Below are 114271 nucleotides of genomic sequence, written 5' to 3' on the forward strand. Positions count from 1 at the left end.
GTCGTGAACCTTTCGGGGCGGGGCGACAAGGATATCTTTACCGTGGCGCGTCACCTCGGCGCGGATCTTGCAGGCGATGAGGGTCGCGACGCGGAGTAAGCGACACGACCGTTTTTCAGGAAAAGCCGTCCTTCGGGGCGGCTTTTTTCGTGCAAAACCTCTTTAAACCAGAGTTTATGTTTGGATGCCAAAGGTTTAGGGACATCTGCGTAAACCCGGGTAAACCTCACGCCAATGGCCGCAGGACCGTGATGCTGGCAAATCGGGGATCGAGGCCACAATGGCCCGATCCATTTGATTTGTTCAGAAGTTCAGGAAAGGACAGGAATATGCGTAAGGTTCTCATGATGTCGGCGTTGGTCACCGGGCTCGGTACGACGGTTGCCGTGGCGCAACCCACCACGGAAGAGATCGTCGCGATGTATCCGGGCGCGACCCGGATCGAGATCGACCGCGGGTTTCGCTATACCGAGGTCGAGGTCTATATGGACGGCAAGGAAATCGACCTGCGGATCGACAATGCCAGCGGGGAGGTCGTGGCGCAGAGCGAGAAGGCTCTGAGCGACGAGGAATGGCGCGACGAGGTCAGGGACGATGATCGCAGCGAAACGGTGGACGGTGTCGAGGTCGAGAACGATGACGAGCGCGATGACGATGATCGTTATGACGATGACCGTGACGATGACCGTGACGACGACCGTGACGACGATCGCGACGACGACCGGGATGATGATCGCGACGACGATGATGATGACGATGACCGCGATGACGATCATGACGACGATGAGGACGATGACCGCGACGATGATTGATCGGTTGCAGGTATGACATCAGAGGTCTGTCCCATGGTGGGGCAGGCCGTCTCTATGGTAAGCAAGGGGCGAGGAAAGACAGTGCTCTCCTTGCCATTATCCTCATGGTGCAGAGCCTCTGTGCCGTGTTTTTCGTGTTCGATATTGTCGCATCAGTCCTCGGCCTGCGCGCGCGTCCCATCTCCTGGCAAATACGCGAGGTCATCGAACTGGGCGCCGCGCTTGGCCTGATCCTGGGCGTGATCATGGGCGGGCTGGCGCTTCGTCGTTCGATGGTGCGGCGGAACCTGGCCGAAGGTAAGCTGCGCCGGGCGGCTTCGGCCTTTGCCGATGTGCTGGAAGAACGCTTTTCCGAATGGGGGCTGACGCCTGCCGAACGCGAGGTGGCGCTTTTCCTGATCAAGGGCTTTCCCATCGCGGAGATCGCCCGGCTGCGCGAAACCTCCGAAGGGACCGTCAAGGCGCAAACCAATGCGGTCTATCGCAAGGCGGGGGTCAATGGCGCTTCGCAGCTTTTGAGCCTGTTTCTCGACGATCTGATGGAGGATCGTTTTCTGCCAGAAGCGGCGGAGCAAGTGGCCTGAGTTAGCCGTCAAGCGCGTGCTGTTCGAGTATCGCAAGTGGCACGATGTCGAGCGCGCGCAGATGTGTTGCACTCAGCGAGACTTTGGGCGCACAGCCTTCATCATGGGCCTGAAGAAACCGGCTGGCGCAGAGGCACCACTGGTCGCCCGGTTTCAGCCCGACAAAGCCGTATTCGGGTCGGGGCGTCGAAAGATCGTTACCGACATATTTCGAATAGGCCAGAAATTCCGCCGTCATCATCGCGCAGACCGTGTGGCTGCCGTGATCCTCGGCACAGGTGTTGCAGGCGCCGTCGCGGAAATAGCCGGTGAGCGGTGTGGTGGAGCAGGGGCTGAGAACCTCGCCCAAGACATTGAGAGCAGGCGCTTTTTCCATGTCGTTCTCCGTCAGAACCGGGGCGGGGACCAGTCGATCCAACGTCCGTGAAAATCAAACCGCCCAAGATCATGCGTCGTCCCGTCGGGCCAGAGCGTGAGCGTCAGTTTGGCACCGGGGCCTTGCCCGTCGGCTTCCATGGCAACGCGGGCCAGCGGGGCTTCTGTCGTTGCTCGCGCCCCGGCCTCGGCCAAAATCGCTTCGCCACGGGTCTGAACCTCTGCCGGAAAATATTGCCACGCAACCGTGTGATAAACGAGATGCAAATGCCCGGGATGGGCCTCTGACAGCCGTTCGGCAAGCCAGTCCACCGCATCGGATTTGGCGACTTTGGGCGGGTGACTTGCGGCGATGTCGAGCGCCGCTTCGATGCGATGAAACCGCGCGGTCTGATCGGGCCAGATGAACGACAAAAGCCGGATGCGTTCCGCGACCGGATCGCGGGGGCTGAGATCGACGCCCTGACGTTCGGTAATGGTGAAACCATGCGGCGCGGGCGCGGGGCTGCGCCAGTCGGGCGTCAGGACCACGGGGCTGTCGGACGGGCCGAAATCCCCCGCAGGCGTGACAAGCCGGAAGCGGTCGAAATTGAGGTTCAGCCCGGCGCTTACGCCCAGTTCAGAGAGCACAATCGGCAGGTCGGTTTGCGCGGCCAGCGCATCGGCGGCAAGTATCAGGGCGCTGGCGCGGGCCACTTCGTTGGTTTGCGGCGCGTCGTTGAGGCGATGGTCGATATAGGCCTCGTGACGGGAAATGGCGGCGCAGGCGGCGTTATGGAGTTCCGCAGGTTCGGCCAAGGGATGGGGAGGATAAAACGCCGCTAACTCCGTGTCGCGACCTTCTAGAACCAGCCCATGGAGCGCCCCCGCAAGGCGGAGCGGCACGGAGGCGCCGTTGCTGGAAATATCGCCGGGCCAATGGGCGATACGCGCGCCGATCGGGCCATCCGGCAGTCCAAATGTGACAAAACTATCGAGCAATTCGGCGGTAAAAGACGATCCAAGGTCGCGGCAGGATTTGGCTTGTGCTGAAAATGCGTTTTTCCAAGTCATTGAAATTTATCTCTTAACCTCTCGAATGGCGTGCGGGTGTCTTCTTTGGGGGCTTCGCCTTGTGGGGCGGGGGGCGCCTTGGGCGGCTTCGTCCCGGTCGAGCTGCGGGGCGGCGCGGTGCGCAGCGCTACGGCGTTGGAAAACTTCGCGGCCTCGCCATCTGCGAGGGCTGCTGCGCCATCGGAACAGCCCCGGATCACATCGTCGAGCCAGACCTGATCCGCCTTGGCGAAATCGGAGAGCACATAGGGCGCGACCCGGTCCTTGTGACCGGGATGACCGATGCCGAGACGCACGCGGTCATAATCCGGGCCGATGTGCTGATGGATCGAACGCAGCCCGTTGTGCCCTGCATGGCCGCCGCCGGTCTTGGTTCGGACCTTGCCGGGGGCGAGGTCCAGTTCGTCATGAAAAACAACGACATCGGCAGGGGTGAGCTTGTAAAACCGCATCGCTTCGCCGACCGCCTGACCGGAGAGGTTCATGAAGGTTTCGGGCTTGAGCAACACGACCTTGTCGCGGCCCAGACGGCCCTCGGAGGTCAGGCCCTGAAACTTGGCGCGCCAAGGGGAAAACCCGTGATCGGAGGCGATCCGGTCCAGAACCATGAAGCCGATGTTGTGGCGGTTGCCCGCATATTTCGCGCCCGGATTGCCGAGGCCGACGAAGAGACGCATGGCCCCTCTCCCCTCTTGTAACATGTTACCGGCACCATATGGGCGGGGGCGGGGGCTTGCAATCTCTTGCCGTCAGAGAGGGATTTTCCGCAGTCGGATTTGCGTCGGCTTTGTGTCGGACTTTTGTCGGACCCCTGCGGTAACTGTCCGGGCGGTTTGCGCAAAGAAAAACGCGGGCCCCGAGAGACCCGCGTTTCAAATCTGTCCGAAGACGACTGTGGAATTATTCTTCCGCAGTGGCTTCTTCTTCCTCGTCGGAACCGCCGCCAAGGCCGGCCGGAGCCGCGATGTTGGCGATCACGAAGTCACGCTCGATGACCGGCTTGACGCCTTCCGGCAGGGTGACGTCGGAGATGTGGTACACATCGCCGATTTTGCCGCCGGTGATGTCCAGCGTGATGTGGTCCGGAATGTCGGACGCGGTCACGATCAGCTCGACGTCGGAACGGACGTGGGTCACGACACCGCCGCGTTTGATGCCCGGAGCCGCTTCTTCGCCGGTGATGACAACGGGGATGAAGAGGTTGATGCGGGAGTTGCGGTGCAGGCGCATGAAATCGACGTGGGTCGGAAGGTCTTTCACGACGTCGCGTTGCACGCCACGGCAGATCACACGAACGTCGTCCTGGCCTTCAACCTTGAGGTTGAAGAGCGTGGACAGGAAACGGCCCTGTTTCAGGCGTTTCAGCAGTTCGTTGAACTTGATGTTGATCGGAAGCGGCTCTTTGTCGTCGCCATACACGATCCCCGGAACGTAGCCCTCACGACGAGCTTTGCGAGCGGCGCCCTTGCCTGTCCCCACACGTTCCACGGCAATAAGATCAGGAATCTCACCAGCCATTTTAATTCTCCTAGGTTAAGGCGGGACTCCTCCAAGGCTGTAGTCCCGCGTGAAGCCGTGGCCTTACACGGGAATCGGTGAAATGGAAAGGGCTATTTCGTCCGGTTTGTCCGCCTTTCGGGGGCCTTTCAGGGGCTTTTTCCGGGGTTTTCCCCGTGTTTTCGCAGTGAGATCGGCGTAAACATATGCGCGCAATTGAATGTCGTGAGGCCGGCCCCCGGACTGTTGTCTCAGCCTCTCATGGATCGACGATGGCGGCACGACAAGGTTGGGGACAAGACGGCGCCAAGATGGGGGGACGTATGAAATTCTCAAATTTGTTTTCTGTGATCTGTGGCTTTCTGCTCGGGGTCGGGGCAAGCGGTGCCGTGGCGGCGGACCGGACGATGATCGTGCTCGATGCCTCGGGTTCCATGTGGGGCCAGATCGACGGCACCAACAAGATCGTCATCGCCCGCGACGTGCTGGGCGAGGTGTTGACGGAGCTGCCGGAAGAGGCTGAGCTTGGCCTCATCGCCTACGGGCACCGGCGCAAGGGCGATTGTGGCGATATCGAGCGGATCGCGGCGCCGAAACCGGGCACGGCGGAGGCGATTTTCGACAAGGTGTCGCGGATCAACCCCAAAGGCAAGACGCCTCTGACCGAAGCGGTACGGCAGGCGGCGGCGGAGTTGGGCGCCGGATCTGATGCAGCTTCGGGCGCGGTGGTGCTTGTAACCGACGGGATCGAGACCTGTGACGCCGACCCTTGTGCGCTGGCACAGGCGCTGGCGCAGAGCGGGGTCGATCTCAAGGTGCATGTGGTGGGCTTCGGGCTGACCGAGGAAGAGGGCGCACAGGTGGCCTGTCTGGCGACGGGGACCGGCGGGCAATATTTCGATGCCAAGAACGCCGAAGGACTCAAAGAGGCGCTTGGGACGACGGTGCTGCCGCCGGTGCAGGAGGCTGTGGTGATCGAGACGCCCAAGCCCGAAGCCGTTCCGGCAACGACGTTGAGCGCGACGGCATCTCTGTCTCCGAACGGACCGCTGTTGCGCGATCCCGGTGTGAGTTGGACGGTGCGCAATGTCGACACAGGCAAGGTCGCCGATCGGGAACGCGGAGCGGAACCGGTGTTCGACGTGCCTGCCGGGGTCTATGATGTGACGCTGCGGGTCGGGAGCTGGGAGTTTACGCAACAGCTCGACGTGCTGGCGGATCAGGACAACGCTGTCCATTTCGATCTCGATATGGCCCGGGTGACGGTTGTGATTTTCGAGGGCGAAGATCAGGTGCCAAGCGATGAGCGCTTTCGCATTAAGGGTGTCAAGGGTACGGCGCTGGCCGGGAATTCCGGCGAGACCTTCTATTTCCCGGCGGGGCGCACGACGGTGTCCGCGAAGAAAGCGGCGGGTGTCGAGGTCGAGACCGAGGTGATGCTCAAGGCCGGGGAGAGCCGGACGGTCGAGTTGAGTTTTGCCTTTGGCACTGTGGCGCCCAAGGTGGTCTGGGCCGAAAACGGCACGGAGGTTGATGCGCGCGTCATGGTCAAATTCGCCGAGGCAGGGAGCGGGGCGCATGTCTCGCAGGCGGTTGCGGGAGACAGCACCCAATTGCCTGCCGGGGCGTATATCGCACGGGCGAAACTCGACGGGATTGCGGTCGAGATGCCGTTTGTCGTGGCGGCGGACGAGGTCGTGGCCCCAGTGATCGCGTTGAACGCCGCGCCGGTGCGGTTCGATGTCGAGGGGGACGGCTTGGCGCGCTGGGCGGTGCTGGACGCGACGGGGGAGGTGGTGTTCTCCCGCCGTCCCGGGACGGCAGAGGTGGCGATGGCCGCCGGGGGTTATGCGCTTGAGCTGCGGATGGAGGACGGCAGTCAGCCGCATGTTCCGTTTGAGGTGATCGCCGGGGAAGCGCTCGACGTCACGCCCTGAGGGTGACGGAATTGCAAATGCCGGCTGCGCCAGGGCACAGGTCCTGGCGCAGTTTTTTCTTGTGCGAGGGAAGACCGGGAGCGTAAGTTGCCAAAGCGCTTTGGTTTTATTCTGGACCGGGCGGAGTTTCGTGACAATTCGGGAGCGCTCCATGGCTCATTCTCTTTTTCGCGCCCTCGCGGTGTCGCGTGCGCCGCTGATGGCTTTGAGTGCCACTGGGGTAAGCTGGGGTTGTTTTTCGGCCATGGTGCCAGCGATCAAGGCGCAGACGGGGGCATCGGATGCGCTGTTCGGGCTGGCGCTTCTGGGCTCCGCCGCCGGTGGCATGTTGGCGATTTTCGCGGCCCCCCGGCTGTTTGCCCTTCTCGGGCACCGGGTCTTGCCGGTGCTGGGGGTGTTTTCGGTCCTGGCGCTGCAATTGCCGGTGGTGGCGCAGTCTTCTGTCATGTTGTTTGTCGTGATGGCGGCCATGGGCATGTCCATCGGCAGTTTCGACATCAACGCCAATTTGCGGATTTCCGCGCTCGAAGGGGCGTCGGGGCTGCATCTGATGAACCTCAACCACGGGGCGTTTTCGCTGGCCTTCGGGCTGTCGGCCTTTGTGACCGGCACGCTGCGGGCGCATGGCGTGGCGATGGAGGTGATCTTTCCGCTCATGGGGCTGGTTGTGGCGGGGCTGTCGGTGCTGACATGGGAGCGTGGCTGGGAGGAGGTGCCGGACGATCCGGACGAGGCGCCGGTCACGGGGGGCTTGCCGTGGCGGGCGATCGTTTTGATCGCGGTGATGCTCTTTGCCTCTTTCGTGGGGGAGAATGCGGTCGACACCTGGTCGTCGATCTTCCTCGAACGCGATCTCGGCGTGGCGGCGGGGCACGGGGCATTCGGGCCGGCCATGCTGGGGCTCGTGATGGGTTGTTTCCGGCTTCTGGGCTATGTCACCACGCAGCGCTTTGGCGAGGCGCGGGTGCTTTTGTGGTCCGGGCTTCTGGCGATGACCGGGGTGTTCCTTTTGTCCTCGGCGCAGGGCCAGGGCGTGGCGCTTTCGGGCATCGGCATCGCGGCGGCGGGGCTTGCGGTGATCGTGCCGACGGCGACCTCGCTTCTGGGCAAGCGGGTGCACCGGCGTCAGCGCAATCTGGCGCTGTCGCGGGCCTGGATGGTCGGGTTCACGGGGTTTTTCGTCGGCCCCTCCGCCATGGGATTTCTGGCGGAACATGTCGGGCTGCGCGGGGCGTTTCTGGCGCTTGCGCTGTTGCTGGCTCTGGTCGCCCCTGCGGTGATGCAATTCGAGCGGATGTCCCGCACAGGGCGGTTGGTGTCAAAGGCGCCCTGAGGGCGCCTTTGGATTCAGGCCCAGCGACCGGCGAAATCTTCCGGCACGCGCAGGATGTCGCGATCCACATCCTCGATATGTTTGCGACCGCAGAGCGCCATGGAGATGTCCATTTCCTTGTGGATCACTTCGAGCGCCTTGGTCACGCCTTCCTCTCCCATGGCGCCGAGGCCATGCACGAAGGCGCGACCGATATAGGTGCCTTTCGCGCCCATCGCTATCGCCTTGAGTACGTCCTGACCGGAGCGGATGCCGCTGTCGAGATGCACTTCGACACTGTCGCCCACCGCGTCTAGGATCGGCGGCAGGGCGCGGATCGAGGAAAGCGCGCCGTCCAACTGCCGCCCGCCGTGGTTCGACACGACAATGGCGTCGCAGCCGGTTTTCGCGGCCATCACGGCATCTTCCGGCTCCATCACGCCCTTGAGGATCAAAGGCCCGCCCCACATCTCCTTGATGGCTTCGATCTTGCCCCAGTCGAGGCGCGGGTCGAATTGCTCGGCGGTCCATTTGAACAGGGAGGACGGATCGTCGACGTTCTTGGCGTGGCCGATGATGTTGCCGAAACCGCGACGTTTGGTCTGAAGCATTTCGAGCCCCCAGCTCCATTTCGTCGCCAGATCGGCGAGCACGGCGGGGGTGAGTTTCGGCGGGGCGGAGAGGCCGTTTTTCAGGTCCTTGTGGCGCTGGCCGAGGATTTGCAGATCGAGGGTGAGCACGAGGGCGGAGACACCGGCGTCCTTGGCGCGCTGGATGATGTTTTTCAGGAAGTCCTGATCGCGCATCACATAGAGCTGAAACCAGAAGGGTTTCGTGGTGTGGGCGGCGACGTCTTCGATCGAACAGATCGACATGGTCGAGAGCGTGAAGGGGACGCCGAATTTCTCGGCCGCTTTCGCCGCCTTGATCTCGCCATCGGCGCGCTGCATGCCGGTGAGGCCGACCGGGGCGAGCGCAACCGGCATGGCGACGTCCTGGCCGATCATTTTCGTGGCGGTGGAGCGGCCCTCCATATCGACGGCGACGCGTTGGCGCAGGCGGATCTGATCGAAATCCGACACGTTTTCGCGAAAGGTCTGCTCGGTCCAGGAGCCGCTTTCGCAATAGTCATAGAACATCTTCGGCGTGCGCCTTTTGTGCAGCCGTTTCAGGTCGTCGATATTGGTGATGACGGGCATGGTGCTCTCCCGGGGTTATTGCGGAGAATTGGTTTGCTTGGCGAACCAATTCGCACATATTCCGGGCGGAGCCAAGGTGCAATCCGGTTGTCTCTGGTGTCTTGGGGCGAAAGCGGACAGTGTGAGCGCGAAATGAGAGGGTGTCATGAGTGTGATCTGGATCGGAATACTGGCGTCGCTCGGGGCCGGGCTCATGACCGGGGCAGGGGCGATCCCGGTGCTGTTCGACAAGTCGATGTCGAAGCGCACCTATGACATGCTTCTGGGCTTTGCCGCCGGGGTGATGATTTCCGCCTCGTTCTTTTCGCTGCTGATGCCGGGGCTCGGCGCTGCGGAGGTGTTGTACGAGTCCAAATGGCTGTCGGCGCTGATCGCGGCGGCGGGGGTGGCGCTGGGCGCGGGGCTTGTGGCGGTTCTGAACGAGACCCTGCCGCATGAGCATTTCGTCACCGGACCGGAGGGGGCAGATCCGGGCGCATTGTCGAAGATCTGGCTGTTCGTCATCGCCATCACCATTCACAATTTTCCCGAGGGCATGGCGGTGGGCATCGGCTTTGGCGGCGGGAATGTCACCAATGGCATGTCGCTCGCGACCGGCATCGGGTTGCAGAACGCGCCCGAGGGACTGGCGGTGGCCGTGGCGCTGCGGGGACAGGGCTATGGCCGTCTCCGGAGCTTCGGTCTGGCGCTCCTGACCGGGCTGATCGAGCCGGTGGGCGGAGCGCTTGGCGTCGGCCTTGTGCATGTGTCGGTGCATGTGCTGCCCTGGGGGCTGAGCTTTGCCGCAGGGGCGATGCTGTATATCATCAGCCACGAGATCATCCCCGAGACTCATCGCAACGGCTATCAGAATTACGCCACGGCCGGGTTGTTGACCGGTCTGATCCTGATGATGGTGCTTGACGTGGCGCTCGGCTGAGGGGACGTCACAGGCTCAGGAACACCTCGAGTGTGTCCTGCAATGCCTGATCGAGATATTCGACGGTGAAGGAAATCTCCGGCAGCAGCATGTCGAGCCGTTCGTCCTTGCCGGGGTGGGTCACGCCCTGAAACAGGGATTCGAGCCCGACCCAGGTCTGCCAGGTGTCGAAGGCGGCCTGTTCCATCGCCTCGGGTTGCGGCGGCGCATTGATGGCGGCGGGGCGCACGAAGGTCAGATCGAAAATGTTGCGATCGAAGGTGGCGAGCGCCGCGTTGAGTTCTTCGACCTGATGGCCCGCTTCGGCAGCGCCGCCTGCGAGATGGATCAGGCAGGCGTCCTTGCCCGCCTGTTGCAAGAGGCGGTTCTGATCGGTCGCGGTGACGATGATGCGGGCGCGGGCGAGGTTTTCGGGCGTGCTGTCGACGGAGGTCATGGTTTCGAGCGACTGGCTGACATTGCGCCAGAGTTTTTCGAGAGAGTCCGCCTTGAAGGTCATCTTTATGACCTCTTCGTCGCTCATTGCCGTGCCGTCGAGAAAGGCCGTGGTCTTTTTGTCGAGCGCGTTCCAGACCCTTTCGAGAGAGCCGATCAGGGTGCGGATGTTGCTGTTGTCGATGGCGGCGATGCCGTGGACAGGATCGCCCTCGAGCAGGATGCGCAGGATGTTTCGGACCTCCGTGCGGCTGTCTTCGATGACACGGAGATTGCGGGCGGTGTCGATCCCGGCCTGCGCGAAACACAGGCTCCGCACGAGGCGATGGCCAAGGCTGCTCTGGCGTCCGATCATTTGGATTTGACGGTCATAGCCGGTTGCGGTGTCGGCGAGCGCCGTGTCGGGCAAAAACGCGAGGCTCAGCAGGAGAGACAGGAGGAAGGGAAACAGTACGCGCATGAGAGCCTCAGATATGATTCAGGGGCAGGCTGGCCGATTCGCCTTTCCATTCGCTTAAATGACACGAAAAGACCCGCGAAATGCGGGTCTTTGGTCCGGGTTTTGAACGGTTTGATCCGTGCTCAGGCGTCCCAGGCTTTGTCTTCGCCACCAAGCCCGCCGATCTGCACGCGGGTCGGAAGGCCCATCTTGTCGAGCAGCGTAAAGAACGGTTTCGGGTCCAGTTCCTCGACGTTTTTCATCGTGCCCGCATCCCATTCGCCCGAGGCGATCAGCATGGCGGCGGCGACGGGTGGTACGCCTGCGGTGTAGGAAATGCCCTGCGAGCCGACCTCTTCATAGGCCTCTTTGTGGTCCGCGACGTTATAGACAAAGACCTCGAAATCCTTGCCATCCCTGGTGCCTTTGACCAGATCGCCGATGCAGGTCTTGCCCTCGTAATTCGGCGCCAGAGACGACGGGTCGGGCAGCACGGCCTTGACCACCTTGAGCGGGACGACTTCGAGACCTTCGGCGGTTTTCACGGGCTGTTCGGAGAGAAGCCCGAGGTTCTGGAGCACGGTGAAGACATTGATGTAATGCTCGCCAAAGCCCATCCAGAAGCGCACATCGGCCTCAGGGTAGTTGGTCGCGAGCGAATGCACTTCGTCATGGCCGGACTGATAGGCGCGGCAGGTGCCGACGACCGGAAGGTCCCAGTCGCGGCCAGACTCGAACATCTTTTTCTCTTTCCACTGCTGGTCTTCCCAGTAGTAGACCACGCCGGTGAATTCGCGGAAGTTGATCTCCGGGTCGAAATTCGTGGCGAAATATTTGCCGTGGGAGCCGGCGTTGATGTCGACGATGTCGATGCTCTTCACCTCGTCCATCATGTCGATGGCGAAGCGCGCATAGGCGTTCACCACGCCGGGATCGAAGCCCGCGCCGAGGATGGCGGTGACGCCTTTCTCCGCGCAGAGATCGCGTTTCTTCCACTCGTAGTTGCCGTACCACGGCGGCGTTTCGCAGATCTTCGTCGGATCCTCGTGGATCGCCGTGTCGATATAGGCGGCGCCCGTCTCGATACAGGCGTCGAGCACGGTCATGTTGACGAAAGCCGAACCGACGTTGATCACGATCTGCGCGCCGGTTTTCTCGATCAGGGCGGCGACGGCTTTGCTGTCCATCGCATCGACCTGATGGGCCTCAAGAACGCCCTCCTGTTTCATCGCGGCCTTTTCACGGACCGACTCAAGGATCGCTTCGCATTTCGAAAGCGTCCGGCTGGCGATATGAATCTCGCCGAGCACATCGTTGTTTTGGGCGCATTTATGCGCGACGACCTGAGCGACGCCGCCGGCGCCGATGATGAGTACGTTCTGTTTCAACTGTAGAGACCCCCTTATCGTTTCGGGTGGTGAATGGAGCGGGCTTAGCCAAGCGCCGCGACGAAATCCTCGTAACCGAAGTCACGCACCAGTTTGACGGAGCCGTCGAGTTCGCGAATGGCGATCCCCGGCATCTTCACCCCGTTAAACCAGTTCTTTTTAACCATTGTGTAACCAGCGGCATCGTCGATGGAGATACGATCGCCAATTTCGAGCGGTTTGTCGAATTTGGCATCGCCAAAGATGTCGCCCGCGAGGCAGGTTTTGCCCGCGATTTGGTAGTCATGCGTGCCGGTCTGCGGCAGCTTGGCGGTTTCGCGATAGATCAGCAGGTCGAGCATATGGGCTTCGATAGAGCTGTCGACGATGGCGACTTTTTTGCCGTTGTCGATGATGTCGAGAACGGAGACCTCCAGCGTGGTCGATTTGGTGATCGAGGCCTCGCCGGGTTCAAGATAGACCTGCACGCCCATCGCGTCGGAGAAGGCTTTCAACCGATCCGCCAGCTTGTCGAGCGGATAGCCCTCGCCGGTGAAATGGATGCCGCCGCCCAAAGAGACCCAATCCAAATTTTTCAAAAACGAACCAAAATCACGTTCGATCCGGCTCAATTGCTCTGAAAAGAGGACAAAGTCATCATTCTCGCAATTATAGTGGATCATCACGCCGTTGATGCGATTTTCGGCCATCTCAAGCCGGGCCATGTCCCATTCGCCCAAGCGCGAAAAGGGCCGCGCGGGGTCCGCAAGGTCAAACCCGGAGGTGGAGAACCGCGGATTGAGGCGCAGGCCGGTGGCGATGCCTTTGGCCTTGTCGCCGAAGCGATCAAGCTGGCCCAGCGAGTTGAAGATGATCTTGTCGGCGTAGCTGACCGCCTCGTCGATCTCATTGTCGGCCCAGCCGACGGAATAGGCGTGCGTCTCTTTGCCGAATTTCTCGGCCCCAAGGCGCAGCTCATAGAGCGAGGACGAGGTCGTGCCGTCCATATAGTCGCGCATGACATCGAACACGGGCCATGTGGAGAAGCATTTGAGCGCAAGCAGAGCCTTCGCGCCGGAGGCTTCGCGCAGCCGGGCGATTTTCTCCATGTTCGGAAGCAGGCGGGCCTTGTCGATCAGGTAGTAAGGCGTCTGGATCATCGTGGTTCCCCCAAGGGTCCAAAGGAACGGCAATAGAGCGCTGCACTTAGGGCGATTCAGGGCGAGGGGCAAGAAAAAAGCACGGTTGCCCGTGCTTTTTGTATATACAGAATGGAGCAGGATCAGGCGCGGTGTGCGCCGTCCGCCAGAGATTTCACGTAAGCTGTGACCTCTGCGACGGATTTGCCCTGTGCGATCTCGTTCACGATGGCGGAGCCGACGACGGTGCCGTCCGCGACAGCGGCGATCTCTTGGGCTTTTTCCGGGGTGCGGACACCGAAGCCCACGATCACCGGCAGGTCGGTCTTGGATTTGATCCGGGCCACTTCGGGCGCGACATCGGCGCCGGATGCGGCGGCGGCCCCGGTGGTGCCGGTCACGGAGACGTAATAGACGAAGCCGGAGGTGTTTTGCAGCACGGTGGGCAGGCGTTTGTCATCGGTCGTGGGGGTCGCCAGGCGGATGAAGTTCAGACCGGCCTTTTGCGCCGGGATGCAGAGCTCATCGTCTTCCTCGGGCGGCAGGTCCACGACGATCAACCCGTCGATCCCGGCCTCCACCGCATCCACCAGAAACTGATCGACGCCGTGCGAATAGATCGGGTTGTAATAGCCCATCAGCACGATCGGCGTGGTGTCGTCGGTTTTGCGGAAGTCTGCGGCCATGGCGAGGGTCTTGTTGAGCGTCATGCCCTGATCGAGCGCCCGTTGACCGGCGAGCTGGATGGTCGGGCCGTCGGCCATCGGGTCGGTGAAGGGCAGGCCCAGTTCGATGATGTCGACCCCGGCGCCGGGCAGGGCCTTGATGATTTCGAGCGACTTGGCCTCGTCGGGATCGCCCGCCATGACATAGGCGACGAAGGCTTTCTTGCCTGCGGCGTTCAACTCGGCGAATTTGGCGTCGATACGGGTCATCGGGCGGCTCCCTGGCTGTTTGCGCAACGGGTTTGGCCGATCTTTGCCGTAAGTGCAATGGGGAAGGCTTGCGCGAGACCCCGTTGCACCTTAGACAGCCTTGGAATTTCGGACAAAGGAGGCCGCAATGGGCTTCAAGATGGGCATCGTCGGACTGCCGAACGTCGGCAAATCGACGCTTTTCAATGCGCTGACCAAAACCGCCGCGGCGCAGGCGGCGAACTTTCCGTTCTGCACCATCGAGCCCAACGTGGGCGATGTGGCCGTGCCGGACCCGCGTTTGGACAAGCTTGCGGAGATCGCAGGCTCGAAACAGATCATCCCGACGCGCATGTCTTTCGTGGACATCGCGGGCCTTGTGAAGGGCGCGTCCAAGGGCGAGGGGCTGGGCAACCAGTTCCTGGCGAACATCCGCGAATGCGATGCGATCGCCCACGTCGTGCGCTGTTTCGAGGACGGTGACGTGACACACGTCGAGGGCCGCGTCGATCCGGTTGACGATGCGCAGGTGATTGAGATGGAGCTGATGCTGGCCGATCTGGAAAGCATTGCGAAACGCCGCGCGAACCTCGTGCGCAAGCTCAAGGGCAACGACAAGGAAGCCAAGCTTCAGGACGATCTTCTGGCCCGGGCGCAGGCCGCTCTTGAGGCCGACAAACCGGCGCGCAGCGTCGAGATCACCGAAGAAGAGCGCAAGCAGTGGAACATGCTGCAACTTCTGACCCAAAAGCCGATCCTTTATGTGTGCAACGTCGAAGAAGAGAATGCCGCGAAGGGCAACGCCTTCTCGGACGCGGTCGCGAAAATGGCCGAGGAGCAGGGCGCGGGTACGGTTGTGATCTCCGCCAAGATCGAGGAAGAGATTTCCCAGCTCGACGCGGAAGAGGCGGAGATGTTCCTTGAGGAGCTGGGGCTGCACGAGGCCGGTCTCGACCGTCTCATTCGTGCGGGTTACGAGCTTTTGCATCTTGAGACCTACTTCACCGTCGGCCCGAAAGAAGCGCGCGCCTGGACCATTCGCAAAGGCACGGCGGCGCCGCAGGCGGCGGGCGTGATCCATGGCGATTTCGAACGTGGCTTCATCCGGGCCGAAACCATCGCCTTTGACGATTACGTCGCCTGCAAGGGTGAGACGGGCGCCAAGGACGCGGGCAAGATGCGTGCGGAAGGCAAGAGCTACATCGTGCAGGACGGCGACGTGATGCACTTCCTGTTCAACACCTGATCGTTAGGGCGGAGGCTGCGCATCATGTTGCGGGCGATGAAGAAGACGGAATGGTATGAGGCTTACAGGCGGCGTCGTAAGGCGGCTAGAAAACTGCATAAAAAGCAGCGCGAACTGGATAAGGGGCTGCGCGTAGTTGAACGCCATTTGCAAAGCTATTTCGAGCAGGTTGGAGCTGCCATCCCTGACCTCAGCTTTTCTCCGTCGGAAGAAGTGGTGAGCGATTTTGAAATCCATCTTCTGCGTGAGGGAGAGAAGGTCAGATATCTCTACAATCCAGAGTATTTTTCTCGTGATTTATACTTGCACGGACATGTTGCCTCGGCCTATCTCTATTGGTTCTCGCAAAGCGCCCCCGAAGTCGAACGGATCTCCTGCGATATTTCGGACGGGGAATTCGTGGGCCATGCGCGCTTCACCTATTCGAGCTGTTTTCGCGACAAGGTGCTCGTGCCGGACCAGCATTTCTTTCGTGATCGCGGTTATGCCGAGACCGACCGGCTGGCGCTGGAGGCGCCGCAATGGGCGGATCGCGGCGAGACGATCTATTGGCGCGGGCAGAACAACAGCGTCGGGCTGTTCTCTCTGGACCCGGAGCATATGGACAAACCGTGGGTGATGCAGAGATTGCGCTTTGCCATGGCTGCTCGCGAGATCGAGGGGGTCGATGCCCGTTTTGTGCCCGGGGGAAGCCACAGGCAGGAGGCGCAATGCGCCGCCGCCGGGCTGATGGGGCCGCGACGGAACTGGCAGGACTGGGCCGGGGACAAATACGCGCTCGACGTGGACGGGTTCTCCAATGCCTGGTGCAATTTCATGCAGCGGCTCAAGCTTGGCTGCTGCGTGCTCAAGGTCGACAGCCAGTTCGGTTTCCGGCAGTGGTATTACGACCAGATCGTGCCCTTCGAACATTTCGTGCCGGTGAAGTCGGACCTGTCCGATCTTGCCGAGAAGGTCGACTGGGTGCGCAGCCACGACCGTGAGGCGCGTGAAATCGCCGAACACGGTCAGGCCTTTGCCCGTGCGCTCACCTTCGAAAGCGAGACCCGGCGGGCGACGGAGATCATTGAACGGAACTGGGCCTGATCCGGGCCGCAACCCTTTGGAAAGATTTGATATGGCACGCCTTTACGACAGTCGAAAACGCATTCTTGTGACCGGAGGGGCGGGGTTCATCGGTTCGCATCTGATGGACCGGCTGTTGGAGCAGGGGCATGATGTGATCTGTGCCGACAACCTGTTCACCGGCACCAAACGCAACATCGACCATCTGCATGGCCATCCGCGTTTCGAATTCATGCGTCATGACGTGACCTTCCCGCTCTATGTCGAGGTGGACGAGATCTACAACCTCGCCTGTCCCGCGTCCCCGGTGCATTACCAACATGACCCGGTGCAGACGACCAAGACCTCGGTGCATGGTGCGATCAACATGTTGGGGCTGGCCAAGCGGCTGAAATGCAAGATCTTTCAGGCGTCGACCAGCGAGGTCTACGGCGATCCGGCGGTGCATCCGCAGCCGGAGGGTTATTGGGGCAATGTCAATCCGATCGGGCCGCGGTCCTGTTACGACGAGGGCAAGCGCTGCGCGGAGACGCTGTTTTTCGACTATCACCGCCAGCACGGTCTGGAGATCAAGGTGGCGCGGATTTTCAACACCTACGGGCCGCGGATGCATCATGCCGACGGGCGTGTGGTGTCGAATTTCATTGTGCAGGCGTTGATGGGGGAGCCGATCACGCTTTATGGCGATGGCAATCAGACCCGGTCCTTCTGCTATGTCGACGATCTGGTCGAGGGGTTCATCCGGCTGATGGACACCGGGCCCGAGGTCAGCGGTCCGATCAACCTGGGCAACCCTGCCGAGTTCACCATCCGCGAACTGGCGGAAAAGGTGGTGGCGATGACGGGGGCGGCGTCGGAGCTGGTGTTCCGCGATCTGCCGCAGGACGATCCGAAACAGCGCCAGCCGGAGATTGCCCTGGCGCGCGAAACGCTTGGCTGGGCGCCGGAAATCGCGCTCGAGGCGGGACTGGAGCGCACGGTGGCCTATTTCCGCGCGCTTCTGCCGGAGCTGAAGGCCTGATCAGAGCCGGTCGAACACCGATCCCATGCGCGGCGCGAAGAGACGTTCATAGGTCTTGAGGAGCGCCGCGTCGGTCATGCCGGCGACATAGTCGCAGATCACCCGCAGATCGCCGGCACTTTCGGAATAGCGCTCCTGATGATCGCGCGGCAAAAGCCGCTCGGGATCGGAACAGAGCGCTTCGAAGACAGAGACCACCATCTGCTGGCCCTTGAATTCGAGCTGCTGCACGTTGGGGCTTTTGATCACCACTTTGAACACCAGGTCTTTCAGCGCTTTCAACACCGGACGCCGTGCCGAGGGCAGGCTGGCGCGGTAGCGCAGGAGCGGTTCGGCGAATTCTGGTACTTCGGTGTAACCCACAGCGGTGATGAAGTAATTCACAAACCGCGAGATGAAGCGCTTGCGGGTGTTGCGGTCGCCGAACAAGCCATCGAGCATCTGGCCGTAGACGTCATTGCCGAACTGATCCGGGTATTTGCCTTTGAGCATGTCGAGAAAATCGCCGATCTCATCCGCCGACACATGCGCCACGAAATCCTCACGCGTCAAAAGCATGAGCGCAATCGCGTCCTCCAGATCATGCACCCCGTAGGCGATGTCATCGGCCAGATCCATGATGCTGCAATCAAAGGATTTATGCAGCGCCTTGCGGTGTTTTCCCGCCTCCACCGGCCCCATGGCACAAAACGCGGCGCGGTCTTCGGGGGAGAGCGGTGAAAGCACCCACTCCACCACGTCCTGCTCGCTGTCGAGGTAACATTTCGGCGGGGTCGAGGCCTCAGTGTCGATGAGTTTAAGCGTTGCGGGACTGTCGCTCAGTTTCGGCCTGAGCGCGGAGTTGCGCGCCTGTGCGTAAGAAACCGGATATTTCAACAGCCCCAAGAGGCTGCGCCGGGTCAGGTTGGCGCCCGCGTTCTGGGAAAAGCTCTCAAGCCGGGACAGGATGCGCAGGCTCTGACCATTGCCCTCGAAGCCGCCAACGTCACGCATGCAATAATTCAGTGCCACCTCGCCGCCATGACCGAATGGCGGATGGCCCAGATCGTGCGAACAGCCGATGGCATGGATCATCGACTGATCCGGCAGATGGGCGGTGGCGGGATGTGTGGGAAAGCTTTTCTCCAACTGGCGCGCGAGGCCTCCGGCGATCTGCGCCACTTCCAGCGAATGCGTCAGCCGCGTGCGATAGAAATCGCTGTCGCCTAGGTTGAGGATTTGCGTCTTGCCCTGAAGCCGCCGAAAGGAGGCCGAATGGATCACGCGGGCATAGTCCACATCGCCCGCACCGCGCGCGTCTTCGGAATGTCCGCTCCAACTCTCTCTGCGTTCAAGCCACATCTGCGCCTCCTCATGGTTCGGGCGCAGCATATGAGGCCAAAAGAGGGAAGGCCAGATGGGGGAACCCCGGAGCGACGGGGAGGCCGCTCCGGGGCGGTAATTACTCTGCCTTCAGGAAGTCCGCGACGTCGAGAAGGATCATCTCGTTGTCGTCAACCCGGCCTTGCTGGCGGCCGGTCGAGAAGGGGTAGTTGTTGTCATTGGCGACGACGATGGTGGTCTCGTCCACACGGTCCACATCCTCGATGGTGAAATAGGGGAAGGTGTAGACCCCATCCATCGTGCCACGCGGGGCGATGCCGTCGGGGTCCTGAATGTTCATCAGGTCGATATAGGCGATTTTTTCCAAGACATTGTTTTCGTCCATCCGCTCCAGATCAATGAGGTAGATGCGTTTGAACATCGCCGGTTGCTCGGACCAGCCCTCGCGCGGGTCGCCTTGGAAGTTGTCGCGCTCGATGATCAGACCACGGGTGCCTTCGATCAGGTTGAAATCCCCGATGGCGTGGTTTTCGTCCTCAAGCGGGAAGTAGCGCACCGTGTCGCCCCATGCGCCGGTCTCGGTGGACAGTTCGAACATCGACAGAACCGGTTTGCCGCCGACATGTTTCTTACCGCCGGTTTCCGGGTCATAGACCGGCTTTTCCAACAGCGGGTAGAGGGTTTTCATGTCCTCGGACAAGGCCATGCCCTCATAGCCGCCGGAGCGGTAGGAGACGACGGTCTCGGGCAGGGCGCCGCCGGGGTTCGGCGTGGCGACAAAGAAGTTGTCGGGGGATTGGATCAGCTCGCCACCCGGCTCAGTCGCCAGCACGCGGAGCACTTCGCCTTCGCCGTTCACTTCGATGATCCACGGGCCGAACTCGTCGCCGATCCAGAAGTTTTCACCAACCGGCTGGATGGATTCCAGATCGAAATCCGCGCCGGTGAGGGTGCGGGCCTCTGTGGCTTCGTTCATGATCGGGAAGGGGACGACGTGGTCCGGGTCGGACAGTTGGACCGTTTTTTCGATGCCAACACGACCGGTCTCCCAATCGACTTTGACGATGTTGAACATCAGGACGATGTCCGACGAATTGGCTTTGGAGCCGAAACCGTTGTCCGTCAGCACGAGGAAACGGTCGTCACCCAAGGAGCGGATGCCGGAAAACCCCTGAAGCGGCTGGCCGGGGAACGGCAGCGCGAGGCCGGTGGCCTCTTGGAAATTGCTGTACAGAACCTCATTGCGCGCGCCATTGGTGAAGCGGCCGGAGGTGTTGTAATAGGGCGATGCGCCTTCGGGGGCGGGGACGAAAGTGTGGCCGGAAAGTTCGGCCTGGGCTTTGAGTGTGGCGGGAAAGGCCTCTTGGGCCTGGGCGGCACCGGCAAGCATAAGCGCAGCAAGCGCTGCACCGTAAACGGGTTTGGTCATGTCACTGTCCTGTGTGATGCGTTTCTTCGTCGTCCCGGCACGAGGATGTGCGGGAGCGATGCGCGCAAGGAACCGAAGAAACGCAACGGATTTGCGACCGTTTGGTCAAAATTCCGCAAAACTTGCGTGACAGGATCACATCAGTTTGCGCATCAGCCCCAGCGCGCGTTTGCGCCAGCCTTTGAAGGGCGGTTCGGCCACGGCCATGCCGTTCCATTTCGCCTGACGCACCACGGGTTTGAGATGGCTGAAAGTTTCGAAGCCTGTGCGACCGTGATAGGCACCCTGACCGGAGGGACCGACACCGCCGAAGGGCAGCGAGCCAAAGCCGACATGGATCGTCGTGTCGTTTATTGTGACCCCGCCGGAGATCGTGTGGTCGAGCCAATGCGCCTGTTCCGCCTTGTCCTCGGAGAAGAGATAGAGCGCGAGCGGATGGTCGCGGGCGGTGACGAAGGCGAGAGCTTCCTCGGGGCTGTCATAGGGGATAAGCGGCAGGATCGGGCCGAAGATTTCCTCCTGCATCAATGCGATGTCGGGGGGCGGATCGAGCACCACGGCGGGGGCGAATTTGCGGGCATTGCCGGAGGGGCCTTCGAGGCGGAGGATTTTCGCACCGCGCGCCTCGGCCTCGGCCAGAAGAGTGTCGAGCCGGGCGAGATGACGGTCGGAGACCACGGCGGCGAGATCCGGGCTTTCCGGGCCTTCAGGGAAGAAATGCATGAAGGCCCCCATGATCGCATCGGCCATGGGCAGCATCTTTTTGCGCGGCACCAGAACGTAATCGGGGGCGACACAGACCTGACCGGCGTTCATCGCCTTGCCCCAGGCGATGCGCCGCCCGGCACGGTCGAGATCGGCGCCGGGCAGCACGACGGCGGGGCTCTTGCCGCCCAGTTCCAGGGTGACAGGCGTGAGATTGCGTGCGGCGGCCTCGGCCACCTTGCGGCCCACGGCGGTGGAGCCGGTGAAGAACAGATGGTCGAAGGGCAGGGCGGAAAAGGCGCTGGCCACTTCCGGTCCGCCTGTGACGGTCGCGACCTCTTCGGGGGAGAAGGCGCCCGCGAGCATCTCGGCCAGCGCGTCGGAGGTGCGGGGCGTCAGCTCGGAGGGTTTGAGCATCACCCGGTTGCCCGCCGCCAGAGCCGCGACCATGGGCGCAAGGGCAAGCTGTACCGGGAAATTCCACGGTGAGATGATGCCGACGACGCCCAGAGGTTGCGGCCGGATCTCGGCGCGGGCGGGTTTGTAGATCAGCGGCACAGGCGCGCGCCGCACCCGCATCCAGCGTTTCAGATGCTGTTTGGCATGGCGTATCTCGCCCAGAACGAGGTCGATGTCATAGAGACGGCTCTCAACCGCCGGGCGATGCGAGAAATCGTCGGACATGGCGGCGATCAGCCGGGGTTCTGCGGCCAGCAGCGCAGTGGCGAGCCGGTCGAGCCGATCCAGACGTGTGTCGAGAGAGACCACAGGCGCGGCGCGCTGGGCGGCGCTTGCCCGTGCGAAGGTGGTCTCGAGTTCGGTTGTCATGTCGGCCTCCCGTTTTTGGCATTGAGCCAGAAAACCGGGGCGCGTGGCAAGCCGTGTCGGCCTCAGAGCTTGAGGGCGCGACGCAAGGTTGCGCGCAGACCGTTGCGGGAAGGTTCCCACAGGCAGGCGAGAACGAAGGCGAAGGGTCGGATCTCGGTCATTTTCAGCTCCCCACAGGACTGATTCCGGGTCGTTGCCCCGGTCATAGGCGGGAATTGTCTCAGGGGGATGACAGATGGGCCGGGACGGGGGGAGATTGTTGACGGGGAAGGGGCGCGGCAAAAGCGGACTGGATAGGCGGAGGCGTATCCGGTAACACGGGGAGCATAAGAATTTCTATTGAGGGTCCTGAGATGAAAATTGCGGTTGCCGGGATCGGCTATGTGGGCATGTCCAACGCGGTGTTGCTGTCACAGCATCATGAGGTGACGGCGGTCGATATTTCCGAGGAGCGCGTCGCCCTGGTCAACGACCGGCGTTCGCCCATCGTGGATGTCGAGCTCGAGGATTTTCTGGCGCACAAGGACCTGCACCTCAAGGCGACGACGGACGGGCCGTCGGCCTATCGCGACGCGGATTTCGTCATCGTCGCGACGCCGACCAATTACGACACGCATACCAACTATTTCGACACTTCCTCGGTGGAAGCGGTGATCGCGCAGGTGATCGCGGTGAACAAGAACGCGACCATCGTGGTGAAATCGACCATCCCGGTGGGCTTCGTGAGCCGCGTGCGGGCCGAGATGAACACCGATCAGGTGATTTTCAGCCCCGAATTCCTGCGCGAAGGCCGCGCGCTTTACGACAACCTGCACCCCTCGCGGATCATCGTCGGCGAGCAGTCCGAGCGTGCCCGTACCTTTGCCGATCTGCTGCTCGAAGGGGCGATGGACAAGGACACGCCGGTGCTGTTCACCGATGCGGACGAGGCGGAGGCGATCAAGCTTTTCGCCAACACCTATCTCGCCATGCGGGTGGCGTTTTTCAACGAACTCGACAGCTACGCGATGTCGCGCGGCATGGACACGCGGCAGATCATCGACGGGGTCTCGCTCGACCCGCGGATCGGCAATCACTACAACAACCCGTCCTTCGGCTATGGTGGCTATTGCCTGCCGAAAGACACGAAACAGCTCCTGGCGAACTATTCCGAGGTGCCGCAGAACCTGATCGCGGCCATCGTCGACACCAACCGGACGCGCAAGGATTTCCTTGCCGATCAGATCATTGCCAAACGTCCGAAGGTTGTTGGCGTCTATCGTCTGGTGATGAAGGCCGGGTCGGACAATTTCCGCCAGTCCTCCATTCAGGGCATCATGAAACGGGTGAAGGCCAAGGGGATCGAGGTGATCGTCTATGAGCCGGTGATGCAGGAAGACGATTTCTTCGGCTCCCGCGTGGTGCGCGATCTCGCGGCGTTCAAGGCGGAGGCAGATGTGATCATTGCCAACCGGATGACCGACGAGATTGCGGATGTGGCGGATAAGATCTTCACCCGCGACCTGTTCCACGCCGACTGAGGATACCGACATGCCCACAGCTCTCGTCACCGGCGCCGCCGGGTTCATCGGCTCTTTCGTCTGTCGCACGCTTCTGGAGGAAGGCTGGCGGGTTATCGGGCTCGATTGCCTGTCCGACTATTACGATGTGGCGCTCAAGGAGCGGCGCGAGGAGACGCTTGCGGCCTATGACAGCTATCGTTCTGTGCATGACAAGGTGGAAACGCCGGGTCTTTTGATGTCGCTGTTCGAGGCGGAAAAACCCGATGTGGTGATCCACCTCGCGGCTCAGGCGGGGGTGCGCTATTCGATCGAGAACCCGCGCTCCTATCTCGAGAGCAATATCATCGGCACGTTTGAGCTTTTGGAGGCCGCACGCGCGCACCCGCCGAAGCATATGCTGCTGGCCTCCACTTCCTCGGCTTACGGCGCCAATGAAGAGATGCCGTACCGCGAGACCGACAAGGCCGATCACCAGATGTCCTTCTATGCGGCGACGAAGAAGTCGACCGAGAGCATGGCGCACAGCTATGCCCATCTTTTCGATCTGCCGATCACCATGTTCCGGTTCTTCACCGTCTATGGTCCGTGGGGGCGGCCCGATATGGCGCTGTTCAAATTCACCAAGGCGATCCTCGAGGGCAAGCCGATCGACGTCTACAATTACGGCGATATGAAGCGCGATTTCACCTATGTCGAAGACCTCGTCCACGCCATCCGCCTGTTGATCGACGCGGTGCCGGTGCGACCCGAGGACGGCGTGGTGGAAGAGGGCGACAGCCTCTCGCCCGTGGCGCCCTTCCGCGTGGTGAACATCGGCAATAACGATGCGGTGCAGCTCACCGATTTCATCGCCGCCATCGAGACGGCGACGGGCCGGGAGGCAGAGCGCAACCTGATGCCGATGCAGCCGGGCGACGTGCCCGCCACCTGGGCGGATGCCTCGCTTTTGAAGCGTCTGACGGGCTATGCGCCGAAAACCGCAGTATCGGAGGGCGTGGCCAATTTCGTGCGCTGGTATCGGCAATATTACAACGCCTGAGCGCGATACCTTCGACGTGTGATTTTGCCTTCTGTTTTGGCTTGTGTCTCTGTGACGGCTCCATTACACGGGTCGACGGAGACGTGGCCGAGTGGTCGAAGGCGCTCCCCTGCTAAGGGAGTAGGCGGGAAACCGTCTCGAGGGTTCGAATCCCTTCGTCTCCGCCATTACCCATTGATTTCATTGGGTAAATTTTGATTTCAAAGAGCCTTTGCATGTCGCGTTGTATGTTCGCAATTTGGCTGTAGTCGTGAAAAATATATATTTCGAAAACGTTGCCAAAGCTGCTGATCCTGCCAACACCAAGGGTACAACCTCTTGGGCTTGTCATGTGACATGTGTCAGGGGGCGATCAGATCGGGTAGCTTGGCATCGATGTCGTTCATCAAAACCAAGGCACACTCGACAACTGATCCATCGTCATTCACAAGCTGCATTTGGCCCGCAGGGGGCGTGTGGTCCCATGCGAACCCGCTGGTAAGAACTTCCAGGACGCTTTGCTTGGCCGCCTATGTGCCAGAAACCGCTCCCCTTTGCTTTGGGGCTGACAGGTTCAGGCAAGCTCGGTTGCGCCATCCTGACGACCATTCCTGTTCACAACTTATACACTTCTCCCTCATGAAGCCGGGAAATGGGCTAACAACCTATTAAGCGCCCCGGAGATGACTAAATCTTTCTCTATTTTTCAGAGACCGAATGGGGGCGCGGAACCCCGCGGAGAATGCGTGGAGACTTCTAAAGGGCGAACCGGGCGGGTTTGCCCGGGGGGGGGGGCATTTCACAGAGGGTTGTCCGATGGCATGAACTCCCGGATCGTGACAGCTCCGAAGTCCATCGCGCGCCGCTCGATCTGACCGGGATCGGGAAAACCGTGCTCCATGCGGTGCTCCGCTCGGAATTCAGCCTTTCCCCAAGGCCAAATTTCAAGGGGCACATCACTGTTTTGCGGCGGCTCTTAGAACTCGCCCGGTGCACATTGCAGGCAGACGAGCCCTTCGGCGCGCCAGGCTTCGACGACGGAGCTGCGGTCGTCGATGATCAGCCAGGGGGCGAGCCCGTCGGCCTTCATCTCGGCAAGCGCGCGGCGTTTGACATCGGGGTCGCTGGCCGCGTCCTGATCCGCCGCACGCAGGTAGAGGCCGTCGAAAGGCAGGTCGTGTTTCTGGAGCCAGGCCATGGTGTGTTCGGCCCAGCCGCTTGGCCGGCCGGAACAGATCACGATGGTCTCGCCGCTCTCCTTCAGCCGTCGCAACAGGCGTGCGATCGGAGCGATCGGGGGGGCGTCGGCCATGGCGTGATGAAAGGCGTCCCAGTGTTTCTCGACCCCGTGCACGAGATGACCGAGCCTGTCGGCATCGAATTCCGCAAGCGTTCCATCGACATCGAAGACCACGCAGGGTTTGGAGGGATGTGTCATAGGGTTTTTTCCTTGAAGGTGCTGCCCGAGCGTTCGAACAAAAGAGGTGTGGCATTGGGGGGGCGGGAGCCGACCTCTCCGGTGGTCCAGAGCAGGCGCGCGGCGCGGATGACGCCGGAATGGCAGACCAGGACGGGGAGGGTGTCGGTGCCGGTCTGGCAGATCCCGACAATCGCCCGTTCGACGCGCCGGATCATGTCCGGCCAGCTTTCCCCCTGTTCGGGTGTCGTGTTCCTGTCGGGTTGCGTGCGCAGGGGGCGGCCCTCATAGACGCCCCAGTCGCGTTCGCGCAGCCCCTCGTGCAGGGTGAAGGGGCGGTCGGGAAAGGCCAGTTCGCAGGTTTCCTGCGCGCGTGCCATCGGGCTGGCGTAGAGCGCGATCCGGGCGGGCCAATCGCGCCGGGAGAGGGCGCGGGCCTGCGCCCGCCCCAGTTCCGTGAGCGGCACATCCGTGCGCCCGGCGATCAGGCCTTCGGCATTGGCCGTGGTCTCGCCATGCCGGATCAGACAGAAGCTTTTGGCTGGGATTTCTGTCATAACCGCACCGGATCGTGCAGGAAGATTTCCACGCCGAGATCTTCGATCAGGTAATCTTCCGGTTGGGCGCAAAAGGCGGGGGCAAAGCGTTTGGCGCCCAGACGTTCGAGCATCTTGACCTGATCGCGCAGCGGCGGATGGACGTTCCAGCGCCGGAAATACCCGCCGGGCACGGCGCAGATACCACGGGCGTGGGCCGTCATATGGCCGGTGAATACCACATGGGCGTCCCGGCCCAGACGGCCGCTTTCGTTCCAGGCACGCACGTACCCCCAGGCGGCACCGCCATCGGCATTGGGCGTGTCGCAGATCAGAAAGCGCGCCATCTCCATCGGGCCTCGGTCGAGGAGGGGCGCGATCTCCTGTACATCAGGGGCGAGGGTGCGGCTGGCAAGGGCGGCGCGCAGCGCAGTCTGGCATTCCGGGTCGAGCATCACGCTGGCTTCGCCATGGCGCCGGATCAGGTGCAGGGCCATCTCGCCTGCGCGCCCCGACGGCGGCACAGGCAAAAGCACCTGACCATGCAACCCGTCGAGCAGGGCATCGAGCACCGCGAAGCGTTCGGCCTGCGGCACGTCGTCGAGATGGTAGGAGCAATCGAGAATGGCGGTTGCGGCGGGCGGCGGCAGGTCGAGCGGGAACCAGTCGGATTCCTCGGACCAGTCGCCGGAATAGAACAGCCCCTCGCCCAGATCGAAATGCATCCAGACCCCGCCCATGGCATGGCCGTTGCGCCCGGTGGTGAGTTTCACCCCGTCGATGACGGTTTCGCCCTGTTCCGGCAAAAGATGCACTTTGGCGGCGGGGGGCAGGGACTTGGCGGTCTGCGCGGTGGCGTAGATCGGAAGGCCGGCCTCCACCGCATGGGAGGCGCCGCCGATATGGTCGATGTGGTCATGGGTGATGAACACTGCGGAGGCGCCCTTGAGCCAGTCGGGATTGAAATGCGCATTGGCTTCGGGGCCAAAGCCGCAATCCAGAAGCCAGATGCGATCCTCGACGGTCAATTGTATGCAGGCGGGCCCCTTGTCCCCGATGCCGGAAAGTAGTCTGACGCTTTGCATTCAATCCTCGGAAAAGGCCCATGGGGTGGTGATGGTGAGACCGAGCTGGGTGCCGACCTCGAATTTCGCGCGGGTCTCGGCCAGAAGCCGTGTGCCGCAGGCGGAGACGGTCTCCAGAAGGTATTTGCCACCGAGATAGGTGACACGCGCCACTTTCGCGCGCAGATCGCCGGTCTCGGAAATGCTCAGGTTCTCAGGGCGCAGGCAGACGTGGCTGATGCCGGTCGTCGCATCGCTGCGGATCGCGATCCGGGTGCCCAGCACATCGGCGTGGAGTTGGCTTTCGCGGTGTTCGACCGCGTTCACCGGCACGACGGTGCCGCGCCCGACGAATTCCGCCACGAACCGGTTTTTCGGTCGTTCATAGAGCGTTTGTGGCGTGTCGAATTGCTGGATGCGGCCCTGATCCATCACCGCGATCCGGTCGGCCATGGCCATGGCTTCGGCCTGATCGTGGGTGACATAGACCATGGTCGCGCCGGTGCGTTTGTGAAAATCGGTGAACACGGTCTGCATCGAGGCGCGCAGCGCGACGTCGAGATTGGCGAGCGGCTCATCGAGAAGAACGGCGTCCGGGTCTGACACCAGACAACGGGCGAGCGCGACCCTCTGGCGTTGGCCGCCGGAAAGATCGGAGGGCATCCGATCGGCATAGGCCGTGAGGCCGGTGGCGGCGAGTGCGGCCTCTGTCCGGTCGGCGATCTCGGGCTTCGTCAGCTTGCGGATCTCCAGCGGGTAGGAAACGTTGCGGCGCACCGACATATGCGGCCAGAGCGCGTAACTTTGGAACACGAATCCGATGTTGCGATCTTCGGGCGGAACCATCGTGGTCGCCGTCGCCATGTCGCGCCCGCCGATGCTCAGCCTGCCGCTCGATGGCATCTCGAAGCCCGCGAGCAGGCGCAGGAGTGTGGTCTTGCCACAGCCCGAAGGACCGAGGAGGGCGATGAACTCGCCGTCTTCGAAACGGGTCGTGATGTTCTGAAGCGCGGGGGTGCCGGCGAAGAGTTTGCCGAGAGAGGCGATCTCTATGTCTGCCATGGAACGACTCCTTTCGGGAAGCGGCGGGAGACCAGTTGGATCAGGCCCATGAGTGCCATGACCACGAGGACGATGGTCATGGCGAGGGCGCTGGCCATGGCGGTGTCGCCGCTGTCGTCGAGGTTGAAGATTACCACGCCGAGGGTCTCGGTGCCCGAGGACCACAGCAGCGCGGAGACGGTGAGCTCATTGAACGCGGTGAGGAAGACGAGGATCGCCCCCGCCGCCGCCGCAGGGGCTGAAAGCGGCAGGATCACGTCGCGCAGGCGCTGGAACAGCCCCGCACCGACCGATTGTGCGGCCTCGGCCATGGCAGGGTCGAGTTGCTTGAGGCTTGCCTGCACCGGGCGGAACATGACGGCGAAGAACCGCGCGAGATAGGCGAGGAAGATGATCCAGATCGTGCCGTAGAGCGTGGCGTCGGTGAAGGGCAGCTTGATCAGCAGGAGGATCATCGAGATCGAGAGGACGACGCCCGGCAGCGCATAGGGCAGGTCGAGCAGGCTGTCGAACAGGCGCGAGAGGCGGGTGGGATGGCGCTCCATCAACCAGGCCAGCGGCAGGCAGATCAGCATGAGAACCACCGCCGCCCCGGAGGCAAGGCTGAAGGAATTGACGAAGGCGCGGGCGGTGACGGGCTGGCGGAACAGCACGTCATTCCATGAAGCGAGCGTCACCGTGTCGAGGCGCAGCGGCACGCCGTAAGCAGGCACCAGGGAGGTCGCCAAAAGGCCGAACATCGGCAGGACGAGGATCGCAAAGACCACGGCCCAGAGCAGGGCTTCCACCGGCAGTCGCGCCGCACCCAGGGGGATCGCGAGCGGGCGGGAGGTGGAGCCGACGAGATGGATTTTCTGGCGGCTCTGGAAAAACCGCTGGATCAGAATGCCCGTGACCGCGACGGCGCCGATCAGCATGGCGAGGACGGAAACCTCGGCCAGCACGCCCGTGCCCATCCCGGCGAGTTTTTGATAGACCAGCGTCGGCAGCGTCACATAGCCCGCAGGGATGCCGAGCATCGCGGGGATGCCGAAATTTCCGAGGGCGGTGACAAAGGTGATGGCGGTGCCCGCAGCGAGGCTCGGGAGCGTCAGCGGCATGATTACCTGCCACCAGGTGCGCAGGCCGCGCGCGCCGCTGATCCGGGCGGCTTCGACGACGTCCTGCGGGATGGCGCGCAGCCCTGCGCGCAGGGTCAGGAAAACGATCGACATGTGCTGAATGCCCAGCAAGAAGATGATGCCTTCGGGCGAATAGAGCGGCTGCGGCGCACCGAGAGGTGGCGCGATCCCAAGGGTTTTCAGCAGAACGGAAGACGGGCCCATGATCTGCGTCCACGACAGTGCGGTGATTTGCGGTGGGATCATCATCGGGATCATCAGGCAAAACACCAGCGCCGCCTTGGCGCGCAGATCCGTGAGTGCGACGAGAAAGGCGAAGGCAGAGCCCAGCACGAGCGAGACCAGCGTGCCGAGACCGGCGGTGATCAGCGAATGCCTGAGCGCGCTGAGCGTCGCGGGCTGTGCCAGCACCGTGTCGATCCGCGACAGCGAAGGCGCGCCCTGATCGGTCACGCCCTCGATGAGGAGGCGCAGCACCGGTGCCAGCGTCAGGCAGATCGCGAGGAGGAGAATGGTGGAAAGCAGCCGGGTCTCGGACCGGCTGCCTCCTTTTTGCAGCGTCGGGGACATTATTCTGCGCCGAAGAGCCCGGTGAATTTCGCCTTGTTGGCCTCGGCGTTCGCGAGCGCCTCGATCGGGTCGAAGCTCATCAGCTTGATGTCCGCGCGGGCCGGGAAGCCGGCGGGCACGCCCATGCCGTTCCGGGCCGGGATGTAGCCCATGTCGAGCACGAGATCCTGACCGTCCTGGCTCAGCACGAAGTCGACGAATTTCTGCGCGCCCTCGGGGTTTTTCGCGGAGGCCATGATCGCCACCGGTTCCGTGACATAGGAGACGCCCTCTTCCGGGAAGACGAAGCCGACCGGGGAACCGTCGGCCTTGCTGCGGATGGCGAGGTAATCGACGACCATGCCATAGGGTTTCTCGCCCGAGGCCACGGCCTTGAACGTGCCGCCGTTGCCGCCCTGGGCGCGGGCCTCGTTGGCGGCGAGTTTGCCGTAATAGTCCCAGCCCAGGCTTTCATCGCCGGTCAGCGTCGCGAGATGGATGAGGGCCGCACCGGAGTAGAGCGGCGAGGGCATGGCGATCTGGCCTTTGAGCGCCGCGTCCTCGAGATCTTTCCAGGAGGTCGGAGCCGTTTCCACACCGGTGTTGTAGACGATGCCGGTGGTGATCAGCTTGGTGGAATAATAATAGCCCTCCGGCGAGGAGAGTGCCGCGTCGTAGTTTTCGGCTTCCGGCGAATGATAGGCGGCGAGCAGGCCCTCCTGCGCCATGCCTTCGAGCGTCACGGTGTCGGCGATCAGGAGCACGTCGGGCTGCGGGTTGCCAGCCTCGATCTCGGCGCGCAGGCGGGCCATGAGCTGGGTTGTGCCGTCACGCACCCATTCGACCTCGGTGCCGGGGTTGGCGGCCATGAAGGCGTCGACGGTCTGTTGCGCATCGGCGTTGGGCTGGGAGGTGTAAAGCGTGATTGTGTCGGCCATGGCGGTGCTGGCCATGAGGGCGAAGGCAGTTGTGGTGAGGAAGGTCTTCATGGGGCTCTCCTGAAAGGCGGGGTTACTTTCGTTCGAAAGTCATTCACGAGGGCCTTATTTCCCTCCGGCGTAACAGTTTTGCGACGTATTCTTAACTTTTTTAATTATATTGCGCGAAATGGGCTTCGCTCCTACCCTTGTCGAAATCGACAATTTTTTCGAAGGAAAGCCATGATGCGACTGGATATGTCTGAGCGGCGCGACCGCATCATTGCGCTCTTGTCGGAAAACGGCGAGCTTTCTGCGGCGGAACTGTCGGCGCGCCTCTGCGTGTCGGTCCAGACCATCCGCACCGATTTGCGCGATCTCGACGCGGCGGCGCTTGTGCAGCGCCGCAACGGTGCCGCGCGATTGCGGCAGCAAAGCGAGAACATCGGCTATCTGCCGCGCGAAAGTCTGGCGCGGCAGGAAAAACAACGCATCGCGCTTGCGGTAAAGAACCTGATCCCGGATGGCGCGCGGGTGGCGCTGGGGACGGGCACCACGGTGGAACAATGTGCACGGCTGTTGGCGGCGCGGGATAATCTGTTCGTGGTGACCAACAGCATTCACGCGGTCTGTGCCCTGCAAAACGCGCCGGGGGCGGTGGTCGAGATGGCAGGCGGCAGCGTGCGGATGCGCGATCTGGACCTGATCGGCGCGGCGGCGCTGGAATTCTTCGCGAAATACCGGGTGGATTACGCGGTTTTCAGTTGTGGTGGCCTGTCGCCCGAAGGTGAGGTGATGGATTACAATTCCGACGAGGTTGCTGCGCGCAAGGCCATTGCGGGCTGTGCGCACAGCACCATTCTGGTTGTCGACAGCGAAAAGGCGGGTCTCGATCTGGCCTGCCGCCACGGGCATCTGCGGGAGTACGACATGATCGTCACGGGCGCCGACCTGCCGCAGGAGACCGTGCGGGCTTGCGCGCGCGAGGGCAGCCGGATCGTGCTGGTCTAGGCTTGCAGAGAACCGGTCTGGGTCATGCCCGAGGCCATGTAGCCACCATCGACGGTGAGCACCTCGCCATTGACATAGGAGGCGGCGGGGCTGGCGAGATAGGCGACCGCTTCGGCAATGTCCTCGGGTTGGCCGCGACGACGCGTGGGCACCATTTCCAGCACACGGCGCCATGTTTCCGCGCTATAGGCCTCAAGCGTCATCGGTGTCTCGATCACTCCCGGCGCGATGGCATTCGTGGTGATGCCACGCGCGCCCAGTTCCAGCGCAAACTGTCGGGTAAGACCCAGAATGGCCGCTTTCGAGGTGCCATAAGCGGTGCGCCCGACACCGGCCCGCAGACCGGAGATCGAGGCGATATTGACGATCCGGCCATAGCCGCGTGCCGCCATGCCACGGGCGATGTGTTGGCTGACCCGGAAAGTGCCGGTGACATTGACCTCCATGACCTTGCTCCAGGTCTCGGGGGCGAAGTCCAGCAGCGGCTCCACGAGAATGAGCCCGGCGCTGTTCACCAGAATGTCGATGGGACCAACTTCGTCTTCGGCTTTGGCAACTGTATCGGGAAGTGCGGCGGCATCCGCGACATCGAGGGCGAGAGCAAGGGCTGTGCCGCCCTGTGCGGTGATCTCGCGGGCGACGTTTTCGGCGGCCTCAAAGCGCAGGTCGGTGACGGCCACACGGGCCCCCAACGCTGCCAGCCGCAGAGCGCTCGCCCGCCCGATACCTGAACCGCCGCCGGTGATGAAGGCAGTGCCGTAATCCGTTCGTTGTGTCATGAAAAACTCCTGTTTTATCGGGCCATCATGGTGTCGGGCAGCCAGGTGATGATGGACGGGAAGGCAAAGAGCAGGACGATGGTCACCATCTCGATGGCCACGAACCAAAGCGCGCCCCGGAACACATCCGGCAGGGGCGTGTCGCGGTCGATACCCGCGATCACGAAGCAATTGAGGCCTACGGGCGGGGTGATCAGCCCGATCTCGCACATTTTCACACAGAGGATACCGAACCAGATCGGATCGAAGCCAAGTCCCGAGACCGTTGGAAAGACGATGGGCAGGGTGATCACCATCATCGAGAAGGCATCGAGAAACATGCCGAGCGGGATATAGAGCAAAAGGAGCACTGCAACGATCAGATGAGGCGGAATGCCGCTTTCGGTGATGGCGCCTGCGATCATCTGCGGCACCTGTACGAGGGTCAGGAAAAAGCTGAAAATGCCCGCGCCAATCATCGTGAAAAGGATCATCACCGTGGTGGTGGCGGTCGAACGGAAGCTTTCGGAAAGCGCAGTGCTCAGACGCCCGCGCGCCGATTTCGCGAAGACCAGCATGAGCAAGGCGGCGAGCGCACCGATGGCACCGGCTTCGGTCGGGGTGACGAGACCGAGGTAAATCCCGCCCAGCACGATCACGAACAGGACGAGCACCTGCCAGGCCTGCGTCGTCGAGGACAGCCGCTCGCCCCAGGAGGCCTTGGGGGCGCGGGTGGAGTGATGCTGAACCCGATGGCCGATCAGGGCGACACCGATCATGAAGGCGACCGTGGTGATCAGGCCGGGAACAAAGCCCGCGATCAACATTTTTCCGGCGGAGACCTCGGTGAGGGCTGCATAGAAGATCAACAGGACGGAGGGCGGGATCAACACGCCCAGCACGCCGCCTGCGGCCACGGCCCCGGCCGCGAGGCGCGGATCGTAGCCCTTCTCCTTCATCTCCGGGATGGCGACCGCCCCCACCGTGGCCGCCGTCGCCACCGAGGACCCCGAGGTCGCGGCGAAACCTGCAGAGGTCAGGATGCTCGCCATCGCCAGCCCGCCCGGAAGGTGCCCGACCCATTTATTGGCGACATGGAACAGGCGCTTTCCGACCTGCGCATGATGCGCGAAAGCCCCCATGAGAATGAAAAGCGGGATGACCGTAAGCGCGTAGCTGGCGGTATGGCTGAAGGAAAAGGATTTTAGCCGCGCCAGCAGAAAGCCCAGGTTTTCCACCATGACGATGCCAAAGGCGCCGGAGAGGGCCAGTGCGGCAAAGACCGGGGTGCCCAGAGCCATGAGGAAAAAGATCAGCCCGACGGCGAGCAGGGTGATGAGTGTCACATCCATTGTCGATGTCCTGTGAAATGCAATGTCGCGGTCCCGGCGGCATGCGCCGGGACCTCTTCTGGGCACGCCCGGCTCAGTGCTGGGCCGTGTCCCCCGCAGCGGAGGGCGCGGTGTCGATATGCGGCAGCGCGATCTGTTTGAGTGCGATGCGCAGGCTGTGCAGGGCGGCTTGCAGCGCGGCAAACCAGAGCCCTGCGGCCACCGCGATTTTGGCCCACCAGATCGGCACCTGGAAATAGCCCCAACGGAATTCCCGGATCGAAAAGGAATAAGCCGCCTCCTGTGTTGCCGGCCAGGCCAGCATCAGAAAGGTCAGCGCAGCAAACAGCCAGGCAAGCGCCGTGCAACCACGCGAAAACGGTCCGGGCAGCGCATCGGTCATCATGGTGACACGGATGTGGCCGTCATCGAGCAGGGTCGCGCCCAGCCCCATGAAAACCACCATCACCATGGACATTTCCGTCATCTCGAACAGCCCGGGCACGGCGCGCCCGAAGGCGGCGCGGGCCACCACATCCACTGTGATGGCCACCATCATGAAGGCGAGGAACCCCAGCGCCAGCCATGATGTGATCCGGGCGATCCCGTCGAGCAGGCGGTTCAGCCACGCCAGCATTGGCTTACAGACCCGCCGCGATTTCGACCGGGCGTTTCATCGTCCCGGTGCCTGCGTGGCGCGCGATCGCCTCTTCGACCACCGCCTGCATGGCCGCCCCGTCGATGCCGTTGGGCTTGGCCACGGTTTCGATCCACTTGTTGACCTGTGCGGGTTGAACAAGCGCCTTGGTCCGGGCCTTTTCCGCATCCGAGAGCGAGGAGAGCACCACGCCTTCGGCCTGCGCCTTCTGTACGTAATCGGCCAGCACCTTGTTGTAGATCTCGGCAAATTTCCCACCATAGAGCTCATCGGCCAAATCGGTGCAGATCTGTTGGTGTTCTACAGGGAGGCCCTCCCAGACGCGGCGGTTCATGATCGTGACCGCGGGGGCGTGTGGGCCATCGCCGATGTCGTAGAAATTCGGCGCGATCTCATGCAGCTTGTAGGCGACGGCAGTGACGAAATCGAAGCCGTAGACCCCATCGAGAACCCCGCGTTCGAGCGCCTGATAAACCTCGCCCGCCGCCATCGGTACGGCAATGCCGCCGAGGCTTTCGATCACATCGGTGGCGACGCCGTAGCCGCGGATTTTCTTGCCCTTGATGTCGTCGATCGAGGTGATCGGATCGCGCATCACCAGAGGCGCATAATTCCAGTTGGTCCAGTAGAGCACCTTGCTGCGGTGACGCTCTTCCCATTCCTGCCGCAACGGCGCGAAATTCTCGTAGACGTCGCGGCACACGAGTTGCAGCTCATCGGCGCGCTCCATGCGGAAATACCATTCAAGACCGCGTGTGACCGGCAGTTCGGCCTGATAATAGCCCGGCGCGATCAGGGTCATTTCGCTGGTGCCGTCGCGCACCGCGCCGAGATGTTCGCCGACCTTGTTGAGGCTTCCGGCCCAGTAATATTTGACGCCGATCTCGCCATTGCTGCGAGTTGCCAGTTCTTCGAGGAACCAGCGGTCGACCCAGGACGGTCCAGCCGTTTCGCTCACATAGCTGTCGAATTTCAGCGAGGTTGCAGCATGGGCAAGACCGGGCAGGCCCGAGATCAGCCCCGCGCCTGCGAATGCTCCTGTGGATTTCAGAAAGTCACGTCTTTTCATGGGTATCTCCTCCGTTGGTGCCGGGCTCCTCCTGCCCGGAGATGTTTTGCAATTATGCCGGTGTCGGCTCATGTCCCGTGCGAGCCCTGAGCACGGTTTTCAGAACCTTGCCGTAGCTGTTCTTCGGCAGCTCCCGGACGACCGCGTAGCGTTTCGGGCGTTTGAAGGCGGCGATCTGCTGGCGACACCAGCTGTCGAGTTCGGACACGCTGGCGCTCTTGCCGGGTTCGAACACGACATAGGCCACGACCTGCTCTCCCCAATCCGGTTCCGGTTCGCCAATGACGGCGATCTCGAACACGGCCGGATGCGCCAAAAGCGCCTCTTCGACCTCGCGCGGGTAGATGTTTGTGCCGCCGGAAATGATCACATCCTTCGAGCGGTCGGTGAGGTAGAGAAAGCCGTCTTCATCCAGATGGCCGAGATCGCCGGTGTGCAGCCAGCCGCCCGTGAGCGCGGCGGCACTGGCGGTTGGATTCTGCCAGTAGCCGGTCATCACCGTCGGCCCCTGAACACAGATTTCTCCGGTGTGACCGGCGGGCAGGGGCTCTCCGTCGGTTCCAAGCACAGCCAGCGTCACCGCCCCTTGCGCGATGCCTACGGAGGCACGCCGGGCCTGCCAGCGGGGATGGCTCTGATCGGCGACCAGATCGCGCGGCAGCACCGAGATGGTCATGGGCGTTTCGCCCTGACCGTAGATCTGCACGAAACGCGGACCGAAGCAGGCGAGAGCTTCGTCGATGTCATGGGCATACATCGGGCCGCCGCCATAGATGATCGTGCGAATGCCCGTGCCGTCGTAGCCCTGTTGCTTTGCTGTCGCGATCAGGCGTTTGACCATCGTGGGGGCAGCAAAGAACACGAGATTGCCGCGGGTTTTGGCAAGCGCGATGATCTCGTCGCTGTCGAACCCGTGGGAGGCGGGGACGAGATGCGCGCCCCCTGCCCGAATCTGTGCGAACATGTAGAGCCCTGCGCCGTGGGACATCGGGGCGGCATAGAGCATGTGGTCCTCCGCCCGGGCCGCATCGACATCGAGCGCATAGCACAGGGTCATGTGCCGCAGGTTGTCATGGCTGAGCATGACGCCCTTGGGGGTGCCTGTCGTGCCCGAGGTGTAGAACAGCCAGGCGAGATCGCGATCCTCAACGCGTGCGGGGGGCGTGATCTTGTGCGGCCCGGGAACGGGAGCGCCGAGCGCGGCCTCACGGATGTCCGGCTGTTCCGCAAACACCGTGCCGCTTTCGGTCAGGGTGAGGGCCGCTCCGGCGTCGCGGACGATCCATTCCGCCTCCCGCGGGTGCAGCTTGCAATTGACCGGCACGACCACGGCACCGAGCCACCAGCAGGCATGCAGCGCCTCGATATATTCGGGGGCATTCTTGGCAAAGATCGCAATCCGGTCCCCCTTGCGGATGCCATGCACCGATTGCAGCCATGTGGCCCGGTTGCAGGTCGCCTGCAACAGCGCGTGGTAGGTCTGGCGCAGGCTGTCGCCTTCGTAGAGCGCCGGGCGGGAAGGCCATGACAGGGCCGTCTGATACAGCCAGTTCGCGATATTCATTGTCGTCACACTCCGCAGATCATGCTCAGGCGCGGTCGGCCTGCAAAATCGTGGCGTAATTGGCGACGGCGGCGCCGCCCATGTTGAAGGCCAGCCCCCATTCCGCCCCCTTGCGCTGCATTTCGCCCGCGCGCCCGGTCAATTGCCGGAACCCGAGCGCATGCATCGACACGCCGGTGGCGCCGACAGGATGGCCCTTGGCCTTCAGGCCTCCAGACAGGTTCACAGGGGTGCGTCCCCCGGCGTAAACCGTGCCTGCCTCGAGCGCGCGCGCGCCTTGGCCCTTGGGGGCGAGCCCCATGGCCTCGTAGATCAGCAGTTCCGCCGGGGTGAAACAGTCGTGCACCTCCGCGAAGTCGAGATCGTCGACGGTGATGCCCGCGGTTTCATAGGCGGTGCGGATGGCGCGCTCCGGTCCCTCGAAGGCGACGAAGTCGCGACGGCTCATCGGCAGGTAGTCGGAGACATGTTCGGCGGCGGCGATCCGCACGCGGGCGGTGGCATCCTGAGCATGGGCCTCCGAGGCGCTCAGGACGATGGCGGCGGCGCCGTCCGTCACCAGGGAGCAATCGCTCAGCCGCAAGGGCGGTGCGATCAGCGGGTTCTTGTCGCTGACCTCGCGACAGGCCTCATAGGACAGCGGCTTGTGCATCTGCGCCAGCGGGTTTTTCATCGCGTTCTCGTGGTTCTTCGCGGCAATCCGGGCCATGGCATCCATCGGGTCGCCATAGCGGTCGGCATATTGCCCGGCGGCGATGGCGAAAACCTGCGGAAAGCTCAGGGCCGCCTCGGTGGCATCGTTCTGATAGCCTGCTCCCGCCAGTGCGGTGGTGACATCGGCGGTGGGACGATGGGTCATCTTTTCTGCGCCGACGACAAGCACGTTGCGGGCACGCCCGGCGCGAATGGCGTTCAGCCCGGCATGAATCGCGGCGGCGCCGGACGCGCAGGCGTTTTCACACCGGGTCGCGGGTTTGAAGCGCAGGTCCGGATGGGCCTGAAGGATCAGTGACGAGGCGAAGCCATCGGGCACCAGCCCGGAGTTGAAATGGCCGAGAAAGACGGCGTCGATATCCGCCGGCGAAATTTGTGCCTCTTCCAGAGCTTCGCGGGCCGCTGCGACGATGAGCGCCTCGAGCGTGTCCTCGAGCCGTCCGAAACGGGTGTGGCCGGAGCCGGTGATAAAGATGTCCTGGGTCATGTGTCGTCCTCCGATCTCAAGAGTGATGCAAAAAACACATGGCAGGTATCCGTGTAACTACGTATAAATATACGTATGAGTTACGTAGATGCAGGTGCAGCGAAAGGGCAGGTCGATGACTTATGACAAGATTTCAGAGGCGGATCTCAATTTTACCGGCTTCATGGATGCGCCCATCGGTCTCATGGTGCTGTCCAACCGGGTGATTCAGCGGGTCAACACGGAGATCGAACGGATTTTCGGCTGGACCCGCGATGCGCTCGAGGGCCAGTCGATCCGGGTGCTCTATCCCTCGAGCGTGGATTACGAGAAGACCGGCACCCGCTGGCGCCGCTGGCTCGACGGGCGTCCGCGCTATACGGATGAGCGTTTCATGCAGTGCCGCAGCGGCGAGATCATCTGGACACGGGCTTCGGGTCGCACCCTGACGCCGACGGATCCTTTCCGCCTCATGGTCTGGACCTTCGAGCATCTTGAGCATCGCCCGCCGAACTCGGCCACGCTGACACCGCGGGAACGCGAAGTCGCGCGCTATATCGTCAACGGTTACACAAGCAAGGAAACCGGGCTGGCGATGGGCATCTCGCCGCGGACGGTCGAAGTACATCGCAGTGCAGTGATGAAGAAACTGGGGGTGCAGAACGCCGCCGAGCTTGTCGCCAAGATGATCGTGCAGACCTGAGGCGCGGCGTGGATCTCAGCCTATGCGGCCTGACAGCTTTCCCAGATTTTCAGCAATTGGCCCGGCAATTCCATCGGTTCGAACGGCTTGAGGATGATGTCCTGGGCGCCAACGGCCTTGAGATGACCAAAATCGGCACGCGATGTTTTGGCGGTTACGAAAATGACCGGCACCTCGGCATATGCAGCAACCTCGCGCAGCCTTTTCAGGGTTTCCACCCCGTCCATGACGGGCATCATGACATCCAGCAGAATCAGGTCGGGCGCCTCGGTGGGGAGATTTTCCACCGCGTCCTTGCCGCATTTGAACTGGATCACGTCGAAGCCTCCGACGAGTTCGAGCGACATCCGGGTGATTTCCCGAATGTCCGGATCGTCTTCCACGTGCATGATGCGGTGTAATTCCTTCATGCGCGGAGTATATCGGGTGCCGAAGGCCAGACAAGCGAATTCACGCCGCTGGAATGCTCCCGAAACGGCAATTCGGCAACCGATGTTCTGGAAAGCGACCGGGGCCATAGCGGAAAGTGCAGGTCAGGGTGCGAATTCTCACTTTTGACACAATTTGACCCAAATTGGCGACAAATCTCTTCCTAAGGTTGTTTTCAACGCCGAGGCTGTTGCGTCCCTGGGGGCAATCGCGACAAGGCTGACGGTTTCGCTTCGCTGGAGAGACAAATGACACTTTTGGTCGTGGACGATGATCGCAATATCCTGGAGGTGATGAGCGCCATCCTGCCCTCTCTCGGGTATGAAGATTTCCTCTGTGCCGAAAGTGGCGAAGAAGCGCTGAGCCTGATCCGGGAGGGGCGGCATCAGTTTTCCACCTTCTTCCTCGACATCCAGATGCCGGGTATGGACGGGATCGAACTTTGCGGTCGCATTCGTGCCACGCTGGAACACCGCAATACGCCTGTCATCATGCTCACCGCGATGAAGGACAAGGCGCATGTCGACGCGGCCTTCCTGCGCGGGGCGACGGATTATCTCACCAAGCCGATCGACACGACGGAACTCGGGGCGCGGCTGCGCGTGGCCCAGTTGCTGTTCGCTGAACAGCAACGCTCCATGGACGCAACGCGACGTGAGCAGATTCTGCGGCTCGGCATGAACAGCATCGCCGATGCAGAGATGCGGTTCGATCTCGCCGATCCGATCGCCATCTACGATGTGCCGCGGGTGATCGGTAGCCTCGAACTCGAGAACTATCTGCACCGTCTGTCGCGGATCAAGCGCTTCATGTTCGGGGCCATCGGATTTCGCATCGATAAACCTGAAAGTCTTTTCACGCTCACGACGCCGCTGGAATTCCACGGCATCCTGACCGATGTCGCCGAGGCGATCTTTGAGACGCTGCGCAGTTTCGACGTCATCATTTCCTATCTGGGCAACGGTGAATTCGTGGCGCTTCTGCCGCGCGCCCTGCATTTCGACGTGGAGCAGATCGAACTGGATCTGGCCATGAAGCTGCGGGAGTTCGGCCTGGTCGAAGGCGATACCGTTCCGATGGAACTGCGCGTGAAGGTGGGGACACCGACCAAGATGTCGATGTTCAAAACCGATCCGCAGCACATGATTGCGCGCGCCTTGGCTCAGGTCGATGCCGATAGAACGTCGGGCAGCAAGTTCAAAAGCACTTTCCTTGTCGCGTGATTGAGGCCACTCTCGGAACCGGGCAAGGTGGAAGACTGGAAGGGCTCGGGGGGATTGCATGCCAAACAAATCGCTTTCTGACGCGGCAATCAGACAAAGATTGGCCGAGGCCATCGGGCGTACGCGGCAGAATTTCATTGACGATCTGATCGTGAAGATGCCGGAGATCGAAGGGCTTCAGGCCCGGATCGGCGCATGTCCGGGCGACCGGGACGCGTTGGATCGACTCGCTTTCCTGACCCACCGCATGAGCGGTATCGCGGCAACCGTCGGATTTCCCGAGATCGGGAAACGGGCCGGAGCGATCCATGATCTGGTGTCCAGTTTCGAGCGGTCCGACCGGCATCAGACCATCCTGTCACGCGAGATCGAGACCCTGCTCGATCTTATGGAAGACGCCGTCGTCGACGAAATGTGACACAGACTTTCCTCCGAAGCTGACGTTCCCGGCAAGATGACCCCGAAGATGACCCCTGTGGGGGCCAGAACTGTATCGCTGTTTCGGGGGAGGGCGAGGGGCTGCGCCGCCGCGTGGTCGCGCGGATGTTGTCTTCCATGTCACAGTTGCTGACAGAAAAACATTTGTCATCCTGCTTAACGCTCGGTAATGCACGTTAAGCGCGAGTTGTTCTTTACTAAAATGAAAAAGAGCAGCCTATAATCGGTCGCAAAAGAGCTGAAACGAGCAGAAAATTGCATATGACAAATAAAATGGCGCAAAATGCCGGATAAGAACCGCGTCAAATACATGAACCTGTTGATCGAGGGTGCCTCCTACGCCGCGATTATCGGGATTTGTGTGCTGATCTATCTCGGAGCGATCCGAACGGCTTCGATTGAGGCGACCGAAGAGCAGACCGATCTCATGTATCGCGACCAGTCGGTCATCGCCACACAGATCCAGCAATCGGTCAACAAGAAGCTGTTGTTTGCGCGTGGCCTTGCCGGTGCCCTGTCGCTCTCTCCGGACATCTCGGCGAGGGAATTTTCGGAACTCTGCACGTTCATCAAGACCGAGGATGCATCGGTCGTGAATATGGCTCTGGTGCAGGGCACCACCATCACACATGTCCATCCCTACTCGGACAACAGCACCTTCATCGGGCGCGACCTGGCGGCTCTGCCGGAACAATATGAGGTTCTGCAACTGATCGAACGCACCGGCGAAACCTTCGTGGAGGGGCCGACGCGGCTGTTTCAGGGCTATCAGGGCTTCATCATCCGCGAACCGGTTTTCGTCCGCGGCGGACGGCAGGGGGCGCAGGGCATGATCGGGGTGGCCTCGATCGTGTTCGCGGCAGACCCTTTCATGGAGGAAATCGGCCTTTCCCGATACGCCTCCCTTTACGATATCGCGATCGAAGCCGAGACTGCGCTTGGCAAGCAGGCGCTCATCGTGGGCGATGAGACGACGCAGCAAAATGCCAAGGCCGTCTATGAGTTTCCGTTTCCCGGCAGCACCTGGACGGTTTCAATGGCCCCGAAGGAAAAGGCGCAAATCGCCCCGGCTAAGCTGAGCTTCATCCGACTGAGCGCGCTGATCGGCGGGGTGCTGACGCTGATTTTCGCACGGTATCTTCATAGCCTCAGACGTCGAAACTGGCGCATCGCCACCCAGTTGCGCACGGCGCTGAATGTCGCCCCGTCGGGTTTTGTGATGTTCGACAAGGATGACAATCTTGAGTTGTGCAATCGCCGGTATCGCGATCTGCATGGCGCGGCCTCCGATGCCATCGTGACCGGCGCCTCTCTCGAAAGCATCTTGCGTGCAGGGCTCGAAGTCGGCCTTTACACGGATGCCATCGGCAACGAAGAGGAGTGGCTGGCACGGCAGCTTTTGCGGGGCCCGCAAAAGGGCTCCGGCTTTACCGTGGCGCTGAGCGACGGCACATGGATGCAGCTTCTCGAACATCAGACTCCCGAGGGCGGGCGTGTCGCCATTCTCAACGATATCACCGAAGTCCTGTGCAGTCGCGAGCGTGCCACGCTTGCCGAACAGCGGCTGAACGATGCCATTGATGCGCTGCCTGTCGGGTTCTGGCTGTTCGACAGCGACGACAGGCTGATCATGTTCAACACCGTCGCCGGGGACCGGCTCGACGGGATGAAGCGCAACCTGATGGTCGGGCGGCCTCTGACGGACCTGATCCACCGGCGGCTGGAAATTTCCGACGAGGTGCTCCTCAATGGGGTTCGGAGCGGGGACGAGACAGAGATTCTCTCGGCTTTGACTGGAGAAACCTCCGAGCTTGAAGTGCGCTATAACGGAGACCGCTGGTTCAAATACTTTACCCGACGCACATCCGAGGGCGGGTTGGTCATGTTCCGGGTGGAGATTTCGGATCTGCGCCGCCATCAGCGGGAGCTTGAAACGTCGAACTGTGAATTGCGCGCTGCACTGCGCAAACGTGACGAGGCGGAGGCCCGTCTTCAGGATGTGGCCGATCTGAGTGCGGAGTGGTTCTGGGAACAGGATGCCGACATGCGGATGACCTATGTCTCGGAGGGGTTCGCCCGGATGATCGGCGTCGATCCGGCGGATTACATCGGAAAGCCGCGCAGCTATTTTGTCAAATCCGCCCACGGCAGCGAAGACACGCTCCAGAAACTCGTCGCCAAGATGCAGGCACATGAGCCCTTTCTGGACATCGTCTACAGCTATCATTTCCTCCCGGATCGCCTCAGCTGGATTCGGATCAGCGGCAAGCCGCGCTTCGACGAGCAGGGCGTGTTTACCGGCTATATCGGCATTGCCGAGGATGTGACGAAATTCTATGCCGCCCTGCGGGAAGCGGAACAGGCCGACGAATCCAAGACGCAATTCCTCAATGTGATCAGTCACGAGTTGCGCACGCCGCTGTCGGCGGTTCTGGGCTTCAACAGCTTCGTTGCGAATTTCGAGAAACTGCCGAGCTATGCCGCCCTGCGCACGGCGCTCTCTGAAGGGGGAGATGAAAGCATCTCGACCGCGCTCAAGGGCTTTGAAGCGGATATCGCCCGGTTCACCACGCGGATTCAGGCCTCCGGGACGCAATTGAAAGCGCTGATCGACGATATGCTCGACATCGCGCGTATCGAGGCCAACACCATGCGCGTCAACCACGACAAGGTGAACAGCACCAGGATCGTCGAATCCGTGGTCGACCAGATGCACGCTCTGGCCGAGGAGAAAGGTCTGTCGATCACGCTGGATCTGGTCGGGGCGGATATCCGGGCGGATGAAATCCGCTTCCGGCAGATTTTGACCAATCTTCTGGGGAATGCGTTCAAGTTCACTGACGCGGGGGAGATCACGGTGCGCAGCCGGGTGCAGGGCGACATGGCGATTTTCGAGATCCGGGACACCGGTGTCGGGATCGCCGAGGATCGCATCGGCATCATCTTCGATCGCTTTGCCCAGGCCGCTTCCGGGACCAACCGGAAAAACCCCGGCGTCGGCCTCGGTCTTGCGATTTGCAAGGATCTCGTTGCGTTGCAAGACGGCTGGATCAAGGCGGAAAGCGAACTCGGCGTCGGCTCGACGATGACATTCGCTCTGCCGCTGTGGTGCGACGCGAACTAAGGAATTACACGTCTGGATTGTAATTATTTTTCGCGGGACACATTTTTATCACAAATTAACCATAGCCAGGTTTAAATTCACCTGCAGGATTATCTTTGTGTGAAGGGCATTCTAAAAAGCGTGCGGTAACGGGTCATCCTGAACCAGCGGTTTTGAACAGTTCGGGTGTAATCGTATGACATGTAAGCTCAAATACGGTATGGCTGGCTATGCGTTCGGCGAGGATGCGGCGTGCTTCGCACAGGCCGGCTCCGAGCTGAACAGGGCGCTATGGGACGGGATGTCCGATGCCGTGCTCGTGTTCGAGCGCACGATGGAGGCGCCGCATTACATGAACGCCGCAGCCCGCGACATGCTGGGTGATGGATCGGCGGCACGGGCAGCCGAACATCTCTGCGAAGGCGGTTTTTTTCACGATCTGATGGCCGAGGGCGGTCCTCTGGATCAGGCGCAAACCACCGGAAGTGCGGCCTTCCGCACCCATCCGTCCTTCGGCGACAAACGGTTGAACGGACGCGTGATGGCGACATCGGATGAGCAGGGCAACCGCTATTTCGTTGCGATGTTTCATTTCGAAACCGAACAGGAAAGCGCGGACTGTCTGCGCAGGGAAGTGAATTCCGTCATCACCCATGAATTGCGCACCCCTCTGACCAGCATCAAGGGGGCGTTGGACCTGATGAAATCCGGGCTGGTCGGGCCGCTGTCGGACAAGGCGCAATCGCTTTTGAACATCGCGGGGGCCAACAGCGACCGGATGCTTGCTCTCATTCAGGAAATCCTCGATCTCAATGAAAGCGCTCAGGCGGGGCCGAAACACGAGAGCGAGGACATCGGGGTCGCAAGTCTGCTTGAGGGGCTGGTGGCGACCCATCAGGGTTATGGCGCCTATCACGGAGTCGATGTGAAAATGCGCCCGACCGATGCCGCGCTTCAGGTTCGGGCCGTGCCGGCGCAACTGACCAAGATTCTGTCCAACCTGCTTTCTAATGCGGTCAAGGCCTCCGAATGTGGTCAGTCCGTTGAAATCTGGGCGCAGAAAGCCGATGCGCAGATTGCGGTGTTCGTCCGCGACCATGGGGATGGCATTCCCATGGCATTGCGCGACACGCTTTTCGAACGCTTCACCAAGGCGAGCTGGGACAACAACAAACGCGCCAGCAGTTCCGGTCTGGGGCTGAACATCGTGCGCACGCTGGTCGAACAGATGAACGGCACGATTTCGTTTGAGACGCAAAGCGGTGAGGGCACGACATTCTGTGTCTGCCTGCCGTCCTTTTGATCTCGCTCACGAAGAAGGTCCATGTCCGGGAAGGAAAGCGCCTGTCTTCCAGGAAGGGTTCTTCTGTCAATGAGGATGTGTGGGGCATCTCCGCTCGGTCTGTGATCCCGGTGGAACCAGATGTGTCGTTCTGCGCGAGGAACGACGGCTGGGCGTGAACGATGTGCCCACAGTCACCCTCTGGCCGTCGGCATGGGCGGCGCATCATACGAGCCTTGTCTGGAGCCGGATTGAGTGCCAGCCGGGGAGCGTTGTGCGTCTTGAGAGGCGCGACGAGGAGCTACGCGTGACGACACGGTTCATGGCTTGCGACCGGCCCTTTTCCCGGACGCGGCCATTTCGAGCGCGGGGACGATGTCGATGCGATGCGGCCTGGCATGGTGTTCGAGGGTGGAACAATGCAGCTTCAGCGCCGCAAGATCGGTGTCTGCCCCGCTTTCCAGCACCACTTCCGCCACCGGGACCAGCCCCAGCAGGCGGTGCTCCTGTGCGTGGCAGGCGGCGTCATGTACCGCCGGATGCCGCATCAGCAGGTCCTCGATCTCGAGCGGGTTGACGAGCTTGCCGCCGGTCTTGAACAGCCGGTCGTAGCGGCCGAGGAACACCAACTGGCCATCGCGGTCGCAGACCAGATCGGTGGAGCGGAAGAAACCGTCGGGGCCGACGCCCTCATACTGGTTGCCGGGCTGAATATAGCCCAGACAGACGCTCGGCCCGCGCAGCGCAAGACGGCCGGCCCCATCCGGCAGCCCCTCCTGCGCCACCGGGTCGATGCGCCAGTCGAAATGATCGAACGGACGCCCGACCAGCAGGCCCGCGCCGTGATGCTGGACGGTGCGCATGTGCGAGATGCGCGGTCCGGCCTCGGTCATGCCATAGACCAGCCGGAAGGCGCTTTGGGGAAAGGCTTGCGAGAGCTTGTCGACCAGATCCGCGTTCATGTATTCGCCGCCGGTGGTCACGAGGCGCACGGAGGGGAAGGGCGTGCCGTTCCAATAGGCCAGAAACAGGCGCATCAGCGAGGGCGGACCCTGCAAAACCGTGATGTTTTCGCGCCGGATCGCCGCCTGCACGATGGTCAGCGGCTGACCGGGCAGGAACATGCGCAGCGCAGCCCCGGACAGCAGGGCGCTCACCGAGGCCCCCATCAGCCCGTACATATAGGTCAGCGGCGTGGCGACCGCGATGATGTCCCCCTCGGCAAATCCGAGGTCTTCGACGATGGCCTGGGCCGTGGTCGCCACCCCTTCGGCGCAAAGGGCGACGAGTTTGGGCGTCCCGGTGGTCCCGGAGGTGCAGATCACAAGCGCCTCGTCGCGCGGACCGAAAGGGGGACGGGGCTGCCGACTGTCCGGGAGGTGGGCTTCGGGCGTCTCGTCGGAGAGGATCGCGATGGGGATGGCGATCTCGCGGATGCGCGCAAGGCTCTCGGGCGTTTGCCCGTCGCGCAGCAGGACGGGGACCAGCCCCTTGCTCCAGCAGGCCAGCACCCGCACCAGAAGGGTGACCGGCTCCGCCGACACGAGAAGCACACGGGCAGGCGCTGCGCCGGTGGGACGGTCCGGCAGTTTGTGCGCTTCGGCCTTTGCCCGGGCGACAAGCTCCGTGTAGCTGAGGGTGCCCTGATCGCCGATCAGGGCGGGGGCCGCGGCATGGCGTGCGGCGGTGTCGAGAAAACGCTGCCAGATCATCGGGTGAACTCCTTGCGAAGCGGCGGGGCGAGGAAGCGGAGATTTTCGGGGGAGCTTGCAATCACGGAAGACAGGCTGCGCCAGTACGCCTCGATCCAGGCCCGGTGATGGTCTTCGGGGGCAAGCTCCGCCGGTACTGTGATCGGGGTGCAGCGCAGGGCGATCCGCTCCCCCTCCCAAAGCGCCAGGAACACGAAGCTGTCGGCCTTGAGCTTCCGGGCGAGCGCGGGCAGGCCGACGGAGAACTCCCAGTGTTGACCGAAGCCTTCGACGCCGAGTGTGTCCCGGGTCTGCTTGCCATCGGGGGCGGCAAAGAACACGCCGCCGCGACGCAGTTGCACGGCGCCCCGGAGCAGGATTTGTGCCCGGGCCTGAGGGTCGCGGGGGTTGAGAAATCCCCCCTCTTCGGCGCGCTGCCAGTCCGGCATGTCCTGTGTGTTGGTCACGATCAGGGGCTTGGCAAAGCGGTCGAGCACCAGATTCATCGCGAATTTCGGCGGGCCGAGATGCGCGGCGGCCAGAATGGCACCGCGCCCGGTTCTGGCGGGATCGAGCGCGGAGAGGTCCGGCGGGAGAACGAGATCCATCGCCTGGGCACGGCTGGCGCGGTCATAGAGGTGGACGCGGAGCAATTCGCCCGCCGCGATCCCCCACCAGACCCGGGCGCACCAGTCGCGCCGCTCGGACCGGGTCCCCGGGCAGAAATGTTTCGCGCGTTTCCAAAGCCTGGGATGCGGCGGGCGCTCCTTGGCCATCTCGCGCAACTGGGTGAGCTTGTCGGCGAGCGTGCCGGGGGCGCGAGCGTGCTCCGCCGCGAGGTAGCGCTTGGGCCGGTGGATCAGAGAGAGCACATATATCGGATCAGCCCTCCCAGCGTTGCCAGATCGTCACCCCCCAGCGCTTCGCTGCGCAATTGCAGGCCGGTGACGTCCTCGAGGTCCAGCACGAGGTCCAGCATGGCGATGGAGTCGAGGCCAAGCCCGCCTGCGCCCAGAGGCGTCGTGTCGGTCAGGGTTGCCTGGTCGACTTGCGCGGCCTTGGCCACGGCGTCGAGAATGGCGGTTCTGATCTGGGTGTCATCCATATGGGGTCTCCTGCGTGATCGTAAAACATGGCGAAAAGGTACGTGCAGGGCGGGATGCGGGCGTCCTGGTCGGTGATGTCACGGCAGCTTTGCGAAGCCCGCCACATCCGTCAGGTTCTGTGTGCTGGCCGCTGCGATCTACAACCAGCCGGTGAGCCGTGCCTCCAGCGCTGCCAGAAGAGTTCGGTTGTCGAATTGTGCAACCGCCCGTCTGCGTCCGTCTGCCCCCATGCGGGCGACCGTCTCGGGGGCGTTGGCCAGCGCGACGATGCCGTCGCGAAAGCCTGCTTCGTCATGTTCCGTCACCAGGAGACCGTTTTCCCCCTCGACCACCGCTTCGGGGATGCCCGCGTGGCGGGTCGAGAGCACGGCCATGCCCGAGGCCATGGCTTCCTGGATCGAAGTCGGCAGGCCCTCGGTGTTGCCGTTTCGCGCGGTCACGGAATGTTGCAGCAAAATGGCTGTGCGGGACATCAGGGTACAGACCTCCGAATGGGGCAGGGCCCCGGTGAAGGTGACGCGATCTTGCATGCCGCGCGCTGCGACCAGAGCCTGGCAGGGGGCGGAAAGCGTGCCGTCTCCGACGATCGTCAAATGGGCGTCCGTAACGCGTGTGGCGGCGTCGAGGAAGGCCCGCAGCACCAGGTCGGGAGCTTTTTTTTCGATCAGCCGTCCGACGTAGAGAAAGCTCGCGGATCGTTTCTCGGCGGGATGAAACAGCTCGGTGTTGACGCCGCTTGGGATGACCGCGCTTCTCGGATGGGCGATGTCATGGGCCGCGAGATTGTCGAGCAGGAATTGCGAAACTGCGAAGACGCCGTGCCAGTGGGGCATGCATTTGCGATAGGCGCGCCGTTTGCCCGGATCGCGCAGCAGTTTCGAGGCGTCGTAGCCGCGGAAATACCCGAAAAGGGGCAGGTCGAGCGCACGGGCGAGAGGGGTCAAGGCGACGGCTTCGGGGCCGAATTCGGCGAGAATGAGATCGGGTTTCTGATCGCGAAGAAAGGCTTCGACACGGGACCGCGCCTTGCCGTGCGGCAAAGAGGTGGTGCCATAGCGCGGCAGCTCTCGCAGCGTTTGCCAGAGTTTGCGCGGTGAGGCCTCGAACCGGTTGCGCCGGGACATGTTCGGCTTTTGCAACGGGTTGTCGCCTTTGGCGGTGTTGAACAGCACACAGGTATTGCCGCCGAACAGCTCCGCGATATGCCGATTGACGAAGGTCTCCCCGGCCGCATGATAGGTGCCGGTTGCGATGCAGGCTTTCATGTCCCGGTGTCCCCACGGGTTTGGTCGTGTCGTCGCGAAATAGTATGACGACCGTCCGGCAGGTTTTGACGAGCTGTGCGTCTCAATGGACCTGAAGAGATTGACGTTACGTCAGCAATCTTATGCAATTAGAACGTCACACAGGCGTTTGGCAAGTGTGTTTTGCAGTCTGGTGGAAAGCCGTTGGGCGTCGCGGACTCAACTGTACCAGGTGTCGAAATCTTGGGCATAGACCGCGCGGATGCGGGTCCTGGCCCTTTCGGTCAGCACGAGGGCATGTTTGCGACCGGTGTTCAGGCGCGGCACCTCGCCGACACGGGGCAGGCCAAGCTCCCCGGTGACCCGGTCGTAGACGCTTTGCAGCCCGTCCTCGAAACGGAAGACATGCAGGCCCGGCCAGTTCGTGAAGGCGCTTTGCGGGCGGACATGGTTGTCGTCCCAGAACGGGTATTTGCGAAACTTGGCGAAGGCGCGGTCCTGCCAGACCTCGAAATAGCGGCTCATCTGCCCCGTCGTCATCTCATCGAAAGACCGCCTGCGCAGATAGGGGCCGATCTGTCGGGTGCGCTTGTCCTTGTGACGATGAAAGAACTCGCTGACCATCCGCTTTTCCGGATGCCGCACGATGGCAAAGGCGAAATCGGGGGCGCCATGCGGCACGAGTTTCGCAAGAGCTTCGGCGTGCAGATGTTGCGGCACACAGGGCAGCCAGTCGATTTCTGCGCCAATGGAGCCGAGGATGGGGGTGCCGAGACTGCGCAGCCAGTGATCGACCGATGTTCCGCCGGTTTTCGGAATGTGCATGAACAGGATCAGCTTGCCGTTAATGTGATATAAGGGCATGCCGCCGGGTGCTTTCCTAGGTGCTTCCTGGAGATTTCACTGCGCAGGATACCGTGCGCCCGAAGGCTTGTCACGGCGTTTCCGGAGCCGTTTCGTGCCCGGGTCTTGACCGGCTGGCGCAGGAAGTCCGGAAAATCTGTGCATTTTGCGAAAATCTGTTTCCCCGGCAGGGAGAGCTGTGTTTTCTGATGCAGGCTTCCCCGAAGTCACCCGTTCCGATGCCAAGCCTCGACACCTCGCCAGATGGACCCTCATATGTCACAGCAAAACCACAGCAATCTCGCCGACACGTTTCATGCCCTCGGGGCGCGGTACGGAGCACGTTCCGCCCTCGTTTCCGGTGCGCGCAGCGTGTCCTTCGCCGGGCTCGTGGCCACCTCCGCGCAATGGGCGCGGCAGTTTCAGGCCGAAGGGCTGAAAGCGGGCGATCAGGTCGGGCTGGTGCTGCGGGACAGTGTCGATACGGTGCTCGCGATGGTGGCGATTTGGATGCTCGATGCGGTGGCCGTGCCGATAGATTTCCGCAACCGGGCCGATGAGCGGGGGCGTCTGAGCGAAGAGTTCGACCTGGCAGCTCTTCTTGAAGATCGGGACCTGTCGAATGGTGCCTATCGGTCGATCGCCTGCGATGCGGGGTGGAAAGACACCGCCGCCCGCCATTCGGATGCTCCTGTCGAACGCAAAGGGACCGAAAGCCACCCGGCGCTCATCTCCCTGACTTCCGGGACGACGGGGCGGCCTCTGGGCATCGTCGCAAGTCACCGGACCATCCAGTTGCGTTCCTTCGGATACGGGTTCGAGGCGCATTATCCTTTCGAAGGCAAATTCCTCAACGCCTATCCGCTGTCCTTCTCCGCCTCGCGCAACCATACCATCGGGCAGTTGATGCGCGGGGCGACCGTGTGTTTCCATCCGCCGATATTCGCGGCCGACGAACTGATCGAAAAGGTGAACTCCCAGGGCATCACCTTCCTCTTCGCGGTTCCTGCCACGGTCAAGGCCATGCTCGGCCTGTCGAACGGGACCGGAAAGCCGCTGATGCCCGATCTGAAAATGCTCTATTGCGGCGGCTCCGGCATGGAGGCGCATGACAAGCTGCGGGCCTGGCAGGAGTTGACGCCGGGGTTCCTGCATTGCTTTTCCTCCTCCGTGTCCGGCACCTGTTCGGTGCTCGCCGGGGCGGATGTCGCCAGCCACAGCCACACCGACGGGCGGGTCCTGCCGACCGTGCGGCTCGAGATTGTCGATGAGGACCACACCCCGCTGCCTGCGGGCGAGGTCGGCGCGCTGCGGGTCCGCAGCCATGGCATGGCCGAGGGCATGTACAAGAACCGTGCGCGCGACACCGGCGACAAGATCCGCGACGGCTGGGCCTATACCGGGGATCTTGCGAAAGTCTCGACGGACGGTTTCCTGACCGTGGTCGGGCGCAGCTCCGACATGATCATTCGCGGCGGTGCCAATGTCTATCCGGCGGAGATCGAAACGGTGCTTCAGGCCGTCCCGGGTGTTGCGGATGTCGCCGTCACCGGCTTTGCCAGCGTCGAGTTCGGCGAAGAAATCGCCGCTTTCGTCGTGGCCAAATCCGGCGTGACGGAGGGCGATCTCGCTGCGGAGTGCCGGGTGCAGCTTGCGCCCGACAAGCGGCCGCGAAAATTCATCTTCCTCGACAGCCTGCCGCGCAACACCAACGGGAAGGTGCTGCGCCGGGAACTGCGCGCCTCGCTCGAAAGCTGAGGCGGGAGTTTCAGGCCAGCGGTTCCAGCAGAAGCTGTTCCATCCGCGCGGCCACGGCGCCCGCATTGGCCTGACCGATGTCGCCATGGGTTTCCGACAGCACCTCGACGGTGCGGTTCGGGATGAAGCGCTGCCAGACCGAGGTTTCGCAGGCCAAGGCCTTGGCGCGTTGCTGCGAGGCGATGATCGTCACCTTGCCGGTGTAGGGGGCGGGCCATGCGAAACGATAGGCAACGATCAGGCTGGCACGCGGCAGGATGCGAAACCCGGCGTCCCGGTATTTCCAGAACGCGCCCTGCTTTTTCCGCGAGGCCTTGCGCGCATCGTCCAGAGTGGCGAGCAGGCGCAGGCCACGTTCGATCCGGTCCCGAAGACGGTCGAATGCGTTCGGCGTGCGGGGCGTATAGCGCAGCCGATGCCGCAGCCGGTCGAGCGTATTGGCGTTGCCGGTCTCGATCTTCGACTGAAGCCTGTGCCGGTCGAGCACGCGGCGCGGCGCGCTGGGGTCGAGCAGCACGAGACCGGGCACCTCGCGCCCGGCGGCTTTGAGCTGGGCCATCATCTCGATAGCGATCAGCCCGCCCGCGCAGAAGGCGGAGAGCAGCACCGGCCCGGTTGGGTAGTCACGCATGATCTGCGTGACATAGGCCGCGGCGACGGCGGGAATGTCGCGCGGATAGTCCGTGCGCGTCCGGATGCCGGGGAGCTCGAACATCACGAGCTTCGTGCCCTGCGAAAGACCGGCATAGAATTCGGGACGCGGCGCGGTGTAGCCGCCCTTGCCATGCACGACGAAAATCGGATGCGAGTTCGGAGCGATCTCGGCCTTGCTGTCTTGCAGAAATTCGGAGATGAGGCGGGGCGTGGGATAGTCGAACAGGGCGGAGACGGCAAAATCCTTGCCGGTCTTTTCCTGAATCATCAGGCTGATCTGTTCGCCCATGAGGGAGTCGCCGCCGAGATCGTAGAAATCGTCGTCGAGACCGACGGGAGCGACCTTCATGACATCGGAGAAAATGCCACAGACCAGACGTTCGCGCTCCGTTTCAGGCGGAGCGAAGTCATAAGCGAGCCGGAGCGCATCGCGCGCGGTCGTATCAAGCATGTCCTGCGCCAAACCGTTTCGCCATTGCGACCCCCCGCCTCTGGCCTGTTCTGATGGTTTCGGAGGCTAACGGATGTCAAATTTGCAGGCAAGTTCGGAACGGGGGATATTGTCGTTGATTTGTTTGTACGGCCTGTTGCATCTTCCCTAACGTCAACAACAGACCTCTCAGGGGGGGGATTCAGATGTTCAGGAAAGTCGTCACCGCGCTGATGGCATTGGGGATTTGCGTTCCCATGGCTGCCACCGCAGAACCCAGCACCATTGCGTCCGCTGGCCAGGGATCGAGCACCTACAATTACGCGCTCGCGATCAGCAAGGCGGCCAATGAAGACAGCGACATGGATCTGCGGCCGCAGCCCTATGACAGCACCAGCCAGGCGAGCCCGTTCATCAACGCGGGCGAGGTCGATTTCGGTCTCGAGAACGCCATCGCGGTACGTCAGGCGATGCTCGGCGAAGGCCGGTTCAAGGACCACAAGATGGACAACCTGCGGCTTGTGGCGCGGCTTCTGCCGATGCGTATGACGCTCGGCGTGCGCGAGGACAGCGGCATTGCCTCGGTCGCCGATCTGAAAGGCAAACGAGTGCCCGCAGGCTTCGTTCAGGCCGTGACCGGCGAGGCGCTGATCACGGCGCTGCTGGCCTCGGGCGGGCTCAGCTATGACGATGTCGAACGGGTGCAGGTCGCGAATTTCACCGCCATGGCGGAGGCGTTCGTGGCGGGAGATACCGATGTTCTGATCCATGTGATCGGCACGCCGCGCGACGAACAGGTGTCGCGTGACGTGGGCGGTCTGCGGGCGTTGCAACTCGGGGGTGTCGAGGATGCCGCCGTGAAGATCAGGGAAATCATGCCGGTGGCGAGTCTTCAGATGCTCGATCCGCAGCCCGCGCTGACGACGATCAAGGCACCGACCCAGATCCTTCAGTACGATTATTTCATCTACACCCATGCCGATGAGGACGATGCGACGGTGACGGCGCTGCTCAAGGGGCTCTACGAGGGCAAGGCGACGATGGTCGAGTCCGTGGCCAGCCTCGACTGGTTCGAACCCGAGGCGATGTATGTCGACATCGGTCTCGATTATCATCCGGCCGCCATGGCTTTTTATGAAGAGCACGGCCAGATCAAGTAGCAAGATGACCCGCGATCGCAGGAATTTTGCTGACAGGGCGGGGCAGGTTCTGATCTCCCTGTCCGGTCTTGCAGTTGTGCTGCTGCCATGTCTTTGGGCGATTGACCCGTTCGACTGGCTGCGCTCCAACCTTGTTGTCGATCAGTTTCTTGCGGTCGAACTTGCTTTGGCGCTCGGGTTCACCCTGTGGGTCCGGGCGCGAAACATGTCCGGGGGGATGTCGCGCGCGGCTCTCGTTCTCTCCGGTTGCGCCGCACTCGGCGTGGGACTTTTCCTGTTTCGCCATTTCGCGGGCGAGGCGGCGCTGTTCATCATGCCGACGCCAAGGCTGCTCACCGTCTCGGTGCTGTTGATCGCAGTCACCCTGCTGGCCTCGTTCCTGGCCAGCGGCTCGATGATGGGGCTCTTGTTGTTCGGCGTGTTCGGTGTCGGCTATCTGGCGCAGTTCTTCCCTGCGCCGTTCGACGCCGCGCCCGTCGATCTGAAACGCTATACGGTCTACCTTGTGTTTGGCGGTAACGGTTTTCTCGGTCGCACGCTCGGCGTGATCGCCGGCACGGTGACCATCTATATTCTCTTCGGCGCGGTCTATGAGATCTCCGGCGGGACGGCGGCCATCGACGCGCTCGCCCGCAGGATGTCGCGGCGCGGCAAGGGCATGGCGATCAAGGCGACCATTGTCTCCTCGGGTCTTTTCGGCATGGTCTCCGGCAGCGCCAGCTCCAATGTGCTGACCTCCGGCGCTTTCACCATTCAGGCCATGCGCCGCTTCGGCCTTCCGGGCACCAAGGCGGGCGGGATCGAGGCGGTGTCCTCGACCATGGGGCAGATCACCCCGCCGGTGATGGGGGCCGCCGCCTTTCTCATGGCCGATCTGACCGGGCTGTCCTATGGCAGCATCGCGCTCGCGGCGACGGTTCCGGCGATCCTTTGTTACACGGTGATGTTCGTGCAGGCGAGTTGGATGGCCGCGCGGATCGAGGGCGCGCCTCTGCCCGAGGGGGCCGAACCGTCCGCCACGACAGTACAAGACGAGATGCCTGAACTGGCCTGGCGCGATCTCTGGCATCTCCTGCCGGTGATCGCCATCGTGACGGTGATGTTCAAGGGCGACAGGATGACGGAACTCGCGGGCATCGCAGGCATCGCGGCGGCGCTTCTGTCGGGGTGGATTCTGCATGGGCCTGCCGAGCTTTGGCGCCGGATCAGGTCCTCCGCCCAGGGCGCCTATAAGACCACCGCTTCGCTGGTGATCGCGGGTTCGGCCCTTGGGGTGGTGCTCGGTGTGTTGGGGATGACCGGGCTCGATGTCAGCCTGACGCTCGGCATTCGGGAGATCGGCGAAACCAGCCTCCTGCTGTCCCTGATCCTGACGGCATTGTCCGCCATGGTGCTGGGCGCGGGGATGGCGACGACGGGGGTCTATATCATCGTCGGCACACTTCTGGCGCCGGGGCTGGTGGCGCTCGGTGTGCCCTTGATGGCGGCACATCTGTTCGTGCTCTATTTCGGCGTGGTCTCGATGATCACCCCGCCCGTGGCCTTCGCGGCGCTGGCGGCCAGCGGCATCTCCGGAGAGTCCTTCACGAAAACCGCCTTTGCGGCGATGCGGTTCGGCTGGATCATCTATGTCCTGCCGTTCCTCTTCGTCTATGCGCCGGGTCTCCTGCTCGTAGGCGATCTCTGGACCGTGGCTGCCAGCCTCGTCGGTGCCTTCGTCGCGATTCTGGCGGTGGATGCGCTTCTGGCCGGGGAGAGCCGACTGACCACGGGTCTGGCTGCCGTCTCTCTGGCTCTGGCGGTCTGTGCCGTGTTCGATCCTCTTGGGGCTGTGTCCGTCGCCGTTGCGGCAGCGATCCTCGCGCTTTGCGGTCTGCTGGTCCTGAAAGGCTGGGCGGCGCGGCTTGGCAAGGTCTGAGGCGGGTCAGATGTCCGACGTTCCGTTCAGGGTATGCCCATGACGTCTCCTTCAAAGCCGAAGCCGAAACTGGTGTTGCATGTCGGAATGCCGAAGACGGGTTCGACCGCGCTTCAGAGCTGGCTTGCGGCGTCCCGGTCTTCTCTGCGGGCGCAGGGGGTGCTCTATCCCGGCAAGGGCACGTCGCACGGTTTCCTCGTCCTGCCGCTCGATTTCGCGAACCACGGGCCGCGTCTTTTGATCGACCGGATCGGGCGCGTGCAGGCCGAGGCCGATCGGCTGTTCGAGACGGAATGGCAGGCCCTCGAGGCGGAAATCGCCGCAACCGCACCCGAGACCGTCGTGCTCTCGACCGAATATCTTTTTGTGCGCCTTGGCCTCAAGGGGCACGAGACCCTTTTGGCGCGATTAGGGGAGACCTTTTCCGAGGTGCAGGTCGTGGCCTATTTGCGCCAGCCTTCGAAACATTATGCCTCACTCGCGCTGCAACGTGTCCGGCATTCGGCAATACTTCCACCGCTTGCCCCGATGCGGGTTCGGGAGACGCTCGAGACTTGGGAGGCGGCCTTTCCCGGTCGTGTTTCGGTGCGCGCTTATGATCGGGACGCGCTTGTGCAGGGCGATGTCGTGACCGATTTCCTGACCACGCAACTTGCTCTGAGTGGGCAGGGGGGCGAGACAGGTGCGCGCGTCAACGAGAGTATGAGCGCCGAGGCCGCGCATCTGATGCAGCAAGTGCAGCGCGTGCGGTTCGCCGGTCAGGACAATGTCGTGCTGCGTGCGAGAAACCGCTATCGCAAACGCCTTCTGACCGCTGATAAACGCGTGCCCGGGGCGCAGAGGCCGAAGCTCCTGCCGGAGGTTGCGGCCGATCTGGATGAAAGCTCGACCGATCTGCTCTGGTTGCGCGACCGCTATGGCGTGATCTTCGCGGGGCTGGCTTATGAGCGGATCGCGGAACGCCCGCTTAACGTCGGGTCATCGGAACGGATTGCCGATCTGTTCGAGCTGGACGAGGCGCGTTTGCTCCTTCTCGAAACACGAATGCAGCGGTTGCATGTGCCGCTCCTGTCGTGGTTCAGGGGAGGGCGGGGTTAAGCGGGGCCTTCATGCGCCACTGAACACCTTGCGCATCATCAGAGGATTTTCCCGCACCCATTCGGCGGCGCCTTCCGACACGGCGCTGTAAACGGCCTGGCCGATTGCTTCGCCCAAGGCGGTATGCAACCCGGCATAGGCGCCCTGTCCGGCCGGGGCGGCAAGCGCAAGGCAATCGGTTCCCGTGCCGGTCACCGGCCCGCCCGCCAAACGCAGGCCCGCGTCCATCACCGCCGCGGTGCGGGCCTCCGCCGCGATGGTCAGCGCTTCGATCTGGGCGGTTTCGCGCAGCGGGGTGTCGGCCTGGACGGCGACGTTGATCGTGCCGTAGCGTTCGACCGCCCAGTCGCGGGCCGTGCGCGCGCCGATGCGTTCGGCATTGCCGAGGCCCACGGTCGCAAGAGCGGCGACCCGCACGTCCTCGACCGTCGCTTCGGTGCGTTTGAAACGTGTGATGTTGCGTGAGGTCAGAAGACCGACGGCATCGACATGTCCGTTGCGCGCCATCACGGCAGCGATCCAGTCATCTACCTCGAGCCCGACCGGCAGATCGGCATTCTTCAACTCGCGCCAGACGATGTGTCGCGCGGTGACGAAGCCGGGGCGGTAGGGCGCAAAGCTCAAGACCCGCATCGGCGCGCCGAGATCGGCGATCAGCCAGGGGCGGGTGAGATGCGGGGTGAGGAAGATGTCAGCCATGTCAGGGCTTTGATAGCTGGGCGAGCGGTTGCACCACAAGCCCCTCGGGTGTGTCCGAGAGCAGGCAACGGATCGCAAACACCTCGGCCAGGAGTGTTTCGGTCAGTACATCGCGCGGCGCGCCATCGGCGACGATCCGGCCCTCGGAGATCACGATCAACCGGGTGCAATGGCGCGCGGCAAGCCCCAGATCGTGCAGCGAGGCGATGACGCCCCGGCCCTCAGACGCGAGGGTGGCAAAGGTCTGCATCGTGCCGATCTGATGCGCCGGATCGAGCCCGGCGGTGGGTTCGTCGGCGAGCAAAAGCGGGGTGTCCTGCGCCAACGCGCGGGCGATGAGCACACGGGCCTGTTCGCCGCCCGACAGGCCGGTGGCGGGGCGCTGGGCATAGGCCATGAGGTCCATGCGGTTGAGGGCGGCGATGACCTCGGGGGCGTTCTGGTTTTCGTTCTGCGCCAGAGAGACCAGATGCGCGACGCTGACCGGCCAGGCGATCTCGCGCGCCTGTGGCAGCCAGGCTGCGGCCTTGGGGCGCGCGGCGGGGGAAAGGCGGGCCAGAGAGCTCCGTCCCGCAGCCGGGATCAACCCGAGAGCGGCCCGCAGGAGCGTCGATTTGCCCGCGCCGTTGGGGCCGATGAGGCCGACGAATTCGCCTGGTGCGATCGAGCAAGACGCCTGATCGAGCGTGGCACGGGAACCGCGCCGGACGGTGAGGTCTTGGACGGTCAAAAGGTTCATGGCTGCCCCCGCATGCGCCAGATCAGGTGGAAGAACACCGGTGCGCCGACCAGTGCCATCAGGACGCCGAGTTTCAGATCGCGCCCCGGCAGGATCAGCCGCACCGCAACATCGGCAGCCAGAACGAGAGCGGCGCCGCCCAGAGCGGAGGCGAGCAAAAGCCGCGCCGGTCGGGCTCCGACAAGAGGGCGCAGAATATGCGGGATGACCAGGCCGACAAAGCCCACGGCGCCTGCGACGGCGGTGGCGGCTCCGACGGAGGCGGCGACGCCCGCAACGAGAATGAGGCGCAGACGTCTGAGGTTGACGCCCATGGAGGCGGCGGCTTCCTCGCCGAGGGTCAGCCGGTCGAGCCCGCGACCGGTGAGCGATAGCAGCAGCCAGCCCACGGTCATCACCGGCAGGGCGGTCCAGACATGCAGGAAGGAGCGGTCTGCGAGCGAGCCCATCATCCAGAAGACGATCTCGTTGGCGGCAAACGGGTTGGGCGAGAGGTTGAGCACGAGGGCCGTAAGGGCGGAGGCGAGGGCCGAGACCGCGATGCCCGCGAGAATGAGCGACAGCGTGCCGCCACCGCGTCCGGCGAGGAGCAGGATGAGGAGCACGCAAGCCGCAGCCCCCGCGAGGGCGGAGAGCGGCAGGGCGAGGGCGAAGAGGGCGGAAAAGCCGCTTTGCAGCGCGATGACGGCGCCGAGGGCGGCGGAGGCGGAGATGCCGATCACGCCCGGTTCGGCCAGCGGATTGCGCAGATAGCCCTGCATCGCCGCGCCCGACAGGCCGAGGCTCACGCCGACCATGATGCCCAGAAACGCACGCGGCAAACGGATTTCGCGCATCACCATGCTGAGCGGCCCGTCGCTGTCGCGCACGAGTGCTGCGAGGCTTTCCAGAGGGCCGACTTCGATCACCCCGACAACCAGGGACAGCGCGAAAAGCAGGGCGACAAGCAGGCTCAAAGCCGTGATCAGAACGGGATATTTCATTGGGTTTCCAACCTCTCGCGCTCCTCGCGCAGCCGCTCGACGGCCCCGATCACGGCGGGCAGGCCACAGACCCAGTCGCGATCCTGCATCGCCATGTGACCGCCGGTCAGTTGCGTCAGGGCCGGGTGATGCAGCACCTCCTCGGCGCGGGCATAGCCAGCCTGACCCCGGCCCGAGATCACCAGATCGGGATCGGCCATGATCAACGCCTCAAGGGGCAGAAAGCCGCCATGGGGCAGGCCGAGCTCCGTGGCCAGGGTATGGAACCCGGCGGCGTCGATGATCTCTCCTGCGAGACTTTCGGCGCCGGTGCTGTAGCCATTGGCGGCATAGGTGGCGGCTGTGGGGCGCTCTTCGGTGGGGCGGATTTGCGCCGGACTTATGTCGGACAAGCGTCGGGCAAAATCGTCGGCGATCTCGCGTGCTTCCTCTTCGCGCCCGAGGGCTGCGCCCATCTTCAGGACGTTGGCTTCGATGTCATCGAGGGAGCGCGCGGGGGCGAATTCGACGACCTCGATGCCGAGACGCCGCAGCATGGAGACGGTGGCCCGCGCAGTGTACTGACCGGCGACGACCAGATCGGGGTTCAAGAGGTAAATTTCTTCGGCCTGACCGTGATTGACCGGATAGCTTTCCGCCTCTGCGACCATTACCGACGAGTTCGGGTCGCGGGAATAGGCGGTGATCGAGACGAGCTGGCCGGGAGCCGCGAGCATCATGGCGAGCTGATCGGTGCAGAGATTGACCGAGACGACACGCGCGGGTGCTGTTGCGCTCTCCCCGGCAAAACCCGCCGCCCCCGATAAGAGGGCGACGGTCAAGGTTATGATCCCGGAAAAACGCACTCAGAAGGACGCTTTGAGACCGAGATAGGCGGAACGCCCCGGCGTGTTGTAGCCGCCGGCGGTCTCGTAATCCTCGTCGGTGAGGTTCTCGATCCGCAGCGACAGCGCGGTCGCATCGTTGAGCTTGTAGGTCATGCCGGCGTTGACCAGCGTGTAATCGCCCACCTTGTGATCGGCGGGGGCATAGGCGCTCGGCACGACATCGGCGACATATTGTACGGTGAACTGGCCGCTGATGCGGTCGTTCAGCAGGGCGTCGATGCCGACGACCAGATCGTGACGCGGGACGCGTTCGGCGCGGGCCCCGGCGGTTTTCGCATCGGTATAGGTGTAATTGCCGAAAAGGGAGATGCGATCGGAGAAGGCATACTGGCCGGAAAGCTCGACGCCTTTGGAGGTCGTGGTGCCCTTGACCTGATTGTAGGTCGAGGTCGCGAAATCGTAGTCGATCCTGTCCTCGATCTCGGTGTAGAACAGCGTACCTTTGAGGAAATCCGTGTCACTGAACCGACGTTCGAGGCCGAGTTCGGCGCTTTGGCTGGTTTCCTCTTTCAGGTCTTCCTTGCCGTAGGAGCTGTAGCGTTCATAGAGAGAGGGCGCGCGGAAACCGGTGCCGAGTACGGCGCGCAGGGTCCAGTCGGGCGCGACTTCCCAGGCGGCGGCAAGACGGCCGGAGATGTGATCGCCGAAATCGGAGTGATCGTCATAGCGCAGCGCCACGGAGAGATCGAGCGTGTCCATCGGCGCCAAGAGCCATTCGGCCTTGGCGGAGAAGGTGTCATCGCCCCCCTTGGTTTCCGTGAGCGAGCCGCCGGCTTGCAGGTCGTTCAGGGTGAAATCCTCTTCGGTGTATTCGAGACCGAAGGACAGGGTGGAGGCGGCGGACAGTTCGGCACTGCCAAGATAGTCGACGGAGCGCCGTTTGCCGGAGAAGTCCCGGGTGTAACCGACCGGGGCGAGCGGGTCGGAGCGGTCGATGTCGAACAGGGAGACGCCGATTTCGTGCTGAACCATACCGGTGTCGAACCGGGTGTAGGCGCGCAGCCCCTTGCTGTCGTTGGTGGTGTAGCCGCTGGGGGCCGTTGCGGAGCGGTCAAAATCCGCCTCGGAGGTCATGTAGAGACCGGTCAGACCCACGGTCACGACATCGCTGAGATCCTGTTCCAGACCGAAGGTGAGGTTGGTGCCCTCGAACCCGTCCTTTTCGTCATTGCCCGGACGGTTGGTGAACCCGTCGGTTTTCATATGCGACAGGTTGAAATAGAGCATGCCACTGTCGCTTTCCATTTTGGTGGAAAGACCTGCAGCATATGTGTTGTCGCTGCCTGCGGTGAGTTCGACGGTGGTGTTATAACCCGGTGCGACGGCATTGTCGGTGCGGATGTCGATGAGGCCCGCGACGGCCTCGGAGCCGTAAAGCGCCGATTGCGAGCCTTTGACCACTTCGATGGAGGAGATGCCGAACCCGATTAGGCCGTTGAAGTCGTAGGCGATCTTGTTGCCGGTCATGTCGGTGACATCAATGCCGTTGATGCGTGTGGCAACATAGGCGGAGGGCAGGCCGCGGATGCGCAGGGAGGAGGAGGACCCGATGCCGCCGTTGCTGGAGTAAGAAAGCCCGGGAAGCCTGTCGAGCAGGGTGAGTGCCGGCACTGCGGCGTCCGGGATGGCTGCGGCGTCGAGTTTTTCCACCGTCGCGCCGGTCTTGCTGGCGGGGACGGGGGTGAGGCTGCCGGAGATGATGATCTCGTCGAGTTGGTAGGGGGTCTCTTCGAAGCTTTGGGCGAGCGCCGAAAGCGGCAGGGTGAGTGCTACGGTGGCCAGAAGCGACACGCGCAGGCTGTGTTTGACAGACATATGTCAATCCTCATGGAACGGGGGATGCCCCGTCGGTTGAAACGCGTCCATCGGAGGAGACCTCCGCAGACAGTGAGAGCGTCACCGCTGCGGATATGCCGCTTCCGTGGCGCGCCCCGCGCCCGGGAAAGGGTGATCATCCAAGCAGGTCTCCTGGCTCACGGATCTCGGCGACAGCCAGCCTTCCCGGGGGAGATCCCAGTGGCTCTGGTTGGCTTCGCTCACCGCTCACAGTTGCGGGGGCAGCCACGGCTTCGGACGCGCGCGATTGTGCCGGACCGTTCCGTGTTCCCTTTTCATCCGGCTGGGCCGGAACTTGAACGGGTGCAGAAAAGCGAACTGGCCGGAGAAGTCAAGATTCTCCGGCCAGTTCTTTGGTCTCGTCACGTTGCGGAAGGGCGTTTAACGCTTCTTCTTCATCGCATCGAGAAGCGCCGCACCAAAGGCACCCTGGCTCTCGGAGGCTCGGGGTTTGGACGCGTTGCCGCCACGGGGTTTGCCGCCGTATCCGCCTTTGCCGCCCGCATTGCCGCGCGGTTGCTGTGCGCTGCGGTCCTGTTTGCTCTTGTCTTGTTGGCCTCTGTCTTGCGCGCCGTCCTCCTTGCGCATAGACAGGCCGATGCGTTTGCGCGGGATGTCGACCTCGGTCACCCGCACCGACACGATGTCCCCCGCCTTCACCACCTCATGCGGGTCTTTCACGAACCTGTCGGCCAATTGGCTGACATGCACCAACCCGTCCTGATGCACGCCGATGTCGACGAAGGCGCCGAAGGCGGCAACGTTGGTGACCGTGCCCTCAAGCCGCATGCCGGGTTTCAGATCCTTGATGTCCTCGACCCCGTCGGTAAATGTCGCGGTCTTGAACTCCGGGCGCGGGTCGCGGCCCGGTTTTTCCAACTCGGTGAAAATGTCGCGCACGGTCGGCAGGCCGAAGTCCCCGGTGACGAATTGCTCGGCTCGCAGCCCTTTGAGCGCCGTCGGATTGCCCATGATCTCGCGCATGTCGCGGCCACAGGCTTTGACGATTTCGCGCGCCACGTCATAGGCTTCGGGGTGCACGGAGGAGGCGTCGAGTGGCTCATCTCCCTCGCGGATGCGCAAGAACCCCGCACATTGTTCAAAGGCTTTCGGGCCCAAACCAGACACTTTCAAAAGCGCCTTGCGCGACGGAAATGCGCCATGAATGTCGCGATGGGTGACGATGCTCTGGGCCAGAGACGGGCCGAGACCGGCGACCTGTGCCAAGAGTGGCGCGGAGGCCATGTTGAGGTCCACCCCCACAGCGTTCACGGCATCCTCGACCACCGCTTCGAGCGCCTGCGACAGGCGGCGCTGGTCGACGTCGTGCTGATACTGGCCGACGCCGATGCTTTCGGGCGTGATCTTCACCAGTTCCGCCAGCGGGTCCTGCAAGCGACGTGCAATCGACACGGCACCACGAAGCGACACGTCGAGATCAGGGAATTCCTGCGCTGCGAGTTCCGAGGCGGAATAGACCGAGGCGCCCGCCTCGGACACCACAACCTTGGTCGGGGCTTTCACGCCCGGCGGCAGGAGTTTCAGCGTCTCGCCCACCAGCTTCTCGGTCTCCCGGCTGGCCGTGCCGTTGCCGATGGCAATCAACCCGACGCCGTGACGGGTCACCAAGTCGATGATCTTCGCCTCCGCCCCGCGCACGTCCATTTTCGGCTGGAACGGGTAGAGCGTCGCAGTTTCCAACAGCTTTCCGGTGGCGTCGACCACGGCGGCTTTGACGCCCGTTCGGATGCCCGGATCGAGGCCGAGGGTGGCCTTGGCACCGGCGGGGGCGGCCAGCAAAAGGTCTTTGAGGTTGCGCGAAAACACGGTGATCGCGTCCTCATGCGCGCGCTGGCGCAGTTCGCCCAGAAGGTCGATGTGCAGCGAGATCGCGAATTTCACCCGCCACGCCCAGCGTGCCACGGTGCGCAGCCACAGATCGCCCGGTTGTTCGGTCGAAGTGCCCAGATAAGACGCGACCATGGCAATGGCGCGGTCGGCACCGGCCTCAGGCTCGGGTGCGATCTCCATAGTGACGATCTCTTCCTTGGCGGCGCGCAGGATCGCCAAGGCGCGGTGCGACGCGATGTCGGACCATTTTTCGGAATGGTCGAAATAGTCGGAAAACTTCGCGCCCTCCTGTTCCTTGCCCGCGATGACCTTCGCCGTCACAAGCGCCTCGCGCCGCATGAAATCGCGCAGCTTGCCCAGGAGATCGGCGCTTTCCGACAGCTCTTCGGTCGCAATGTCGCGCGCGCCATTGAGAGCGTCTTTCACGGTCGGCACGGCCTCGGTGATGAAGTCTTCGGCAAGCTTTTCAGGATCGGCGGAACGGTCGGCTTTGATGGCCTCCAGCAAAGGCTCCAGCCCGTTCTCGCGCGCGATCATCGCCTTGGTCCGGCGCTTGGGCTTGTAGGGCAGGTAGATGTCTTCGAGCGTCGATTTGCTCTCCGCGCCTGCGATGGCACGTTTCAGATCGTCGGTCAGCTTGCCCTGATCCTCGATGGATTTGAGGATCGTCACTCGCCGCGCTTCCAATTCGCGCAAGTAAGACAGACGGTCGTTCAAGAGGCGCAACTGTGTGTCGTCCAAACCGCCGGTGACTTCTTTGCGGTAGCGCGCGATGAAGGGCACGGTCGCGCCCTCGTCCAAAAGCCCGATGGCCGCTGTGACCTGCGCCGTCGAGGCGGCAATGTCTGTGGCGATGGTGCGCGAAATGCGGGCGGCGGTCTGCGGATCGGTGGCGGTGCTCAAATTCTGTCCTCCTGTCGGGAGGTCCGTCTTAGCCCGACGGGGCAGGGGCGCCAAGAGGGGAGATGACCTCTCCACAGTCGATATGATATGCCTATCGTAATGCGCTCTCTCGATCAGGTTTTCGCCATGCTCAACAAACTCGAAATGTTCATTGCTGTCGCAAAGGAGGGCCATTTCGGTCGCGCCGCACAGGCCCTCGGCATCACCCAGCCCAGCTTGTCTGCGGGGATCAAGCAGCTTGAGGACCAGTTGGGTGTGCAGCTCATCTTTCGTGGCTCGCGCTTCGGCGGATTGACGCCGGAGGGGCAGCGCGCGCTGGTCTGGGCGCGCAAGATCGTCGCCGACAGCCGCCAGTTGCGCGATGAAATGCGGGCGACGAAACACGGCCTGTCGGGGCAAATCAGGATCGCCGCGATTCCGACGGCGCTCACGTGGGCCGCACGGATTTCAACTGTGTTCAGCGCGGCGCATCCCAATGTGAAACTGACCATCCTCTCGCGGCCTTCGTCGCAGATCCTCACCATGCTGGACGATCTCGATGCCGATGCGGGCCTCACCTATCTCGACAATGAGCCTCTGGGCCGGGTCAGCGCCGTGCCGCTTTATGAAGAGCGCTACATGGTGGTGAGTGCCGAGGGCGGCGTTTTTGCGGGGCGCACGTCGGTGGATTGGAGCGATCTCGACGGGGTGCCGATGTGTCTTTTGTCGCCGGAGATGCAGAACCGGCGGATCATCGACCGCAACCTGGGCGCCTCGGGCGTGGTGCCGCAGGTCGGCGTCGAATCGAATTCCACCGTGGTGCTGATCGCCCATGTGCAGAGCGGCGGCTGGGTCACCGTCCTGCCCGAAGGCGTCGCGCGGTTTTTGACCGAAGGCAAGCCGCTGGACCTCATCCCGCTCTCGGGCGGCGAAGTCGGGCACCGTGTTGGCCTGATTGCGCCACACCGCGATCCCAACACGCCGGTTCTGGCCGCTTTGCTGGCCGAAGCGGGGCGTGTGTCTGATCTTGTTTGATAGGTTTTGACTATCGTTTGACGGTTTAGCGATATTGATTTCGCGATGCATCCCATGCTCTCATGGGGGAAATGTATACGGTCGTATCCGAAGAGGTCAGCCATGACGCCAGCCAGTTCCCCGCAAGATGACGGGGCTATCGCGGAGATCATCTCTGCCCACGCCCATCTCGAAGGCCCGCTTTTGCCCATGCTGCACGCGCTGCAGGAGGAGTTCGGGGTGATTCCCGAGGTGGCCCATGCGCCCCTTTGCAAGGCGCTGACGATCACGCGGGCGGAGTTGAAAGGTGTGATTTCCTTCTATCATGATTTCCGCGAAAAACCCGCCGGCAAACATGTGCTGAAAATCTGCCGGGCGGAGGCCTGTCAGTCCATGGGCGGCACGGCGCTGGCGGAACGGCTTTTGGCGAAACTCGGTCTGGACTGGCATGGCAGCACGCCGGACGGCAAGCTGACGGTGGAGCCGGTCTATTGTTTGGGCCTCTGCGCCTGTGCCCCCGCCGCGATGGTGGACGACAGGTTGATCGCGCGGGCCGATGAAGTCCGCGTTGAAAAAGCTCTGTCGGCCAAGAATATTGGAGTGTCGGCATGAAGATTTACGTCCCCATGGACAGCGCCGCCAAGGCGCTCGGCGCCGATGAGGTGGCCGCAAAACTGACGCAAGAGATCACCGCGCGCGGGCTCGAAGCGGAGATCGTGCGCAACGGCACCCGTGGCATGATCTGGCTTGAGCCTTTGGTGGAGATCGAGAAGGACGGTAAACGTCTGGCTTATGGGCCGATTGCCGAGGAAGATGTCGCGGCACTTCTGGACGGTCAGATCGACACGCTGGGCAAGGTCGAGGACATCCCGTTCTTTGCCCGTCAGACCCGCCTGACCTTTGAGCGCTGCGGTGTGATCGACCCGCTGTCTTTGGCCGATTACGAGGCGCATGGCGGTCTCCAAGGCCTCAAGCGCGCGATTGGCATGTCGCAGGACGCGATCATCGACGAGGTGAAAACCTCCGGCCTGCGTGGCCGTGGCGGAGCGGGTTTCCCGACCGGCATCAAATGGGACACCGTGCGCCTTGCCCATGCGCCGCAGAAATACATCGTCTGCAACGCCGACGAGGGCGACAGCGGCACCTTTGCCGACCGGATGATCATGGAGGGCGATCCCTTCACCTTGATCGAAGGCATGGCTATCGCGGGCCTCGGCTGTGGTGCCACCAAAGGCTACGTTTACACCCGCTCCGAATACCCGGATGCGGTTGCCGTGATGCGCCGGGCGATCGAGATCGCACGGGCTGCGGGTGTGCTGGGCCCCAATGTTCTGGGTTGTGGCCGCGCCTTTGACATGGAGGTCCGCGTCGGTGCGGGCGCCTATGTTTGTGGCGAGGAAACCTCGCTTCTCAACTCGCTCGAAGGCAAACGCGGCGTGGTCCGCGCCAAGCCGCCGCTTCCGGCGCTCGAGGGTTTCTTGGGGCGTCCGACTGTGGTGAACAACGTGATCTCTCTGGCGACCGTTCCGGTGATTTTCGCCAAGGGGGCGGAGCATTATGCCAATTTCGGCCTCGGACGTTCCAAAGGCACCATGCCGATCCAGATCGCGGGCAATGTGAAATTCGGCGGCCTGTTCGAAACCGCGTTCGGCATGCCGCTTGGCACTTTGGTCAACGAGGTTGCGGGGGGCACTGCCTCCGGGCGTCCGGTCAAGGCCGTGCAAGTCGGCGGGCCTTTGGGGGCCTATCTGCATACGGATCAATTCGATACGCCCTTTGGTTACGAAGAGTTTGATGGGCAAAAGGCGCTGATTGGACATGCTGGCATCGTGGTGTTCGACGACACGGCGGACATGCTTGCCATGGCGCGGTTTGCGATGGAATTCTGCGCGGTGGAAAGCTGTGGCAAATGCACGCCCTGTCGCATCGGCGCGGTGCGGGGCGTTGAAACACTCGACCGCATCAAGGAGGGCGACGCCAGCGCGATCCCTCTGCTCGAAGATCTCTGCGAAGTCATGACCGACGGCTCGCTCTGCGCGCTGGGCGGCTTTACGCCCTATCCGGTGCTCTCCGCACTGCGCCATTTCCCCGAAGAATTCGCGCCCAACACCGCTCAGAAGGAGGCCGCAGAATGAAAGATTTCATTATTCCCTGGGAAACCGGCACGGGTGTCTATGACGATGTTGATCGTGGGACGCCCGCCAAGACGGGCAAGCCGGTGACGCTGACCATCGACGGCATGGAAATCACCGTGCCGGAGGGCACGTCCGTGATGCGCGCGGCCTCTGAACTGGGCATTCAGGTGCCGAAACTCTGCGCCACCGACAGCCTTGAGGCTTTCGGCTCCTGCCGTCTCTGCGCGGTCGAAATCGAAGGCCGCCGTGGCACTCCTGCGTCCTGTACGACGCCCGTGCATGCCGGGATGAAAGTCCACACCCAGACCGACAAACTGCGCCGCATTCGCAAGGGCGTGATGGAGCTTTATATTTCCGATCACCCGCTCGATTGCCTGACCTGTTCGGCCAATGGCGATTGCGAATTGCAGGATATGGCGGGCGCCGTCGGCCTGCGCGATGTGCGCTATGAGGCGCCGAAAAACGCGCCGCTTGCGAACCATTTCGAAGCGCGCAATACGTCGGGCGAGGCCAATCCCGAATGGTTGCCCAAAGACGACAGCAACCCCTATTTCTCCTACGATCCGTCGAAATGCATCGTTTGCAACCGCTGTGTGCGGGCCTGCGAAGAGGTGCAGGGCACCTTTGCTCTGACCATCGAAGGGCGTGGCTTTGACAGCCGCGTGGCCGTGGGCGCAGAGAACTTCCTGGCCTCCGACTGTGTGTCCTGTGGCGCCTGTGTTCAGGCCTGCCCGACCGCGACGCTGCAAGAAAAATCCGTGATCGAGATGGGCACGCCGGACCGTTCCGTTGTGACCACCTGCGCCTATTGCGGCGTGGGTTGTTCGTTCAAAGCGGAGATGCAGGGCGATCAATTGGTGCGCATGGTGCCCTATAAACACGGCAAGGCGAACCGGGGTCATTCCTGTGTTAAAGGCAGATTTGCCTACGGATATGCCACCCATAAGGATCGTATTTTGAGCCCGATGGTGCGCGAGAGCGTCGATCAGCCGTGGCGCGAAGTGTCCTGGGACGAGGCGCTGTCTTTCGCGGCGAAGAAACTCGTCGGCCTGCAACAGAAATACGGCCAGAAGAGCATCGGCGTCATCACCTCCTCGCGTTGCACCAACGAGGAAACCTACCTCGTTCAGAAACTCACCCGCGCGGTCTTTGGCAACAACAACACCGACACCTGCGCGCGTGTGTGTCACTCTCCGACGGGCTACGGCCTCGGCCAGACCTTTGGCACCTCGGCGGGCACGCAGGATTTCGACTCGGTCGAGAAATCCGACGTCGTGGTGGTGATCGGCGCGAACCCGACGGACGGGCACCCGGTTTTTGCCTCGCGCCTGCGCAAACGTCTGCGCGAAGGGGCCAAGCTGATCGTGATCGACCCGCGTCGCATCGATCTCTTGGAAACCCCGCACCTGAACGAGTCGCATCACTTGCCGCTCAAGCCCGGCACCAACGTCGCTGTGATCTCTGCGCTGGGTCATGTGATCGTGACCGAAGGGCTCTATGATGAGACCTTCATCGCGGAGCGCTGTGACGTCGACGCCTGGGAAGATTACAAGGCGTTCATCTCCGACGAACGCCATGCGCCCGAAGCAACCGAAGCCCTCACCGGTGTGCCCGCTCTGGCACTTCGCGAAGCCGCGCGCGCCTATGCACAGGGCGGCAACGGGGCGATTTATTATGGCCTCGGCGTGACCGAACATTCGCAAGGCTCGACCACGGTCATGGCCATCGCCAACCTCGCGATGATGACCGGCAACATCGGCCGCGAAGGCGTCGGTGTGAACCCGCTGCGCGGTCAGAACAACGTGCAGGGCTCTTGTGACATGGGCTCTTTCCCGCACGAACTGCCGGGTTATCGCCATGTGAAACAGCCGGAAGTGCGCAAGATTTTCGAAGACACCTGGGGCGTCGAGCTTGACGCAGAACCCGGTCTGCGCATTCCGAATATGTTGGACGCCGCGGTCGACGGTACCTTCAAAGGACTCTATTGTCAGGGCGAAGACATCCTGCAATCCGATCCGGACACCAAACATGTAGCCGCCGGTCTCGCCGCCATGGAATGCGTCATCGTGCATGATCTGTTCCTGAACGAGACAGCAAATTACGCACATGTTTTCCTGCCCGGATCGAGCTTTTTGGAAAAAGAAGGCACATTCACCAACGCTGAGCGCCGCATCAACCGCGTGCGCAAGGTGATGGCGCCGAAGAACGGTTACGAGGATTGGGAAGTCACCCAACTGCTCGCCAATGCGGTTCTCAAAGAGACCGGCGGCAAGCCGTGGAACTACGCGCACCCGGCGGAAATCATGGCGGAGATCGCCGCGACCACGCCGTCCTTTGCTGGCGTCGATTACACGGTGCTCGAAGAAAAAGGCTCCGTGCAATGGCCCTGTAACGAGGAGCACCCGGACGGCACGCCGCTCATGCATGTCGACGGCTTTGTGCGTGGCAAGGGGCGGTTCATCGTCACGGAATATATCGCCACGGACGAGAAATCCGGACCGCGTTTCCCGCTTTTGCTCACCACGGGTCGCATCCTCAGCCAGTATAACGTGGGTGCCCAGACGCGGCGGACGGAGAACTCCGTCTGGCACGATCAGGACGTGTTGGAAATCCATCCGCATGACGCCGAAAATCGCGGTCTGCGGGATGGTGACTGGGTGCGTCTGGCGTCGCGCTCGGGCGAGACGTCTCTGCGGGTCAAGATCACTGATCGGGTCAGCCCCGGCGTGGTCTACACCACCTTCCACCACCCGGATACGCAGGCCAATGTCATCACCACGGATTATTCCGACTGGGCGACGAACTGCCCGGAATACAAGGTGACGGCGGTGCAGGTGTCGCCGTCGAACGGCCCGTCGGAATGGCAGGAGCGCTACAACGCACAGGCCGAGCAATCGCGCCGGATCGAGGCCGCTGAATGAAGCAGGTCGACGCCCTCCCCGAAGAAGCCCCCGTCGCGCTCGTGTATAACGGCTCGACGGCGGCTGTGATGATGGCGTCGCCCTTTGATTTACCTGAGTTTTTGACCGGGTTTGCGGTGTCCGAGGGCATCGTCTCCGAGGCCTCTGACGTGACCGAGATTTCGGCGATCAAACATGCCCACGGCTATGAGGTGCGCGGGCGCATTCCTGACGACCGCTCAGAGGCGATGGATGCGCGGCGACGGGCTTCTGTCGGGCCTATGGGCTGTGGGCTGTGCGGGATTGAGAGCCTGGATGAAGCGACCGCTTTTCCAGGGACGGTGACGCCGATGGTCACGGGGTTGGAAGCCTATGCCCGCGCCGCGTTGGATGCGCTGAATGCTGGACAAAAGCGTCGTGATCAGGTGGGCGCGATGCACGCCGCCGGGTTCTTTACCTCCGACGGGCTCATTGCCTTGCGCGAAGACGTCGGGCGGCACAATGCGCTCGACAAGTTGATTGGCACACTTGCCGGAACGGATGTGAGCCAAGGCGCGGTGATCATCACCTCGCGGCTTTCCGTCGATCTGGTGCAAAAATGCGTGCGTGCCGGGATTTCCGGGCTCTTCGCTCTGTCCTCGCCGACACGCGCGGCGGTGGAGCTGGCAAAAGACACAGGACTGACTTTGATGGTGCTGCGCCGCGAGGCGGTGGTGGCCTATACGGATGAAAAGGAACACTGCGCATGACCGATGCGAAAATGGTGCTGATGGCCAATCAGATCGCGAGCTTTTTTGCCACGCAACCGGGCGGGGATCAGGCCGCCGGTGTGGCCGCGCATCTCAAGGATTTCTGGGAGCCGCGGATGCTCAATCAGCTCAAGACCTACCTGGGGCAGGGTGGCGAAGGCTTGCATGCTCTGGTGATTGAGGCCGGTCAGACGCTCTAAGGGATCGACCGAAAGATCAAAATGCCATTTAAAAACCCCGCCTATATGGCGGGGTTTGTTGTTTTTGAGGCTTAGGAGCGGGGGCGTTCCTTTTTTGGATCATAATGGGGGAAGGGCGAGACGCGCGCCGAGTAGCGTTTCAGGTGGCCGTCGAGTTGGCCAACCTCGACCAGCGTGCCCTCTTCGGCATGGGCCACGTCGATGCGGGCGAGCGCGATCCATTGACCCGTGCGCGGGCTGCGCATGGCGGAGCAAATCTCGCCCACCTGTGCGCGCCCGATGCGGATGCAATCGCCATGGGCGACGGCGTTTTGCCCGTCGATCTCAAGGCCGACGAATTTGCGCGACGGCGTTTCCTTGCGACGCAAAAGCGCGTCACGTCCGACGAAATCGGCGGTTTTGGATTTCAAAGGTACGGTGAAGCCCACACCCGCCTCGAAGGGATCGGTCTGATCGGAGAAATCGTAGCCCGCGAAGACAAGCCCGGCTTCGATGCGGACGAGATCCAGAGCGGCGAGGCCCATGGGTTTCATGCCGACTTTTTGACCGGCCTCCCAGACCGATTTGAAAATCTCCGCGCCATGTTTCGGATGACAGAAAATCTCATAGCCCAGCTCGCCTGTGTAACCGGTGCGCGAGATCACAACCGGGATGCCGTCGTGATCGCCGAGACGGGCAGGCGTGAAACGGAACCACCCCATCTCCATCAAATCAGGATGATGTGGCGCCGTCCAAAACAGCTCATTGATCAAATCACGCGATTTTGGCCCTTGGACGGCGAGGTTGTGCATCTGGTCGGTTGAGGAGCGGATCATGACGTTGAGGCCAAGGCGTTTCGCCTCTTCGCGCATCCAGACGCCGCCTTCGTCGGAACCACCGATCCAGCGGAAATTATGCTCGCCCAGACGGAAGAGCGTGCCGTCGTCGATCATGCCGCCGTGCGGGTAGCACATGGCGGAATAGACGACTTGGCCGATGGCGAGTTTTTCGACGTTGCGGGTCAGAACCCAGTTCATCAGCGCCTCGGCATCGGGGCCGGTGACCTCGAATTTTCTGAGCGCGGAGAGGTCCATGACCACCACGCCTTCGCGGCAGGCCCAGTAGCTTTCCACCGGATCGCACTCCGGGAAAGAATTCGGCAGCCAGAAGCCGTTGTAATCGGAAAAGTCGCGGGTCATCGCGGCGAAGGAGTCGTAGAAGGCGCTTTCACGCGTCATGATCGGATCCTCGTCAGGGGTCGGGCGCCAGGCGGTGGCGCGGGAAAAGCGTTCTTCGGCGGCATAGGTGCGCACATGAATGTCGGTCAGGTGCCAGCCGTTGGCCGCCGTGGTGTCATCGGGACAGGAGGAGGACACGCACACGAGATCGGTCAGGGCGCGGAGCAGCACATAGTCGCCGGGGCGGGACCACGGTTCGTCGGCCAGCATCACGCCATGTTCGTCGATCGCAGTGTTGAAGAAGAAGTTCGCGGCCATCCAGCCTGGGCGGGCGGGAATGCCGTAAGGGGCGAGAACGGCGTTGAAATTGTCGGAACAGTTGGTGTGACCGGGGTAGCCGATATCGTCGTAATATTTGGCGTTACAGGCGAGACCGAAGGCGTCGTGTCGCCCGCAGGTGTCTTGGACGACTTCGACCAAAGGCGTCAGATCGTGGTCGAAATATTTCGCATGCAGACCGGGCATCGGGTAGGCGTGGCCTTGGATCGTACGGGTGGTGGTGACGTCGAGCGGGTGGAAAATGCCCTTGTCGACCTTGCGCGCGTCGAAACATTGGAAATCGGTACATTGGCGGCCGTCTACATCCATGATCTGGATGAATTCACCCTTTTTGACCGTATAGGCCTTGGCCGTGGCGGAGGCGATGCGGATGTCTTGCAAAGTGTCGGCGAGCGGGTCGGGGAGGACGAAACTGCCCTCATGGCGGGCCTCCGCGCGGGTGATCGTGATAGTCAAAGGCGTGGCGGTGGTTTGCGCCTCGAAATCCGGCTCCGGTGCGGGGGCGGTGATCAACAGCCAGCCTGCGTTTTGCGCCGTAAAGCTGACGCCTTCGCCTGCGGGGCTTGTCGCGGAAAAGAGGCCGATGGTCTTGGCGCCAGTCAGTTCGATCTGACGTTTCGCAAGGCCCAAACGGAGACGCGCCATGCCGGGCAGGGCGCTGTTGACAGTGGCGCGCAGATCATCGCCGGAGGCGTCAGCGGACCAGCCCAAGACGCTCGCGTCAACGCTGCCGTCCGTGTGCGCCGCGAGCAATTCACAGCGTTGGCCGCCTTCGGTGTTGGTGACGCTGATCCGATCACCGGGCTTTACCTCAAGCAAAGACGCCCCACCGCCCTGGACGGTGTGGCGTTCCTCGTTGGAGGCCAGTCGATAAGCGCCAGCGCGACGCGGGAGAGAGGCCGTTGGCGGGCCGGATCGAAAGGGAAGGCCGGAAGGATTGAGGATCAACGGGATCTCCATCGGTATAAAAAAATCCGGGGGTGCGTGATGGCAATCCCCCGGACCAGGGGAGGGAAATGCGCGCCCGGTCACCCGGACGCGAAGATCGGTTAGTTCTGCAAATAGGCTTCCATGCTGTCGTCCAGCGCGTCTTTCCAGGGCGTGTGGTGCACAGGCGCCATGGTGCCGGTGATGACCGAACGGTAGGAGTTGTTGCGGAAGTCCATGATGTCTTTCGCCTTGTGTTTCTTCCACTCGAAGAAGGCCTCGCAGGCGCCGTCGATGTCGAAGGACGGGTAGTCGGTGTCGGCCACCAGTTCCTTGACGTAATCGGCCTGATATTTGATCGCGTATTTCACATCGTCATCGGCGTCTTCGCGCTCCACACGTTCCACAACGTCGGCCTCCAAAACGGCTTTGTCGGTCGGAACCTCGATGCGGCCAAGAATGATGTCCCGCACATACCACGCCTGCGCGTCGAACATGTTGAAGGTGAACCACTGGTCCTGCATGCCGAGGTAGAAGAGCTTTGGATTGTGGGTGTAGACCACACCTTTGTAGAGATCGGCGGTCGCCAGACGGTTCTTGGTCTTGAGGCGCAGATCGTCGGGCAGGAAGGGAAAATAGTGTTTGTAGCCGGTGCACAGGATGATCGCGTCGACGTCTTTCGAGGAGCCATCGGCAAAATAAGCGGTCTTGCCCTCGACCTTTTGCAGCGCCGGTTTTTCTTCCCAATTGTCTGGCCATTTAAAGCCCATCGGCGCGGAGCGGTAGCAGGTGGTCACCGAGTTCGCGCCGTATTTCCAGCACTGCGAGCCGATGTCTTCGGCGGAGTAGGACGAGCCCATCAAAAGCACATCCTTGCCTTCGAATTCGCGGGCGTCGCGGAAATCATGGGCGTGGACGATGCGGCCGTTGAACTGGGCGAACCCTTCGTATTCCGGCACGTTCGGGGAGGAGAAGTGGCCGGAGGCGATGATCACATTGTCGAAACGCTCTTTGTAGACGCGGTCCTCGACCATGTCGTGCACGGTGACTTCGAAGTCGCCTTTTTCTGCGTCATATTCGACCCAGCGGATAACGGAAGAGAAGCGAATCCACTTGCGGACGTCGGCTTTGATCACGCGGCCTTCGATGTAGTCGAACAGCACGGCGCGCGGCGGGTAGGAGGCGATTTGCTTGCCGAAATGTTCCTCAAAGGAATAGTCGGCAAATTCCAGACCCTCTTTCGGACCATTGGACCAGAGGTAGCGGTACATAGACCCGTGCACAGGTTCGCCATTCTCATCGACGCCGGTGCGCCAGGTGTAGTTCCACAGCCCGCCCCAGTTCGATTGCTTCTCGAAACAGACGACTTCCGGGATCTCGGCGCCCTTTTGGGCGGCGGATTGGAAGGCACGCAGTTGAGCGAGGCCGGAGGGGCCAGCACCGATGACGGCGACTCGTTTGGTCATATTGATAACTCCCGTTGGTTGAGCGTGTGTTGGTATGGACCAATAATCAAGATTGGTTCTTTTGGATTGACTCCGGTTTGGTCCAAAAATTTTCTACTGGTCAATGAATTTTCCTTAGAGGAATATGTGAATCGGGAATTCTCTCGGTCTTTTGACCTATTTTTGAGCGGGAGGTGAAAAAATGAGCAGCGCTTCGCTGGCACAGAGACTGGCCGTCGCAGGCAGCCTGCCGCGATTGAGCGTACAGGACCGCGCGCCGATCCGGGTTGGAGCGCTGGTGCCGATGTCCGGGGCGGAGGAGCGTTGGGGGCGGCCCGGCATAGATGGTTGTCGCCTCTGGGTCGACTGGATCAACGCCCATGGCGGCATGATGGTTGGCGGCCGGCGGCATCTTGTGGAGCTGATCGTGCAGGACAGCGCGCAGGGCGCGGCGGCGACACTCGAGGCGGCGCGGCAGATGGTGGAGGCGCAACGCGTGCGGCTCGTGCTGACGCTCGGGGGCGGCGATCTGGGGCTGGCGCTGGCCTATCTGATGGAGCGTCGGGTGCTGACCGCGACGCTTCTGCCGTCGGACCTGTCGCCGGATCACCCCTATCTCATCGCGCCCGCGGAGGTGCACCCGTTTTTCAACGTCACCGGGGTCGACTGGCTCGCGCGCACCCGGCCCGAGGCCAAACGCGTGGCGCTCTGCTCCCAAACTGATCTCATGGGGCTGCCGTCGCTTGCGACCTATCGCGCGGCCTTCGATGTCGCCGGGCGGGAGATCGTCAGTGAAGTGCTTTATGATGCGGAGGCCGGGGACGCGCGCGAGATCGTGGCGGAGATGCTGGCCGAGACGCCGGATGTGCTGTGCTGGTGTTCTTCCGCACCGCCGATGATCGAGGCGCTGACCGTCGCGGCCTATGAGGCGGGGTTCCGGGGCGAGATTCTTGCCTGTACCTGCGACAATTACCAAAGCCTGATCACGCGCACCTCGGACGCTTTCATGGAGCGTTTCACCTTCCAGTTCCCGGATTTCGACGATCCGGAACTGGCGGATACGGCGTTTTTCTTTCACCGGCCGAAGGCGTTTTTCGACTCTTATAATGAGCGCTTTCCAGAAGAGTGGGCGGCGGTGAGCTGGGAATATGCGTCGATCCTCGATCTCTGGCATGAGGCGGTCGAGACGGCGGACAGCCTTGTCAGCACCTCCGTGTTGGCGGCCCTGAAGCGCGGGCGGCGCATGCCGCATGTGTTCGGGCTGGCGAATTGGTGGGGCATGGAGGTCTACGGCATCGACAATGCGCTGGTGGGCGACTGGCCTGTGGTGGCGATCCGCGAGGGGCGGGCGCGCATTCAGGAATTCGGGTCGGTGCTGAAATGGCTGGAAACCTATGGCGAAGAGCTGATGACCGAACTCGGGGCCGTCGGCCAGCTTTGGCACCAGCGCGGCAAGCCGGATCTGGCGCGCGCGCTGGCGGATGAATGAGCGAGATAGAGAAGAGAGAGCATATGGGACGACAGGAGTTGGATTTGAAAGCCAAGGACAATGCATTGCAGCAGAACCCGCATGCGGTGAAGGAGCAGCGGGAAAAGAACCTCGAAGTGGCGATCGGACGGCAGGTGCGCGAGCTGCGCAAGCGGGCGCGGATGACCGGGGCGGACTTGGCGGCGCAGACCGGGTTGTCGGTCGGCATGCTGTCGAAGATCGAGAACGGAGTGATTTCGCCGTCTCTGAATACGATTTCTGCGCTGGCCCATGCGTTGCGCGTGCCTTTGGTGCAGCTTTTTTCCGGTTATGAGGAAGAGCGCGGCTGCATGCATGTCAAAGCGGGCGAGGGGGTCGAGATCGAGCGTGCGGGGACGCGGGCGGGGCATCAATACAATCTCTTGGGTCATATCGGGTCGAACAACTCGGGCGTCGTGGTCGAACCCTATCTGATCACGCTGGACAGCGCGTCGGACCGCTTTCCGGCGTTCCAGCATGAGGGCATCGAGCTTCTGTATATGCTGGAGGGGCGGGTCAACTATCGCCATGGCGATCAGATCTATGATCTGGAGCCGGGGGATTCGCTTCTGTTCGATTCGGATGCGCCGCACGGGCCGGAGGAGATCGTCGAGCTTCCGGCGAAATATCTGTCGATCATCACCTATCCGCAGGCACGCTGAGTGTCCTGTATTTTCTATTTCGCACAATTCTCAGGCGGCTGATGCGGATCGGCCGCCTGTTTGCATAAAAACAGAGCAATTTTCCTGTCGGTGAGATTTTCTTCCAATGGGGATAAAAACTTTCTTGAAGAGAAAATAGGTTTCCCATTAGTGAGGTTGTGACGGCGCTGGACGCCTGATGAACTCACCCACAATGGAGGAACCTATGTGTGGCATTGTTGGCCTCTTCCTGAAAAAGGATGAACTGCGCCCGCAACTGGGCGATATGCTGACCGATATGCTCATCACCATGACCGAACGCGGCCCCGATAGCGCCGGGATCGCGATCTATGGCGATGAGACGGACGGCATGGTGAAAATCACCGTTCAATCGGACACGCCCGCCGAGGCGTTTGCCGATCTCGACGCCGCCGTGTGTGCGGTGGTCGATGCGCCGGTGACGATCAAAGTGGTCGACACCCATGCGGTTCTGACACTGCCGGAAGCGAAGGCGAAAGAGGCCATCGCGGTGCTCGAAGACAAGGGTCTTCGCATCATGGGTTCCGGCGCCTCCATGGAAATCTACAAGGAAGTCGGCCTGCCGAAAGACGTCGCGGCGCGGTTCGGTCTGCGCGCGATGGGCGGCTCCCACGGCATCGGCCACACCCGCATGGCGACCGAGTCCGCGGTGACCACGATGGGTGCCCACCCGTTCTCGACCGCCGACGACCAGTGCCTCGTGCACAACGGCTCGCTGTCGAACCACAACCAGATGCGCCGCACGCTTGCCAAAAAAGGCGTGTTTACCCGCTCGGAAAACGACACCGAAGTGGGCGCGGCCTACATCTCGTCGCGCATCGCCGATGGCGCAACGCTGGGTGAAGCGCTCGAAGGCACCATCGAAGATCTCGACGGGTTCTTCACCTTCGTGACCGGCACCAAGAACGGCTTTGGCGTCGTGCGCGATCCGATCGCCTGCAAACCGGCGATCATGGCGGAAACCGAGGATTACGTCGCCTTCGCGTCTGAATACCGCGCCTTCGCCGACCTGCCGGGCATCGACAATGCCCGCGTCTGGGAACCGGAACCTGCAACTGTTTACTTCTGGGAGCGCTGATCCAATGACCACCACGCTCGATCTGGCCACAACGGAACTCCGTGAGGTCAACACCACGCTTCAGGCCGCTGCCAAGGGCAAGGCGAATGAAGATTTCGAACTGACCAACCCGCGCGGCGCGCATGCCGTGGCTGTCGGTCTCGACGGTCCGATTTCCGTGACCATCAACGGGTCCACGGGCTACTACTGCGCCGGGATGAACAAGGAAGCCACCATCACCGTCAAAGGCTCCACAGGCCCCGGTGTTGCGGAAAACATGATGTCCGGCGTTGTGACCATCGAAGGCGACGCCTCGCAATACGCGGGCGCCACCGGGCACGGCGGTCTTTTGAACATCAAAGGCAATGCGTCCTCGCGCTGCGGCATCTCGATGAAGGGCATCGACATCGTCGTGCACGGCAACATCGGCCATATGTGCGCCTTCATGGCGCAAAAGGGCAACCTCGTTGTTCTGGGCGATGCGGGCGATGCGCTGGGCGACTCGCTTTATGAAGCGCGCCTGTTCGTGCGCGGTTCCGTGAAATCGCTGGGCGCCGACTGCGTCGAGAAGGAACTGCGCCCGGAGCATATCGAGATCCTCAAGGACCTTCTTGAGAAAGCCGGGGCGGATGCCAAACCGGAAGAGTTCAAACGCTACGGTTCGTCGCGCAAACTCTACAATTTCAACATCGACCACGCTGGCGAATACTGAGGAGCGCACCGATGGAAAAGACACCCCACACCCCGCCGCGCGACAGCTACACGTTCAGCAACGCCGCCAACGCCGAGATCCGCCGTGCGGCGGCCACCGGCATCTACGATATTCGTGGCGGCGGCACCAAACGCCACCTGCCGCATTTCGATGACCTGCTGTTCCTCGGCGCGTCCATGTCGCGGTACCCGCTCGAAGGTTATCGCGAGAAATGCGACACCTCCGTGACCCTCGGCACGCGGTTTGCGAAAAAGCCGATCGAGCTGAAAATCCCGGTGACCATCGCGGGCATGTCCTTTGGCGCGCTCTCCGGTCCGGCGAAAGAGGCTCTGGGTCGCGGCGCGACCATGGCGGGCACCTCGACGACCACCGGTGACGGCGGCATGACCGAGGAAGAGCGCGGACATTCCGAGAAGCTCGTCTACCAATACCTGCCGTCGCGCTACGGCATGAACCCGGACGATCTGCGTCGTGCTGACGCCATCGAGATCGTGGTGGGCCAAGGCGCGAAACCGGGCGGCGGCGGCATGCTGCTGGGTCAAAAGATCACCGAGCGCGTCGCCGGGATGCGCGACCTTCCGGTCGGCATCGACCAACGCTCCGCCTGCCGTCACCCGGACTGGACCGGCCCGGACGATCTCGAGATCAAGATCCTTGAGCTGCGCGAGATCACCAACTGGGAAAAACCGATCTACATCAAGGTCGGCGGCGCACGCCCCTATTACGACACCGCTCTGGCCGTGAAAGCGGGCGCGGACGTGGTTGTGCTCGATGGGATGCAGGGCGGTACGGCGGCGACGCAGGATGTGTTCATCGAGCATGTCGGCCAGCCGATCCTCGCCTGTATCCGCCCCGCCGTTCAGGCGCTTCAGGATCTGGGCATGCACCGCAAGGTTCAGCTTGTGGTCTCCGGCGGCATTCGCAACGGCGCGGATATGGCCAAGGCGCTGGCGCTTGGGGCCGATGCGGTGTCCATCGGCACGGCGGCTCTCATTGCCATCGGTGAGCAGGACCCGAAATGGGGCGCGGAATACGCGGCTCTGGGCACCACTGCCGATGCCTATGATGACTGGCATGAGGGCAAAGACCCGGCAGGTATCACCACGCAGGACCCCGAGCTGATGAAGCGCGTGAACCCGGTGGAAGCGGCGCGGATGCTGCGCAACTACCTCAACGTGATGACGCTGGAATGCCAGACCATCGCACGGGCCTGTGGTCACAACCACGTGCACAACCTCGAACCCGAGGATCTGTGTGCGCTGACCATGGAGGCTGCTGCCATGGCGCAAATTCCGCTCGCCGGGACCAATTGGTACCCGGGGAAACCGGGCTTCTGAGGCCCACGAAGGGGGGCCAAGCGCCCCTCTTTCTCCGACAGGGAACAGGAAAAATACAGATGAGCAAACTTGCCAAATTCGCCGAAGAGAACGGCGTGAAATATTTCATGATCTCCTACACCGATCTGTTCGGTGGCCAGCGCGCCAAACTGGTGCCGGCCTCCGCGATCGCGGGTATGGAGGAAGACGGGGCTGGCTTTGCGGGCTTTGCGACCTGGCTGGATCTGACGCCGGCGCACCCCGACATGCTGGCGGTGCCGGATCCGGATGCCGTCATCCAATTGCCGTGGAAGCCGGAAGTGGCCTGGGTGCCCGCCGATTGCATCATGGAAGATGAGCCGGTCGAACAGGCGCCGCGTAACGTTCTGAAGAAACTGATCAAGGAAGCCGCCGAAGAAGGTTTGCGCGTCAAGACCGGGATCGAGGCCGAATTCTTCATCCTCACTCCCGAGGGCGATCAGATTTCCGACCCGTTCGATACGGCGGAGAAACCCTGTTATGATCAGCAGGCCGTGATGCGCCGCTATGACGTGATCGCCGAGATCTGCGATTACATGCTGGAGCTGGGCTGGGGTCCGTATCAGAACGACCACGAGGACGCCAACGGCCAGTTCGAGATGAACTGGGATTTCGACGACGCGCTGATCACCGCCGACCGTCACAGCTTTTTCAAGTTCATGGTGAAATCCATCGCCGAAAAACACGGTCTGCGCGCCACTTTCATGCCGAAGCCCATTCAGGGCCTGACCGGCAACGGTTGCCACGCGCATATCTCCGTGTGGGACCTCGACGGCAAGACCAACGCATTCGCGGGCAATGCCGGTGGGCAGGTCGGTGAAGTGGGGCTTTCCGAGCAGGGCGGTTACTTCCTCGGCGGGATCATGAAACATGCCGAAGCCTTGGCGGCGATCACCAACCCGACGGTGAACTCCTACAAACGCATCAACGCGCCGCGCACCATGTCGGGCGCGACCTGGGCGCCCAATACCGTCACCTGGACCGGCAACAACCGCACCCACATGGTCCGCGTGCCGGGCCCCGGAAGGTTCGAGTTGCGCCTGCCGGACGGGGCGGTGAACCCCTATCTCTTGCAGGCCGTGATCATCGCTGCCGGTCTCTCGGGCATCCGCTCCAAAGCCAACCCCGGCCCGCGTTACGACATCGACATGTATGCCGAAGGTCACAAGATCGAAGGCGCGCCGAAACTGCCGCTCAACATGCTGGATGCGATCCGCGCCTATGACGCCGATCCGGAACTCAAGGCGATGCTGGGCAACGATTTCTCGGCCTCCTACATCAAGATGAAGCACCGCGAGTGGAATTCCTTCGTGTCGCATTTCTCGCGCTGGGAAAAAGACAACACGCTGGACATCTGATCCAAGAACTTCCCTGAGTGGCGGCCCCAGAACCGCCACTGTTCCCCAAGGCCCGGCTTATGCCGGGCCTTCTTTTATGGCCTCCCGTTTTCGCAGGGTGGAGGGGGTAGTGCCGTAGAGTTTGCGGAAGGCATCGGAGAAATGCGCCTGCGAGGAGAACCCGGTCATCTGGGCGATCTCGGTCAATGGAATGCGGGTCGAGGTGATCAAATCTTTCCCTGTTTCCAAACGGATACGGCGATATTCTTCCATGATCGACCGGCCCGTCGTCTCGCGAAACTGGCGTTGCAATTGCCGGGTCGAAAGGCCTGCGAGCGTGGCGATCTGATCCTGGCCGAGAGGGTCGGCGATATGGCTTTCCATCAGTTCCAAAGCGGCCTCGACCGGGAGCGGGATGACGCCATAGCGCCCGGTGATCGAGGACCGTTGCGGCGCATCCGCTCCGCGCACTTCGGTCTGGATGAACCAGTCGGAAATGCGTTGGGCGAAGGCGGTTCCGTGGTCACGGGCGATGATCGCATGCATCATGTCGAGCGGCGCGGAGCCACCGGCGCAGGTGTAGCGGTCGCGGTCGATCACGAACAATCGCCGCTCCAAAAGCCAGTCGCCGGGGAGCTTGTCGAAATCGTTGTAATGGTGCCAGTGGACGGTGAAGCGCCGGTTCGCCAGAAGTCCGGCCTTGGCCAGAATGACCGCCCCGCCGGAGATGCCGCCGAGCGCCACGCCGGACCGGTCGGCCTGTCTCAGCCAGGCAAAAAGTGCTGGGTCGTTGACGCGCGCAGGATCGCCCCCCGCAACGACGAAAACCAGATCGAAACGGGGGAAAAGATCCCGAAAAGAGCGGGTCTCAAACGCGCCGCCGACGGAGGATTTGACCATGCCGCCGGAGCTTGAAAGCAGGGTCACCTCATAGCGCAAGGTGGGCGAAAACAGGTTTGCCGCACGCAGCGGTTCGAGCGCGGATGCGGTCGACAAAAGGGCGAATCCATCGACCAACAGAAAGGCGATTCTCTTCATGTTCAGGGCCTGTCGAGAAATATGAAAATACGTCCTGAATTTGAAAATATACGACTTTTATATGGAGGTACAGAGCGAAAATCCCCGCTACAAAAGGATCAGACGAAGGAGCGCACCTGCATGAAATTCTCTGGTTTCAAAGTCGTGAAAGAGGCCCTGACCGGGCACAAGGGGTGGACGCCGCTGTGGCGCAACCCGGAGCCGAAACCCGCCTATGACATCGTGATTGTCGGCGGCGGCGGGCATGGGCTTGCGACGGCCTTTTATCTGGCGAAAACCTTTGGCGAGCTGAAGGTTGCGGTGCTGGAAAAGGGCTGGCTCGGGTCGGGCAATATTGGGCGGAACACGACGATCATCCGGTCGAACTACCTGCTGCCGGGCAACGAGCCGTTCTATGAATTCTCGATGAAGCTCTGGGAAAATCTGGAGCAGGAAACCAATTTCAACTCGATGGTGTCGCAGCGCGGTATCATCAACCTGATCCACACCGACGCTCAGCGCGATGCCTATCGCCGTCGCGGCAATGCGATGATGCTGGCGGGCGCGGGGGCGCGGCTGTTGTCGCGTGATGAGTTGAAACAGATGGTGCCCTTCCTGAATTTCGACAATGCGCGCTTCCCGATCAAGGGCGGGCTGATGCAGGAACGCGCGGGCACGGCGCGCCACGATGGGGTGGTCTGGGGCTATGCCCGCGGCGCCGATATGCGCGGCGTCGACATCATCCAGAATTGCGAAGTCACCGGGTTCAAGATCGAAGGTGGCAAGGTTTTGGGTGTCGAAACCTCTCGCGGCTTTATCGGGGCCAAAAAGGTCGGTGTGGCCGTCGCCGGGTCCTCGGGGCGGGTCATGGCGAAAGCGGGCATGCGCCTGCCGATCGAAAGCCACGTCTTGCAGGCCTTCGTCTCTGAGGGGCTCAAACCGACCATTCCGGGCGTTATCACCTTTGGCGCGGGGCACTTCTATGTGAGCCAGTCCGACAAGGGCGGGCTGGTGTTCGGTGGCGACATCGACGGCTACAATTCCTATGCGCAGCGCGGCAATCTTCCGGTGGTCGAAGATGTGCTCGAAGGCGGCATGGCGCTCATGCCGATGATCGGGCGCGCGCGGCTTTTGCGCAGCTGGGGCGGGATCATGGACATGTCCATGGACGGTTCGCCGATCATCGACCAGACCCATATCGACGGGCTCTATCTCAACGCCGGCTGGTGTTACGGGGGCTTCAAGGCGACGCCCGCCTCCGGCTATGCCTTCGCGCATTTGCTTGCGACCGGGCGCCCGCATGAGACCGCGACCGCCTATCGGCTCGACCGGTTCGAGCGCGGCTATGTCATCGACGAAAAGGGCGTTGGCGCCCAACCCAACCTGCATTGAGGTGAAAAGATGCTGATCCCTCATCCCCTTCTCGGCCTGCGCGACAGTCAGGAATTCACCTATCTGGGCGACGCCAATCTGATGCACCGGCCCGATGCGACGGCGGAAAATGCCGAAGCGCAATTCTGCGACTATGTGTTCCAGCGCGACAACCCGGCGGGCGTGCACCGCGAACTGTGGTTCCACGAACAGGGCGACCGGAGCTGGCTTGTCGTGACGCGCGACACCACCACGCATGAAATTCTCGGGGCGGAACTGGCCTCGAACGTGAAACTGGGAGCGGCAGAATGACCCGTCTTAAAGGTGGTCTGATCGACCGTACTGCGCCGCTGAATTTTACCTTCAACGGCAAGGCTTACAAAGGCTTTCAAGGCGACACATTGGCCTCAGCCCTTCTGGGCAATGGTGTTCAGCTGATGGGCCGGAGTTTCAAATATCACCGACCGCGCGGCGTTGTGGCGGCAGGTTCCGAGGAACCTAATGCCATGGTCGAACTGCGCACCGGCGCGCGGCAGGAGCCGAACACGCGCGCCACAGTGGCGGAACTGTTCGACGGGCTGTCGGCACGCTCGCAAAACCACATGGGGCCGCTTCATCGCGATTTTCTGGCGGTGAACGATTTGCTGTCGCCCTTCTTCGCGGCGGGGTTCTATTACAAGACCTTCATGTGGCCGAAAGCGTTCTGGGAAAAGCTCTACGAGCCGATGATCCGCAAGGCGGCAGGGCTTGGATCGCTTTCGATGCTGCCGGACCCGGACGACTACGATAAAGGCTTCCTGCATTGCGATCTTCTGATCGTAGGAGCCGGTGCGGCCGGGCTTGCGGCGGCTTTGACGGCGGGTCGTGCGGGCGCGGATGTGATCCTTGCCGATGAAGATTTCGCCCTTGGTGGGCGTCTCATGGCGGAGAGCGATGTGCTGGATGGCGCAAATGCGATGGAGTGGGTCGCAAGCGCGAAGGCCGAACTTGAAAGCCTGCCGAATGTCCGCATCATGACCCGCACCACGGTGTTCGGCGTCTACGATCACGGCATCTTCGGTGCAGTTGAGCGGGTGTCGGATCACTTGGCCGTTCCGGGCGACAAGGTGCGCCAGACGCTTTGGCGGATCACCGCGAAGCGCACGGTTCTGGCGGCGGGCGCGACGGAGCGGCATATCCCTTTTGCCGACAACGACCGTCCGGGTGTGATGCTGGCGGGGGCGATGCGCGCCTATGCCAACCGCTGGGCCGCAAGCCCGGTGAAGCGGGACAGCGACGCGATTGCGATTTTCACCAATGGCGACGACGGTCACCGCACCGCGATGGATTTGATTGCCAAGGGCGCGAAGGTGATGGGCGTGATTGATGCCCGCGAAGCCGCGCCGCGCTTTGGCGACTATGACGTCTTTGCGGGATCGACCGTAACCGGGACCAAGGGGCGTCTTGGCCTCAGCGCGATCGAGATCACCCGCAACGGCCAGTCGCAATGGCATAACGTCGGCGCGCTTGGCGTCGCGGGCGGTTGGAACCCGAACGTGCATCTGGCCTCGCACCACCGCGGGCGTCCGGTCTGGGACGACAACCTTCTGGCCTTTGTGCCGGGGCCGAATGGTCCGGCTGGGTTGATCCCGGCAGGGGCGGCGGCTGGCAGAGGCGGCACCGAAGAGGCTTTGACCGACGGTATGAAAGCCGCGATCACGGCGCTCTCCGAGATTGGTGTCTCGGCGTCCGAGATTGTGCTGCCGAAGGCGGAGAATATGCCGTCTGAACAGGTTGCCTTCTGGCATGTGCCGGGCACCAAAAGAGCGTGGGTCGATTTCCAGAACGACGTGACCGTCAAAGACATCGCCTTGGCGCATAAGGAAAACATGACGCCGGTCGAGCATCTGAAACGCTGGACCACGCTGGGCATGGCGACCGATCAGGGCAAGACCTCGAACATCTCCGCGCTGGCGGTGATGGCCGAGTTGACCGGCAAGTCGATCCCCGAAACCGGCACCACGATTTTCCGCCCGCCCTACACCGGTGTGTCTTTGGGCGTGCTGGGCGGCGGCGATACGGGGCCTTTGTTCCGGCCGCGCCGCCTGACGCCGACGCACGCTTGGGCCGAGGCGCAGGGCGCCGAGTTCGTTGAAGTCGGACCGTGGATGCGGGCGCAATATTTCCCGCGTGCGGGGGAGACGACTTGGCGCGAAACTGTGGATCGCGAGGTTCTGGCCGTGCGCTCGGGCGTTGGCCTTTGTGATGTGACCACGCTCGGCAAGGTCGATGTGCAGGGCGCGGATGCAGGTGAGTTCCTCAACCGCATGTATTCCAACATGATGGGCACGCTGAAGGTCGGCATGGTGCGTTATGGCCTGATGCTGCGCGAAGATGGGCACGCCTATGACGACGGCACCTGTGCGCGCATGAGCGAAGATCACTATGTGGTCACGACGACGACCGCCAACGCTGGCCTCGTCTATCGCCAGATGGAATTCGCGCATCAATGCCTCTGGCCGGAGCTGGACGTGCAACTGATTTCGACCACCGACGCCTGGGCGCAGATCGCCGTGGCGGGGCCGAAATCGCGCGAGCTTCTGACCCGGATCGTCGATGGGTTCGACCTTTCGAACGAGGCGTTTCCCTTCATGGCCTGCTCTGAGCTGACGATCTGCAACGGTTTGCGGGCGCGTCTGTTTCGCATCTCCTTCTCTGGCGAGTTGGCCTATGAGATCGCGGTGCCTGCCCGCTACGGCCATGCTCTGATGCAGCGGCTGATGGAGCAGGGCGCGGACCTTGGCGCGACGCCCTACGGCACCGAAGCTTTGGCGGTTCTCAGGATCGAGAAAGGTCACGCCGCAGGCGCGGAACTCAACGGCCAGACCACGGCGCAGATGCTGGGGCTGGGCAAGATGGTGTCGGCGAAGAAAGACAGCATCGGCGCCGTGATGTCGCGGCGCGAAGGCATGGCTGCGGAAAAACGTCGACTTGTCGGTTTCAAACCGCTCGAGGCGCAAACGCAGGTCATGGCCGGGTCGCATCTTTTCACCCAAGGTGAGGCGCAGACGATGACCAGCGATCAGGGTTGGATCACCTCGTCCTGTTACTCGCCGCATCTCGAAAGCTATATCGCGCTCGGGTTCCTTGAGAACGGCGCAGAACGGATGGGCGAGGTGCTGATCGCGGCCAACCCGGTGGAAGGCAAGGAATTGAAGGTCGAAGTGGTCTCTGCCCATTTCGTGGACCCTGAAGGAGGACGTCTCCGTGACTGATCTGACCCCCATCACCGCCCTGGGCGGCACGGTGGCGCGGACCGAGGTATTCGGCGCGCTGACCATCACGGAAAACGCCGATCTCGGTCTGGCCTCCCTGAGCCTGCGGGCCGGGCAGGAGGTGCCTCAGCCCTTTGGCCTGATGCTTCCGGGAGTCGGCAAAGCCGTGTCCATGGGCGATTATGCCGCCTTTTGGACCGGACGCGGACAATGGATGATCGAAGCTGCGGGTAAGGCCGAGGTGGATTTCGCCGCGATGTTGAAATCCGAGGTGCCGGAGTGTTCCGTCACCGAGCAAACGGACGGGTTCACCGCGTTCGAGATCGCCTCGACGCAGGGCGCGGGGTCGATCGAGGCGCTGATGAACAAGCTCGTCAACATCGAGCCGAAAGCCTTCGGGCCGGGGCAGGCGACGCGCACGGGGCTTGAACATATGACGGTTTTCCTGATCCGTCGGGCCGAGGACCGGCTCGCGGTGATCGGGATGCGTACCCTGGCGGGGTCGCTCTGGCACGCACTGGCCGTGGCCGCCCGCCGCCTTGAGGACTGAGTTTTCGGACTGAGGTTCTCGGAACCGATTGGAGGATAACCAATGACTGCACAGATCATCGACGGGAAGGCCTTTGCCGAGACCGTCCGCGAGAAAGTGGCCGCCCATGTGGCGCGCCTCAAAGAGGTTCACAACATCACGCCCGGTCTGGCCGTGGTGCTGGTCGGCGAAGACCCGGCAAGCCAGGTTTACGTGCGCAACAAGGGCAAGCAGACCGTGGAATGCGGGATGAATTCCTATGAGCACAAGCTTTCGGCGGACACGTCGGAGGCCGATCTTCTGGCCCTCATCGAGCAACTGAACGCGGATCCGGCGGTGCATGGCATTCTCGTGCAACTGCCGCTGCCGGATCATCTCGACAGCGATCTTGTGATCAACTCGATTGATCCGGCGAAGGATGTGGACGGGTTCCATATCTCGAACGTCGGTCTTCTGGGCACCGGGCAGAAATCCATGGTGCCGTGCACGCCGCTCGGCTGTCTGATGATGCTGCGCGATCAGCTTGGCAGTCTGTCGGGGCTCAATGCCGTGGTCGTCGGGCGCTCGAATATTGTCGGCAAACCGATGGCACAACTGCTGCTGCGCGACAGTTGCACCGTGACCATCGCGCATTCGCGCACCAAGGACATCGAAGAGGTCTGCCGCCGCGCCGATATTCTCGTGGCTGCCGTGGGTCGTCCAGAGATGATCAAGGGGAGCTGGGTGAAACCCGGCGCCACCGTGATCGACGTGGGCATCAACCGCGTGGAAGCCCCGGAAAAGGGTCTGCGCGAAGACGGTACGGTCAAGACCAAGCTCGTGGGCGACGTGGAATTCGACAGCGCTGCGGCTGTGGCGGGCGCCATCACGCCGGTTCCGGGTGGGGTGGGGCCGATGACCATCGCCTGCCTCCTGGCCAATACCGTGACGGCGGCCTGCCGCGCCCATGATCTTCCCGAGCCCGACGGGCTTACCGCCTAAATCAATAATAAAACATAACAAAAACAACACACCAACATCGAGGGCGCGCATCAGGGGAGCGCCTTGCATCTGGAGAAAAAGATGACGAAATACTGCCTCACCGTGACCTGCGCCACGACGCGCGGGATCGTCGCCGCCATCGCCACCTTCCTCGCGGAGCACGGCTGCAACATCACCGACAGTTCGCAATTCGACGACACCGAAACCGGCCAGTTCTTCATGCGCGTGAGTTTCAATTCGGAAGAGGGCGTGGCGCAGGCGTCGCTTGAAAAGGACTTCGCCAAGATCGCTGAAGACTTCGCCATGACCTATGCCTTCCATGACGAGAGCGTGAAGATGAAAGTCGTGATCATGGTGAGCCGTTTCGGCCATTGTCTGAACGATTTGCTCTACCGTGTGCGCATCGGTGCGCTGCCGGTGGAAATCGTTGCGGTGATCTCGAACCACATGGATTATCAAAAGGTTGTCGTGAACAACGATATTCCGTTCCACTATATTCGTGTGACCAAGGAGAACAAACCGGAGGCCGAGGGTGCGATCATGAAAGTGGTCGAGGATTCCGGCGCCGAGCTGATCGTTCTGGCCCGCTACATGCAGATCCTGTCTGATCAGATGTGCAAGGTGATGTCGGGTCGGATCATCAACATCCACCACTCTTTCCTGCCGTCGTTCAAGGGCGCGAACCCGTACAAACAGGCTTATGCGCGCGGCGTGAAGCTGATCGGGGCGACCTCGCACTATGTGACCGCCGATCTCGACGAGGGGCCGATCATCGAGCAGGACGTCGTGCGGATCACCCACGCGCAGAGTCCGGACGATTTCGTGTCTCTGGGCCGTGACGTGGAAAGCCAGGTTCTGGCCCGTGCGATCCATGCGCATGCCAACCACCGGGTCTTCCTGAACGGCAACAAAACGGTAGTGTTCCAGGCCTCGCCGGGGTCCTATTCCAGTGAGCGGATGGGGTGAGGCGCGGTCGGCCCTAAGGGGCCGATCCATCGCTCCGGTGGAGCGATAGAAGCGCCGAACGCGCCCGCACCCCTGCGGGCGCCGGGCAAACTCTCGTCAAAGACCAAACCCCCTAGAACTTCCCCAAAGAGGCGCGGTTTTCCGCGCCTCTTTCGCATTCTGGGCGATTGAACCAGCACGCTCTCTCTGGACCAGTTGTAAAAAATTGGTCTAATAGTCGGAAACCGCAAAGGACTGACCGCGTGCCCAATTCTGCCCTGCCTCCCACGACCTCGCTTCCCGGGGCGACGGTGAAATATGTGATCGAGACGCTGTCGACGCGGATCGTGACGCAGGAATACGCGACCGAAGAACGCCTGCCGTCGGAGCGGCAACTGGCGCAGGAACTGGGGGTGGCGCGCAACACGGTGCGCGAGGCTCTGGATCAGCTCGAAGCGCGCGGCATGATCCGCCGGCGGGCAGGGTCTGGCTCTTTCGTGACCTATGATCCGGACGGACAGGGGGAGGCGCTGTCGCCAGTTGCCGCTGAGACCGGACCGCTGCAATTGCAGGTGATGCGGGGGATCATCGAGCCGGAAATGGTGCGGCTCGCGATCGTCAATATGTCGCCGCGACAGATCGAGGCGCTCTCCGTCGTCTTGTCGAAAATGGAAGCGGTACAGACCGATGCAGCGGCCTTCGTGCGGCTTGAGGAAGAGTTCCACCGGCTGCTCGCGGAGGGTACGGGCAACCCGCTTGTGATCGCCTGCTACAATCTCGTGCTCGATGCCCGGCGGCAGTCGTTCCGCACCGCGATGTACCGGCGTCACCTGACGCCGACCCGGATTGCGATCTATCAGCAGGGCTACAACGGGTTGTTCAACGCCATTGCGGCGCGGGACATCGAAGAGGCCAGCGAATTCATGAAACTTGCCCTGATCGAGGATCAGCGGCTGTTGCTCCAGGAAGGCTGACGTTTTTCCTTTGGGATTGGCCCTACCAATCCGCGAGGAAGGCAATTCGGGTTTCCTTGCTATTTCTTGACCGTTTGATCCGAGAAAGCGGGCGAATCTTCGAGCCGTTTCCGTCCTGTCGGGGCGGTGGCCCTGGGCTTTCTCTGCGGCCGTATTCCCTCTCGCTTTGTCAGCCGGGTCTGGCGACATTCCATCTGCGCCCAGAAATTCAGCACTCCGTCAAATAAGGGTGGTCGTTTGACCTAAAAAGTGGCGCAGCCCGTGTCAAAATTAATTCCTCAGAGGAAAAAACTTTGACCCATGGTGATCCCTTCCGCTTTCATGAACTCACTGAGTGAGCCAGTTCGCACAATTGGTCCAAACCAAAACCGGGCCAAGCTGGCTTGATATTCCAATCAAGTTCAACAGGACAGGGAGAACGACTTGGAACAGGATCTTGCATCCTTGGCTGCCGCGGTTGCGGAGCTACAGGGAAACCATGCCGCGACAAATGGCACGTTTTCCGAGACTTTCTACTTTCTGACGATCCCGCTGATGGTGCTCATCCACGCCGGGTTCCTCGCATATGAAATGGGCGCATCGCGGTCGAAGAACGCGCTGGCCTCCGGCATCAAGAACATCCTCGCCTTCGCGATGATCGTTCCGTTCTTTTATTTCGTCGGCTGGTGGATCTACTGGGCCTTCCCGACGGGTCTGACGCTGTCCGAAGGTGCGATGGGCACGTCCGGTCTGGCCTATGCCAATGACGTCGCCCTGCCGTGGAGCCAATACATGGGTCCCAATCTCGACGACCGTGCCTCCGGTGTGTTCTGGGGGGCATTCGTGCTGTTTGCCGCAACGACCGCATCCATCCTTTCGGGCGGCGTGATCGAGCGCATCAAGCTGACCGGCTTTGTCGTTCTGGCCATCGTTCTGGGCGCCTTCGTCTGGATTCTCGCGGCCGCCTGGGGTTGGCACGCGGATGGCTGGCTGGTCACCAAGTTCGGCTATCATGACTTTGGCGCCGCAGGTGTCGTGCACATGATCGCGGGCTTCTTCTCGCTCGGTGTGCTGATCAACCTCGGGCCGCGGATCGGCAAGTTCAATGCCGACGGTTCCGCCAACCACATCCCGGGTCACTCCATGCCGATGACGCTGATCGGCCTCATGCTGATCATCGCCGGGTTCTGGGGCTTTTTGATGGGCTGTGTCATCGTTCCGGGCGAAGCCTGGTCCTGGGGCACGGACATCGAAGCGACGATCTACGGCACGCCGATGACCATCTCCGGCATGACCTTCAACACGCTGATGGGCTTTGCCGGTGGCATCATCGGGGCCTGGATGATCACCCGCGATCCGTTCTGGATGATGTCCGGGGCGCTCGGCGGGATCATCTCCTGTGCTGCCGGTCTGGACCTCTGGTATCCGCCGATGGCGTTTGCGATCGGGTTCATCGGTGCCTGCGCCATGCCCTTTGTCGCCTCCTTCATCGAACGTCGCGGCATCGACGACGCCGTGGGGGCCTTCGCTGTGCACGGGTTCCTCGGCATGTGGGGACTTCTGGCGGTCGGTATCGCGGCCCAGGGCTACCCGGCAATGTTCGGCGAAGATGTCATCGAGACCTCCTTCCTCGGGCAGCTTGTCGGTGCCGGTGTGATGGGCGCTCTCGGGTTCGTGCCAGGCTATGCCATCTCCTTCATCCTGAAGGCGACCGGTCAGCTCCGCGTGCCGGAAGAAGCCGAGATCATGGGGCTCGACAAGGTCAAAGTGCCTGCCGAAGCCTACCCCGAAGCGCTTCACCCGTCGGTCAGCCCGGCTGAGTGATCTCAAGAAAGGACTATCGAAATGGAAGCACCTTTTGACGCAACCTCCTGGGACGGCATCACCGGCGCGATTTACGCGGGTTACGGCTCCGTCGAAGGTCTCTGGCTCTTTGCCTGCCTCGCCATGGTCGTGATCGCGATCGTGTTCGGCTGGCGCCACGAGGAACATGCCTACAAGGCGACCGAGAAGAAAGACTGATCCCGGTCTCAAGACAGGGCTTCACACCCTTCCCCTGAACCGGCGGCGCAACCCGTCGCCGGTTCCCATCAAACAGAATTCAAAATACGACCCTAAGGATAAAAACAATGATCGCATCATGGAGATTTTCCGCACTGGCGGACCGGCACCGCGCCCTTGGCTCCGATCTCGAAGACTGGAGCGGCATGGGCACCGCCTGGAGCTATGACAAGGATCAGACGGAGGAGTATCTGGCGATCCGCACCAAGGCGGGCGTCATGGATGTCTCGGGCCTCAAGAAGGTTTACGTTGTGGGGCCGCACGCCCAATACGTGATCGACAAGGCCACGACCCGCAATATCGAAAAACTGAAACCCGGTCGATCGACCTATGCCACCATGCTCAATGATGCCGGCAAATTCGTCGATGACTGTGTGATCTACCGTCTCGGGCCGCAGAACTTCATGGTCGTGCATGGCTCCGGCGCGGGCCATGAACAGCTGACCATGTATGCCGCTGGCCGCAATGTCGCCGTGTTGTTCGACGACGATTTGCACGACATTTCGCTGCAAGGGCCGATGGCCGTCGATTACCTCGAAAAACACGTGCCGGGCATCCGCGATGTGGTCTATTTCAGCCACATCCAGACGACGCTCTTCGGCAAACCGGTGATGATTTCCCGCACGGGCTATACCGGCGAGCGCGGCTATGAGATTTTCTGCCGCCGTCAGGATGCCGTCGAGATCTGGGACACCATCGTGGCCGAAGGCAAGGAGATGGGCATCATCCCGACGCGCTTCACCACGCTCGATTGGCTGCGTGCGGAGAGCTATCTTCTGTTCTTCCCCTATGACAACTCGGAAATGTACCCGTTCGAGAACGACTCCAATGGCGACACGCTTTGGGAACTGGGCCTCGAGTTCACCGTCTCGCCGGGCAAAACCGGCTTCCGCGGTGCCGAGGAACACTACCGTCTGAAGGGCAAAGAACGCTTCAAAATCTACGGTGTGAAACTCGAGGGCACCACGCCCGCCGCCGAAGGCGCGCCTTTGCTGAAAGACGGCAAAGAGGTGGGCGTCGTGACCATCGGCATGTACTCGCCCCTCAATGAGCACAACGTCGGCATCGCACGTATGCCGGTCGATTGCGCCGTCGAAGGCACCGAACTCACGGTCAAGAACCCGGATGGCGAGATCAAAGCCATCGCCCATCCGATGCCCTTCTACGACGTCGACAAGAAACGTCGCACCGCCAAGGGCTAAGCCCCAAACATAAATCAGCACAAAGACTTACGAGGCGGGCGCAATCCCGTGCCCGCCTCCTGAGACCAACAGGACCCGTAATGCCCAAGACTGAATTTTCCCCGTCCATCGACAGCCGGCCGACCTATGCCGGGCTTGTCTCGCAAGGTGCCGCCCCCGCGATCATGGTCGCGGATGAGGCGGGGGCTCAGGCGCTCATCGACCTGGCCGCCTCTGACGCCTCCGTCATGGATCACGCCCATGTGGTGCTGGTCGGCTGTGGCGCGGCCGCTCTCGGTGATGTCAAACCCGTCGCCATCCACGTTGCCCCCGATTTCGACGCCGCCACGCCGCTGGTGACCCAGCTTTTGAACACGGCACGCATGGGCACGCAGATCTATCTCGCGGGCTCCGAAGGTCTGATCGGCCATGTCTCCGCCCTGGCGTTTGCCGCCGGGATGCCGGTCGATGAGATCCAGATGGAGCATCGCGGTTCCATCGCGCGGCGGATGCAATGCGTGCATTGCAAGGGCATCACCGAAGATGTCACCACGGATCCCTTTACCTGCGCCCATTGCGGGCTGACGCTCTTCGTGCGCGATCATTTCTCGCGCCGTTTGGGCGTGTTCCAAGGCGTCTGTGTCGATGCGGAAACCCCGGGTGTCGTGCCCGAGGTCGTGGAGATTCAGGCATGAAAAAACTGTGTTTGAAAGTCACGGCGGTTGAACAACTCTCGCCCTTGGTGAAACGCTTCCGCTTCGAGGATCCGACGGGTGCCTCTCTGCCGGTCTTCTCCGGCGGGGCGCATTTGACCGTCGAAATGCCAGAAGGCGACACTATCCGCCGCAATTCCTATTCGCTGATCTCCGATCCTTATGACGGCAGCGGCTATGAGATCGCCGTGCGGCGCGAGGACAAGGGGCGGGGTGGCTCGCTCTACATGCACACGAAAGTGTCGGAAGGCGATGACATCACTGTCTCATTGCCCTCGAACCTGTTCCAACTCGACCTGCGTGCGCGCAAGCATGTGCTGATCGGCGGCGGCATCGGCATCACGCCTTTCCTGTCGCAACTGCGCCAGCTCGACATGGAGCAGAAGCCCTACGAGCTGCATTACGCGGCCCGCTCACGCGAAGAGGCCGCCGGGATCAAGCTTTTGCCGCAGGCCGCGCATATCCATGTGCATATCTCGGAAGAGGGGGCGCGCATGGATCTTGGCGCCATTCTCGATGGCCAGCCTTTGGGCACCCATGTTTACACCTGCGGTCCCGACGGGTTGATCACGGCGGTGGCCGATCAGACCGCGCGCTTGGGCTGGCCCAAAGCTGCGGTGCATTCCGAAGCCTTCACTGCGCCCCCGCCGGGCGAACCCTTTGACGTGGTGGTGAAATCCTCCGGCAAGACCGTGCATGTGAAAGCCGATCAGAGCCTTTTGGAGGCTCTGGAAGCCGCCAAGGTGGAGATTGATTATTCCTGCCGTGGCGGGGCTTGCGGGCGGTGTCACACCAAGGTGACGGCCTGCGACGGGCGCATTTTGCACAACGATCACTGGCTCTCGGACGACGAGCGCGCCGCACAACAAGACATCATGCCCTGCATGTCGCGTTTCAAAGGCACGCGGCTTGAACTGGACCTGTGAGGAGACAGACCGATGACCATGCAATTCAATGACGAGACCTTCCGGGGCGATTACACCTATCACAATTCCCCCGAGGCGATCCGCCGGTTTCCCTTCCCGTTCGATCAGGACAGCTACATGTATTCGGTCAACATCGAACAGCATCCGGGCGGCCCGAAAGGCACACCGTTCGAGAAGATGTTCGATGTGGACGAGCACTATGTGGCGGAGATGAAGGACCGCGAGATCACACTGGCCGAAGACCCGCTGCGCTGTCAGTCGCTGCCGCATATGGAGCTGGCGGGTTGGGATTTGCTCGAACTTATCATGGTGTCGAAGGCGAAGGATTATCCCGATCTCTTTACGCTGCATCGTGATGGCAACGACTGGCATTGGATCAACAAGCCGTTGGGGATTGAGAAGAAATTCACGTTCCTCGACGCGACCACGCTGCCGTGTGGTCCGATGGAATATATCACGCGGCAGACCCAAGGCGATTTTGCCCTCTTGCATGAGCGCGACAACAACCTCTGGATGGACGCGGGTATGGTGACGTCTCAGGCCGATTGGTCGCTGGATTTTGACGTGGGCATGAACTTTTTCGAATGGCACGCCCCGGTGCCGAAAGCCCGCAAGATGGGCGTGTTCGACAAGGCGTTGAAATTCCTGTTGGCGGTGGGCCAAGGGCAACATTACCGCCGCTTGAACTGGACGATGACGGTCAATCCGCGTCTCGATACCTCGCCCGAGAACTACCACAAATGGGGCCCGGAAAAGCGGACGATTACGCCGGAAAACGTCGGCCAGAAACAATTTCTGCGCGTTGAGCTACAGACGTTTTTCCGCCTGCCGCGCTCCAATGCGCTGGCGTTTCCGATCCGGTGCTATTTGATGAACCTCGAAGATATTGCGTCGAAACCGAAATGGGGCCGTCGCCTGCACCGTGTGCTGCGCGACATCGACCCGGCTCTGGCGGAGTACAAAGGCTTTGCGGTGAACCAGAAAATCATCGTGGACTACCTGGCGCAATTCGATGATGGTGCGCCGACGTCGCCGGGGATTTTCCCGGACGCATAAGGACGCAGAAGAGGACGCAACATGGCGTGGATTCTCTTGACCATCGCAGGGCTTCTGGAAGTCGTCTGGGCGACCGCGATGAAATCCTCGAACGGGTTCACGGTGTTCTGGCCGAGCGTGGTGACGATTGTCGCCATGCTTGCCTCCTTCGGTCTGCTGTCCATCGCGATGAAAAGCCTGCCGCTGGGCACATCCTACATGGTCTGGGTCGGCATCGGCGCGATCGGAGCGTTCATCGCCGGGGTCGTGCTGCATGGCGAGGCGCTCAATCTCACGCGCATCGCCGCCGCCACGCTGATCGTGGCCGGGATGGGGCTGATGAAACTGTCGGCTTAAGCCGGAAGGCCGACGATGCTGCGGGCCTGCGACAGGATTGCCGGGCGCAGCTCCTCCGGCAGGTCGAACATCCGGCCGCAGGTTGGCCCGACCGCCTCGACCAGTGCCGCGATCATCGCCGCTTTGCGGCGAATGTCCTGCTCTGAAATGTCGGGGGCGAGGAGGGCGATCATGTCTTCCAGCACGCCGGTGTGAAACCGGCAGATCTGTGCCACATGCCGGGCGGGGCCATCCTGACGCAGGGCCAGATCCCTGAGGCCCGTGGTGATCGCCTGCGCTTTCGGATCGGCGGCGCGTTCCATGCGGAATTCGAGATAGGCGGTGAATCGCTGCGGCGTCTCGATGAGGCCCAGCGGCCCGCGGGCCTGTAGCTCCGACAGGCGCCGGACCAGAACATAGCGGGTGACGGCGGTCAGCAGGTCTTCCTGTGTGGCGAAATAGTATTGCAGGTTGCTCAGCCGCATGTCGCAGCGCCGTGCAAGCGCCCGGAAGGTGAGCCCCGCGACGCCCTCCTCGGCCAGAACCGCCTCCGCCTCTTCCAGAACCTTTTCGACGGTCGCCCGGCTTTTCGCGGAGGGGGCGGTGACGCCGTACAGCTCATTGGGGCTGTCGCTGCTGCTTAGCTGCGCCAGCGTTGCGTCAAGGGAAAGGGACATGTCAAACGGCTCGGTCCTGTGGCGGTGGAATGACCCTGCCCCTAGCGCCCGCCGGGAGGGAGGTCAATCGCTTTGCAGGCGGTTCCGTTACGCAAGCCGGTTCAGAGTCGGTTGGAAATCCAGCGGCACTGATAGGGCGCGAAGGTGATGTTCGGCTTCGTCAGGTCGATCTTTTCACCGCTCAAAAGATCATACCAGGCCTCTCCGTCGATCAGGTTGATCGAAATATGCGGCACTTCGACCATGCGGTCGGTGACATTGTGCAGCGCAAAGATCGACTGATCGCGGTTCGGCGACTGACGCCAGATGCCGAACAGGTCTTCGCCGAGATGCATGGTGAATTGCGTGGCGTTCGGGTGGAAGGCCTTTTGCGCGATGCGAATGCCGATCCGGCGTTTCATCTCGGCCAGCACCCGGGCGTTCTGGCTCTCGGGATCGTCGAGCAGGGCGCGCAGTTCCGGATAATCCCAGCGATGCCGGTTGATCGCACGTTTGACGCCGGTTTTCTCGACGCCCGCGTGATCGTTATGTGTGCCGATCAGCGAATGGATGTAGAAGGCAGGTACGCCTTCGAGCGCCATGACGATGGTTTGCGAACAGAGGAACCGCGCCACCTGCTTGCCGTCCTCACCTTTCGCGATCGTGCCTTTGAGCGCGTCGAAATAGGTGATGTTGAGCTCATAGGGTTTTTCCGAGCCGTCGGGCAGCGAGCGCATCGACACCAGCCCACCCGAGTCGCGCACGCGCTGGATCACCTGACCAAGCTCCTCAGGCGCCAGAAGCCCCTCGGCCCCGCGCACACCGATGCCGTCATGGGAGGCGGAGAAGTTGAGATAGGCACACCCGAGCTGCGCCGGCGGCATCCGCATCAGCCATTGGTTCAGATAGAGCGAGCTTCCCGATAAAAGTGCATGCAGCAACAAAGGCGGCAGCGAGAAGTTGTAGATCATATGCGCTTCGTTGCGGTTGCCGAAATAGCTCAGGTTCTCGGCATTGGGCACGTTCGTCTCGGTCAAGAGAACCACGCGCTCCTCGGCGTAATCGCAGAGAAGGCGCATGAGCCGCACGATGGCATGGGTCTGGGGCAGGTGGATGCAGGAGGTGCCGAGTTCCTTCCAGATAAAGGCCACGGCATCGAGCCGCACGATGCGCACGCCGTTGTCGACATGCAGCCGCATGATCCGCAGGAATTCGAGCAGGACCTCGGGGTTCTTGAAATCCACGTCGATCTGGTCGTGCGAGAAGGTGCACCAGACATGTTTCGGGCCGTTGACCGTCGAAACCTCGCGCAGCAGGGGCGAGGTGCGGGGGCGTGTGACCATCGACAGATCGTCCTCGGGGGAGGCTTCGACGAAGAACTTGTCATAGGGCTCATGGCCCTGACGATATTCGGTGAACCAGGTCGACATCGAAGAGACGTGGTTCAACACCAGATCGGACATCAGGCGGAACTCACCGCCGATGCGTTGAATGTCGGCCCAGTCGCCAAGCTGGCTGTTGACCTGACGGTAATCGGTGACCGCGAACCCGTCGTCGGAGGTGAAGGGGAAGAAGGGCAGGATATGCACGCCATGCACCGTGCCCTTGAGATAGCGATTGAGGAAGTCATAGAGCAGATCGAGCGGTTTGTGCTGGCCGTCAATCAGCGAATTGCCGTAGGTGATGACCAGCGTGTCGGTCTCGTTCCAGAGGCTGTTGCCCGGCACCCGCGCCCGCGCCCGCGGTTTGGTGCCTTCGGGCCAGAAGGCCACGACGATCTCTTCGGCGAGCCGCTTGCTGTTCTGTTCCGGATAAATCTGGCCGATCAGCGCGCGCAGCCGCGTGCTGAATTGCGAAGACGGTTTTGCCATCGGGCGTCCCCTTCTGTTGCTCTTTCACTTTGGTAAATCAAACCGTTTGCACGGGTTCAATGCAACGACGGGGGAAATCCCGGCTTTGCTGTGCAAAATTCGTCGGAATGCAGAGAGACGTTTCAAAACCGCTCAAAAAGCAGGCAGTCGAAACGGTTTCGGCAAAAATGGGGGCTCCGAGGCTGGGCGACTCGGGGTTAGATGCGGTCGCCGAGGCTCGTGTCGATGAGCCAGCCACCGGGGCCTGCGATACGGTCGGGAAGCGCCACGATCATGACCTCGCGGATCGCGATAGTGGTCATGATGGCCAGTGCGAGCTGGTCGAAGGTGATGGTGGACAGGTCCATGGCAACACTCCTGAAGTAGACGCATGTTGAGTGCTGACAGGGAAATCGGGCGGAAATGCGGCGGGCGCGGGGCGGCTTTCGGGAGATTGTGGGTGACTTTGCGTCACTTTGCGAAGGGATCTTTCGGATAGCCCACGCCCACCAGATACAGCCCTTCCGGCGGACAGACCGGCCCACAGGCGGCGCGGTCCTTGGCTTCCAGGGCCTCTGTCACATCCTCTGGCGACCAGGCGCCGGAACCGACACGCTCCAAGGTGCCGACGAAACTCCGCACCTGATTGTGCAGGAAAGACCGCGCCCGGAAATAGAACCGAAATTCCTGCCCGTAGGGAATGTCGCTGGCCTCGACACGGGCCTCGTCCAGCGTCTTCACCGGGCTGTCCGCCTGACACATGGTCGAGCGGAAGGTGGTGAAATCATGCAGGCCGATCAGCCGATCCGCCCCCGCCTGCATCGCGTCGCGGTCGAGATCGTGATTGACCCGCCACGCCAGTCCCGCGTCGTGCACCAGAGGCGCGCGCCGCGTAATCAGCCGGAACATGTAGCGCCGTTCCATCGCCGAAAACCGTGCGTGCCAGTCGTCCGCCACACGCGCCGCCTTGAGGACCGCCACGGGATGGGGTTTGAGATGATGGTTCAACGCCTCACTGAGGCGAAACGGGTCCCAGTCCTTCGCCATATCGCAATGCGCCACCTGAGCGGTCGCATGCACCCCCGCGTCCGTGCGCCCGGCGGCGCCGATCCCGGGACAGTCCGGTTCGAGTTTGCGCAAAGCCTCCTCCACCGCCTGTTGAACGGAAGGATGCTCTTTCTGGCGTTGCCAACCGGCAAAAGGCGCGCCGTTATATTCGATCAAAAGGGCGTATCTGGGCATATGCGGGCCATAGCGCGGCGTGCAGCGCGCGTCCAGTCTTTCTCCCTTACAACCGGGGCTTTGAATGCCTATGTTGAGCGGGTAAACATTGGGAAAGAGGCCACGGATTTGATCCTGAACGACATTGCAGACCGGATTTTGCGCGGCGTCGAGACGGTGCAGGGCGGCGTCCATGAGGCGCTGTTCGAACCGGTGATCCGGCTGGGCGTCACCGGGCTGTCGCGCTCCGGCAAGACGGTGTTCATCACCTCGCTCGTGGCCAATCTTCTGGACCGGGGGCGGATGCCGCAATTCGGACCTGCGACCGCGATCACCGCCGCCTATCTGCAACCGCAGCCGGATGACACGGTGCCGCGCTTTGACTATGAGGCGCATCTCTCCGCGCTCACCTCGCCCGAGCCGCATTGGCCGGAGAGCACTCGCGCGGTGTCTGAGTTGCGCCTGTCGTTCAAGGTGAGGCCCGCTGGGCTTTTGGGTGGTCTGACGGGTCAAAAGACTGTGCATCTCGACATTGTCGATTATCCCGGCGAATGGCTTTTGGACCTTGGGCTGATGGAGAAATCCTTTGCCGAGTGGTCCGCCGAGGCTTTGCAAGCTGCACGTGATCGGGCGGAAGGGGAGGCGTTCCTTGCTGTGCTGGACGCCGCTGACCCGAGCGCCAAACAGGACGAACCTACCGCCAAATCGCTGGCCCAAAGCTTCACGGCCTACCTGCAATCCGCCCGCGCGGCGGGCTATTCCGATTGCACGCCGGGACGGTTTTTGCTGCCCGGCGAGTTGGACGGCTCACCCGTCCTGACCTTTGCCCCTCTGCCCGCGGGCGAGGCCCCGCGCGGGTCTCTGCACCGCGAATTCGAACGCCGGTTCGATGCCTATAAACGCGAGGTGGTCAAACCTTTCTTCCGCGATCATTTCTCCCGGATCGACCGGCAGGTGGTTCTGGTCGATGCGCTGGGCGCGATTCATTCCGGGCCGAAAGCCGTCGAAGATCTGCGTCGGACCATGGCCGACATACTTTTGGCTTTCAGGCCCGGACGGGTGGGGCGGATCATGTCTTTGCTCGGGCAGCACAAGGTCGAAAAAATCCTCTTTGCCGCCACAAAGGCCGACCACATCCACCACAACCAACACCCGCGCCTGACCGCGATCATGGAGGCCTTGGTGCGCGATGCCCGTGACCGTGCCGATTTCGCAGGCGCTTCGACGCAGGCCATGTCCTTGGCTGCGCTGCGTGCGACGGTCGAAGAGACCATGGAGCATCAGGGCCAGAGCCTCGATGTGGTGCGCGGCATGACCGAAGGCGGCAAACAGGCGGCGTTTTATCCCGGCGAATTGCCAGAAGACCCGGCGCATATCTTGTCGCCCGCGCGCAAAGGGGCGGAGCGTTGGCTGGATGCGCAGTATGAAATCATGAAATTCCGCCCCGCGCGGCTCACCCTGCGTCCCGGCGAAGGGCCGCCGCATATCCGGTTGGATCGCGCCGCCGAGTTTTTGATCGGAGACAAGCTATGACAGACAATCAACCGAGTCGTGGCCCGATCCTGATCGAGCTGGAAGACGCGCCGACCATCACCCCCTCCACCGCCGATCCCGTTCCCGATCTCGCGCGGCCTGCGGCAATGCAGCGCGTGGCGGTTTTGGCGGCGCGCAAGCCCTCGGCTTTGGCACGCTGGTTCTGGCGGCTGTTTGCAGCGCTTTTTGCCTTCACCGTTTCGATCGTGACCTATGATGCGATCATGGGGCTGATCGCCGCGCATCCCGTGTTGGGCTATGTCGCACTGGGGCTGACGGGGGCCTTTGTCCTTGTTCTGGCGGCGATTGCGCTTCGGGAATTGTCGGCCTTTGCCCGGCTCAAACGCATCGACACGCTGCAAAAGGCGGCTGTGGACGCGATGGGGGCCGCCGATCTGAAAGCCGCGAAAGGCGTCACCGATAAGCTTTTGTCGGTCTACGCCCATCGTTCGGAGCTTAACTGGGGCAAGGACAGGTTTCGCGAACGTGAGGCCGAGGTGTTCGATGCTGACGGGCTTTTGGGGCTGGCGGAAACGGAACTCCTTGTCCCGCTCGACGCGAGCGCCCGCCGCGAAGTCGAAGCCGCCGCGCGTCAGGTCGCCGCTGTCACCGCCCTTGTACCGCTGGCTTTGGCGGATGTGTTCACCGCGCTGACCGCGAACCTGCGGATGATCCGCCGGATTGCGGAGATTTACGGCGGACGCTCGGGTACGCTCGGGTCCTGGCGGGTGACGAAATCCGTGCTCACCCATCTGGTCGCGACCGGGGCGGTCGCCGTAGGCGATGACCTGATCGGCACCATGGCCGGCGGTGGCGTGATGGCCAAGGTCTCGCGTCGCTTCGGCGAAGGCGTGGTCAATGGCGCCCTGACCGCCCGCGTGGGTGTGGCCGCCATCGAAGTCTGCCGCCCGCTGCCATTTATGAAGGCCAAGAAGCCGTCGGTGTCGGGGACGGTGAAGCGGGCTTTGACAGGGTTGTTTGATAAAGGCGCGGGCTAACGGAAAGTCATTCCCGCAATTTTACCCATACCAGGATCGTTCACCGCTGGCAGAAAGCCGACCGAATAAGATCCGTAGGCCTCTCTAAAGGATTGGACGACGAGTTCTCCGACGACTTCTGTCCCTTTGATGATTTCGTGGCAACGGTAAATGGCGGTGAGTTCAGTCTGTTCGATCAAGAGCAGAGCCAGCTCCGCGTTGGGCAGGCAGTCCCCATGTGCGTCAAATAGGTCCCGATCTCCGGATAGGCTCCCGTCCCGCCCGACGCCGTTCATGGATTTCAGGCGTTCCCCCCCAAGCGAAGAGAGAGGCCTGTTCACGGATGTTCCATGGCGTGAGCATGTAACGTGCCGACCACCCGAGAAAGATGCCAAGCGAAAAGGCGATCCCAATCGTTTTTATATTCATGAGATTGTCCGCCGAAGATAAATAAGGCTCAAAACAGCTTCGGCGGCGCGTCTTTCGGCTGGTCGCGGCTGACGATCCCCATGCGAAACGCCCGCCCGATGCGATGCGCCATTTCCGACCATTTGGCCGCCGTCTCCGGGTCCAGCTCGGCATTCAGCGTTTCGTCAAAAAGCCCAAGCCACATGGCAAAATGATGCTCTTTCACCTCCGGCGCCATCAGGTGGACGCGCTGCGGAAAGCCGTCGTATTGCCGTTCGTGCAGAATCGCATTGCGCCAGAAGCGGCCGATTTTCTCCTCATGCGCGGGCCAATCCTCGACATGGGCGCCGAACACCGGGGCGAGCTCGGGGTGCTGACGTACACCCGCATAGAAACGTGTGAGCACGCGGTCCATGTCCTCATGGCTGATCTCGAATTTCGGGGGCAGGGCGGAACGAGGCTCTGACATCAGGGGCTCCTTGAGCGTTTCGCTAAAGGTATATTCTCGATGGTCTTTTTTCACCAGTGCCGGAATGTCGCGCATATTCCGACTGTTTTATTTTTCATTTCTGAGTGTTTTTGTTGTTAAGTGAATCTGTCAATCAATTGATTTTGTTTAATATTCTTCTTGATCTCTCCTGTGCGTCACGCCTATATCAATCTCAGCAAGGACGAAACGCCACCCATCGCAGGCAGCCATTCTCCCAGCCACTTCAGCCAAATAGCCAAAACCTATGAGCCCGAATTGGGAAGTCTCACCATGTCTGACACAGCCTGCAAAACCTGCGCCTTCTTTGAAATCAAAGCCGCCGAAACCGACGCCAAAGGCGAATGCCGTTTCAACCCGCCGACCTTCCTGACCGAAGCGGAACACAAAGGCATGTGGCCGGTTGTGAAATCCGACGACTGGTGCGGTCAGTTCGAACAAAACGCCGCCTGAGATTACGCGCTCCAGCCAGACAGCGACCGAAGCACGCCAGGCAACACCCAGGCCAGCCACGCCGCCCTCTCGCCAGACAGCACATGAGAAAGGGATGCCTCAGACAGGGTCTGCGGCGTCCCTTTTTCCTATCCGGTTTTCATATACGGCCCCTGTTAAGACGGGTTTACCGCCCGCAAGCCGCGTCCTATAAGGCGCTTATGACATTCATGGTCGCGATCATTATTCGAATTATCAGCCCGGCGCTCTGATCTCAAAGATCCTACGAGCCGCCGGGACAAGGCGTATGGAGACCCGCGCCGCCCTCGAATTTTCCGACCATTCCTCCCAAGGACAAAAACATGTGTTCCGAGACGACCACACCCGAGTATAAAGACACGCTCAATCTGCCGAAAACCGATTTCCCGATGCGCGCGGGCCTGCCGAACCGCGAGCCGGGCTGGTTGGAGCGTTGGGCCAAGATCGACGTTTATGAAACGCTTCGCGCCAAGGGTAAGGCGGACGGTCGCCCATCCTTCGTGCTGCACGATGGCCCTCCCTACGCCAACGGGCATCTGCACATCGGCCACGCGCTGAACAAGACGATCAAGGACATCATCACGCGCTCGCATCAGATGATGGGGTTTGACGCGCGTTACGTGCCGGGTTGGGATTGTCACGGCCTTCCGATCGAATGGAAGATCGAAGAGAAATATCGCGAAAAGGGCAAGAACAAGGACGAGGTCCCGGTGGTGGATTTCCGCCAGGAATGCCGCGCCTTTGCCGATGAATGGGTGAACGTCCAGCGCGAGGAATTCAAACGGCTGGGTGTCTACGGCAAGTGGGACGATCCCTACCTGACGATGAATTTCCATGCCGAGGCGGTGATCGCCGAGGAGTTCATGAAATTCCTGATGAACGGCACGTTGTACCAAGGCTCGAAACCCGTGATGTGGTCGCCAGTCGAAGAGACTGCATTGGCCGAGGCCGAAGTCGAATATCACGACAAGGAAAGCCCGACGATCTGGGTGAAATTCGCCGTCGCCAATGAGGGTACGGACCTTCAGGGCGCCTATGTCGTAATCTGGACCACCACGCCTTGGACCATCCCGTCCAACAAGGCGGTGGTCTACGGTGCCGATTACAACTACGGCCTCTACGAGGTGACGGGCACGCCGGACGAGTGCTGGCTTAAGGTCGGGGAGAAATATGTCCTCGCCGATAAACTCGCGGCGCAATGCTTTGCCAAGGCGCGCCTCTCCGAGGATCAATGGACCCGCGTGCGCGATGTGCCGACCTCTGAGTTCGAAGGGCTGGGGCTTCTGCACCCGCTCGCAGGGGCCGAAGGCGCCAATGGCGAATGGGACGACCTGCGCGACTTCCGCGCGGCGCCTTTCGTGACCGATGACGAGGGCACGGGCTTTGTCCACTGCGCGCCCTCGCACGGGATGGAAGAATTCGAGCTCTACCGCGATCTCGGCATGCTCGAGCAGGTGATCACCTATAACGTCATGGACGACGGCAGCTTCCGCGAAGATCTGCCCTTCTTCGGCGGCAAACGCATCCTGCGCGACAAGCCGAAGAAAGGCGATTGGGAGGGCGATGCCAACGCCGCCGTGATCGCCAAGCTGACCGAAGTGGGTGGTCTCATGGCGCGCGGTAAGATCAAGCACAGCTACCCGCATTCGTGGCGTTCGAAAGCCCCGGTGATCTTCCGCAACACGCCGCAATGGTTTGTCGCGGTCGACCGTAAACTCGATGACGGTATGGACACCTATGGCGATACGATCCGGACCCGCGCGCTGACCTCCATCGACCAACTGGTGAAATGGACGCCGCAGACCGGGCGCAATCGTCTGTACTCGATGATCGAGAACCGCCCCGACTGGGTGCTCTCGCGTCAACGTGCCTGGGGTGTGCCGCTGACCTGTTTCACGAAAAAGGGCCTGTTGCCGACCGAGGACGGGTTTCTTCTGCGCAATGACGAGGTCAACGCCCGCATCTCCGCCGCTTTCGAGGAAAAAGGCGCGGATGTCTGGTACGAAGAGGGCTTCAAGGAGCGCGTGCTCGGCAATGTCGTGAACCCGGATGAGTATGAACAGGTTTTCGACGTGTTGGACGTGTGGTTCGACTCCGGTTCGACCCATGCCTTCGTGCTGCGTGACCGCGAAGACGGCACGCCTGACGGTATCGCGGACGTGTATCTGGAAGGCACCGATCAGCACCGTGGCTGGTTCCATTCCTCGCTGTTGCAGGCCTGTGGCACCAAAGGTCGTGCGCCCTATAAAAATGTTGTGACGCATGGGTTTACGCTCGATGAGAAGGGCATGAAAATGTCCAAATCTCTGGGCAACACCATCGTGCCGGAGCAGATCGTCAAGCAATACGGTGCTGACATCCTGCGGCTTTGGGTGGCGCAGACGGATTACACCGCCGATCAGCGGATCGGGCCGGAAATCCTAAAAGGCGTGGCGGACAGCTACCGTCGCCTGCGCAACACCATGCGCTTTATCCTCGGCTCGCTCGGAGACTTCGATGAAGCCGACCGGATGCATTGTCGCGACATGCCGGAGCTGGAGCGCTGGGTGCTGCATCGTCTGGCCGAGTTGGACACCACGGTGCGCGAGGGCTACGAAACCTTCGATTTCTCGGGCGTCTGGCAGGCGGTGTTCAACTTTGCGACCGTCGATCTGTCCTCCTTCTATTTCGACATCCGTAAGGACGTGCTCTATTGCGACGGGGACACGGATCGTCGTCGCGCGGCGCTGACCGTGCTGGACATCCTGTTCCACCGTTTGACCACCTGGCTCGCTCCGATCCTCGTGTTCACGATGGAGGAAGTCTGGCTGGAACGCTTCCCGGGGGACGAAAGCTCCGTGCATCTCGTGGACTTCCCCGAGGCCGCGCCGGGCTGGCTTGATGGGGCTCTGGCCTCGAAATGGGCCGGTATCCGCAAGGCACGCCGCGTCGTGACCGCCGCCCTCGAAGTGCAGCGTCGTGACAAGGTGATCGGCGCGTCTCTCGAAGCCGCACCGACGGTGCATGTCGAGGATCAGGCGCTTCTGGCGGCGCTGAAATCCATCGACTTTGACGATCTCTGCATCACCTCCGGGATCACGCTCACGGGCGATCCGGCGCCGAACGAGGCCTTCCGCCTCGAAGGCGAGGTCGAGGGGATCGGCGTCGTTTTCGAGAAGGCCGAAGGGCAGAAATGTCAGCGTTGCTGGAAAATCCTGCCGGATGTGGGCACCCATGGTCACGCGGGTGTCTGCGGGCGCTGCGACGAGGCGCTTGGCTAAACGTCACGCGTTTCAGGCGCGCGGCCAGTATCGAACACACTGAAACGGGGCTTTCGGCCCCGTTTTTTCATTTCTCGCCCTTCGAGGGAGGTGCCTGACTTTTCACCCTGCGTCGCGGAACGCGTCCTCCACCCATTTCCATTCTTCATCGGTCAGAACGCCATCGCCGTCCTGATCGTAAAGCGCGACGATCTGCGCGAGTTGCGCAAGGAAATCTTCCTGAGTGATGCGTGTGACGGTTGCGACCTCTTGCAGTTTCGGTCGCTCACCCTCCGGTCCCGTGTCAGTCTCTGACATGTCATTCCCCGTTTTCCCCTGATCTTAGCTCAGCATAGGCAGAGAGAGGTGAACAAAAGGTGAGGAGGATTAAAGCGTCACGCCTTTTTCGCGCGCGGATGGGCGGCATCGTAAACTTCGAGCAGACGCGCCCCATCGACCGCCGTATAGGCCTGCGTCGTCGACAGAGAGGCATGGCCCAAAAGCTCCTGAATCGCCCGCAGATCGCCGCCCGCATTCAAGAGGTGCGTTGCAAAGGAGTGGCGCATGGCGTGGGGCGTGACGGAGGCGGGAAGGCCGAGTTGCATGCGCGCGGCTTCCGTCACCTTGGCGATCAGCCGGGGATTGAGCGCGCCGCCGCGTTTGCCGCGAAACAGCGGGGCGTCGGGCGTCATCTCATAGGGGCAAAGCCGGACATACTCGGCTACCGCACGGCGCGCGGCGGGCAGGACCGGCACGATCCGCTCCTTGTCGCCCTTGCCGACGATGCGAATGACCTCGCCCAAAGGCAGGGCATTCCCGGTCAGCGACAGAGCTTCTGAAATCCGCAACCCGCAGCCATAGAGCAGCGTCACCACGGCCACGTCGCGCGCCGCGATCCATGGCTCGTCATGCTGCATCTCGACCGTTGACAGCATATCGCGGGCGGCGTCCGGAGACAGCGGGCGTGGCAGTTTCTTTTGGAATTTCGGCGAGCGGGTGGACAGGATCGCGGTCGGATCGAACCCGTCGCGTTCGGCCAGCCAGCGAGTGAAAGTCTTGACCGCAGACAAGGACCGCGCCAGCGAGCGCGGCGCCACGCCCCGGCTGCGCTCATGCGCCATCCAGGCCCGCATGTCGGTGATCCTGAGCCGGGCGATCTGGGCCACGCCGAAGGTGCCGCCCTCATGCCCGGCCAGAAACGACAGCCAGCCGGAGACATCGCGCGCGTAGGCGGTGATCGTGTGCTCCGAGGCGGATTTCAGCGCTCGCTCGTGATCGAGCCAGCTCGAAAGCCGATCCCGCAAGCCGTCTGAAATCGCGAGGCTCATCCGAGGTAACGGCGCATCATCCGCTCGAACACACCGGCGAAGAAGGCCAGAAGATCGGTGCCCTGCGTCGGGCGGAACATATGCGGGTCCTCCGCGCCGAAGATGAGCAGGCCGGGCAGACGCCCGGGGCCGAGATCGAGCGTCATCAGCGCTTCGGAATGGACGAAGCCGTCACCGTGGATCAGATCGGCCTCGGGCGAGACCTGCCGCAGGGTGACGGGGCGCACGGGCACATTGCGGCCATAGGTGATATAGGTCTCGATGAAACCGGGCTCGGCGGTCAGGAGTACCTTGCCGAGTTTATGAATGGCGGGCTCTTCCTCGGTCACCTTGGTTTCGAGCAGAAGTTTCACGCTGTCGATCCTCAGCGTCTGGGCCACCTCGCCTGAGAGCGCGTTGAGGAATTCGGTGAATTGCGTCGGTTGCAAAAGCTGCAACACGGCGCGGTGAATCTGATTGGTCCCGGCGAGGTTCTCATAGGCGGCGGCGATCACGCCGCGATGGGTGTCCTCGAGCCGCCCAAGCCGCTCTTCGAGCCGCTCCATCGCCAGCCCGCGCAGATCGACCACATTCGCCCCGGTGCTACGCTCATTCGCGGCGATCAGGGCGCGCATCACGTCCAGATCTTCGAGCACCATATCCGGGTCGGAGATGATCTTTTCGCGCAATTCATCGGCCAAGGGCGTGATCGCCCGGGGAAGCTGGGTACTCATGGTGCCTCGTCTACTGTCTCGATCCGCCGGTTTTCCGGTCGTTGTTTCGACTATGCCCGAAAACCGGGGGCGGGCGCAATTGTTTGTGGCCGCAGGCGGGGCCGTCCTCGCGTCAGGCATAAAAAATCCCCCGAACCTGTGGCGCGGGGGACTCTTTGATTTTTCTGAGCGGATCGGATCAGACGATCTTGATCCCGGCGTCTTCGGCGTCTTTCACGAACTGCGCCAGACCCTTGTCGGTGAGAATGTGGTTCGCCATGGCCTTGATCACGGCGGGCGGTGCGGTGATCACGTCTGCGCCGATTTTCGCGCAATCGGAAATGTGGTTCACGCTGCGGATCGAGGCGGCGAGGATTTCGGTCTCGAAGCCGTAATTGTCGTAAACCGTGCGGATGTCTTCGATCAGCTCCAGCCCGTCGAGGTTGATGTCGTCGAGACGACCGACGAAGGGAGAGATAAAGGTCGCACCGGCTTTGGCCGCGAGGATCGCCTGATTGACGGAGAAGCAGAGCGTGACGTTGATCTGATGACCTTCGCCGGAGAGCGTCTTGCAGGCTTTCAGGCCGTCGAGCGTCAGCGGAAGTTTGATCACCACGTTGTCGGCGATGGTCGCAAGCTTGCGGCCTTCGATGACCATGCTATCGTAATCGAGGGCGACGACTTCGGCGGACACCGGACCGTCCACCATGTCGCAGATTTCCTTGGTAACTTCGAGGATGTCACGACCGGATTTCTTGATCAGGGACGGGTTGGTGGTGACGCCATCGACAAAGCCCAGATCGTTGAGCTCGCGGATCGCATCGACATCTGCGGTATCGACAAAGAATTTCATGGGCGCTTCTCCTTTCGCCTGACTGTTAGCGCGTACATAGTGCAATGCGCGCTTCAGAGAAAGGGGGCCATGGAGGGGGAGACTGCAAAAGTGAGGCTGGTTTGCCCCGAGCAAACCTCCTATCTCTGATCCATGGATGCCGATTTCTTCCCCGAAGGCGCGCTTGTCGCCGTGCTGACCACCGAACCCTTGGACCGGACGCTGGATTACAAAGCGCCCGAGGGCGGGGTCGAGCTTGGCGCCTATGTCGAAGTGCCTTTGGGGCCGCGCAAGGTTTTGGGCTGTGTCTGGGGCGCGGGGGCGGGGGGCTTCGATCTCTCCAAGGCGCGCTCTGTCTCGACCGTTCTCGATGTTGCGCCCATGCGCGAAGAAATGCGGCTTTTCCTAGAGAAAGTCGCGGCTTACACGTTGACGCCCATGCCCGCCATGCTGCGGCTGGCGACCCGTGCGCCGGGGCTGATGAACCCGCCGTCGATGCGCAAGGTGTACCGGCGAGGGACTGGCCGCCCGCCGCGCGAGACCGACGCGCGGCGCAAGGTTCTGGACACTTTGGAAGAATACGGCGGGCTGGCCTTTACGCTCAAGGAACTGGCGGATGCGGCGGATGTGACGACGTCGGTGATCAAGGGGCTTCTGCCCTCGGGCGCGATCCTCGAAGAGGACACGCCGCGCGATCTGCCCTATCGCCGTCTCGATGCGGAGGCCCCCGGCAAAGACCTGACCGAGGCGCAATCGGAAGCCGCCGCTGCGCTCCGCGACTCAGTGGCCGCTGAACGCTATTCCACGACGCTTCTCAAAGGCGTCACCGGCTCCGGCAAGACCGAAGTCTATCTCGAAGCCGTCGCCGAATGTCTGCGCCATGGGCGTCAGGCTTTGGTGCTTTTGCCGGAGATCGCGCTGACCTCCGCCTTTCTGACCCGCTTCGAGGAACGCTTTGGCGCACGCCCCGCCGAATGGCATTCGGGCGTGACCATGACCGAACGTCGCCGGGTTTGGAAAATGGTCGGCCAAGGCGGTGCGCAGGTGGTGATCGGGGCGCGCTCTGCGCTTTACCTGCCGTTTCAGAACCTCGGGCTGATCGTCGTCGATGAGGAGCATGACGGCTCCTACAAGCAAGAAGACGGAGTGCATTACAACGCCCGCGACATGGCGGTTTTGCGTGCGTCGCTCTGTTCGGCGGCGGTGGTTCTGGCTTCTGCGACGCCCTCGCTGGAAACATGGGCGAATGTCGAGGCCGGGAAGTACAAGCGCCTCGATTTGGAGAGCCGCTATGGCCCCGCCGTGATGCCCGATATGCACGCGATCGACATGCGGAGCGAGAAACTTCCGGCGACGCGGTTTATTTCTGACGCGCTGGTCGGCTCGGTGCGCAAGCGGATGGAGAAGGGCGAGCAGTCGCTCCTGTTTCTCAACCGTCGCGGCTATGCGCCGGTGACGATTTGCCGGGCCTGTGGCTATCAAATCCAATGCGACCATTGCGATGCGCGGATGGTCGAGCACCGGTTCCTCAAACGCCTCGTGTGCCACCAATGCGGCGAAACAAAACCGATGCCGGAGGCCTGCCCCTCCTGTGGCGTCGAGGGGCGTCTTGCGCCGGTCGGACCCGGCGTGGAGCGGCTGGCCGAGGAAGTGGCGGAGCGGTTCCCGGAAGCGAAATGCGCCGTGCTGTCGTCGGATCTTTTTGCCTCGGCGCGGGCTTTGAAGGAACAAATCCGGCTGATTGCCGAGGGCGACACGGATATCATCATCGGCACGCAATTGGTCGCCAAAGGGCACAATTTTCCGAACCTCACGCTTGTGGGCGTGATCGACGCCGATCTGGGACTGCAAGGCTCCGATCTGCGCGCCGCCGAGCGGACGTTTCAGCTGATGCGACAGGTGGCGGGGCGCGCGGGGCGGTCGGAGAAAAAGGGCGTGGCTTTGCTCCAGACCTATCAGCCGGAGCATCCGGTGATCCGGGCCATTCTCGCGGGCGATGAGGAAGGGTTTTGGCGCGCCGAGGCCGCCGAACGCAAGATGGCGGGCGTGCCGCCCTATGGCCGGATGGCGGGGATTATCCTGTCGGGGCCGGATTTGGCTGTGGTCTCCGATGTTGCCAATCATCTGGCGCGCATTGCCGGGCCTTTGCAGCGGATAAACGCCCAGCTTTTCGGCCCGGCACCTGCGCCGATTGCGCGGGTGCGCGGGCGGCATCGCATACGGCTCTTGGTCAAGGCCGACAAAAGCGCGCCGATCCAGGTGGCGATTTCGGAGTGGATCGGGCAGGTGAAACTGCCCGCCAATGTGCGTTTGCAGGTTGATATTGATCCGCAATCGTTCTGGTGAGGGTGAGGGGCGCTGCCCCTCACTTGGCGCGGGTTCCCCGCGCCAAGCTCACCCGGGGATATTGTTAGACAAAAGAAGCATTAACAGGCCAGTGCGGGATCT

General features: G+C 62.1%; 102 protein-coding genes, 1 tRNA gene and 1 riboswitch (2 of these 104 cut by a window edge). Of the genes, 53 read left to right on the top strand and 50 right to left on the bottom strand.

Features of this window, described 5'->3' with window-relative positions:
• The 3 genes from trpB to CEW89_RS16910 form a co-directional block, all read left to right on the top strand.
• Positions 1-99: the 3' end of a tryptophan synthase subunit beta gene (trpB, locus tag CEW89_RS16900; protein ID WP_066706243.1), read on the top strand. 1152 nt of this gene lie to the left of the window's left edge; the window shows 99 of its 1251 coding nt (coding positions 1153-1251); its start codon lies off the left edge, out of view; it ends in the stop codon at positions 97-99.
• Between the two features lie 230 nt (positions 100-329).
• Positions 330-812, top strand: a complete 483-nt coding sequence (locus CEW89_RS20920) for a PepSY domain-containing protein (RefSeq protein ID WP_157779898.1) — start codon at positions 330-332, stop codon at positions 810-812.
• Positions 813-916: 104 nt separating this feature from the next.
• Complete coding sequence (locus tag CEW89_RS16910; RefSeq protein ID WP_096806684.1) at positions 917-1396, top strand: helix-turn-helix transcriptional regulator; 480 nt, start codon at positions 917-919, stop codon at positions 1394-1396.
• 1 nt (position 1397) lies between these two features.
• Here CEW89_RS16910 and CEW89_RS16915 read toward each other — a convergent pair whose 3' ends face one another.
• From CEW89_RS16915 to CEW89_RS16930, 4 genes are all read right to left on the bottom strand, one after another.
• Positions 1398-1772: a DUF2237 family protein gene (locus tag CEW89_RS16915; RefSeq protein ID WP_096806685.1), complete on the bottom strand. Its 375-nt coding sequence runs from the start codon at positions 1770-1772 to the stop codon at positions 1398-1400.
• A gap of 11 nt (positions 1773-1783) precedes the next feature.
• Positions 1784-2824, bottom strand: coding sequence for a DUF2332 domain-containing protein (locus CEW89_RS16920; RefSeq protein ID WP_096806686.1), 1041 nt, complete (start codon positions 2822-2824; stop codon positions 1784-1786).
• Positions 2821-3501: an aminoacyl-tRNA hydrolase gene (gene pth / locus CEW89_RS16925; protein WP_066706224.1), complete on the bottom strand. Its 681-nt coding sequence runs from the start codon at positions 3499-3501 to the stop codon at positions 2821-2823. The genes CEW89_RS16920 and pth overlap by 4 nt, the downstream gene beginning before the upstream one ends.
• A gap of 223 nt (positions 3502-3724) precedes the next feature.
• A complete protein-coding gene (locus tag CEW89_RS16930; protein WP_066706222.1) occupies positions 3725-4342 on the bottom strand; it encodes a 50S ribosomal protein L25/general stress protein Ctc in 618 nt (205 codons plus the stop codon).
• Positions 4343-4644: 302 nt separating this feature from the next.
• Between CEW89_RS16930 and CEW89_RS16935 the strand changes: the two genes are divergently transcribed.
• Both CEW89_RS16935 and CEW89_RS16940 read left to right on the top strand, forming a co-directional pair.
• The gene (locus tag CEW89_RS16935; RefSeq protein ID WP_157779899.1) at positions 4645-6258 is read left to right on the top strand and encodes a vWA domain-containing protein; all 1614 of its coding nucleotides are present in this window, start codon (positions 4645-4647) and stop codon (positions 6256-6258) included.
• Between the two features lie 151 nt (positions 6259-6409).
• Positions 6410-7591 carry an MFS transporter gene (locus CEW89_RS16940; RefSeq protein WP_096806688.1) on the top strand — a complete coding sequence of 394 codons (1182 nt, stop codon included), beginning with the start codon at positions 6410-6412 and terminating at the stop codon, positions 7589-7591.
• 14 nt (positions 7592-7605) lie between these two features.
• Here CEW89_RS16940 and CEW89_RS16945 read toward each other — a convergent pair whose 3' ends face one another.
• Positions 7606-8769 (bottom strand): alpha-hydroxy acid oxidase, encoded by a 1164-nt coding sequence (locus CEW89_RS16945; protein ID WP_096806689.1) that lies wholly within the window; start codon positions 8767-8769, stop codon positions 7606-7608.
• Between the two features lie 145 nt (positions 8770-8914).
• Here CEW89_RS16945 and CEW89_RS16950 point away from each other — a divergent pair, with 145 nt between their 5' ends.
• A complete protein-coding gene (locus tag CEW89_RS16950) occupies positions 8915-9688 on the top strand; it encodes a ZIP family metal transporter (RefSeq protein ID WP_244906093.1) in 774 nt (257 codons plus the stop codon).
• Positions 9689-9695: 7 nt separating this feature from the next.
• Here the strand turns inward: CEW89_RS16950 and CEW89_RS16955 are convergent, their stop codons facing one another.
• From CEW89_RS16955 to trpA, 4 genes are all read right to left on the bottom strand, one after another.
• The gene (locus CEW89_RS16955; protein WP_096806690.1) at positions 9696-10583 is read right to left on the bottom strand and encodes a hypothetical protein; all 888 of its coding nucleotides are present in this window, start codon (positions 10581-10583) and stop codon (positions 9696-9698) included.
• Between the two features lie 122 nt (positions 10584-10705).
• A complete protein-coding gene (locus CEW89_RS16960; protein WP_096806691.1) occupies positions 10706-11950 on the bottom strand; it encodes a saccharopine dehydrogenase family protein in 1245 nt (414 codons plus the stop codon).
• 44 nt (positions 11951-11994) lie between these two features.
• Entirely contained in the window at positions 11995-13089 is a 1095-nt protein-coding gene (nspC, locus tag CEW89_RS16965) for a carboxynorspermidine decarboxylase (RefSeq protein ID WP_096806692.1), read from the bottom strand.
• A gap of 122 nt (positions 13090-13211) precedes the next feature.
• Positions 13212-14003 carry a tryptophan synthase subunit alpha gene (gene trpA, locus CEW89_RS16970; RefSeq protein ID WP_096806693.1) on the bottom strand — a complete coding sequence of 264 codons (792 nt, stop codon included), beginning with the start codon at positions 14001-14003 and terminating at the stop codon, positions 13212-13214.
• Between the two features lie 127 nt (positions 14004-14130).
• On the opposite strand from trpA, the gene ychF reads away from it, so the two are divergent.
• From ychF to CEW89_RS16985, 3 genes are all read left to right on the top strand, one after another.
• A complete protein-coding gene (gene ychF, locus CEW89_RS16975) occupies positions 14131-15228 on the top strand; it encodes a redox-regulated ATPase YchF (RefSeq protein ID WP_096806694.1) in 1098 nt (365 codons plus the stop codon).
• Between the two features lie 303 nt (positions 15229-15531).
• The gene (locus CEW89_RS16980; RefSeq protein WP_157779901.1) at positions 15532-16314 is read left to right on the top strand and encodes a glycosyl transferase family 90; all 783 of its coding nucleotides are present in this window, start codon (positions 15532-15534) and stop codon (positions 16312-16314) included.
• Between the two features lie 31 nt (positions 16315-16345).
• Positions 16346-17314: a UDP-glucuronic acid decarboxylase family protein gene (locus CEW89_RS16985; protein ID WP_066706192.1), complete on the top strand. Its 969-nt coding sequence runs from the start codon at positions 16346-16348 to the stop codon at positions 17312-17314.
• Here the strand turns inward: CEW89_RS16985 and CEW89_RS16990 are convergent, their stop codons facing one another.
• The 3 genes from CEW89_RS16990 to CEW89_RS17000 all read right to left on the bottom strand — a co-directional run bounded on the left by CEW89_RS16990 (position 17315) and on the right by CEW89_RS17000 (position 21599).
• Positions 17315-18655, bottom strand: coding sequence for an anti-phage deoxyguanosine triphosphatase (locus CEW89_RS16990; protein WP_096806696.1), 1341 nt, complete (start codon positions 18653-18655; stop codon positions 17315-17317).
• Positions 18656-18755: 100 nt separating this feature from the next.
• The gene (locus tag CEW89_RS16995) at positions 18756-20066 is read right to left on the bottom strand and encodes an esterase-like activity of phytase family protein (RefSeq protein WP_096806697.1); all 1311 of its coding nucleotides are present in this window, start codon (positions 20064-20066) and stop codon (positions 18756-18758) included.
• Between the two features lie 135 nt (positions 20067-20201).
• Positions 20202-21599, bottom strand: coding sequence for a coniferyl aldehyde dehydrogenase (locus CEW89_RS17000; RefSeq protein WP_096806698.1), 1398 nt, complete (start codon positions 21597-21599; stop codon positions 20202-20204).
• A 353-nt stretch (positions 21600-21952) separates the two neighbouring features.
• Between CEW89_RS17000 and CEW89_RS17005 the strand changes: the two genes are divergently transcribed.
• The 3 genes from CEW89_RS17005 (at position 21953) to CEW89_RS17015 (ending at position 24307) form a co-directional block, all read left to right on the top strand.
• Entirely contained in the window at positions 21953-23119 is a 1167-nt protein-coding gene (locus CEW89_RS17005) for a nucleotide sugar dehydrogenase (protein WP_066706180.1), read from the top strand.
• A gap of 10 nt (positions 23120-23129) precedes the next feature.
• Entirely contained in the window at positions 23130-24140 is a 1011-nt protein-coding gene (locus tag CEW89_RS17010) for a GDP-mannose 4,6-dehydratase (RefSeq protein WP_096806699.1), read from the top strand.
• Between the two features lie 77 nt (positions 24141-24217).
• Positions 24218-24307 (top strand) — tRNA-Ser (locus tag CEW89_RS17015).
• 788 nt (positions 24308-25095) lie between these two features.
• Here the strand turns inward: CEW89_RS17015 and CEW89_RS17020 are convergent.
• Genes CEW89_RS17020 through CEW89_RS17045 form a run of 6 tightly spaced genes read right to left on the bottom strand, consistent with a single transcriptional unit; the run spans position 25096 to position 30857 of the window.
• Entirely contained in the window at positions 25096-25557 is a 462-nt protein-coding gene (locus CEW89_RS17020; RefSeq protein ID WP_066706174.1) for a phosphatase domain-containing protein, read from the bottom strand.
• Positions 25554-26093, bottom strand: coding sequence for a histidine phosphatase family protein (locus CEW89_RS17025; protein WP_096806700.1), 540 nt, complete (start codon positions 26091-26093; stop codon positions 25554-25556). The genes CEW89_RS17020 and CEW89_RS17025 overlap by 4 nt, the downstream gene beginning before the upstream one ends.
• The gene (locus tag CEW89_RS17030) at positions 26090-27157 is read right to left on the bottom strand and encodes an MBL fold metallo-hydrolase (RefSeq protein ID WP_198403447.1); all 1068 of its coding nucleotides are present in this window, start codon (positions 27155-27157) and stop codon (positions 26090-26092) included. The genes CEW89_RS17025 and CEW89_RS17030 overlap by 4 nt, the downstream gene beginning before the upstream one ends.
• Positions 27158-28198, bottom strand: a complete 1041-nt coding sequence (locus tag CEW89_RS17035; protein WP_096806701.1) for an ABC transporter ATP-binding protein — start codon at positions 28196-28198, stop codon at positions 27158-27160. It lies immediately after the preceding gene.
• Positions 28186-29889, bottom strand: a complete 1704-nt coding sequence (locus CEW89_RS17040; RefSeq protein ID WP_066706165.1) for an ABC transporter permease — start codon at positions 29887-29889, stop codon at positions 28186-28188. Before CEW89_RS17040 ends, CEW89_RS17035 begins: the two co-directional genes overlap by 13 nt.
• Complete coding sequence (locus CEW89_RS17045) at positions 29889-30857, bottom strand: ABC transporter substrate-binding protein (RefSeq protein ID WP_096806702.1); 969 nt, start codon at positions 30855-30857, stop codon at positions 29889-29891. The genes CEW89_RS17040 and CEW89_RS17045 overlap by 1 nt, the downstream gene beginning before the upstream one ends.
• A gap of 171 nt (positions 30858-31028) precedes the next feature.
• Here CEW89_RS17045 and CEW89_RS17050 point away from each other — a divergent pair, with 171 nt between their 5' ends.
• A complete protein-coding gene (locus CEW89_RS17050) occupies positions 31029-31796 on the top strand; it encodes a DeoR/GlpR family DNA-binding transcription regulator (RefSeq protein WP_096806703.1) in 768 nt (255 codons plus the stop codon).
• On the opposite strand, the gene CEW89_RS17055 is transcribed toward CEW89_RS17050, so the two are convergent.
• The 6 genes from CEW89_RS17055 to CEW89_RS17080 all read right to left on the bottom strand — a co-directional run bounded on the left by CEW89_RS17055 (position 31793) and on the right by CEW89_RS17080 (position 38377).
• Entirely contained in the window at positions 31793-32575 is a 783-nt protein-coding gene (locus CEW89_RS17055; RefSeq protein WP_096806704.1) for an SDR family NAD(P)-dependent oxidoreductase, read from the bottom strand. The two genes, CEW89_RS17050 and CEW89_RS17055, sit on opposite strands and share 4 nt — an antisense overlap.
• A 14-nt stretch (positions 32576-32589) precedes the next feature.
• Complete coding sequence (locus CEW89_RS17060) at positions 32590-33906, bottom strand: TRAP transporter large permease (RefSeq protein WP_066706154.1); 1317 nt, start codon at positions 33904-33906, stop codon at positions 32590-32592.
• 73 nt (positions 33907-33979) lie between these two features.
• The gene (locus tag CEW89_RS17065; RefSeq protein WP_244906094.1) at positions 33980-34522 is read right to left on the bottom strand and encodes a TRAP transporter small permease; all 543 of its coding nucleotides are present in this window, start codon (positions 34520-34522) and stop codon (positions 33980-33982) included.
• Between the two features lie 4 nt (positions 34523-34526).
• Positions 34527-35612, bottom strand: coding sequence for a C4-dicarboxylate TRAP transporter substrate-binding protein (locus tag CEW89_RS17070; protein WP_096806705.1), 1086 nt, complete (start codon positions 35610-35612; stop codon positions 34527-34529).
• Between the two features lie 52 nt (positions 35613-35664).
• A complete protein-coding gene (locus CEW89_RS17075) occupies positions 35665-37176 on the bottom strand; it encodes a class I adenylate-forming enzyme family protein (protein WP_096806706.1) in 1512 nt (503 codons plus the stop codon).
• 25 nt (positions 37177-37201) lie between these two features.
• The gene (locus CEW89_RS17080; protein ID WP_096806707.1) at positions 37202-38377 is read right to left on the bottom strand and encodes a thiolase domain-containing protein; all 1176 of its coding nucleotides are present in this window, start codon (positions 38375-38377) and stop codon (positions 37202-37204) included.
• Positions 38378-38492: 115 nt separating this feature from the next.
• Here CEW89_RS17080 and CEW89_RS17085 point away from each other — a divergent pair, with 115 nt between their 5' ends.
• Positions 38493-39059, top strand: coding sequence for a LuxR C-terminal-related transcriptional regulator (locus CEW89_RS17085; RefSeq protein ID WP_066706133.1), 567 nt, complete (start codon positions 38493-38495; stop codon positions 39057-39059).
• A 20-nt stretch (positions 39060-39079) separates the two neighbouring features.
• Here the strand turns inward: CEW89_RS17085 and CEW89_RS17090 are convergent, their stop codons facing one another.
• On the bottom strand, positions 39080-39577 hold the full coding sequence (locus CEW89_RS17090) for a response regulator (protein WP_244906095.1): 498 nt from the start codon (positions 39575-39577) through the stop codon (positions 39080-39082).
• A 159-nt stretch (positions 39578-39736) separates the two neighbouring features.
• Here CEW89_RS17090 and CEW89_RS17095 point away from each other — a divergent pair, with 159 nt between their 5' ends.
• From CEW89_RS17095 to CEW89_RS17110, 4 genes are all read left to right on the top strand, one after another.
• Positions 39737-40711 (top strand): response regulator, encoded by a 975-nt coding sequence (locus CEW89_RS17095; protein WP_066706131.1) that lies wholly within the window; start codon positions 39737-39739, stop codon positions 40709-40711.
• A gap of 58 nt (positions 40712-40769) precedes the next feature.
• Entirely contained in the window at positions 40770-41129 is a 360-nt protein-coding gene (locus CEW89_RS17100; RefSeq protein WP_096806708.1) for an Hpt domain-containing protein, read from the top strand.
• Positions 41130-41432: 303 nt separating this feature from the next.
• Positions 41433-44273 (top strand): sensor histidine kinase, encoded by a 2841-nt coding sequence (locus CEW89_RS17105; RefSeq protein WP_096806709.1) that lies wholly within the window; start codon positions 41433-41435, stop codon positions 44271-44273.
• 175 nt (positions 44274-44448) lie between these two features.
• A complete protein-coding gene (locus tag CEW89_RS17110) occupies positions 44449-45555 on the top strand; it encodes a sensor histidine kinase (protein ID WP_096806710.1) in 1107 nt (368 codons plus the stop codon).
• A gap of 299 nt (positions 45556-45854) precedes the next feature.
• Here the strand turns inward: CEW89_RS17110 and CEW89_RS17115 are convergent, their stop codons facing one another.
• The 5 genes from CEW89_RS17115 to CEW89_RS17135 form a co-directional block, all read right to left on the bottom strand.
• Positions 45855-47246, bottom strand: coding sequence for a class I adenylate-forming enzyme family protein (locus CEW89_RS17115; protein ID WP_096806711.1), 1392 nt, complete (start codon positions 47244-47246; stop codon positions 45855-45857).
• A complete protein-coding gene (locus CEW89_RS17120) occupies positions 47243-48097 on the bottom strand; it encodes a hypothetical protein (protein ID WP_066706118.1) in 855 nt (284 codons plus the stop codon). Before CEW89_RS17120 ends, CEW89_RS17115 begins: the two co-directional genes overlap by 4 nt.
• Positions 48085-48330, bottom strand: coding sequence for an acyl carrier protein (locus CEW89_RS17125; RefSeq protein WP_096806712.1), 246 nt, complete (start codon positions 48328-48330; stop codon positions 48085-48087). Before CEW89_RS17125 ends, CEW89_RS17120 begins: the two co-directional genes overlap by 13 nt.
• Before the next feature lie 138 nt (positions 48331-48468).
• Entirely contained in the window at positions 48469-49596 is a 1128-nt protein-coding gene (locus CEW89_RS17130) for a glycosyltransferase (protein ID WP_096806713.1), read from the bottom strand.
• Between the two features lie 198 nt (positions 49597-49794).
• Positions 49795-50439 (bottom strand): sulfotransferase family 2 domain-containing protein, encoded by a 645-nt coding sequence (locus tag CEW89_RS17135; protein WP_096806714.1) that lies wholly within the window; start codon positions 50437-50439, stop codon positions 49795-49797.
• Between the two features lie 255 nt (positions 50440-50694).
• Between CEW89_RS17135 and CEW89_RS17140 the strand changes: the two genes are divergently transcribed.
• A complete protein-coding gene (locus CEW89_RS17140) occupies positions 50695-52176 on the top strand; it encodes a class I adenylate-forming enzyme family protein (RefSeq protein WP_198403448.1) in 1482 nt (493 codons plus the stop codon).
• Between the two features lie 10 nt (positions 52177-52186).
• Here CEW89_RS17140 and CEW89_RS17145 read toward each other — a convergent pair whose 3' ends face one another.
• Entirely contained in the window at positions 52187-53281 is a 1095-nt protein-coding gene (locus tag CEW89_RS17145; protein ID WP_096806716.1) for a thioesterase domain-containing protein, read from the bottom strand.
• Positions 53282-53466: 185 nt separating this feature from the next.
• Here CEW89_RS17145 and CEW89_RS17150 point away from each other — a divergent pair, with 185 nt between their 5' ends.
• Genes CEW89_RS17150 through CEW89_RS17160 form a run of 3 tightly spaced genes read left to right on the top strand, consistent with a single transcriptional unit; the run spans position 53467 to position 57436 of the window.
• Entirely contained in the window at positions 53467-54420 is a 954-nt protein-coding gene (locus CEW89_RS17150; RefSeq protein WP_096806717.1) for a TAXI family TRAP transporter solute-binding subunit, read from the top strand.
• A 4-nt stretch (positions 54421-54424) separates the two neighbouring features.
• Positions 54425-56338: a TRAP transporter permease gene (locus CEW89_RS17155; RefSeq protein ID WP_157779903.1), complete on the top strand. Its 1914-nt coding sequence runs from the start codon at positions 54425-54427 to the stop codon at positions 56336-56338.
• 39 nt (positions 56339-56377) lie between these two features.
• A complete protein-coding gene (locus CEW89_RS17160) occupies positions 56378-57436 on the top strand; it encodes a hypothetical protein (RefSeq protein WP_096806719.1) in 1059 nt (352 codons plus the stop codon).
• 9 nt (positions 57437-57445) lie between these two features.
• Here CEW89_RS17160 and CEW89_RS17165 read toward each other — a convergent pair whose 3' ends face one another.
• From CEW89_RS17165 to CEW89_RS17190, 6 genes are all read right to left on the bottom strand, one after another.
• Positions 57446-58135, bottom strand: a complete 690-nt coding sequence (locus CEW89_RS17165; RefSeq protein WP_096806720.1) for an adenosylcobinamide amidohydrolase — start codon at positions 58133-58135, stop codon at positions 57446-57448.
• Position 58136: 1 nt separating this feature from the next.
• Positions 58137-58874: an ABC transporter ATP-binding protein gene (locus CEW89_RS17170; protein ID WP_096806721.1), complete on the bottom strand. Its 738-nt coding sequence runs from the start codon at positions 58872-58874 to the stop codon at positions 58137-58139.
• Positions 58871-59857: a FecCD family ABC transporter permease gene (locus CEW89_RS17175; protein WP_066706088.1), complete on the bottom strand. Its 987-nt coding sequence runs from the start codon at positions 59855-59857 to the stop codon at positions 58871-58873. The genes CEW89_RS17170 and CEW89_RS17175 overlap by 4 nt, the downstream gene beginning before the upstream one ends.
• Positions 59854-60678, bottom strand: coding sequence for an ABC transporter substrate-binding protein (locus CEW89_RS17180; protein ID WP_244906096.1), 825 nt, complete (start codon positions 60676-60678; stop codon positions 59854-59856). The genes CEW89_RS17175 and CEW89_RS17180 overlap by 4 nt, the downstream gene beginning before the upstream one ends.
• Positions 60679-60702: 24 nt before the next feature.
• Positions 60703-62559 (bottom strand): TonB-dependent receptor plug domain-containing protein, encoded by a 1857-nt coding sequence (locus tag CEW89_RS17185; RefSeq protein WP_096806722.1) that lies wholly within the window; start codon positions 62557-62559, stop codon positions 60703-60705.
• Positions 62560-62685: 126 nt separating this feature from the next.
• Positions 62686-62894: riboswitch (cobalamin riboswitch) on the bottom strand.
• Positions 62895-62961: 67 nt separating this feature from the next.
• A complete protein-coding gene (locus CEW89_RS17190) occupies positions 62962-65334 on the bottom strand; it encodes a Tex family protein (RefSeq protein WP_096806723.1) in 2373 nt (790 codons plus the stop codon).
• A 126-nt stretch (positions 65335-65460) separates the two neighbouring features.
• Between CEW89_RS17190 and CEW89_RS17195 the strand changes: the two genes are divergently transcribed.
• The 6 genes from CEW89_RS17195 (at position 65461) to CEW89_RS17220 (ending at position 72311) form a co-directional block, all read left to right on the top strand.
• On the top strand, positions 65461-66348 hold the full coding sequence (locus CEW89_RS17195) for a LysR family transcriptional regulator (protein ID WP_096807289.1): 888 nt from the start codon (positions 65461-65463) through the stop codon (positions 66346-66348).
• Positions 66349-66450: 102 nt separating this feature from the next.
• Entirely contained in the window at positions 66451-66939 is a 489-nt protein-coding gene (locus CEW89_RS17200) for a formate dehydrogenase subunit gamma (RefSeq protein WP_096806724.1), read from the top strand.
• A complete protein-coding gene (locus CEW89_RS17205; RefSeq protein WP_096806725.1) occupies positions 66936-68462 on the top strand; it encodes a formate dehydrogenase beta subunit in 1527 nt (508 codons plus the stop codon). The genes CEW89_RS17200 and CEW89_RS17205 overlap by 4 nt, the downstream gene beginning before the upstream one ends.
• Positions 68459-71383 (top strand): formate dehydrogenase subunit alpha, encoded by a 2925-nt coding sequence (fdhF, locus tag CEW89_RS17210; protein WP_096806726.1) that lies wholly within the window; start codon positions 68459-68461, stop codon positions 71381-71383. Before CEW89_RS17205 ends, fdhF begins: the two co-directional genes overlap by 4 nt.
• Positions 71380-72111, top strand: a complete 732-nt coding sequence (gene fdhD / locus CEW89_RS17215) for a formate dehydrogenase accessory sulfurtransferase FdhD (RefSeq protein WP_096806727.1) — start codon at positions 71380-71382, stop codon at positions 72109-72111. Before fdhF ends, fdhD begins: the two co-directional genes overlap by 4 nt.
• Positions 72108-72311 (top strand): formate dehydrogenase subunit delta, encoded by a 204-nt coding sequence (locus CEW89_RS17220; RefSeq protein WP_066706068.1) that lies wholly within the window; start codon positions 72108-72110, stop codon positions 72309-72311. The genes fdhD and CEW89_RS17220 overlap by 4 nt, the downstream gene beginning before the upstream one ends.
• A gap of 71 nt (positions 72312-72382) precedes the next feature.
• Here the strand turns inward: CEW89_RS17220 and CEW89_RS17225 are convergent, their stop codons facing one another.
• Positions 72383-74767, bottom strand: a complete 2385-nt coding sequence (locus CEW89_RS17225; protein WP_096806728.1) for a trimethylamine N-oxide demethylase — start codon at positions 74765-74767, stop codon at positions 72383-72385.
• A gap of 89 nt (positions 74768-74856) precedes the next feature.
• A complete protein-coding gene (locus CEW89_RS17230; RefSeq protein WP_096806729.1) occupies positions 74857-76200 on the bottom strand; it encodes an NAD(P)-binding domain-containing protein in 1344 nt (447 codons plus the stop codon).
• A gap of 181 nt (positions 76201-76381) precedes the next feature.
• On the opposite strand from CEW89_RS17230, the gene CEW89_RS17235 reads away from it, so the two are divergent.
• The 6 genes from CEW89_RS17235 to glnT all read left to right on the top strand — a co-directional run bounded on the left by CEW89_RS17235 (position 76382) and on the right by glnT (position 82848).
• Complete coding sequence (locus CEW89_RS17235; RefSeq protein WP_096806730.1) at positions 76382-77668, top strand: ABC transporter substrate-binding protein; 1287 nt, start codon at positions 76382-76384, stop codon at positions 77666-77668.
• A gap of 23 nt (positions 77669-77691) precedes the next feature.
• Positions 77692-78348 (top strand): helix-turn-helix domain-containing protein, encoded by a 657-nt coding sequence (locus CEW89_RS17240; RefSeq protein ID WP_066706050.1) that lies wholly within the window; start codon positions 77692-77694, stop codon positions 78346-78348.
• Between the two features lie 205 nt (positions 78349-78553).
• Positions 78554-79444 (top strand): class II glutamine amidotransferase, encoded by an 891-nt coding sequence (locus CEW89_RS17245; protein ID WP_066706047.1) that lies wholly within the window; start codon positions 78554-78556, stop codon positions 79442-79444.
• Between the two features lie 4 nt (positions 79445-79448).
• Complete coding sequence (locus CEW89_RS17250) at positions 79449-80135, top strand: GltB/FmdC/FwdC-like GXGXG domain-containing protein (protein ID WP_066706043.1); 687 nt, start codon at positions 79449-79451, stop codon at positions 80133-80135.
• A gap of 11 nt (positions 80136-80146) precedes the next feature.
• Positions 80147-81472 (top strand): FMN-binding glutamate synthase family protein, encoded by a 1326-nt coding sequence (locus CEW89_RS17255; protein ID WP_066706040.1) that lies wholly within the window; start codon positions 80147-80149, stop codon positions 81470-81472.
• A gap of 59 nt (positions 81473-81531) precedes the next feature.
• Complete coding sequence (gene glnT, locus CEW89_RS17260) at positions 81532-82848, top strand: type III glutamate--ammonia ligase (RefSeq protein ID WP_096806731.1); 1317 nt, start codon at positions 81532-81534, stop codon at positions 82846-82848.
• A 57-nt stretch (positions 82849-82905) separates the two neighbouring features.
• Here glnT and CEW89_RS17265 read toward each other — a convergent pair whose 3' ends face one another.
• On the bottom strand, positions 82906-83865 hold the full coding sequence (locus tag CEW89_RS17265) for a GlxA family transcriptional regulator (protein WP_096806732.1): 960 nt from the start codon (positions 83863-83865) through the stop codon (positions 82906-82908).
• A gap of 120 nt (positions 83866-83985) precedes the next feature.
• On the opposite strand from CEW89_RS17265, the gene CEW89_RS17270 reads away from it, so the two are divergent.
• The 14 genes from CEW89_RS17270 (at position 83986) to CEW89_RS17330 (ending at position 98150) form a co-directional block, all read left to right on the top strand.
• Complete coding sequence (locus CEW89_RS17270) at positions 83986-85236, top strand: sarcosine oxidase subunit beta family protein (protein ID WP_096806733.1); 1251 nt, start codon at positions 83986-83988, stop codon at positions 85234-85236.
• A gap of 9 nt (positions 85237-85245) precedes the next feature.
• Positions 85246-85527 (top strand): sarcosine oxidase subunit delta, encoded by a 282-nt coding sequence (locus CEW89_RS17275; RefSeq protein ID WP_096806734.1) that lies wholly within the window; start codon positions 85246-85248, stop codon positions 85525-85527.
• Positions 85524-88469, top strand: coding sequence for a sarcosine oxidase subunit alpha family protein (locus CEW89_RS17280; protein WP_096806735.1), 2946 nt, complete (start codon positions 85524-85526; stop codon positions 88467-88469). The genes CEW89_RS17275 and CEW89_RS17280 overlap by 4 nt, the downstream gene beginning before the upstream one ends.
• Positions 88462-89019 (top strand): sarcosine oxidase subunit gamma, encoded by a 558-nt coding sequence (locus CEW89_RS17285; RefSeq protein WP_096806736.1) that lies wholly within the window; start codon positions 88462-88464, stop codon positions 89017-89019. The genes CEW89_RS17280 and CEW89_RS17285 overlap by 8 nt, the downstream gene beginning before the upstream one ends.
• Before the next feature lie 42 nt (positions 89020-89061).
• The gene (folD, locus tag CEW89_RS17290; RefSeq protein WP_096806737.1) at positions 89062-89979 is read left to right on the top strand and encodes a bifunctional methylenetetrahydrofolate dehydrogenase/methenyltetrahydrofolate cyclohydrolase FolD; all 918 of its coding nucleotides are present in this window, start codon (positions 89062-89064) and stop codon (positions 89977-89979) included.
• A gap of 81 nt (positions 89980-90060) precedes the next feature.
• The gene (gene purU, locus CEW89_RS17295) at positions 90061-90945 is read left to right on the top strand and encodes a formyltetrahydrofolate deformylase (protein WP_066706376.1); all 885 of its coding nucleotides are present in this window, start codon (positions 90061-90063) and stop codon (positions 90943-90945) included.
• A gap of 242 nt (positions 90946-91187) precedes the next feature.
• The gene (locus tag CEW89_RS17300; protein ID WP_066706022.1) at positions 91188-91898 is read left to right on the top strand and encodes a FadR/GntR family transcriptional regulator; all 711 of its coding nucleotides are present in this window, start codon (positions 91188-91190) and stop codon (positions 91896-91898) included.
• A gap of 423 nt (positions 91899-92321) precedes the next feature.
• Complete coding sequence (locus tag CEW89_RS17305) at positions 92322-93701, top strand: ammonium transporter (protein ID WP_096806738.1); 1380 nt, start codon at positions 92322-92324, stop codon at positions 93699-93701.
• A 21-nt stretch (positions 93702-93722) separates the two neighbouring features.
• Positions 93723-93899: a hypothetical protein gene (locus tag CEW89_RS20925; protein WP_155846134.1), complete on the top strand. Its 177-nt coding sequence runs from the start codon at positions 93723-93725 to the stop codon at positions 93897-93899.
• Positions 93900-94006: 107 nt separating this feature from the next.
• The gene (locus CEW89_RS17310) at positions 94007-95140 is read left to right on the top strand and encodes an aminomethyl transferase family protein (protein WP_096806739.1); all 1134 of its coding nucleotides are present in this window, start codon (positions 94007-94009) and stop codon (positions 95138-95140) included.
• Between the two features lie 80 nt (positions 95141-95220).
• Positions 95221-95814, top strand: coding sequence for a dimethylamine monooxygenase subunit DmmA family protein (locus CEW89_RS17315; protein WP_096806740.1), 594 nt, complete (start codon positions 95221-95223; stop codon positions 95812-95814).
• Positions 95811-96758: a PDR/VanB family oxidoreductase gene (locus tag CEW89_RS17320; RefSeq protein WP_096806741.1), complete on the top strand. Its 948-nt coding sequence runs from the start codon at positions 95811-95813 to the stop codon at positions 96756-96758. The genes CEW89_RS17315 and CEW89_RS17320 overlap by 4 nt, the downstream gene beginning before the upstream one ends.
• A 12-nt stretch (positions 96759-96770) precedes the next feature.
• Positions 96771-97814 carry a heme-dependent oxidative N-demethylase family protein gene (locus CEW89_RS17325; protein ID WP_096806742.1) on the top strand — a complete coding sequence of 348 codons (1044 nt, stop codon included), beginning with the start codon at positions 96771-96773 and terminating at the stop codon, positions 97812-97814.
• A gap of 21 nt (positions 97815-97835) precedes the next feature.
• On the top strand, positions 97836-98150 hold the full coding sequence (locus tag CEW89_RS17330; protein ID WP_066706010.1) for a DMT family transporter: 315 nt from the start codon (positions 97836-97838) through the stop codon (positions 98148-98150).
• On the opposite strand, the gene CEW89_RS17335 is transcribed toward CEW89_RS17330, so the two are convergent.
• From CEW89_RS17335 to truA, 4 genes are all read right to left on the bottom strand, one after another.
• Positions 98147-98806 carry a TetR family transcriptional regulator gene (locus tag CEW89_RS17335; protein WP_096806743.1) on the bottom strand — a complete coding sequence of 220 codons (660 nt, stop codon included), beginning with the start codon at positions 98804-98806 and terminating at the stop codon, positions 98147-98149. The two genes, CEW89_RS17330 and CEW89_RS17335, sit on opposite strands and share 4 nt — an antisense overlap.
• Positions 98807-98907: 101 nt before the next feature.
• Positions 98908-100656, bottom strand: a complete 1749-nt coding sequence (locus CEW89_RS17340; RefSeq protein ID WP_066706003.1) for a sugar phosphorylase — start codon at positions 100654-100656, stop codon at positions 98908-98910.
• 197 nt (positions 100657-100853) lie between these two features.
• A complete protein-coding gene (locus CEW89_RS20930; protein ID WP_157779905.1) occupies positions 100854-101003 on the bottom strand; it encodes a hypothetical protein in 150 nt (49 codons plus the stop codon).
• 103 nt (positions 101004-101106) lie between these two features.
• The gene (gene truA / locus CEW89_RS17345) at positions 101107-101877 is read right to left on the bottom strand and encodes a tRNA pseudouridine(38-40) synthase TruA (RefSeq protein ID WP_096806744.1); all 771 of its coding nucleotides are present in this window, start codon (positions 101875-101877) and stop codon (positions 101107-101109) included.
• 108 nt (positions 101878-101985) lie between these two features.
• Between truA and CEW89_RS17350 the strand changes: the two genes are divergently transcribed.
• Both CEW89_RS17350 and CEW89_RS17355 read left to right on the top strand, forming a co-directional pair.
• Positions 101986-103389 carry a YcjX family GTP-binding protein gene (locus tag CEW89_RS17350; protein ID WP_198403449.1) on the top strand — a complete coding sequence of 468 codons (1404 nt, stop codon included), beginning with the start codon at positions 101986-101988 and terminating at the stop codon, positions 103387-103389.
• Positions 103386-104387, top strand: coding sequence for a YcjF family protein (locus CEW89_RS17355; RefSeq protein ID WP_096806746.1), 1002 nt, complete (start codon positions 103386-103388; stop codon positions 104385-104387). Before CEW89_RS17350 ends, CEW89_RS17355 begins: the two co-directional genes overlap by 4 nt.
• A 436-nt stretch (positions 104388-104823) precedes the next feature.
• Here CEW89_RS17355 and CEW89_RS17365 read toward each other — a convergent pair whose 3' ends face one another.
• Positions 104824-105243, bottom strand: a complete 420-nt coding sequence (locus CEW89_RS17365; RefSeq protein ID WP_096807290.1) for a group III truncated hemoglobin — start codon at positions 105241-105243, stop codon at positions 104824-104826.
• Between the two features lie 291 nt (positions 105244-105534).
• Between CEW89_RS17365 and CEW89_RS17370 the strand changes: the two genes are divergently transcribed.
• Positions 105535-105714, top strand: coding sequence for a hypothetical protein (locus CEW89_RS17370; protein ID WP_096806748.1), 180 nt, complete (start codon positions 105535-105537; stop codon positions 105712-105714).
• A gap of 341 nt (positions 105715-106055) precedes the next feature.
• Positions 106056-108992 carry an isoleucine--tRNA ligase gene (ileS, locus tag CEW89_RS17375; protein ID WP_096806749.1) on the top strand — a complete coding sequence of 979 codons (2937 nt, stop codon included), beginning with the start codon at positions 106056-106058 and terminating at the stop codon, positions 108990-108992.
• A gap of 102 nt (positions 108993-109094) precedes the next feature.
• Here the strand turns inward: ileS and CEW89_RS17380 are convergent, their stop codons facing one another.
• The 4 genes from CEW89_RS17380 to fsa form a co-directional block, all read right to left on the bottom strand.
• Complete coding sequence (locus CEW89_RS17380) at positions 109095-109289, bottom strand: hypothetical protein (RefSeq protein ID WP_066705986.1); 195 nt, start codon at positions 109287-109289, stop codon at positions 109095-109097.
• 77 nt (positions 109290-109366) lie between these two features.
• Complete coding sequence (locus CEW89_RS17385) at positions 109367-110299, bottom strand: tyrosine recombinase XerC (RefSeq protein WP_096806750.1); 933 nt, start codon at positions 110297-110299, stop codon at positions 109367-109369.
• A complete protein-coding gene (locus CEW89_RS17390) occupies positions 110296-111012 on the bottom strand; it encodes a DUF484 family protein (protein WP_096806751.1) in 717 nt (238 codons plus the stop codon). The genes CEW89_RS17385 and CEW89_RS17390 overlap by 4 nt, the downstream gene beginning before the upstream one ends.
• A gap of 178 nt (positions 111013-111190) precedes the next feature.
• A complete protein-coding gene (gene fsa / locus CEW89_RS17395) occupies positions 111191-111844 on the bottom strand; it encodes a fructose-6-phosphate aldolase (RefSeq protein ID WP_096806752.1) in 654 nt (217 codons plus the stop codon).
• Positions 111845-111976: 132 nt separating this feature from the next.
• On the opposite strand from fsa, the gene CEW89_RS17400 reads away from it, so the two are divergent.
• Positions 111977-114169: a primosomal protein N' gene (locus CEW89_RS17400; RefSeq protein ID WP_096806753.1), complete on the top strand. Its 2193-nt coding sequence runs from the start codon at positions 111977-111979 to the stop codon at positions 114167-114169.
• An 80-nt stretch (positions 114170-114249) separates the two neighbouring features.
• Here the strand turns inward: CEW89_RS17400 and CEW89_RS17405 are convergent, their stop codons facing one another.
• Positions 114250-114271, bottom strand: partial view of a YeeE/YedE family protein gene (locus CEW89_RS17405; RefSeq protein WP_096806754.1) — the final stretch only. The gene runs 1040 nt beyond the window's last position; 22 of the gene's 1062 nt are visible here — the last part of the coding sequence; the start codon falls outside the window, past its right edge — the gene reads right to left on this strand; the stop codon is at positions 114250-114252.

Origin of the sequence: Celeribacter ethanolicus, assembly GCF_002407265.1 — a bacterium.
GTDB classification, from domain to species: Bacteria; Pseudomonadota; Alphaproteobacteria; order Rhodobacterales; family Rhodobacteraceae; genus Celeribacter; species Celeribacter ethanolicus.

What these genes read in the sequence shown, in the direction of transcription:
- CEW89_RS20920 (WP_157779898.1), top strand. Translation starts at nt 330, where the DNA reads ATGCGTAAGGTTCTCATGATGTCGGCGTTGGTCACCGGGCTCGGTACG.
- CEW89_RS16910 (WP_096806684.1), top strand. Translation starts at nt 917, where the DNA reads ATGGTGCAGAGCCTCTGTGCCGTGTTTTTCGTGTTCGATATTGTCGCA.
- CEW89_RS16915 (WP_096806685.1), bottom strand. Translation starts at nt 1,772, where the DNA reads ATGGAAAAAGCGCCTGCTCTCAATGTCTTGGGCGAGGTTCTCAGCCCC.
- CEW89_RS16920 (WP_096806686.1), bottom strand. Translation starts at nt 2,824, where the DNA reads ATGACTTGGAAAAACGCATTTTCAGCACAAGCCAAATCCTGCCGCGAC.
- pth (WP_066706224.1), bottom strand. Translation starts at nt 3,501, where the DNA reads ATGCGTCTCTTCGTCGGCCTCGGCAATCCGGGCGCGAAATATGCGGGC.
- CEW89_RS16930 (WP_066706222.1), bottom strand. Translation starts at nt 4,342, where the DNA reads ATGGCTGGTGAGATTCCTGATCTTATTGCCGTGGAACGTGTGGGGACA.
- CEW89_RS16935 (WP_157779899.1), top strand. Translation starts at nt 4,645, where the DNA reads ATGAAATTCTCAAATTTGTTTTCTGTGATCTGTGGCTTTCTGCTCGGG.
- CEW89_RS16940 (WP_096806688.1), top strand. Translation starts at nt 6,410, where the DNA reads ATGGCTCATTCTCTTTTTCGCGCCCTCGCGGTGTCGCGTGCGCCGCTG.
- CEW89_RS16945 (WP_096806689.1), bottom strand. Translation starts at nt 8,769, where the DNA reads ATGCCCGTCATCACCAATATCGACGACCTGAAACGGCTGCACAAAAGG.
- CEW89_RS16950 (WP_244906093.1), top strand. Translation starts at nt 8,915, where the DNA reads ATGAGTGTGATCTGGATCGGAATACTGGCGTCGCTCGGGGCCGGGCTC.
- CEW89_RS16955 (WP_096806690.1), bottom strand. Translation starts at nt 10,583, where the DNA reads ATGCGCGTACTGTTTCCCTTCCTCCTGTCTCTCCTGCTGAGCCTCGCG.
- nspC (WP_096806692.1), bottom strand. Translation starts at nt 13,089, where the DNA reads ATGATCCAGACGCCTTACTACCTGATCGACAAGGCCCGCCTGCTTCCG.
- trpA (WP_096806693.1), bottom strand. Translation starts at nt 14,003, where the DNA reads ATGACCCGTATCGACGCCAAATTCGCCGAGTTGAACGCCGCAGGCAAG.
- ychF (WP_096806694.1), top strand. Translation starts at nt 14,131, where the DNA reads ATGGGCTTCAAGATGGGCATCGTCGGACTGCCGAACGTCGGCAAATCG.
- CEW89_RS16985 (WP_066706192.1), top strand. Translation starts at nt 16,346, where the DNA reads ATGGCACGCCTTTACGACAGTCGAAAACGCATTCTTGTGACCGGAGGG.
- CEW89_RS16990 (WP_096806696.1), bottom strand. Translation starts at nt 18,655, where the DNA reads ATGTGGCTTGAACGCAGAGAGAGTTGGAGCGGACATTCCGAAGACGCG.
- CEW89_RS16995 (WP_096806697.1), bottom strand. Translation starts at nt 20,066, where the DNA reads ATGACCAAACCCGTTTACGGTGCAGCGCTTGCTGCGCTTATGCTTGCC.
- CEW89_RS17000 (WP_096806698.1), bottom strand. Translation starts at nt 21,599, where the DNA reads ATGACAACCGAACTCGAGACCACCTTCGCACGGGCAAGCGCCGCCCAG.
- CEW89_RS17005 (WP_066706180.1), top strand. Translation starts at nt 21,953, where the DNA reads ATGAAAATTGCGGTTGCCGGGATCGGCTATGTGGGCATGTCCAACGCG.
- CEW89_RS17010 (WP_096806699.1), top strand. Translation starts at nt 23,130, where the DNA reads ATGCCCACAGCTCTCGTCACCGGCGCCGCCGGGTTCATCGGCTCTTTC.
- CEW89_RS17020 (WP_066706174.1), bottom strand. Translation starts at nt 25,557, where the DNA reads ATGACACATCCCTCCAAACCCTGCGTGGTCTTCGATGTCGATGGAACG.
- CEW89_RS17025 (WP_096806700.1), bottom strand. Translation starts at nt 26,093, where the DNA reads ATGACAGAAATCCCAGCCAAAAGCTTCTGTCTGATCCGGCATGGCGAG.
- CEW89_RS17030 (WP_198403447.1), bottom strand. Translation starts at nt 27,157, where the DNA reads ATGCAAAGCGTCAGACTACTTTCCGGCATCGGGGACAAGGGGCCCGCC.
- CEW89_RS17035 (WP_096806701.1), bottom strand. Translation starts at nt 28,198, where the DNA reads ATGGCAGACATAGAGATCGCCTCTCTCGGCAAACTCTTCGCCGGCACC.
- CEW89_RS17040 (WP_066706165.1), bottom strand. Translation starts at nt 29,889, where the DNA reads ATGTCCCCGACGCTGCAAAAAGGAGGCAGCCGGTCCGAGACCCGGCTG.
- CEW89_RS17045 (WP_096806702.1), bottom strand. Translation starts at nt 30,857, where the DNA reads ATGAAGACCTTCCTCACCACAACTGCCTTCGCCCTCATGGCCAGCACC.
- CEW89_RS17050 (WP_096806703.1), top strand. Translation starts at nt 31,029, where the DNA reads ATGATGCGACTGGATATGTCTGAGCGGCGCGACCGCATCATTGCGCTC.
- CEW89_RS17055 (WP_096806704.1), bottom strand. Translation starts at nt 32,575, where the DNA reads ATGACACAACGAACGGATTACGGCACTGCCTTCATCACCGGCGGCGGT.
- CEW89_RS17060 (WP_066706154.1), bottom strand. Translation starts at nt 33,906, where the DNA reads ATGGATGTGACACTCATCACCCTGCTCGCCGTCGGGCTGATCTTTTTC.
- CEW89_RS17065 (WP_244906094.1), bottom strand. Translation starts at nt 34,522, where the DNA reads ATGCTGGCGTGGCTGAACCGCCTGCTCGACGGGATCGCCCGGATCACA.
- CEW89_RS17070 (WP_096806705.1), bottom strand. Translation starts at nt 35,612, where the DNA reads ATGAAAAGACGTGACTTTCTGAAATCCACAGGAGCATTCGCAGGCGCG.
- CEW89_RS17075 (WP_096806706.1), bottom strand. Translation starts at nt 37,176, where the DNA reads ATGAATATCGCGAACTGGCTGTATCAGACGGCCCTGTCATGGCCTTCC.
- CEW89_RS17080 (WP_096806707.1), bottom strand. Translation starts at nt 38,377, where the DNA reads ATGACCCAGGACATCTTTATCACCGGCTCCGGCCACACCCGTTTCGGA.
- CEW89_RS17085 (WP_066706133.1), top strand. Translation starts at nt 38,493, where the DNA reads ATGACTTATGACAAGATTTCAGAGGCGGATCTCAATTTTACCGGCTTC.
- CEW89_RS17090 (WP_244906095.1), bottom strand. Translation starts at nt 39,577, where the DNA reads ATGGCCCCGGTCGCTTTCCAGAACATCGGTTGCCGAATTGCCGTTTCG.
- CEW89_RS17095 (WP_066706131.1), top strand. Translation starts at nt 39,737, where the DNA reads ATGACACTTTTGGTCGTGGACGATGATCGCAATATCCTGGAGGTGATG.
- CEW89_RS17100 (WP_096806708.1), top strand. Translation starts at nt 40,770, where the DNA reads ATGCCAAACAAATCGCTTTCTGACGCGGCAATCAGACAAAGATTGGCC.
- CEW89_RS17105 (WP_096806709.1), top strand. Translation starts at nt 41,433, where the DNA reads ATGCCGGATAAGAACCGCGTCAAATACATGAACCTGTTGATCGAGGGT.
- CEW89_RS17110 (WP_096806710.1), top strand. Translation starts at nt 44,449, where the DNA reads ATGACATGTAAGCTCAAATACGGTATGGCTGGCTATGCGTTCGGCGAG.
- CEW89_RS17115 (WP_096806711.1), bottom strand. Translation starts at nt 47,246, where the DNA reads ATGATCTGGCAGCGTTTTCTCGACACCGCCGCACGCCATGCCGCGGCC.
- CEW89_RS17125 (WP_096806712.1), bottom strand. Translation starts at nt 48,330, where the DNA reads ATGGATGACACCCAGATCAGAACCGCCATTCTCGACGCCGTGGCCAAG.
- CEW89_RS17130 (WP_096806713.1), bottom strand. Translation starts at nt 49,596, where the DNA reads ATGAAAGCCTGCATCGCAACCGGCACCTATCATGCGGCCGGGGAGACC.
- CEW89_RS17135 (WP_096806714.1), bottom strand. Translation starts at nt 50,439, where the DNA reads ATGCCCTTATATCACATTAACGGCAAGCTGATCCTGTTCATGCACATT.
- CEW89_RS17140 (WP_198403448.1), top strand. Translation starts at nt 50,695, where the DNA reads ATGTCACAGCAAAACCACAGCAATCTCGCCGACACGTTTCATGCCCTC.
- CEW89_RS17145 (WP_096806716.1), bottom strand. Translation starts at nt 53,281, where the DNA reads ATGCTTGATACGACCGCGCGCGATGCGCTCCGGCTCGCTTATGACTTC.
- CEW89_RS17150 (WP_096806717.1), top strand. Translation starts at nt 53,467, where the DNA reads ATGTTCAGGAAAGTCGTCACCGCGCTGATGGCATTGGGGATTTGCGTT.
- CEW89_RS17155 (WP_157779903.1), top strand. Translation starts at nt 54,425, where the DNA reads ATGACCCGCGATCGCAGGAATTTTGCTGACAGGGCGGGGCAGGTTCTG.
- CEW89_RS17160 (WP_096806719.1), top strand. Translation starts at nt 56,378, where the DNA reads ATGACGTCTCCTTCAAAGCCGAAGCCGAAACTGGTGTTGCATGTCGGA.
- CEW89_RS17165 (WP_096806720.1), bottom strand. Translation starts at nt 58,135, where the DNA reads ATGGCTGACATCTTCCTCACCCCGCATCTCACCCGCCCCTGGCTGATC.
- CEW89_RS17170 (WP_096806721.1), bottom strand. Translation starts at nt 58,874, where the DNA reads ATGAACCTTTTGACCGTCCAAGACCTCACCGTCCGGCGCGGTTCCCGT.
- CEW89_RS17175 (WP_066706088.1), bottom strand. Translation starts at nt 59,857, where the DNA reads ATGAAATATCCCGTTCTGATCACGGCTTTGAGCCTGCTTGTCGCCCTG.
- CEW89_RS17185 (WP_096806722.1), bottom strand. Translation starts at nt 62,559, where the DNA reads ATGTCTGTCAAACACAGCCTGCGCGTGTCGCTTCTGGCCACCGTAGCA.
- CEW89_RS17195 (WP_096807289.1), top strand. Translation starts at nt 65,461, where the DNA reads ATGCTCAACAAACTCGAAATGTTCATTGCTGTCGCAAAGGAGGGCCAT.
- CEW89_RS17200 (WP_096806724.1), top strand. Translation starts at nt 66,451, where the DNA reads ATGACGCCAGCCAGTTCCCCGCAAGATGACGGGGCTATCGCGGAGATC.
- CEW89_RS17205 (WP_096806725.1), top strand. Translation starts at nt 66,936, where the DNA reads ATGAAGATTTACGTCCCCATGGACAGCGCCGCCAAGGCGCTCGGCGCC.
- fdhF (WP_096806726.1), top strand. Translation starts at nt 68,459, where the DNA reads ATGAAAGATTTCATTATTCCCTGGGAAACCGGCACGGGTGTCTATGAC.
- fdhD (WP_096806727.1), top strand. Translation starts at nt 71,380, where the DNA reads ATGAAGCAGGTCGACGCCCTCCCCGAAGAAGCCCCCGTCGCGCTCGTG.
- CEW89_RS17220 (WP_066706068.1), top strand. Translation starts at nt 72,108, where the DNA reads ATGACCGATGCGAAAATGGTGCTGATGGCCAATCAGATCGCGAGCTTT.
- CEW89_RS17225 (WP_096806728.1), bottom strand. Translation starts at nt 74,767, where the DNA reads ATGGAGATCCCGTTGATCCTCAATCCTTCCGGCCTTCCCTTTCGATCC.
- CEW89_RS17230 (WP_096806729.1), bottom strand. Translation starts at nt 76,200, where the DNA reads ATGACCAAACGAGTCGCCGTCATCGGTGCTGGCCCCTCCGGCCTCGCT.
- CEW89_RS17235 (WP_096806730.1), top strand. Translation starts at nt 76,382, where the DNA reads ATGAGCAGCGCTTCGCTGGCACAGAGACTGGCCGTCGCAGGCAGCCTG.
- CEW89_RS17240 (WP_066706050.1), top strand. Translation starts at nt 77,692, where the DNA reads ATGGGACGACAGGAGTTGGATTTGAAAGCCAAGGACAATGCATTGCAG.
- CEW89_RS17245 (WP_066706047.1), top strand. Translation starts at nt 78,554, where the DNA reads ATGTGTGGCATTGTTGGCCTCTTCCTGAAAAAGGATGAACTGCGCCCG.
- CEW89_RS17250 (WP_066706043.1), top strand. Translation starts at nt 79,449, where the DNA reads ATGACCACCACGCTCGATCTGGCCACAACGGAACTCCGTGAGGTCAAC.
- CEW89_RS17255 (WP_066706040.1), top strand. Translation starts at nt 80,147, where the DNA reads ATGGAAAAGACACCCCACACCCCGCCGCGCGACAGCTACACGTTCAGC.
- glnT (WP_096806731.1), top strand. Translation starts at nt 81,532, where the DNA reads ATGAGCAAACTTGCCAAATTCGCCGAAGAGAACGGCGTGAAATATTTC.
- CEW89_RS17265 (WP_096806732.1), bottom strand. Translation starts at nt 83,865, where the DNA reads ATGAAGAGAATCGCCTTTCTGTTGGTCGATGGATTCGCCCTTTTGTCG.
- CEW89_RS17270 (WP_096806733.1), top strand. Translation starts at nt 83,986, where the DNA reads ATGAAATTCTCTGGTTTCAAAGTCGTGAAAGAGGCCCTGACCGGGCAC.
- CEW89_RS17275 (WP_096806734.1), top strand. Translation starts at nt 85,246, where the DNA reads ATGCTGATCCCTCATCCCCTTCTCGGCCTGCGCGACAGTCAGGAATTC.
- CEW89_RS17280 (WP_096806735.1), top strand. Translation starts at nt 85,524, where the DNA reads ATGACCCGTCTTAAAGGTGGTCTGATCGACCGTACTGCGCCGCTGAAT.
- folD (WP_096806737.1), top strand. Translation starts at nt 89,062, where the DNA reads ATGACTGCACAGATCATCGACGGGAAGGCCTTTGCCGAGACCGTCCGC.
- purU (WP_066706376.1), top strand. Translation starts at nt 90,061, where the DNA reads ATGACGAAATACTGCCTCACCGTGACCTGCGCCACGACGCGCGGGATC.
- CEW89_RS20925 (WP_155846134.1), top strand. Translation starts at nt 93,723, where the DNA reads ATGGAAGCACCTTTTGACGCAACCTCCTGGGACGGCATCACCGGCGCG.
- CEW89_RS17310 (WP_096806739.1), top strand. Translation starts at nt 94,007, where the DNA reads ATGATCGCATCATGGAGATTTTCCGCACTGGCGGACCGGCACCGCGCC.
- CEW89_RS17315 (WP_096806740.1), top strand. Translation starts at nt 95,221, where the DNA reads ATGCCCAAGACTGAATTTTCCCCGTCCATCGACAGCCGGCCGACCTAT.
- CEW89_RS17320 (WP_096806741.1), top strand. Translation starts at nt 95,811, where the DNA reads ATGAAAAAACTGTGTTTGAAAGTCACGGCGGTTGAACAACTCTCGCCC.
- CEW89_RS17325 (WP_096806742.1), top strand. Translation starts at nt 96,771, where the DNA reads ATGACCATGCAATTCAATGACGAGACCTTCCGGGGCGATTACACCTAT.
- CEW89_RS17330 (WP_066706010.1), top strand. Translation starts at nt 97,836, where the DNA reads ATGGCGTGGATTCTCTTGACCATCGCAGGGCTTCTGGAAGTCGTCTGG.
- CEW89_RS17335 (WP_096806743.1), bottom strand. Translation starts at nt 98,806, where the DNA reads ATGTCCCTTTCCCTTGACGCAACGCTGGCGCAGCTAAGCAGCAGCGAC.
- CEW89_RS17340 (WP_066706003.1), bottom strand. Translation starts at nt 100,656, where the DNA reads ATGGCAAAACCGTCTTCGCAATTCAGCACGCGGCTGCGCGCGCTGATC.
- CEW89_RS20930 (WP_157779905.1), bottom strand. Translation starts at nt 101,003, where the DNA reads ATGGACCTGTCCACCATCACCTTCGACCAGCTCGCACTGGCCATCATG.
- truA (WP_096806744.1), bottom strand. Translation starts at nt 101,877, where the DNA reads ATGCCCAGATACGCCCTTTTGATCGAATATAACGGCGCGCCTTTTGCC.
- CEW89_RS17355 (WP_096806746.1), top strand. Translation starts at nt 103,386, where the DNA reads ATGACAGACAATCAACCGAGTCGTGGCCCGATCCTGATCGAGCTGGAA.
- CEW89_RS17365 (WP_096807290.1), bottom strand. Translation starts at nt 105,243, where the DNA reads ATGTCAGAGCCTCGTTCCGCCCTGCCCCCGAAATTCGAGATCAGCCAT.
- CEW89_RS17370 (WP_096806748.1), top strand. Translation starts at nt 105,535, where the DNA reads ATGTCTGACACAGCCTGCAAAACCTGCGCCTTCTTTGAAATCAAAGCC.
- ileS (WP_096806749.1), top strand. Translation starts at nt 106,056, where the DNA reads ATGTGTTCCGAGACGACCACACCCGAGTATAAAGACACGCTCAATCTG.
- CEW89_RS17380 (WP_066705986.1), bottom strand. Translation starts at nt 109,289, where the DNA reads ATGTCAGAGACTGACACGGGACCGGAGGGTGAGCGACCGAAACTGCAA.
- CEW89_RS17385 (WP_096806750.1), bottom strand. Translation starts at nt 110,299, where the DNA reads ATGAGCCTCGCGATTTCAGACGGCTTGCGGGATCGGCTTTCGAGCTGG.
- CEW89_RS17390 (WP_096806751.1), bottom strand. Translation starts at nt 111,012, where the DNA reads ATGAGTACCCAGCTTCCCCGGGCGATCACGCCCTTGGCCGATGAATTG.
- fsa (WP_096806752.1), bottom strand. Translation starts at nt 111,844, where the DNA reads ATGAAATTCTTTGTCGATACCGCAGATGTCGATGCGATCCGCGAGCTC.
- CEW89_RS17400 (WP_096806753.1), top strand. Translation starts at nt 111,977, where the DNA reads ATGGATGCCGATTTCTTCCCCGAAGGCGCGCTTGTCGCCGTGCTGACC.